General features: G+C 71.6%; 98 protein-coding genes, 1 tRNA gene and 1 pseudogene (1 of these 100 cut by a window edge). 64 read left to right on the top strand and 36 right to left on the bottom strand.

Features of this window, described 5'->3' with window-relative positions; genetic code table 11:
* Nucleotides 1-1,156, bottom strand: the 5' portion of a protein-coding gene (locus tag ACZ4SW_RS09590) for a GntP family permease (protein WP_468240137.1). It extends 242 nt beyond the left edge of the window; the window shows 1,156 of its 1,398 coding nt (coding positions 1-1,156); it begins with the start codon at nucleotides 1,154-1,156; its stop codon lies beyond the left edge, outside the window.
* Nucleotides 1,157-1,252: 96 nt separating this feature from the next.
* A complete protein-coding gene (locus tag ACZ4SW_RS09585; protein ID WP_468240135.1) occupies nucleotides 1,253-1,792 on the bottom strand; it encodes a gluconokinase in 540 nt (179 codons plus the stop codon).
* Between the two features lie 130 nt (nucleotides 1,793-1,922).
* Here ACZ4SW_RS09585 and ACZ4SW_RS09580 point away from each other — a divergent pair, with 130 nt between their 5' ends.
* Nucleotides 1,923-2,624, top strand: a complete 702-nt coding sequence (locus tag ACZ4SW_RS09580; protein ID WP_468240132.1) for a FadR/GntR family transcriptional regulator — start codon at nucleotides 1,923-1,925, stop codon at nucleotides 2,622-2,624.
* Between the two features lie 25 nt (nucleotides 2,625-2,649).
* Here the strand turns inward: ACZ4SW_RS09580 and ACZ4SW_RS09575 are convergent, their stop codons facing one another.
* Nucleotides 2,650-3,030, bottom strand: coding sequence for a YchJ family protein (locus ACZ4SW_RS09575; RefSeq protein WP_468240129.1), 381 nt, complete (start codon nucleotides 3,028-3,030; stop codon nucleotides 2,650-2,652).
* A gap of 126 nt (nucleotides 3,031-3,156) precedes the next feature.
* On the opposite strand from ACZ4SW_RS09575, the gene ACZ4SW_RS09570 reads away from it, so the two are divergent.
* The 3 genes from ACZ4SW_RS09570 to ACZ4SW_RS09560 all read left to right on the top strand — a co-directional run bounded on the left by ACZ4SW_RS09570 (nucleotide 3,157) and on the right by ACZ4SW_RS09560 (nucleotide 5,946).
* Nucleotides 3,157-3,468: a dsRBD fold-containing protein gene (locus ACZ4SW_RS09570; RefSeq protein ID WP_468240125.1), complete on the top strand. Its 312-nt coding sequence runs from the start codon at nucleotides 3,157-3,159 to the stop codon at nucleotides 3,466-3,468.
* 12 nt (nucleotides 3,469-3,480) lie between these two features.
* Entirely contained in the window at nucleotides 3,481-4,767 is a 1,287-nt protein-coding gene (locus ACZ4SW_RS09565; RefSeq protein ID WP_468240123.1) for a phosphoribosyltransferase family protein, read from the top strand.
* 63 nt (nucleotides 4,768-4,830) lie between these two features.
* Nucleotides 4,831-5,946 (top strand): CapA family protein, encoded by a 1,116-nt coding sequence (locus tag ACZ4SW_RS09560; protein WP_468240120.1) that lies wholly within the window; start codon nucleotides 4,831-4,833, stop codon nucleotides 5,944-5,946.
* Between the two features lie 21 nt (nucleotides 5,947-5,967).
* Here ACZ4SW_RS09560 and ACZ4SW_RS09555 read toward each other — a convergent pair whose 3' ends face one another.
* The 3 genes from ACZ4SW_RS09555 to ACZ4SW_RS09545 form a co-directional block, all read right to left on the bottom strand.
* The gene (locus tag ACZ4SW_RS09555) at nucleotides 5,968-6,441 is read right to left on the bottom strand and encodes a DUF5709 domain-containing protein (protein WP_468240118.1); all 474 of its coding nucleotides are present in this window, start codon (nucleotides 6,439-6,441) and stop codon (nucleotides 5,968-5,970) included.
* Nucleotides 6,442-6,529: 88 nt separating this feature from the next.
* Entirely contained in the window at nucleotides 6,530-8,257 is a 1,728-nt protein-coding gene (gene polX, locus ACZ4SW_RS09550) for a DNA polymerase/3'-5' exonuclease PolX (protein WP_468240115.1), read from the bottom strand.
* 83 nt (nucleotides 8,258-8,340) lie between these two features.
* Nucleotides 8,341-8,425 (bottom strand) — tRNA-Leu (locus ACZ4SW_RS09545).
* A gap of 185 nt (nucleotides 8,426-8,610) precedes the next feature.
* Between ACZ4SW_RS09545 and ACZ4SW_RS09540 the strand changes: the two genes are divergently transcribed.
* The 3 genes from ACZ4SW_RS09540 (at nucleotide 8,611) to ACZ4SW_RS09530 (ending at nucleotide 11,255) form a co-directional block, all read left to right on the top strand.
* Nucleotides 8,611-9,936: a M20/M25/M40 family metallo-hydrolase gene (locus tag ACZ4SW_RS09540; RefSeq protein ID WP_468240113.1), complete on the top strand. Its 1,326-nt coding sequence runs from the start codon at nucleotides 8,611-8,613 to the stop codon at nucleotides 9,934-9,936.
* A 151-nt stretch (nucleotides 9,937-10,087) separates the two neighbouring features.
* Nucleotides 10,088-10,321, top strand: coding sequence for a chaplin ChpH (gene chpH, locus ACZ4SW_RS09535; protein ID WP_103839114.1), 234 nt, complete (start codon nucleotides 10,088-10,090; stop codon nucleotides 10,319-10,321).
* A gap of 175 nt (nucleotides 10,322-10,496) precedes the next feature.
* Entirely contained in the window at nucleotides 10,497-11,255 is a 759-nt protein-coding gene (locus ACZ4SW_RS09530; protein WP_468240111.1) for a chaplin, read from the top strand.
* Nucleotides 11,256-11,338: 83 nt separating this feature from the next.
* Here ACZ4SW_RS09530 and ACZ4SW_RS09525 read toward each other — a convergent pair whose 3' ends face one another.
* Nucleotides 11,339-11,527, bottom strand: coding sequence for a DUF5703 family protein (locus ACZ4SW_RS09525; protein WP_030053310.1), 189 nt, complete (start codon nucleotides 11,525-11,527; stop codon nucleotides 11,339-11,341).
* A 47-nt stretch (nucleotides 11,528-11,574) separates the two neighbouring features.
* Here ACZ4SW_RS09525 and ACZ4SW_RS09520 point away from each other — a divergent pair, with 47 nt between their 5' ends.
* On the top strand, nucleotides 11,575-12,249 hold the full coding sequence (locus ACZ4SW_RS09520; protein WP_468240107.1) for a hypothetical protein: 675 nt from the start codon (nucleotides 11,575-11,577) through the stop codon (nucleotides 12,247-12,249).
* 80 nt (nucleotides 12,250-12,329) lie between these two features.
* Here ACZ4SW_RS09520 and ACZ4SW_RS09515 read toward each other — a convergent pair whose 3' ends face one another.
* Both ACZ4SW_RS09515 and ACZ4SW_RS09510 read right to left on the bottom strand, forming a co-directional pair.
* On the bottom strand, nucleotides 12,330-14,555 hold the full coding sequence (locus ACZ4SW_RS09515; RefSeq protein WP_468240105.1) for a helix-hairpin-helix domain-containing protein: 2,226 nt from the start codon (nucleotides 14,553-14,555) through the stop codon (nucleotides 12,330-12,332).
* Nucleotides 14,552-15,535 carry an aldo/keto reductase gene (locus ACZ4SW_RS09510; RefSeq protein ID WP_468240102.1) on the bottom strand — a complete coding sequence of 328 codons (984 nt, stop codon included), beginning with the start codon at nucleotides 15,533-15,535 and terminating at the stop codon, nucleotides 14,552-14,554. Before ACZ4SW_RS09510 ends, ACZ4SW_RS09515 begins: the two co-directional genes overlap by 4 nt.
* A 147-nt stretch (nucleotides 15,536-15,682) precedes the next feature.
* On the opposite strand from ACZ4SW_RS09510, the gene ACZ4SW_RS09505 reads away from it, so the two are divergent.
* Together ACZ4SW_RS09505 and ACZ4SW_RS09500 are read left to right on the top strand one after the other, a co-directional pair.
* Nucleotides 15,683-16,738 (top strand): LLM class F420-dependent oxidoreductase, encoded by a 1,056-nt coding sequence (locus ACZ4SW_RS09505; protein WP_468240099.1) that lies wholly within the window; start codon nucleotides 15,683-15,685, stop codon nucleotides 16,736-16,738.
* A gap of 222 nt (nucleotides 16,739-16,960) precedes the next feature.
* Nucleotides 16,961-17,746: a ferritin-like domain-containing protein gene (locus ACZ4SW_RS09500; RefSeq protein ID WP_468240096.1), complete on the top strand. Its 786-nt coding sequence runs from the start codon at nucleotides 16,961-16,963 to the stop codon at nucleotides 17,744-17,746.
* Here ACZ4SW_RS09500 and corA read toward each other — a convergent pair.
* Nucleotides 17,724-18,722: a magnesium/cobalt transporter CorA gene (corA, locus tag ACZ4SW_RS09495; protein ID WP_468240093.1), complete on the bottom strand. Its 999-nt coding sequence runs from the start codon at nucleotides 18,720-18,722 to the stop codon at nucleotides 17,724-17,726. The genes ACZ4SW_RS09500 and corA overlap by 23 nt on opposite strands.
* Before the next feature lie 143 nt (nucleotides 18,723-18,865).
* On the opposite strand from corA, the gene ACZ4SW_RS09490 reads away from it, so the two are divergent.
* The 4 genes from ACZ4SW_RS09490 to mshC all read left to right on the top strand — a co-directional run bounded on the left by ACZ4SW_RS09490 (nucleotide 18,866) and on the right by mshC (nucleotide 22,451).
* The gene (locus tag ACZ4SW_RS09490; RefSeq protein ID WP_468240090.1) at nucleotides 18,866-19,552 is read left to right on the top strand and encodes a histidine phosphatase family protein; all 687 of its coding nucleotides are present in this window, start codon (nucleotides 18,866-18,868) and stop codon (nucleotides 19,550-19,552) included.
* Between the two features lie 122 nt (nucleotides 19,553-19,674).
* A complete protein-coding gene (locus ACZ4SW_RS09485; RefSeq protein ID WP_388571003.1) occupies nucleotides 19,675-20,265 on the top strand; it encodes a DUF3090 domain-containing protein in 591 nt (196 codons plus the stop codon).
* A complete protein-coding gene (locus ACZ4SW_RS09480; protein ID WP_468240087.1) occupies nucleotides 20,229-21,047 on the top strand; it encodes an SCO1664 family protein in 819 nt (272 codons plus the stop codon). Before ACZ4SW_RS09485 ends, ACZ4SW_RS09480 begins: the two co-directional genes overlap by 37 nt.
* Before the next feature lie 174 nt (nucleotides 21,048-21,221).
* Nucleotides 21,222-22,451, top strand: a complete 1,230-nt coding sequence (gene mshC, locus ACZ4SW_RS09475; protein ID WP_468240085.1) for a cysteine--1-D-myo-inosityl 2-amino-2-deoxy-alpha-D-glucopyranoside ligase — start codon at nucleotides 21,222-21,224, stop codon at nucleotides 22,449-22,451.
* Between the two features lie 54 nt (nucleotides 22,452-22,505).
* On the opposite strand, the gene ACZ4SW_RS09470 is transcribed toward mshC, so the two are convergent.
* The 7 genes from ACZ4SW_RS09470 to ACZ4SW_RS09440 form a co-directional block, all read right to left on the bottom strand.
* The gene (locus tag ACZ4SW_RS09470) at nucleotides 22,506-23,483 is read right to left on the bottom strand and encodes a PAC2 family protein (RefSeq protein WP_468240082.1); all 978 of its coding nucleotides are present in this window, start codon (nucleotides 23,481-23,483) and stop codon (nucleotides 22,506-22,508) included.
* A gap of 178 nt (nucleotides 23,484-23,661) precedes the next feature.
* Complete coding sequence (locus ACZ4SW_RS09465; protein ID WP_468240080.1) at nucleotides 23,662-24,333, bottom strand: FadR/GntR family transcriptional regulator; 672 nt, start codon at nucleotides 24,331-24,333, stop codon at nucleotides 23,662-23,664.
* Nucleotides 24,334-24,535: 202 nt separating this feature from the next.
* The gene (locus ACZ4SW_RS09460) at nucleotides 24,536-25,297 is read right to left on the bottom strand and encodes a nucleoside phosphorylase (protein WP_468240077.1); all 762 of its coding nucleotides are present in this window, start codon (nucleotides 25,295-25,297) and stop codon (nucleotides 24,536-24,538) included.
* A gap of 127 nt (nucleotides 25,298-25,424) precedes the next feature.
* Nucleotides 25,425-27,032 (bottom strand): glycerol-3-phosphate dehydrogenase/oxidase, encoded by a 1,608-nt coding sequence (locus ACZ4SW_RS09455; RefSeq protein ID WP_468240074.1) that lies wholly within the window; start codon nucleotides 27,030-27,032, stop codon nucleotides 25,425-25,427.
* Between the two features lie 6 nt (nucleotides 27,033-27,038).
* Complete coding sequence (glpK, locus tag ACZ4SW_RS09450) at nucleotides 27,039-28,577, bottom strand: glycerol kinase GlpK (RefSeq protein ID WP_468240071.1); 1,539 nt, start codon at nucleotides 28,575-28,577, stop codon at nucleotides 27,039-27,041.
* A gap of 86 nt (nucleotides 28,578-28,663) precedes the next feature.
* A complete protein-coding gene (locus tag ACZ4SW_RS09445; protein WP_468240068.1) occupies nucleotides 28,664-29,458 on the bottom strand; it encodes an MIP/aquaporin family protein in 795 nt (264 codons plus the stop codon).
* 398 nt (nucleotides 29,459-29,856) lie between these two features.
* On the bottom strand, nucleotides 29,857-30,621 hold the full coding sequence (locus ACZ4SW_RS09440) for an IclR family transcriptional regulator (protein ID WP_468240066.1): 765 nt from the start codon (nucleotides 30,619-30,621) through the stop codon (nucleotides 29,857-29,859).
* A gap of 284 nt (nucleotides 30,622-30,905) precedes the next feature.
* On the opposite strand from ACZ4SW_RS09440, the gene metH reads away from it, so the two are divergent.
* The 4 genes from metH to ACZ4SW_RS09420 all read left to right on the top strand — a co-directional run bounded on the left by metH (nucleotide 30,906) and on the right by ACZ4SW_RS09420 (nucleotide 39,332).
* Nucleotides 30,906-34,430 (top strand): methionine synthase, encoded by a 3,525-nt coding sequence (metH, locus tag ACZ4SW_RS09435; protein ID WP_468240063.1) that lies wholly within the window; start codon nucleotides 30,906-30,908, stop codon nucleotides 34,428-34,430.
* 423 nt (nucleotides 34,431-34,853) lie between these two features.
* Nucleotides 34,854-35,555, top strand: coding sequence for an HAD family hydrolase (locus tag ACZ4SW_RS09430; protein WP_468240060.1), 702 nt, complete (start codon nucleotides 34,854-34,856; stop codon nucleotides 35,553-35,555).
* A 419-nt stretch (nucleotides 35,556-35,974) separates the two neighbouring features.
* Nucleotides 35,975-37,579 (top strand): ABC transporter substrate-binding protein, encoded by a 1,605-nt coding sequence (locus ACZ4SW_RS09425; protein WP_468240057.1) that lies wholly within the window; start codon nucleotides 35,975-35,977, stop codon nucleotides 37,577-37,579.
* Nucleotides 37,580-37,748: 169 nt separating this feature from the next.
* Nucleotides 37,749-39,332 (top strand): ABC transporter substrate-binding protein, encoded by a 1,584-nt coding sequence (locus ACZ4SW_RS09420; RefSeq protein WP_468240055.1) that lies wholly within the window; start codon nucleotides 37,749-37,751, stop codon nucleotides 39,330-39,332.
* A gap of 102 nt (nucleotides 39,333-39,434) precedes the next feature.
* Here the strand turns inward: ACZ4SW_RS09420 and ACZ4SW_RS09415 are convergent, their stop codons facing one another.
* Together ACZ4SW_RS09415 and ACZ4SW_RS09410 are read right to left on the bottom strand one after the other, a co-directional pair.
* Nucleotides 39,435-40,106, bottom strand: coding sequence for a response regulator (locus ACZ4SW_RS09415; protein WP_058926326.1), 672 nt, complete (start codon nucleotides 40,104-40,106; stop codon nucleotides 39,435-39,437).
* Nucleotides 40,107-40,372: 266 nt separating this feature from the next.
* Nucleotides 40,373-41,251 (bottom strand): annotated as a pseudogene (locus tag ACZ4SW_RS09410) (RecB family exonuclease); the annotation flags it as partial.
* Nucleotides 41,252-41,455: 204 nt separating this feature from the next.
* On the opposite strand from ACZ4SW_RS09410, the gene ACZ4SW_RS09405 reads away from it, so the two are divergent.
* From ACZ4SW_RS09405 to ACZ4SW_RS09395, 3 genes are all read left to right on the top strand, one after another.
* Nucleotides 41,456-42,925: a site-2 protease family protein gene (locus tag ACZ4SW_RS09405; protein ID WP_468240052.1), complete on the top strand. Its 1,470-nt coding sequence runs from the start codon at nucleotides 41,456-41,458 to the stop codon at nucleotides 42,923-42,925.
* 56 nt (nucleotides 42,926-42,981) lie between these two features.
* On the top strand, nucleotides 42,982-43,884 hold the full coding sequence (locus tag ACZ4SW_RS09400; RefSeq protein ID WP_103839091.1) for a tRNA (adenine-N1)-methyltransferase: 903 nt from the start codon (nucleotides 42,982-42,984) through the stop codon (nucleotides 43,882-43,884).
* Between the two features lie 296 nt (nucleotides 43,885-44,180).
* Entirely contained in the window at nucleotides 44,181-44,756 is a 576-nt protein-coding gene (locus ACZ4SW_RS09395) for a hypothetical protein (protein ID WP_468240050.1), read from the top strand.
* Between the two features lie 58 nt (nucleotides 44,757-44,814).
* Here ACZ4SW_RS09395 and ACZ4SW_RS09390 read toward each other — a convergent pair whose 3' ends face one another.
* Nucleotides 44,815-45,120: a ferredoxin gene (locus ACZ4SW_RS09390; RefSeq protein WP_468240047.1), complete on the bottom strand. Its 306-nt coding sequence runs from the start codon at nucleotides 45,118-45,120 to the stop codon at nucleotides 44,815-44,817.
* 243 nt (nucleotides 45,121-45,363) lie between these two features.
* On the opposite strand from ACZ4SW_RS09390, the gene arc reads away from it, so the two are divergent.
* From arc to prcA, 6 genes are all read left to right on the top strand, one after another.
* On the top strand, nucleotides 45,364-47,130 hold the full coding sequence (gene arc, locus ACZ4SW_RS09385; RefSeq protein WP_468240044.1) for a proteasome ATPase: 1,767 nt from the start codon (nucleotides 45,364-45,366) through the stop codon (nucleotides 47,128-47,130).
* 234 nt (nucleotides 47,131-47,364) lie between these two features.
* Nucleotides 47,365-48,876, top strand: a complete 1,512-nt coding sequence (gene dop, locus ACZ4SW_RS09380; protein WP_468240041.1) for a depupylase/deamidase Dop — start codon at nucleotides 47,365-47,367, stop codon at nucleotides 48,874-48,876.
* A 188-nt stretch (nucleotides 48,877-49,064) separates the two neighbouring features.
* Entirely contained in the window at nucleotides 49,065-49,283 is a 219-nt protein-coding gene (locus ACZ4SW_RS09375; RefSeq protein ID WP_263229040.1) for a ubiquitin-like protein Pup, read from the top strand.
* Nucleotides 49,284-49,328: 45 nt separating this feature from the next.
* A complete protein-coding gene (locus ACZ4SW_RS09370) occupies nucleotides 49,329-49,922 on the top strand; it encodes an endonuclease VII domain-containing protein (protein WP_468240038.1) in 594 nt (197 codons plus the stop codon).
* Nucleotides 49,874-50,719: a proteasome subunit beta gene (gene prcB, locus ACZ4SW_RS09365; protein ID WP_468240035.1), complete on the top strand. Its 846-nt coding sequence runs from the start codon at nucleotides 49,874-49,876 to the stop codon at nucleotides 50,717-50,719. The genes ACZ4SW_RS09370 and prcB overlap by 49 nt, the downstream gene beginning before the upstream one ends.
* Nucleotides 50,720-50,780: 61 nt before the next feature.
* Nucleotides 50,781-51,536, top strand: coding sequence for a proteasome subunit alpha (gene prcA, locus ACZ4SW_RS09360; protein WP_468240033.1), 756 nt, complete (start codon nucleotides 50,781-50,783; stop codon nucleotides 51,534-51,536).
* 101 nt (nucleotides 51,537-51,637) lie between these two features.
* Here the strand turns inward: prcA and ACZ4SW_RS09355 are convergent, their stop codons facing one another.
* On the bottom strand, nucleotides 51,638-52,651 hold the full coding sequence (locus ACZ4SW_RS09355; protein WP_468240030.1) for a LacI family DNA-binding transcriptional regulator: 1,014 nt from the start codon (nucleotides 52,649-52,651) through the stop codon (nucleotides 51,638-51,640).
* A 152-nt stretch (nucleotides 52,652-52,803) separates the two neighbouring features.
* Here ACZ4SW_RS09355 and ACZ4SW_RS09350 point away from each other — a divergent pair, with 152 nt between their 5' ends.
* The 7 genes from ACZ4SW_RS09350 to ACZ4SW_RS09320 all read left to right on the top strand — a co-directional run bounded on the left by ACZ4SW_RS09350 (nucleotide 52,804) and on the right by ACZ4SW_RS09320 (nucleotide 59,911).
* Nucleotides 52,804-54,063 carry an MFS transporter gene (locus ACZ4SW_RS09350; RefSeq protein WP_468240027.1) on the top strand — a complete coding sequence of 420 codons (1,260 nt, stop codon included), beginning with the start codon at nucleotides 52,804-52,806 and terminating at the stop codon, nucleotides 54,061-54,063.
* A 9-nt stretch (nucleotides 54,064-54,072) separates the two neighbouring features.
* Nucleotides 54,073-55,434, top strand: a complete 1,362-nt coding sequence (pafA, locus tag ACZ4SW_RS09345; protein WP_009297738.1) for a Pup--protein ligase — start codon at nucleotides 54,073-54,075, stop codon at nucleotides 55,432-55,434.
* Between the two features lie 139 nt (nucleotides 55,435-55,573).
* Nucleotides 55,574-56,575 (top strand): FKBP-type peptidyl-prolyl cis-trans isomerase, encoded by a 1,002-nt coding sequence (locus ACZ4SW_RS09340; protein WP_468240023.1) that lies wholly within the window; start codon nucleotides 55,574-55,576, stop codon nucleotides 56,573-56,575.
* Nucleotides 56,576-56,645: 70 nt separating this feature from the next.
* Nucleotides 56,646-57,017 (top strand): FKBP-type peptidyl-prolyl cis-trans isomerase, encoded by a 372-nt coding sequence (locus ACZ4SW_RS09335; RefSeq protein WP_468240020.1) that lies wholly within the window; start codon nucleotides 56,646-56,648, stop codon nucleotides 57,015-57,017.
* A 463-nt stretch (nucleotides 57,018-57,480) separates the two neighbouring features.
* The gene (locus tag ACZ4SW_RS09330; RefSeq protein WP_468240017.1) at nucleotides 57,481-58,434 is read left to right on the top strand and encodes a helix-turn-helix transcriptional regulator; all 954 of its coding nucleotides are present in this window, start codon (nucleotides 57,481-57,483) and stop codon (nucleotides 58,432-58,434) included.
* A gap of 68 nt (nucleotides 58,435-58,502) precedes the next feature.
* Nucleotides 58,503-59,621: a helix-turn-helix transcriptional regulator gene (locus ACZ4SW_RS09325; protein ID WP_468240343.1), complete on the top strand. Its 1,119-nt coding sequence runs from the start codon at nucleotides 58,503-58,505 to the stop codon at nucleotides 59,619-59,621.
* 29 nt (nucleotides 59,622-59,650) lie between these two features.
* Nucleotides 59,651-59,911 carry a hypothetical protein gene (locus tag ACZ4SW_RS09320; protein WP_468240341.1) on the top strand — a complete coding sequence of 87 codons (261 nt, stop codon included), beginning with the start codon at nucleotides 59,651-59,653 and terminating at the stop codon, nucleotides 59,909-59,911.
* A 616-nt stretch (nucleotides 59,912-60,527) separates the two neighbouring features.
* Here the strand turns inward: ACZ4SW_RS09320 and ACZ4SW_RS09315 are convergent.
* Nucleotides 60,528-60,860, bottom strand: coding sequence for a hypothetical protein (locus ACZ4SW_RS09315; protein WP_468240015.1), 333 nt, complete (start codon nucleotides 60,858-60,860; stop codon nucleotides 60,528-60,530).
* 283 nt (nucleotides 60,861-61,143) lie between these two features.
* On the opposite strand from ACZ4SW_RS09315, the gene ACZ4SW_RS09310 reads away from it, so the two are divergent.
* The 4 genes from ACZ4SW_RS09310 to ACZ4SW_RS09295 all read left to right on the top strand — a co-directional run bounded on the left by ACZ4SW_RS09310 (nucleotide 61,144) and on the right by ACZ4SW_RS09295 (nucleotide 65,837).
* Entirely contained in the window at nucleotides 61,144-61,338 is a 195-nt protein-coding gene (locus ACZ4SW_RS09310) for a hypothetical protein (RefSeq protein WP_468240013.1), read from the top strand.
* A 256-nt stretch (nucleotides 61,339-61,594) separates the two neighbouring features.
* Nucleotides 61,595-61,879: a Sec-independent protein translocase subunit TatA gene (tatA, locus tag ACZ4SW_RS09305; RefSeq protein WP_468240011.1), complete on the top strand. Its 285-nt coding sequence runs from the start codon at nucleotides 61,595-61,597 to the stop codon at nucleotides 61,877-61,879.
* Between the two features lie 47 nt (nucleotides 61,880-61,926).
* Nucleotides 61,927-62,871: a twin-arginine translocase subunit TatC gene (gene tatC, locus ACZ4SW_RS09300; protein WP_468240008.1), complete on the top strand. Its 945-nt coding sequence runs from the start codon at nucleotides 61,927-61,929 to the stop codon at nucleotides 62,869-62,871.
* Nucleotides 62,872-62,984: 113 nt separating this feature from the next.
* The gene (locus ACZ4SW_RS09295) at nucleotides 62,985-65,837 is read left to right on the top strand and encodes a DEAD/DEAH box helicase (RefSeq protein ID WP_468240006.1); all 2,853 of its coding nucleotides are present in this window, start codon (nucleotides 62,985-62,987) and stop codon (nucleotides 65,835-65,837) included.
* A gap of 93 nt (nucleotides 65,838-65,930) precedes the next feature.
* Here ACZ4SW_RS09295 and atzF read toward each other — a convergent pair whose 3' ends face one another.
* The 4 genes from atzF to ACZ4SW_RS09275 all read right to left on the bottom strand — a co-directional run bounded on the left by atzF (nucleotide 65,931) and on the right by ACZ4SW_RS09275 (nucleotide 72,703).
* Entirely contained in the window at nucleotides 65,931-67,598 is a 1,668-nt protein-coding gene (gene atzF / locus ACZ4SW_RS09290; RefSeq protein ID WP_468240003.1) for an allophanate hydrolase, read from the bottom strand.
* A 148-nt stretch (nucleotides 67,599-67,746) separates the two neighbouring features.
* Nucleotides 67,747-71,268 (bottom strand): 5-oxoprolinase/urea amidolyase family protein, encoded by a 3,522-nt coding sequence (locus tag ACZ4SW_RS09285; protein ID WP_468240001.1) that lies wholly within the window; start codon nucleotides 71,266-71,268, stop codon nucleotides 67,747-67,749.
* The gene (locus tag ACZ4SW_RS09280) at nucleotides 71,265-71,882 is read right to left on the bottom strand and encodes an urea amidolyase associated protein UAAP2 (protein ID WP_468239998.1); all 618 of its coding nucleotides are present in this window, start codon (nucleotides 71,880-71,882) and stop codon (nucleotides 71,265-71,267) included. Before ACZ4SW_RS09280 ends, ACZ4SW_RS09285 begins: the two co-directional genes overlap by 4 nt.
* The gene (locus ACZ4SW_RS09275) at nucleotides 71,879-72,703 is read right to left on the bottom strand and encodes an urea amidolyase associated protein UAAP1 (protein ID WP_468239996.1); all 825 of its coding nucleotides are present in this window, start codon (nucleotides 72,701-72,703) and stop codon (nucleotides 71,879-71,881) included. The genes ACZ4SW_RS09280 and ACZ4SW_RS09275 overlap by 4 nt, the downstream gene beginning before the upstream one ends.
* Nucleotides 72,704-73,043: 340 nt before the next feature.
* On the opposite strand from ACZ4SW_RS09275, the gene ACZ4SW_RS09270 reads away from it, so the two are divergent.
* The 6 genes from ACZ4SW_RS09270 to ACZ4SW_RS09245 all read left to right on the top strand — a co-directional run bounded on the left by ACZ4SW_RS09270 (nucleotide 73,044) and on the right by ACZ4SW_RS09245 (nucleotide 78,956).
* Entirely contained in the window at nucleotides 73,044-73,682 is a 639-nt protein-coding gene (locus ACZ4SW_RS09270; RefSeq protein ID WP_468239993.1) for a TetR/AcrR family transcriptional regulator, read from the top strand.
* 529 nt (nucleotides 73,683-74,211) lie between these two features.
* Nucleotides 74,212-75,837: a sensor histidine kinase gene (locus ACZ4SW_RS09265; RefSeq protein ID WP_468239990.1), complete on the top strand. Its 1,626-nt coding sequence runs from the start codon at nucleotides 74,212-74,214 to the stop codon at nucleotides 75,835-75,837.
* On the top strand, nucleotides 75,834-76,241 hold the full coding sequence (locus tag ACZ4SW_RS09260; protein WP_468239987.1) for a roadblock/LC7 domain-containing protein: 408 nt from the start codon (nucleotides 75,834-75,836) through the stop codon (nucleotides 76,239-76,241). Before ACZ4SW_RS09265 ends, ACZ4SW_RS09260 begins: the two co-directional genes overlap by 4 nt.
* The gene (locus ACZ4SW_RS09255) at nucleotides 76,238-76,657 is read left to right on the top strand and encodes a DUF742 domain-containing protein (protein WP_468239984.1); all 420 of its coding nucleotides are present in this window, start codon (nucleotides 76,238-76,240) and stop codon (nucleotides 76,655-76,657) included. The genes ACZ4SW_RS09260 and ACZ4SW_RS09255 overlap by 4 nt, the downstream gene beginning before the upstream one ends.
* Nucleotides 76,638-77,258, top strand: a complete 621-nt coding sequence (locus ACZ4SW_RS09250; RefSeq protein WP_468239981.1) for a GTP-binding protein — start codon at nucleotides 76,638-76,640, stop codon at nucleotides 77,256-77,258. Before ACZ4SW_RS09255 ends, ACZ4SW_RS09250 begins: the two co-directional genes overlap by 20 nt.
* A gap of 171 nt (nucleotides 77,259-77,429) precedes the next feature.
* Complete coding sequence (locus ACZ4SW_RS09245; protein WP_468239979.1) at nucleotides 77,430-78,956, top strand: cytochrome P450; 1,527 nt, start codon at nucleotides 77,430-77,432, stop codon at nucleotides 78,954-78,956.
* Nucleotides 78,957-78,960: 4 nt separating this feature from the next.
* Here ACZ4SW_RS09245 and ACZ4SW_RS09240 read toward each other — a convergent pair whose 3' ends face one another.
* The 4 genes from ACZ4SW_RS09240 to ACZ4SW_RS09225 form a co-directional block, all read right to left on the bottom strand.
* The gene (locus tag ACZ4SW_RS09240; RefSeq protein ID WP_468239976.1) at nucleotides 78,961-79,902 is read right to left on the bottom strand and encodes an RluA family pseudouridine synthase; all 942 of its coding nucleotides are present in this window, start codon (nucleotides 79,900-79,902) and stop codon (nucleotides 78,961-78,963) included.
* A gap of 228 nt (nucleotides 79,903-80,130) precedes the next feature.
* Nucleotides 80,131-81,693, bottom strand: coding sequence for an amino acid permease (locus ACZ4SW_RS09235; RefSeq protein WP_468239973.1), 1,563 nt, complete (start codon nucleotides 81,691-81,693; stop codon nucleotides 80,131-80,133).
* Between the two features lie 209 nt (nucleotides 81,694-81,902).
* Nucleotides 81,903-82,748 carry a siderophore-interacting protein gene (locus tag ACZ4SW_RS09230; protein ID WP_468239971.1) on the bottom strand — a complete coding sequence of 282 codons (846 nt, stop codon included), beginning with the start codon at nucleotides 82,746-82,748 and terminating at the stop codon, nucleotides 81,903-81,905.
* A 112-nt stretch (nucleotides 82,749-82,860) separates the two neighbouring features.
* Nucleotides 82,861-83,829, bottom strand: a complete 969-nt coding sequence (locus ACZ4SW_RS09225) for a 5'-3' exonuclease (RefSeq protein WP_468239968.1) — start codon at nucleotides 83,827-83,829, stop codon at nucleotides 82,861-82,863.
* A 152-nt stretch (nucleotides 83,830-83,981) separates the two neighbouring features.
* On the opposite strand from ACZ4SW_RS09225, the gene ACZ4SW_RS09220 reads away from it, so the two are divergent.
* The 5 genes from ACZ4SW_RS09220 to ACZ4SW_RS09200 all read left to right on the top strand — a co-directional run bounded on the left by ACZ4SW_RS09220 (nucleotide 83,982) and on the right by ACZ4SW_RS09200 (nucleotide 90,560).
* Nucleotides 83,982-85,070 carry a quaternary amine ABC transporter ATP-binding protein gene (locus tag ACZ4SW_RS09220; RefSeq protein WP_468239965.1) on the top strand — a complete coding sequence of 363 codons (1,089 nt, stop codon included), beginning with the start codon at nucleotides 83,982-83,984 and terminating at the stop codon, nucleotides 85,068-85,070.
* Nucleotides 85,063-87,678, top strand: a complete 2,616-nt coding sequence (locus tag ACZ4SW_RS09215) for an ABC transporter permease/substrate binding protein (protein ID WP_468239963.1) — start codon at nucleotides 85,063-85,065, stop codon at nucleotides 87,676-87,678. Before ACZ4SW_RS09220 ends, ACZ4SW_RS09215 begins: the two co-directional genes overlap by 8 nt.
* Nucleotides 87,679-88,116: 438 nt before the next feature.
* The gene (locus ACZ4SW_RS09210) at nucleotides 88,117-88,692 is read left to right on the top strand and encodes a helix-turn-helix domain-containing protein (protein ID WP_468239960.1); all 576 of its coding nucleotides are present in this window, start codon (nucleotides 88,117-88,119) and stop codon (nucleotides 88,690-88,692) included.
* A 36-nt stretch (nucleotides 88,693-88,728) separates the two neighbouring features.
* Complete coding sequence (locus tag ACZ4SW_RS09205; RefSeq protein ID WP_468239958.1) at nucleotides 88,729-89,448, top strand: helical backbone metal receptor; 720 nt, start codon at nucleotides 88,729-88,731, stop codon at nucleotides 89,446-89,448.
* A 155-nt stretch (nucleotides 89,449-89,603) separates the two neighbouring features.
* Nucleotides 89,604-90,560 carry a LysR family transcriptional regulator gene (locus ACZ4SW_RS09200; protein ID WP_468239955.1) on the top strand — a complete coding sequence of 319 codons (957 nt, stop codon included), beginning with the start codon at nucleotides 89,604-89,606 and terminating at the stop codon, nucleotides 90,558-90,560.
* A gap of 220 nt (nucleotides 90,561-90,780) precedes the next feature.
* On the opposite strand, the gene ACZ4SW_RS09195 is transcribed toward ACZ4SW_RS09200, so the two are convergent.
* Complete coding sequence (locus tag ACZ4SW_RS09195; protein ID WP_468239953.1) at nucleotides 90,781-91,464, bottom strand: gamma-glutamyl-gamma-aminobutyrate hydrolase family protein; 684 nt, start codon at nucleotides 91,462-91,464, stop codon at nucleotides 90,781-90,783.
* A 54-nt stretch (nucleotides 91,465-91,518) separates the two neighbouring features.
* Nucleotides 91,519-92,265, bottom strand: coding sequence for a FadR/GntR family transcriptional regulator (locus tag ACZ4SW_RS09190; protein ID WP_468239950.1), 747 nt, complete (start codon nucleotides 92,263-92,265; stop codon nucleotides 91,519-91,521).
* Between the two features lie 75 nt (nucleotides 92,266-92,340).
* Here ACZ4SW_RS09190 and ACZ4SW_RS09185 point away from each other — a divergent pair, with 75 nt between their 5' ends.
* The 3 genes from ACZ4SW_RS09185 to ACZ4SW_RS09175 are packed head-to-tail and all read left to right on the top strand — an operon-like array spanning nucleotide 92,341 to nucleotide 95,896.
* Complete coding sequence (locus ACZ4SW_RS09185) at nucleotides 92,341-93,711, top strand: glutamine synthetase family protein (RefSeq protein WP_468239948.1); 1,371 nt, start codon at nucleotides 92,341-92,343, stop codon at nucleotides 93,709-93,711.
* Between the two features lie 11 nt (nucleotides 93,712-93,722).
* Nucleotides 93,723-95,102 carry an aldehyde dehydrogenase family protein gene (locus ACZ4SW_RS09180; protein ID WP_468239945.1) on the top strand — a complete coding sequence of 460 codons (1,380 nt, stop codon included), beginning with the start codon at nucleotides 93,723-93,725 and terminating at the stop codon, nucleotides 95,100-95,102.
* A gap of 2 nt (nucleotides 95,103-95,104) precedes the next feature.
* On the top strand, nucleotides 95,105-95,896 hold the full coding sequence (locus ACZ4SW_RS09175) for a 3-oxoacyl-ACP reductase (RefSeq protein ID WP_468240338.1): 792 nt from the start codon (nucleotides 95,105-95,107) through the stop codon (nucleotides 95,894-95,896).
* Nucleotides 95,897-95,996: 100 nt separating this feature from the next.
* Here ACZ4SW_RS09175 and ACZ4SW_RS09170 read toward each other — a convergent pair whose 3' ends face one another.
* Nucleotides 95,997-97,199 carry an amino acid deaminase/aldolase gene (locus ACZ4SW_RS09170; RefSeq protein ID WP_468239943.1) on the bottom strand — a complete coding sequence of 401 codons (1,203 nt, stop codon included), beginning with the start codon at nucleotides 97,197-97,199 and terminating at the stop codon, nucleotides 95,997-95,999.
* Between the two features lie 1,253 nt (nucleotides 97,200-98,452).
* Between ACZ4SW_RS09170 and ACZ4SW_RS09165 the strand changes: the two genes are divergently transcribed.
* Together ACZ4SW_RS09165 and mycP are read left to right on the top strand one after the other, a co-directional pair.
* On the top strand, nucleotides 98,453-99,388 hold the full coding sequence (locus ACZ4SW_RS09165) for a hypothetical protein (protein ID WP_468239940.1): 936 nt from the start codon (nucleotides 98,453-98,455) through the stop codon (nucleotides 99,386-99,388).
* Entirely contained in the window at nucleotides 99,385-100,551 is a 1,167-nt protein-coding gene (mycP, locus tag ACZ4SW_RS09160; protein ID WP_468239937.1) for a type VII secretion-associated serine protease mycosin, read from the top strand. Before ACZ4SW_RS09165 ends, mycP begins: the two co-directional genes overlap by 4 nt.
* A gap of 27 nt (nucleotides 100,552-100,578) precedes the next feature.
* Here mycP and ACZ4SW_RS09155 read toward each other — a convergent pair whose 3' ends face one another.
* Complete coding sequence (locus ACZ4SW_RS09155) at nucleotides 100,579-101,541, bottom strand: serine hydrolase (RefSeq protein WP_468239934.1); 963 nt, start codon at nucleotides 101,539-101,541, stop codon at nucleotides 100,579-100,581.
* Nucleotides 101,542-101,692: 151 nt separating this feature from the next.
* Between ACZ4SW_RS09155 and ACZ4SW_RS09150 the strand changes: the two genes are divergently transcribed.
* A complete protein-coding gene (locus ACZ4SW_RS09150; RefSeq protein WP_468239931.1) occupies nucleotides 101,693-102,430 on the top strand; it encodes an SseB family protein in 738 nt (245 codons plus the stop codon).
* Nucleotides 102,431-102,590: 160 nt separating this feature from the next.
* On the opposite strand, the gene ACZ4SW_RS09145 is transcribed toward ACZ4SW_RS09150, so the two are convergent.
* Nucleotides 102,591-102,986, bottom strand: coding sequence for a DUF1844 domain-containing protein (locus ACZ4SW_RS09145; RefSeq protein ID WP_468239928.1), 396 nt, complete (start codon nucleotides 102,984-102,986; stop codon nucleotides 102,591-102,593).
* 376 nt (nucleotides 102,987-103,362) lie between these two features.
* On the opposite strand from ACZ4SW_RS09145, the gene infC reads away from it, so the two are divergent.
* The 9 genes from infC (at nucleotide 103,363) to ACZ4SW_RS09100 (ending at nucleotide 113,564) form a co-directional block, all read left to right on the top strand.
* Nucleotides 103,363-104,010: a translation initiation factor IF-3 gene (infC, locus tag ACZ4SW_RS09140; RefSeq protein ID WP_468240336.1), complete on the top strand. Its 648-nt coding sequence runs from the start codon at nucleotides 103,363-103,365 to the stop codon at nucleotides 104,008-104,010.
* A 182-nt stretch (nucleotides 104,011-104,192) separates the two neighbouring features.
* Entirely contained in the window at nucleotides 104,193-104,387 is a 195-nt protein-coding gene (gene rpmI / locus ACZ4SW_RS09135) for a 50S ribosomal protein L35 (protein WP_007829094.1), read from the top strand.
* Nucleotides 104,388-104,500: 113 nt separating this feature from the next.
* Nucleotides 104,501-104,884 (top strand): 50S ribosomal protein L20, encoded by a 384-nt coding sequence (gene rplT, locus ACZ4SW_RS09130; RefSeq protein ID WP_016642495.1) that lies wholly within the window; start codon nucleotides 104,501-104,503, stop codon nucleotides 104,882-104,884.
* 354 nt (nucleotides 104,885-105,238) lie between these two features.
* Nucleotides 105,239-106,099, top strand: coding sequence for a TrmH family RNA methyltransferase (locus ACZ4SW_RS09125; RefSeq protein WP_468239925.1), 861 nt, complete (start codon nucleotides 105,239-105,241; stop codon nucleotides 106,097-106,099).
* Between the two features lie 50 nt (nucleotides 106,100-106,149).
* Nucleotides 106,150-107,286, top strand: coding sequence for a sensor histidine kinase (locus ACZ4SW_RS09120; RefSeq protein ID WP_468239923.1), 1,137 nt, complete (start codon nucleotides 106,150-106,152; stop codon nucleotides 107,284-107,286).
* A 188-nt stretch (nucleotides 107,287-107,474) separates the two neighbouring features.
* Nucleotides 107,475-108,596, top strand: a complete 1,122-nt coding sequence (gene pheS, locus ACZ4SW_RS09115) for a phenylalanine--tRNA ligase subunit alpha (RefSeq protein ID WP_468239920.1) — start codon at nucleotides 107,475-107,477, stop codon at nucleotides 108,594-108,596.
* Entirely contained in the window at nucleotides 108,596-111,109 is a 2,514-nt protein-coding gene (gene pheT / locus ACZ4SW_RS09110) for a phenylalanine--tRNA ligase subunit beta (protein ID WP_468239918.1), read from the top strand. The genes pheS and pheT overlap by 1 nt, the downstream gene beginning before the upstream one ends.
* A 416-nt stretch (nucleotides 111,110-111,525) precedes the next feature.
* A complete protein-coding gene (locus ACZ4SW_RS09105; protein WP_468239915.1) occupies nucleotides 111,526-112,866 on the top strand; it encodes a transcriptional regulator in 1,341 nt (446 codons plus the stop codon).
* Nucleotides 112,867-113,018: 152 nt separating this feature from the next.
* Nucleotides 113,019-113,564, top strand: a complete 546-nt coding sequence (locus ACZ4SW_RS09100) for an NUDIX hydrolase (protein ID WP_200421293.1) — start codon at nucleotides 113,019-113,021, stop codon at nucleotides 113,562-113,564.
* A gap of 19 nt (nucleotides 113,565-113,583) precedes the next feature.
* Here the strand turns inward: ACZ4SW_RS09100 and ACZ4SW_RS09095 are convergent, their stop codons facing one another.
* Nucleotides 113,584-113,841: a hypothetical protein gene (locus ACZ4SW_RS09095; RefSeq protein WP_468239912.1), complete on the bottom strand. Its 258-nt coding sequence runs from the start codon at nucleotides 113,839-113,841 to the stop codon at nucleotides 113,584-113,586.
* Nucleotides 113,842-114,049: the final 208 nt, after the last annotated feature.

Below are 114,049 nucleotides of genomic sequence, written 5' to 3'. Positions count from 1 at the left end.
AGACGGTCGCCACGGTCGCGGAACCGGTTGCGAGCCGGATCGCCACCGCGATCAGCCAGGCCAGCAGCAGCGCGGGGATCGACCAGTCCTTCGATATGTCGAGGACCATCTGGCCCACGCCGCAGTCGATCAGCGTCTGCTTGAAGCCGCCGCCCGCGCCCACGATCAGCAGGATGCCCGCGATGGGTGCGAGGCCCTTCTCGACGAGCTCGGAGATCCGCGCCTTGCCGAACCCGGCCGGGCGGCCCAGCGTGAAGATGCCCACGATCACGGCGGCGAGCAGTGCGATCAGCGGCGAGCCGACCACGTCGAAGACCCGCTGCACCATCTTGGCCGGGTCGTCGACGACGATGTCCACCAGCGCCTTCGCCAGCATCAGCACGACCGGCAGCAGCACGGTGACCAGCGTGGCCACGAATCCGGGGCGCTGCTCCAGGTCCTCGGAGGCGCGCGGAGGGATCATGCGGTCGGGGACCGGGGCGTCCACCCAGCGGGCCGCGACCTTGGAGAACAGCGGACCGGCGATGATCACCGTGGGGATGGCGACCAGCACGCCGAGCGCCAGCGTCACGCCGAGGTTCGCCTTGACCGCGTCGATCGCCACGAGCGGGCCGGGGTGCGGCGGGACCAGGCCGTGCATCACGGACAGGCCGGCGAGCGCGGGGATGCCGATCCGCATCAGCGAGTAGTTGCCGCGCTTGGCGACCATCAGCACGACCGGGATCAGCAGCACGATGCCGACCTCGAAGAACAGCGGCAGCCCGATCACCGCGGCGATCAGCACCATCGCCCAGGGCATCGCACGGCCCTTGGCCTTGGCGAGGATCGTGTCGACGATCTGGTCGGCGCCGCCGGAGTCGGCGAGCAGCCTGCCGAGGATCGCGCCGAGCGCGATCAGGACGCCCACACCGGCGACGGTCGAGCCGAGACCGGTGGTGAAACTGGTGATCGCCTTGTCGAGCGGCGCCCCGGCGAACGCGCCCAGCGCGAGCGAGCCGATGGTCAGGGCCAGGAAGGCGTGGAGCTTGAACTTGGTGATGAGCAGCACGATGACGGCGATGCCCGCCACCGCCGCGATGCCCAGTTGAGCGTGGCCCGCCGCCGTGATCGGCTCGACGGTGTCCGCTGCCAGCATCTCGACGCTGAGTCTGGTCACGGGTGTCCCTTGGAGTGAGGAGAGGAACTCTCGGTTTCGGGTGGGGATGACCCCCGGCGGCCCCTGGGGAGAGGGCCGTCGCCGAGGGCCGGGGGGTTACTGCGGGGACCGCGCGGAGGACGGCTCGAGGTCGCGCAGGGCGTTCACGGCGCGGGCGGTGATCTCCTCGGGGCTGCCCGAGACGTCCACCGCGACCCCGGGCTCGTCAGCCTCCAGCGGCTGGAGCGTGGCGAACTGGGAGTCCAGCAGCGCCGTGGGCATGAAGTGCCCCTGGCGGTGCGCCATCCGTTCCTCGATCAGCCCGCGGTCGCCCGTCAGATGCACGAAGACGACGCCGGGAGCCGCGGCCCGCAGCCGGTCGCGGTACGCCCGCTTGAGCGCCGAGCTGCTGACCACGCCGCCCAGCCCCGCCCGCTCGTGCGCCCAGGCGCCGATGGCGTCGAGCCAGGGCCACCGGTCCGCGTCGTCGAGCGGGATCCCGGCCGACATCTTGGCGATGTTGGCCGGGGGGTGGAAGTCGTCGCCCTCGGCGTACGGAACGCCGAGCCGGGCCGCAAGCAGGGGACCGATGGTGGTCTTGCCGGTGCCCGCGACGCCCATGACCACCACGACGTGGGGGGTCCGCAGATGCTGCATCGTGCTCTCGCTGTCTTCGTCGACATCTGGTGTCGACGTCACTGAAACCGATTAGGTACGACGAATTCAAGACTCTGTGACATATAAGTCTGACTTTTTCTTGTCGTGACCTTCCTCGTACGCTGAGTGCATGAGCACACCGGGCCGGGGGCTGCACGGCCATGTACTGGACACCCTCGGCCCCGCCATCACCGCGGGCGAGTACCCGCCGGGCAGCGTGCTGCGCACCGACGAACTCGCCCAGCACTTCGAGGTGTCGCGGTCCGTGATGCGTGAGGCGGTACGCGTCCTGGAGTCCATGCACCTGGTGGAATCCCGCCGCCGGGTGGGCGTGACCGTCCTGCCCCCCTCCGAGTGGAACGTCTACGACCCCCAGGTCATCCGGTGGCGGCTGGCCGGCGCCGACCGCCCGCGCCAGCTCCGCTCGCTGACCGTGCTGCGCTCGGCGATCGAACCGGTCGCGGCCGGCCTCGCCGCGCGTCACGCCACCGCCGAGCAGTGCGCCGAACTCACCGAGTGCGCCCTCGGGATGGTGGCCAACTCACGTGGGCACAGACTGGAGGGCTACCTGGTCCACGACATGGCATTCCACCGGGTGATCCTCGAGGCGTCCGGCAACGAGATGTTCGCGCGCCTCGGCGACGTGGTCGCGGAGGTCCTCTCGGGCCGCACCCACCACGACGTGATGTTCGAGGACCCCGACCCGGCCGCGGTCACCCTGCACGTCCAGGTCGCCGAAGCGGTACGGGAGGGCGACGCGGCCCGCGCCGAACAGCTCACCCGCGAGATCACCGTCGGCGCGCTGCACGAACTGGACATCCTCGCGCCGTGACGGCACCGGGAGCCGTCACGAGCCGTCAGTCCCGGTCGAGGAAGTCCCCGTCGACGTACACCCACGCTCCGTCGACCCGCTCGAACCGGCTGCGCTCGTACAGCGAGCCACCGCGGTAGGAGGCGCGGAAGGTCACGGTACCCGTGGAGTGGAACGCCGAACCCTCCGTCGTCCCCAGCACCTCCAGCCCCGTCCACCGCATCCGCGGATCGAGGTCGAGCCGTGCCGGCCGGGTGCGCGGATGCCAGGTGCGCAGCAGATACCCGGCGTCGCCCCGGACGAAGGCGCTGTACCGGGACCGCATGAGCGCCTCGGCGGTCGGCGCGGCGGCGGCCCCCGTGTGGAAGCGGCCGCAGCAGTCCTCGTACGCCTCGGGCAGCCCGCACGGGCAGGAACGCGTGGTCATGACCGCCATTCTGCCGGGCCCCGCGCACCCGCGGGGACCGTGCGTCCCGCGCCCATCGGAGTCACAGTGGAAGAGGGCCGCATCCCTTTCAGTCCCCTTGCCTCGCCCGCTGAGGAGGGACGGACGATGACCCGAGCCGCCGACAGCCGCCCTGTGTCCGCCAAGGAGTGGACGCTGCATCTGTACCTGTCCGAACACGACCCCGCGACCACGGCCCGGGCCGTCCTGGACACCGGCGAGAACGTGGTCGAAAGCCACGCGGAGGCCCGCCGCAGCCCGTACGACACGGCGGTGCCCGAGATCGGCGACGAACTCGCCGCCGGACGGGCCCTGATCGCCCTGGGCCACCGGCTGGTCGCCGCCGCCGTCGGTGACATCACGGCGGCCGGGGCGCCCGAGAAGCCCCCGCCCGCACCGCTCTGGTCCCCCCGGGAATGAGGAGGCTGCATCGTGGTCTTCAGCGATCGTCTCGAAGCCGGACGGCAGTTGGGCGCACGCCTCAGGCACCTCAGGGGCCGGGACCTCGTGGTGCTGGGGCTGCCCAGAGGAGGGGTCCCGGTCGCCGCCGAGGTCGCCGAAGCGCTCGGGGCGCCGCTGGACGTGTGCCTGGTCCGCAAACTGGGCGTGCCCTTCCAGCCGGAGCTGGGAATGGGGGCGATCGGCGAGGACGGGGTGCGCGTCATCAACGACGCGGTGGTGCGGGAGGCCCGCGTCACCCCCGAGGAACTGGCGCGGGTCGAGGAGCGCGAGCGGGAGGTGCTGGAACTCCGGGGCCGGCACTACCGGCGCGGACGCTCACCGGTCCCCGTCGAGGGCCGCACCGTGGTCGTCGTCGACGACGGGGTCGCCACCGGGTCCACCGCGCGCGCCGCCTGCCGGATCGCCCGCGCCCGGGGTGCGGCACGGATCGTGCTGGCCGTGCCCGTCGCGCCGCAGGACTGGACCGAGCGGCTCGCCGACGAGGCCGACGAACTGGTCTGCCTGGACGCGCCGCGGGTCTTCTTCGCGGTCGGCCAGTTCTACGCCGACTTCGCCCAGGTCGACGACGCGGAAGTGGCCGCCTGCCTGCAGCGCACGGCGGGGCGCACCCGGACCGTGGACCAGGAGGTGGAGGTCGCCGCCGGCCCCGTGCGCCTGGGCGGACGGCTGACCGTGCCCGAGGACTCGACCGGGATCGTCGTCTTCGCCCACGGCAGCGGCAGCAGCCGGCACAGTCCGCGCAACCGGTTCGTGGCCGAGGGCCTGAACCGGGCCGGGCTCGGCACGCTGCTGTTCGACCTGCTCACCGAGGAGGAGGAGCAAGACCGGGCCAACGTGTTCGACACCGGGCTGCTCGCCGGGCGGCTCGCCGGCACCACCGGCTGGCTGCGCACCCGGCCGGAGACGGAGGGGCTCGCCGTCGGCTACTTCGGGGCGAGCACGGGGGCCGCGGCCGCGCTGTGGGCGGCCACCGAGCCCGGGGCGCGCATCGCCGCCGTCGTCTCCCGCGGCGGCCGGCCCGACCTCGCCGGACCGCGCCTGCCCGAGGTGACCGCACCCACACTGCTCGTCGTCGGCGGCGCCGACCCGCTCGTCCTCGACCTCAACCGGCAGGCCCAGGCCCGGCTGCGCTGCGAGAACCACCTCGCGGTCGTCCCCGGCGCCACCCACCTGTTCGAGGAGCCGGGCGCCCTGGAGGCGGTCACCACCCTGGCCCGCGACTGGTTCACCGACCACATGGCCCCCGCCCACGTGTGACCCGCACGCTCCGCGTGACCGGCACCCTTCGCGCGGCGCCCGCGACCGCCTTAGCGTGGGAGAGTGCACACGGGCGCGGTCACCCTGTTCCTGTGCGGGGACGTCATGCTCGGCCGGGGCGTCGACCAGATCCTCCCGCACCCCGGCGACCCGGCGCTGCGCGAGACCTACATCCACGACGCCCGGGCCTACGTCGGCCTGGCCGAGGCCGCCAACGGGCCGATCCCCCAGCCGGTCGACTACTCCTGGCCCTGGGGCGAGGCGCTGCCGGTCCTCGAGGACGCCGCACCCGACGTGCGGCTGGTCAACCTGGAGACCGCGGTCACCGGCGAGGCGGAGTTCGCGCCCGGCAAGGGCGTCCACTACCGGATGAGCCCCGCCAACCTGCCGTGCCTCACCGCCCTGCGCCCGGACGTGTGCGCCCTCGCCAACAACCACGTCCTCGACTTCGGCCGGCGCGGCCTCGAGGAGACCCTCGACTCACTGGCCGCGGCGGGACTGCGAACGGCCGGAGCGGGCCGGGACGCCTCCGAGGCCGGACGGCCCGCCATCATCCCCCTGAGCGGGGGCGGACGCGTACTGGTGTTCTCCTTCGGCATGCCGTCCAGCGGCATCCCGGAGGAATGGGCCGCCACAGAGGAGCGGTCCGGCATCGACTTCGTCGCGGGCCCGACCGTCGCCGCGGCGGCCGGGTTCGCCGCCCGGCTCCGGCAGCTCAAACGCCCCGGGGACATCGCCGTCGCCTCCGTCCACTGGGGCCCCAACTGGGGCTACGACGTCTCCCGCGCCGAGATCCGCTTCGCCCACGCGCTCGTCGACGCGGGCGTGGACATCGTTCACGGGCACTCCTCCCACCACCCGCGCCCACTGGAGACCTACCGGGGCAGGCTCGTCCTCTACGGCTGCGGCGACCTCGTCGACGACTACGAGGGCATCGGCGGCTACGAGCGCTACCGCGACGACCTGCGCCTCGTGTACCTGGTGACCGTCGACCCGGACAGCGGCCGGACGACCGGTGCCCGCATCGTGCCGCTCCAGGCGCGCCGGATGCGGCTGGAGCACGCCACGCACGAGGACACCGCCTGGCTGTGCGGCGTCCTCGACGGATTCAGCCGGGAGTTCGGCGCCCGCGTCGAGCGCGGACCCGACGACACGCTCACGCTCCGCTCCCCGCGCTGACCCACCGCTCGTCGCGTCGACCTACCGCTCGTCCTCGTCCTCGTCGTCCGGCACGACGTGCACCGCAGCCTCCTCGGCCGTGCGGGCGCCGCTGTCGAACCCGACATCGTTCGCGACGGCCTCCGCGTCGGTGTCCTCGTGCGCGCCCTCGTCCGGCGCGACCAGCCGCCCGGCGTCCGGACCGCCGACCTCGTCGTCCCTCGGCTCGCCCTCGCCGCCGGCCACGTCCCCGATCTCGTCGCCCACCGGGACCGTGCCCTCGGGCACCTCCCGGGCCAGCCGCTCGTCCAGCGTCTCGCCCTCGCGCTGCTCGGCGGCGGTGGTGCCCACGTCGTTCACCGCCAGAGGCTTCTCCGGCGGCGAGTAGCCCTCCTCCATGGGCTCCACAACCCGGTTCTCCAGGCTGTCCGGGGACTCCAGCGGGCTCATGTCCTCCACGACGTCCTCGTCCTGCTGGGGCTGGTAGACCTCGTCACCCATGCTGTTCTCAGTCACTGCGGCACCCCCTCACGTATCGCGTCCCACGAGTTGCGGGGACATCTGTCGGGTCTCCGGTCCGCCGTAGGGCAAACGCCCTTCCACCTCACCCAGACCTGCCCTTGGCCAGGAACCGGCGCAGCCGCCGCAGCGGCCAGGTGTTGATCACCTCGTCCGCGGTGAGCCAGCCGCGCTGCGCGGTGCCGACGCCGTAGCGCAGGTGGGCCAGGTGCAGCACGGAGTGCGCGTCGGTGTTCACGGCGAACTTCACGCCGTGCTGCCGGGCCCGCAGGATGTCCTCGTCGCACAGGTCGAGCCGGTCCGGCTGGGCGTTGATCTCCAGCGCGGTGCCGGTGCGGGCACAGGCCGCGAAGACCTCGTCCCAGTCGGCGTCCACGCCCGGCCGCTTGCCGATCAGACGGGTGGTCGGATGACCGATGATGTTGACGTGCGGATTCTCACAGGCCCGCACCAGCCGCCGCGTCATCGCCTTGCGGTCCAGGTCGAAGTGGGAGTGCAGAGAGGCCACGCACAGGTCGAAACCGGCCAGGAACGCGCCCGGCCAGTCCACGTCCCCCTCGGCACCGATGTTGAGCTCGGTGCCGTGCAGCAGCCGCATCCCGTGGTGCGCGCCGTCCAGCGCCCGCAGCTCCTCCCGCTGGGCGAGGATCTTCTCGTCCGTCATGCGCTGCATGTACAGGTTCGGCGCGTGATCGGTGACCGCGTAGTACGCGTAGCCGCGCTCGGCCGCCGCCTCCACCATCGCCTCCAGCGACGCCAGCCCGTCGGTGAGGTTCGTGTGCGTGTGCAGGTCACCGCGCACGTCCCGCTCCGTCACCACCTCCGGCAGCTCGCCGCGCAGCGCCGCCTGGATCTCCCCCCGGTCCTCCCGCAGCGTCGGCGGAATCCACGGCAGGCCCAGCCGCGCGTACACGTCCTCCTCACTGCGGGAGGCGACCGACTCCCCGCTGCCCGTGTCGAACAGGCCGTACTCGGACAGCTTCAGGCCCTGGCGCACGGCGATGGTGCGGGTACGGATGTTGTGCGCCTTGGACCCGGTGAAGTACTGCAGCCCGGCGCCCCAGGAGTCCGGCGGCAGCACCCGCAGGTCCACCTGGACGCCCTTGGCGGTGCGGATCGACGTCTTCTTCTCGCCGTGCGCGATCACCTCAGCGGTGGCGGGCAGCGCCTCCAGGGCCTCCATGAAGGGCGCCGACCGCTTCGCCGCGACCAGGACGTCGATGTCGCCGATCGTCTCCTTCATCCGTCGCAGCGACCCCGCGTACGTGCAGCGCTTGCACCCGGTGACCTGGGACAGCTCGGCGACGATCTCCTCCGCCGTGTCCAGCGCCAGATGGATCGGGATACGGCCGCCCGCCTGCTGCATCAGCCGGATCCCGTGCAGGATGTTCTCCTGCGTCTTCTCGCCGAACCCCTTCAGATCGGCCAGGGCGTCCGCCTCGATCGCGGCCGCCAGCTCGCTCACCGAGGAGATGTGCAGGTCCTCGTAGAGCCGCAGCGCCTTCTTCGGCCCCAGCGTGGGGATCGTGATCAGCTCCCGCACCCCGGCGGGGATCTTCGCCCGGCGCTCCTCGACCACCGCGACGGTGCCGGTGCGCAGGTACTCGATCACCTTCTCGGCGATCGACCTGCCCACGTTCGGGATGTCCCGCAGTCCGTCGGCGTCCAGGTGGGAGATGTCGGCCGGGTGGCCGCCGATGGCACGCGCGGCCTTCTCGTAGGCGCGCACCTTGAAGGCGTCGCCTCCCGTGATCGCGACGAGGTCCGCGTACTCCTGCAGCAGCGCCTCGACCTCTTCGTTGGCCCGGGCCACACCTCGAGTCTAGGAACCGCTCGAGAGGTGGGCCACACGCGAAAGGGTGCCGACCGGAACCGGTCGGCACCCTTCGGGTCACGTGTCCGAGGGGGGACTTGAACCCCCACGCCCGATAAAGGGCACTAGCACCTCAAGCTAGCGCGTCTGCCATTCCGCCACCCGGACAAGGTGTCTGTCGTGCGGGCTTCCCCCGCGGCGACGAGGAAAACATTACCAGGCTTTCGGCGGCGTTCGATCACACCCCGTTCCCGCGTGAACGGCCTGTGACGGGCCGGACCGCACCTTGGGGTGCGGCGGGGGTCGGAGAGAGGATGAGGGGAACCACCAGCAGGAGACCGGGAGGAAGCAGCGTGACCGACACCGGCACGGCCAGGAGCGTCACCGGCGAGGACGAGGTCGTCGACCTCTGCCGTGAGCTGATCCAGATCGACACCAGCAACTACGGCGACCACTCCGGTCCCGGCGAGCGCAGGGCCGCCGAGTACGTCGCGGAGAAGCTCGCCGAGGTGGGCCTCGAACCCGAGATCTTCGAGTCGCACCCGGGCCGTGCCTCCACCGTGGCCCGCATCCAGGGCGAGGACCCCTCGCGTCCCGCGCTGCTCATCCACGGCCACACCGACGTCGTACCGGCCAACGCGGACGACTGGACGCACCACCCGTTCTCCGGCGAGATCGCCGACGGATGCGTGTGGGGGCGCGGCGCGGTCGACATGAAGGACATGGACGCCATGACCCTCGCGGTCGTCCGCGACCGGCTGCGCAGCGGGCGCAGGCCGCCGCGCGACATCGTCCTCGCCTTCCTCGCCGACGAGGAGGCCGGCGGCACCTACGGCGCCCGGTACCTCGTCGACAACCACCGGGACCTCTTCGAGGGCGTCACCGAGGCCATCAGCGAGGTGGGCGGGTTCTCGTTCACCGTGAGCGAGCAGCGGCGGCTCTACCTGATCCAGACGGCCGAGAAGGGCATGCACTGGATGAAGCTCACCGTGGCCGGCACCGCGGGCCACGGATCGATGATCCACCGGGACAACGCGATCACCGAGCTGTCCGAGGCCGTGGCACGCCTCGGCCGGCACAAGTTCCCGGTACGGGTCACCAAGACGACGCGGGCCTTCCTCGACGAACTCGGCGACGCGCTCGGCACCGAACTGGACCCGGAGAACATGGAGGGCACCCTCGCCAAGCTCGGCGGCATCGCCAAGCTCATCGGCGCGACCCTGAGCAACACCGCCAACCCCACCCAGCTCAACGCCGGTTACAAGGTCAACGTCATCCCCGGCGAGGCCACCGCACACGTCGACGGACGTTTCCTGCCCGGCTTCGAGGAGGAGTTCCTCGCCGACCTGGACCGGATCCTCGGGCCGCACGTCCGGCGCGAGGACGTGCACTCCGACAAGGCCGTCGAGACCGGCTTCGACGGGGCGCTGGTGGACGCGATGCAGTCGGCGCTGCTGGCCGAGGACCCGGCCGCCAAGGCGATCCCGTACATGCTCTCCGGCGGCACGGACGCCAAGTCCTTCGACGACCTCGGCATCCGTGGCTTCGGCTTCGCGCCGCTGAAGCTGCCGCCCGAGCTGGACTTCGCGGGCATGTTCCACGGGGTCGACGAGCGGGTGCCGGTGGACGCGCTGAAGTTCGGCGTGCGGGTGCTGGACCGGTTCATCGACGCGTCCTGAGGCGGCGTCGTTCCCGTGCGGTATTCGCCAGCGCGTACGGGAACACCCCGGGACGAGTGAATGCGACCATACGCTCGTAGCTCCATTACTCCCTCCTCGTTACAGGTGATGCGGTCCGAGGCTTGGACCGCTTTGCCAACAAGGAGGAATAATGATCAAGAAGGTCGTCGCTGCTGCGGCTGCCACCGGTGGTCTGGTTCTCGCGGGTGCGGGTCTGGCCGTCGCCGACTCGGGCGCCCAGGGTGCCGCCACGCACTCCCCGGGTGTCGTGTCCGGCAATGTGATCCAGGTTCCGGTGCACGTCCCGGTGAACGTCTGCGGCAACACGATCTCGGTGATCGGGCTGCTGAACCCCGCCTTCGGCAACACCTGCATCAACCACTGACCTGGTGCCTCACCCCATGAGGGGCCCGAACCCCATGAGGGTGTGAGTCCGTCGGCCCCGGAGTGCGTGCCACGCGCTCCGGGGCCGTCCGGTCAGCGGTTCCTCCGCGTCCACGCCCACCGCGCGGGACGCGGTCCGAAGGTTCACGACCAGCTCGAAGACAGGGAAATCAGCAATGCGACAGGTCACCCGCAAGGGCCTGATGACCATGGCGGCGGCGACCGGCGTCCTCGCCGTCACCGGCGGTTACGCGCACGCCGACGCGGGAGCGAACGGCTCCGCCACGAACTCGCCCGGCGTGCTGTCCGGCAACCTGGTGCAGGTGCCCGTGCACGTCCCGGTGAACGTCTGCGGGAACACCGTGAACGTCATCGGGCTGCTCAACCCGGCGGTCGGCAACACGTGCGCGAACACCGGCCACGGCAGCCACACCGGTGGCGGCGCCCACGCGGGCGGGCACACCGGCGGTTCACCCGGCGTCGGCTCCGGCAACACCGTGCAGGTGCCGGTGGACGTGCCGGTCAACGTCTGCGGCAACTCCGTCAACGTGGGCGGAATCGGCAACCCGGCCGGCGGCAACGACTGCGCCAACCCGGGCGGCGGCCACACCACCACCCCGCCCGGCGGCGGTGGCGGTACGACGCCCCCCGGCGGCGGAACGACCCCGCCCGGCGGCGGTGGCGGTACGACGCCTCCCGGCGGCGGCACCACCACCCCTCCGGGCACGCCCCGTCACCCCGGTACGCCGCAGCAGCCGGGCGGCGGCATCCGGCACGTCAACCACCCGGGCGGGCAGTCCCTCACCCAGCCCGCGGCCACCGCGCAGCTCGCCCACACCGGTAGCGACCTGCCGATCGGCCTCCTCGTACCGGCCGGCGCGGGCGCCCTGCTCGGCGGCGCGCTGCTCTACCGCAGGGCACGGGCCCACGCGTAACGGCACCGCCTGCCCCCCCCGTGGCGGGCCGAACGGATCGGGCCCCGTCCGTGCGGGGCCCGATCCGTTTCAGTCACCTTCGCTCACCACGTGGCGCGCACCTGGCGGATGATCCGCCTGCGCAACCGCACCTTGCGGCTGCCGTCGCGCAGCAGGCTCAGGCGGTCCAGCTCCCAGTGTCCGTACTCGGCATGATCCGTCAGCAGGCGTGTGGCGTCCTTGCGGGAGACCCCGCGCGGCACGTACACGTCGACAAATTCGTATTCCGGCATCGCATCTATTGTGCGGGCTGGGGCCCGGTACGGATAGCGTCTGCACTATGTCTGATGCTGCGCAGCCCACCGCTGCCGAGGTACGCGCCGCCGCCGAGGCGGTCAAGACCGCACTCGACCGCCACCTTGCCGCGGTCGAGCGCAGGACGGGTGAGGACGACCCGGCCGTCTACGAGGCGTTCAACGAGCTGGCCGCGGCGGCCGAGGAGTACGACGAACTGCTCTACGACCGCTACGACGAGGTCACCCCCTTTGAGATCCCCGGTGCGGAGGAAGCCCTTCCGTACACGGGCCCCGAGGAACCGAACGCGCTGAGCGTGCTGATCCGCCGCGACTACGCGGTGGCGGAGCCCCAGCGGCTGCTGGCACAGGCGGAGCGCGTGGAGGCCGCGGACGAGGAGCCCGGGCCGGAGTCGTCGGGCCGCACCGTCCATGGCGCGCTCGGCGTGCTCTTCGGGGAGTTCGAACCGGACGAGATCGCCTCCCGGCACAAGGAGTTCGGCCTCGAAGAGGGCGACTCCACGCTGTGGGTGGTGGCCGCCGAGGAGCCGGCCGAGCCGGGGGAGTGGCTGGAGGCGCCCTTCGAGCAGGTCGATCCCCAGCGGGTCGTCTGCCGTTTCGACGTCAGCTCCGTTTTCGACGAGGAGGCGGACGACGAGGAGCTGGAGGACGACGAGCTCGAACTGGACGACGACGAGGACCTGGAACCGCTGGACCGTTAGCCAGGGGTTCCCCGGCGGTGCCGTGCGACCAGGGGCCGCACGCCACCGCCGGCCCCTGCCGCGGTGAGGGGTTGGCCCTCTCAGCCCGACGCCGGCACCTGGGGTCTCAGCAGCGCGAGCAGGCGGGTCGTGCGAGGCTTGGCCTGGATCTCCGCCACGGCCCGCGGCAGGGCCTGGTCCACGCCGTGCACCACCGACAGATGGCGGACCGCTCGGCCGAAGGCCGTGTAGATCCACGGCCGGGTGAGGCTCTGGGCGGCGTCACCCGGCAGTACCACGACCACCGCCGGCCACCGCTGCCCCACCGCCTGGTGCGCGGTGAGCGCCCAGCCGTGCCGTACGGTCTGCTCCACCCGCTCCCTCGGCACGACCACGGGGACGCCCGCGCACTCCAGGTGCAGCCCCTCGGCGTCGCCCTTCACGACACGGCCCGGCAGCGTACGCCCCGGCACCGGCGAGTAGGCGATCCGGTCGCCCGCGTCGAAGCCGCCGAAACGGCCCGGGCCCGGGTTGAGCCGCTCCTTCAGCGCCGTGTTCAGCGCACGGGTGCCCGCCGCGCCGCCATGGCCCGGCGTGATCACCTGCGTGTCCTCCGGCGGAACCCCGATCGCCCGCGGCACCGAGTCCACCACGAGCTGCACGGTCCGGTGCACGGCCTCCCCGGCGTCCCGCACCGGCACGATCACGACCTCCTTGCCGGGTGCGTCGACCTGCGGCAGCTCCCCGACGCCGATCGCGGAGACCAGTTCGCCGAGCGGGCCGGGGTCGGGGGTCCGCGAGGCGATCTGCGGGCAGACCCGGGCCGCGAGCAGGTCCGCGAACACGCGCCCGGGCCCGGCCGACCACAGCACGCCCGGGTCACCGCTCAGCACCAGCCGGGCCCCGTCGGGCAGCGACTCGACGAGCAGGGCCGCCGTCTCGACGTCGAGCTGGGGTGCGTCCAGCACGACGAGCAGGTCGAGGTCCAGCGCGCCCTCCGCGTCCCGGCCGGGGCCCTCCGCCCCGGACAGGAGACCCGCCACGGTGGCGAGCGGCGGCTGCGCCCGCTCGGCGTCGGGCAGGCCGAGCCCGCCGAGCAGCGCGGCGAACCGGTCGCGGCCGGCCGGGCTGTGCGTGGCGGCCCAGGCGCGCAGCCCGAGCCGGCGTGCCTCACACAGCAGCGTGGCCGGTTCGATCCCGGACGCCTCCGACCCGGTGTGCAGCACCAGAGCGTGGCCCGCGACCGCACGGATCAGTTCCGCCGCCGAACCCGCCGCCGACCGGGCCGCGCGCTGCCAGTCCTCGGCCGTGCCGTCCTCCTTCGGCACGGAGTCGACCAGCCGGGCCAGCCCGTCGGCGAGGCTCTCCTCCGCGAGCGCGTACCGCTCCAGGCCGATCAGGACGCGCACCGGGCGTTCCTGCTCCTCGTCGCCGCCCGGTGGGACCGGCTCCAGGGCGTCCTGGAAGACCAGGGCCTCGCCCTCCGCGAGGGTGGCGCGCACGGCCGCCTCGGGGTCCGGCACCTGGCCCCGGCCGAGCGCCGCCTCGAGGGCGGGCACCTCCAGGGCCGTGTGCCCGGCCAGGGCCGCCTGCTCGAGCAGCCAGACCGTCATCGCCCTGGCCCGGCGCTCGTCGTCCGGGCGGCACTCGGGGCCGAGCAGGGCGCGGGCGAAGGTGTCGGCCTGCTCGGGCCGCACACCGGGGACGTGCAGCAGCCGCCAGGGATCGGAGCGCAGCCGCGCCGCCGCCCCCTCGCCGAGCGTCGCGGCGACCTGCGGGGCGAGGGCGTCGGGGGCGCCGCCCTCGGCCAGGACGGCACGCACGGCCGCCACGGTCTCGACGGAGGTGGGCGCCGCCGTGGCCGGCTCGGGCTGGGGGCGCCGCACCGGCTCCGGCGCGGCGGCGCGGCGCGGCTCCGGCGCGGGCCCGCTGAGGGCGCTCGGCGCCGGCTTCTCACCGCTCTCCACGGCCCGCACGGCGGCGAGCAGGTCGGCGGCCTTCCCGCTGAGCTTCCCACCGGCCGCGATGGGACCCTGCTTCGCGGCCTTCCGCTGCTCGATCCGCTCGCGCTCCACCCGCTGAGCGGCCAGCTCGGCCTCCGCCTCGGACATCGCGGGCGCGGCGCCCTCGCCGCCCTCGGCGTCCTGCGGGGTGCCGGGGGCGTCGTCCCCCGGGTCCGGGCCGCCGGCCGTCGGCGTGCCGGCCCCGGAGCCCTCAGCGGGCCCCGGGTCCGCGGCGCCGTCGCTTCCCGAGCCGCCGCCCCCGGCGGTCCCGGCCCCGTCCTCCGCCCGAAAGGCCGTCTCCGTGGTCTCCGGGTCCGTGCTCACAGCGTGCTCCAGTCGTGATCGGGATAGCGGTGCACCGGGGCCGACACGTCGTCCAGCGCCCGGCAGATCTCGTCCGGAAGACTAAGTGCCTCCACTGACAACGCCGCGGTGAGCTGCTGCGCGTTCCGCGCCCCGACGATCGGCGCGACCACGCCCGGCCGGTCCCGCACCCACGCCAGCGCCACCTGCAGCGGTGTCGCGGCGAGCCCGTCGGCGGCCGTCTGCACCGCGTCGACGATGCTGCTCGCCGTGTCGTCCAGGTAGGGCGCGACGAACGGCGCCATGTGCTCCGACGCCCCGCGCGAGTCGGGCGGCGTCGACTGCCGGTACTTGCCGGTCAGCACACCCCGGCCCAGCGGGGACGACGGCAGCAGTCCGACCCCGAGGTCCAGCGCCGCCGGCAGCACCTCCCGCTCCACTCCGCGCTGGAGCAGCGAGTACTCCATCTGTGTGCTGGCGATCCGGGTTCTCGTGCCCGGCGCCGCGAGCTGCCACGTCGCCGCCTTCGCCAGTTGCCAGCCGCAGAAGTTGGACACCCCCGCATACCGTGCCCGGCCGCTGCCGACCGCCAGGTCGAGCGCCTGCAGGGTCTCCTCCAGCGGGGTGTACGGGTCGAAGGCGTGGACGTGCCAGACGTCGACGTGGTCCGTGCCCAGGCGGGCGAGCGATGCGTCCAGCGCGGTGAGCAGATGACCGCGGGAGCAGTCGAAGCGGCGGTCCGGGTCGGGAACGCTGCCCGCCTTCGTCGAGATGACCAGGTCACGGCGGGGCACGAGCCCGTCCATGAGCCGTCCGAGCAGATACTCGGCCTCCCCGTCGCCGTACACGTCCGCCGTGTCGACGAGCGTCCCGCCCGCCTCCCAGAACACCTTCAACTGGTCCGCGGCGTCGTGTTCGTCCGTGTCGCGGCCCCACGTCAGGGTGCCGAGTCCGATCCGCGACACACGAAGGCCGGTACGGCCGAGATGCCTCTGCTCCATGAACGCCGAGATTACGGCCTGAACTTGCCTCGTGGGGGGCCTGTGGACAACGCGTTCCCCCCGTCCGTGAGGGGATTTCCGGGGGACCCGCCCCCGCGCTAAGGTCGGGCACCAAGGGACGTTACTGATCGGTAAGGGGAATGGGCCATGCAGCTCGGGATCAACCTCGGCTACTGGGGTGCCGGAATGGACGCGGACAACCTCGCCGTGGCCCAGGAGGCCGACCGGCTCGGATACGCGGTGTGCTGGGCCGCCGAGGCGTACGGCTCGGACGCGGCCACCGTGCTGTCCTGGGTCGCCGCGAAGACCGAACGCATCGACGTCGGCTCCGCCATCTTCCAGATCCCGGCCCGTCAGCCCGCCATGACCGCGATGACGGCCGCCACCCTCGACTCCCTGTCCGGCGGCCGTTTCCGTCTCGGCCTCGGCGTGTCGGGGCCGCAGGTCTCCGAGGGCTGGTACGGCGTCAAGTTCGACAAGCCGCTGTCCCGCACCCGCGAGTACGTGGAGATCGTACGCAAGGCGATGACCCGTGAGCGGCTGACCTACGAGGGCGAGCACTGGACGCTGCCGCTGCCCGGCGGCCCCGGCAAGCCGATCAAGCTGACCGTGCACCCGCAGCGCGAGCACATCCCGCTCTACATCGCCGCCATCGGGCCGAAGAACCTGGAGCAGACCGGCGAGATCGCCGACGGCGCCCTGCTCATCTTCCCCTCCGCCGACCACCTCGAGGACACCGCGATCCGCCATCTGCGTGCCGGGCGGGAAAAGGCGGGCAAGACCCTCGACGGCTTCGACGTCTGCCCCACGCTGCCGATCGCCGTCGGCGACGACAAGGACGTGACCGCGCTCGCCGACACCTTCCGCCCCTACACCGCCCTGTACGTCGGCGGCATGGGCAGCCCCAAGCAGAACTTCTACAACCAGCTCGCCCGGCGCATGGGCTATGAGCAGGCCGCCGCCGAGATCCAGGAGAAGTACCTGTCCGGCGACAAGCAGGGCGCCGCGGCCGCGGTCCCGCACGAGCTGATCGACCGGACCACCCTGCTGGGCTCCGTCGACCGCATCGCCGACCGCATGAAGGCCTATGCCGCGGCCGGCGTCACCACGCTCACCCTCGCGCCCGCGGGCTTCACCCTGGACGAGCGGATCGCCTCGCTCCGGGCCGGAACCGAGGCCCTGGAGCGGGCCGGGCTGGCGTAACGGGCGAAGAGGCTCTGCGGCCGTGGTGGGGGCTCGGGGGGTCTTCCCCGCCACGGCCGACACCGGGAACAACGCTCGGCCGCCCGCACGGTTACGGCCCCCTCCCGGTACGCCCCTCCCCCTTTCGGCCGAGCCGCCCCGCACAGCTGTTGCAGCACCTCCGGGGCCCCGTTTGACTCGGTGTGACTCGATCTTCGCGGAGTCCTGCAGAGAGGTGCGCCCATGCTGTCGGCCAGGAGCCTGTTCCAGGAGATCCTCGACCACGACGAGTCGTTCCGCCTGTTCTGCTCCATCGCGGCCAGCGGGGAGGCGCAGGGCGGCTGGGAGAACGGGCGCATCGCCCGACTGGTGCCGCAGAGCGAACGAGCCCTCGCCCCCAAGATCTCCCGCCACGGCGCCGACGAGGACAAACACGGGCGCATCTTCCACGCCCTGCTCAAAAAGCGCGGCCTGGAACCCGTACCGGTGCCCCCGGAGACCGACTACACGATGCTCCTGGAGCGCCGGGGCATCGGCCTCGCGCATGCGAAGCTCACCGCGGACGAGCCGCTCACCGTGCGCGACATCATCGTCTACCTGGCGCACAGCCGGGTCACCGAACAGCGCGCCGCCGAACAGATGCTGATGCTGCGCAGGCACTTCGGGGACCACCCCGACGTCGGCCGGGCCGTGCGGATGATCTCCGACGACGAGGACAACCACCTCGCGTACACCCACGAGGAACTGCTGCGCTTCACCGCCGCCGGGCACGGCCGGTTCATCCGGCGCACCCTGCGCGTGTGCGCGCTGGCCGAGATCCGCGTCCACCGGGACGTCAGCCTGGCGGTCATGACCCACATGGCACGCATCCTCGGCTGGTCCCGGGCGAGGTCGGCGCTGCTCGCGACCTCGATCCACCTCGTCTACGTCTACGAGCGGCTCGTCGGCCGGCGGCGCATGGTGACCCTGCGGACGCCCGAGCGGCGCAACGCGCTCGGCACCCCCGCTACAACCAGCCCCGCCGTTTGAACAGCCGGTACAGCAGCACCTCGAGCGCCACCATGATCAAGATCACCGCCGGGTAGGACCACACCCAGTGCAGCTCCGGCATGTGGTCGAAGTTCATGCCGTAGATCCCCGCGATCATCGTCGGGACGGCGGCCATCGCCGCCCACGCCGAGATCTTCCGCATGTCGTCGTTCTGCCGCACGCTCATCTGCGCCAGGTGCGCCGACAGGATGTCCGACACCAGCCGGTCCAGGCCCTCCACCGACTCGTTCACCCGGGTCAGATGGTCGTGGACGTCCCGGAAGAAGGGCCGCGACTTCTCCTGCACGAACGGCACCGTCGCACCGTACGCGCCCTGTCCCGCCAGCCGGGCCGTCGGCGGCGCCAGCGGCACCGTCGCCCGCCGGAACTCCAGGACCTGCCGCTTGAACGCGTAGATCCGCGACGCCGTGTGCCGCGAGCCCCCCACGGACGGTGAGAAGACCTCCGCCTCCAGCTCCTCCAGATCGGTGCCCAGCTCCGTCGCCACCTCCAGGTAGTGGTCGACGATCGAGTCCGTGATCGAGTACAGCACCCCCGTGGGCCCGTGCCGCAGCATCTCCGGCTGCCGCTCCAGACGCCGGCGGATGTCGCCGAGCGGCATGTCCGCGCCATGGCGCACGGTGACCACGAACGAGTCGCCGAGGAACACCATCAGCTCGCCGGTGGAGACGGTGTCGCTGTCCGGCTCGTACGACACCGGCTTGAGCACCATGAACAGCGAGTCCTCGTAGACCTCCAGCTTGGGCCGCTGGTGGGCCTTCAGGGCGTCCTCCACCGCCAGCGGATGCAGCCCGAACTCCTTGGTGACCAGCTCGAACTCGTCCTCGGTCGGCTCGTTCAGGCCGATCCACAAGAACGCGTCCGACGAGGCCCGCGCCTGGTCCAGCGCGGTGGAGAGGTCCCCGGGCCCCTCGGTGCGGCGTCCGTCGCGGTAGACGGCGCAGTCCACGATCACGCGACACACTCTCCTCTCCTGCACGCCCGGGCGCACCGGGCCTCCCGCAAGGCCCTCGCACCCCCGCGCGCCCACGGCTCACGCGGCGGGCGCGGAAACCTCTCCAGGGCCCGGCCGCGCGGCATCCCCTTAGGCTGGTCGTCATGCCCACGTTGCTCCTCGTCCGGCACGGACGCTCCACCGCCAACACCGCGGGACTGCTCGCCGGCTGGACACCCGGCGTCGCCCTCGACGAGCGCGGCGCCGCCCAGGCCGCGGCTCTGCCCGGGCGGCTCGCCGAGCTGCCGATCACCGAAGTCGTCACCAGCCCCCTGCAGCGCTGCCAGGAGACCGTCCAGCCGCTCCTCGACGCCCGTCCAGGACTGCGTGCCCACACCGACGACCGGATCGGCGAGTGTCACTACGGCGACTGGTCCGGCCGCAAGCTCGCCGAGCTGAAGGACGAGCCGCTGATGGAGGTCGTCCAGGCGCACCCGTCGGCCGCCGCCTTCCCCGGCGGCGAGTCGATACGGGCGATGGCGACCCGTGCCGCGGAGGCCGTACGGGAGTGGAACGCGCGCGTGGAGCGCGACCACGGCCCCGACGCCGTCTACCTCATGTGCTCGCACGGCGACATCATCAAGTCCCTCGTCGCGGATGCCCTCGGACTTCATCTCGACCTCTTCCAGCGGATCTCCGTGGAACCGTGTTCCATCACCGCGATCCGTTACACCCGGCTGCGGCCATTTCTCGTTCGTCTCGGAGACACCGGCGATTTCTCCTCCCTCGTGCCGCGTGCGGAACCCTCGGATCCGGACGCCCCGGTCGGGGGCGGTGCGGGCGCACCGTGATCGTCGCGCGCAGTAGGGTGAAGCGGTCGAACGAGCGCAGTAGTTGTTCAGCGTAGTTGTCAGCAACCCGACCGGACCGGCGACGTCGGCCGGTCCCGACCCCGATCCAATGGAGACAGGACGTGTCCCGTCAGGTGTTCCTCTACGACCCCCCGGACCGCTTCGTGGCCGGTACGGTCGGGCTGCCCGGGCGCCGTACCTTCTTCCTGCAGGCCTCGGCCGGACCCCGGGTGACCAGCGTGGCCCTGGAGAAGACCCAGGTCGCCGCGCTCGCCGAGCGCATGGACGAACTGCTCGACGAGGTCGTGCGGCGCAGCGGCGGCAGCGCCGCCGTGCCCGCCGTGGCGCCGGCGGAGATCACCGACACGGCTCCCCTGGAGACCCCCATCGAGGAGGAGTTCCGCGTCGGCACCATGGCGCTCGCCTGGGACGCCGAGGAACAGCGCATGATCGTCGAGGCCCAGGCCCTCGTCGAACTGGACGCCGACTCCGAGGAGGACCTCGCCGAGGCCGAGGAGCGGCTGCTGCAGGACGAGGAGAACGGTCCGCCGATGCTCCGGGTCCGGCTCACCGGCGCGCAGGCCAGAGCCTTCGCCAAGCGCGCCCTCGACGTCGTCAACGCCGGGCGGCCGCCGTGCCCGCTGTGCAGCCTCCCGCTCGACCCGGAAGGACACGTATGTCCGCGCCAGAACGGATACCGCCGCGGAGCGTGACCACCGCCGAGCTGCTCGCCGAGGGCGAGCTGACCGTGCGCGGCCGCATCCGCGAGGCGTCCAACGCGGCGCTGTACTGCACGGTCTCCCACGACGGACAGGAAGCCACCTGCGTCTACAAACCCGTGGCCGGGGAGCGGCCTCTGTGGGACTTCCCGGACGGGACGCTGGCCCAGCGCGAGGTGGCGGCGTACGAGGTCTCCGAGGCGACCGGATGGGGGCTCGTGCCGCCCACCGTGCTGCGTGACGGGCCCTACGGCGAGGGAATGTGCCAGCTGTGGGTGGAACCCGTGCCCGACGGGGAACTGCTCGCCCTGGTGGAGGGGGAGGAGCCCGGGCCCGGCTGGAAGGCGATCGGCCTCGCCGACGTCGGCGAGGACAGGACGGCGCTGCTCGTGCACGCCGACGACGAGCGGCTGCGGCGGCTCGCCGTCCTCGACGCGGTCATCAACAACGCGGACCGCAAGGGGGGCCACCTGCTGCCGGCGGCCGGGGGGCGGTTGTACGGGATCGACCACGGGGTCACGTTCAACGTCGAGAACAAGCTGCGGACGCTGCTGTGGGGATGGGCGGGGGAGCCGCTGACGGGGGAGGCGGTGGAGGTGCTCAAGGGGTTGCAGGACGCCCTGGGCGAGGGCGCGGCCCTGGCCACGCGCCTCGCCTCCCTGATCAGCCCTGCGGAGCTCCGGGCGACGCGCGCGCGGGTGGAGGCGCTGCTGAAGTCGGGACGGCACCCGGAACCCAGCGGGGAGTGGCCGGCGATTCCCTGGCCGCCGGTGTGACGGACGTCGCGGGTCCGGACTGCGCGAGGACGGGCCGCGCAGCCCGGCCCGCAGCCGGGCCGGGCGGGCAGGCACACCCGCCGGGCTCCCGCAAGAGCGCCTTCCCGGTCATTCGCCGCCCCTCCCGTCCGATCCGGTTCGTGGACAGAACTTCCGGCCGGTTACGCTCATGACATGCATGCCTGGCCCGCTTCCGAGGTCCCCGCCCTGCCTGGTCAGGGCCGCGACCTGAGGATCCACGACACCGCGACCGGTGGCCTCGTCACTCTCGACCCCGGTCCCGTCGCCCGTATCTACGTCTGCGGCATCACCCCGTACGACGCGACCCACATGGGTCACGCGGCGACCTACAACGCGTTCGACCTCGTTCAGCGCGTGTGGCTCGACACCAAGCGCCAGGTCCACTACGTCCAGAACGTCACCGACGTCGACGACCCCCTCCTCGAGCGCGCCCAGCGCGACGACGTCGACTGGGTGGCCCTCGCCGAACGGGAGACGGCCCTGTTCCGCGAGGACATGACCGCCCTGAGGATGCTGCCGCCGCGCCACTACATCGGCGCCGTGGAGGCCATACCCGGCATCGTCCCGCTGGTCGAACGCCTCCGGGACCTCGGCGCCGCGTACGAACTCGAAGGGGACATCTACTTCTCCGTCGAGTCCGACCCCGACTTCGGCAAGGTGTCCCGCCTGGACGCCGCCGCCATGCGCCTGCTCTCCGCGGAGCGCGGCGGCGACCCCGACCGTCCCGGGAAGAAGAACCCGCTCGACCCGATGCTGTGGATGGCCGCCCGCGCCGGCGAGCCGAGCTGGGACGGCGGCACGCTGGGCCGCGGCCGACCCGGCTGGCACATCGAGTGCGTGGCCATCGCCCTGGACCACCTGGGCATGGGCTTCGACGTGCAGGGCGGCGGCTCCGACCTCGCCTTCCCGCACCACGAGATGGGCGCCTCGCACGCCCAGGTGCTGACCGGCGAATTCCCCATGGCCAAGGCGTACGTCCACGCCGGCATGGTCGCCCTCGACGGCGAGAAGATGTCCAAGTCCAAGGGCAACCTCGTCTTCGTCTCGCGGCTCCGCCGCGACGGCGTCGACCCGGCGGCCATCCGGCTCGCGCTGCACGCCCACCACTACCGGTCCGACTGGGAGTGGACGGACCAGGTGCTCCGGGACGCCGAGGCCCGACTCGCCCGCTGGCGCGCCGCCGTCTCCCGTCCCGACGGACCGTCCGCCGACGCACTCGTCGAGGAGATCCGCGAGGCGCTCGCCAACGACCTGGACGCACCGTCCGCGCTCGCCGCGGTCGACCGCTGGGTGGCGCTCCAGCAGGAGAGCGGCGGCACGGACACGGGTGCGCCCGGCGTCGTGTCGCGTGCCGTGGACGCGCTGCTCGGCGTGGCTCTCTGAGCCCGGTTCACCCGGGGACGGAGCGGGGCGGTGTGCTGTCGCACACCGCCCCGATCACTCCTCCGAGGAGTCCTCGTCCTCGCCGCCGCCCGGCCGCGGCGGCTTCGGCGGACGCGTACGACCGCCCGGGTTGTCCCGCAGGAACGGGCCGCCCTCGCCGCCCTCCGCCGTGGCGTGCCCGCCGGGCGGGCTGACGTCCCGGCGCCGCAGATACCGCTCGAACTCGCGGGCGATCGCCTCGCCCGACGCCTCCGGCAGCTCGGCGGTGTCCCGGGCCTCCTCCAGCGTCTGCACGTACTCGGCGACCTCGCTGTCCTCGGCGGCAAGCTGGTCCACGCCGAGCTGCCAGGCGCGCGCGTCCTCCGGCAGTTCACCGAGCGGGATGCGCAGGTCGAGGAGGTCCTCCAGACGGTTGAGGAGGGCCAGCGTGGCCTTGGGGTTCGGCGGCTGCGACACGTAGTGCGGGACCGCCGCCCACAGCGACACGGCCGGCACGCCCGCGTGCGTGCACGCCTCCTGAAGGACGCCCACGATGCCCGTGGGGCCCTCGTACTTGGTCTCCTCCAGGTCCATGCGGCGGGCCAGGTCCGGGTCGGACGTGGTCCCGCTGATCGGGACCGGACGCGTGTGCGGGGTGTCACCGAGCAGGGCGCCGAGGATCACCACCAGTTCCACGCCCAGCTCGTGGGCGAAGCCCAGCAGCTCGTTGCAGAACGAGCGCCAGCGCATCGACGGTTCGATACCGCGCACCAGCACCAGGTCGCGGGGCTTGTCGCCGCCGACGCGGACCACCGAGAGCCGGGTCGTGGGCCACGTGATCTTGCGGACCCCGGACTCCATGAACACTGTGGGGCGGTTCACCTGGAAGTCGTAGTAGTCCTCGGCGTCCAGCGCCGCGAACACCTCGCCCTTCCATTCCCTGTCCAGATGCGCGACCGCGGTGGAGGCGGCGTCGCCGGCATCGTTCCAGCCCTCGAACGCGGCCACCATGACCGGGTCGATCAGCTCGGGAACCCCCTCGAGCTCGATCACCCAGCGCCTCCTTCCGACGTGCCCTCACGTACGCCCCAACCTTACGGCGTGCGGCGGGGGCGCCCGCAGTCCCCTGCAACGGGGGAGTGAACGGATCACTGCCCCGTCCGGGACCCTCGAACACCCATGATCGCTCACCGGCCGGACTCGCCGCACGGGTGGCCCGCACCTCGATGCCTCACAGGGTCGAGCGCAGCCACTGCTCGACGGACGCGATGTGCACGGTCGCCCAGGAGCGGGCCGCCTCGGCGTCGCGGTCGCGCAGGGCGCCCAGGATCGCGCGGTGCTCGCGCAGGGTGCGGCCGACCGCGTCCTCCTGGGTGAGGCCGCGCCAGATCCGGGCCCGGGTGGTGGGCCCGGACAATCCGTCCAGCAGGGAGCAGAGCACCGAGTTGCCGGAGCTCTGCACGATCCCCCGGTGGAACTCCAGATCGGAGGCGACCAGCTCCTCCACCGAGGGCACGGGCCCCAGCTTGTCCAACTGGGCGGTCAGCGCGTCCAGTTGCTGCTCGCTGATGCGGGAGGCCGCCATGGCCGTCGCGGCCGGCTCCAGGATGCGGCGCACCGCGAGGAACTCCAGCACGGTGTCGTCGCGGTGGAAGTCCACGACGAAGCTCATCGCCTCCAGAAGCAGTTGAGGATCGAGGCTGGTGACGTAGGTGCCGTCGCCCTGCCGCACGTCCAGGATGCGGATCAGCGACAGCGCCCGCACGGCCTCGCGCAGGGAGTTGCGGGACAGCCCCAGCTCGGCGGCCAGCTCGCTCTCCTTGGGCAGGCGGTCGCCGGGGCGCAGCGCACCGGAGACGATCATTTCCTTGATCTTCTCGATCGCCTCGTCGGTGACTGCCATGGCGGGCCTCCCAGGTGCTCAGACATCCGATGTCTTGGCGTCATTATGCGGGCCGACACGCTGCACGGGACCAGGATTCCCGATGGCACCTCGTGAAACGCCCCGAGCCTCGACCGGCCACACGGCGTGCCGGGGACACGGATTCCGCCCCTCCGCGCCGAGCCCGACGGTCACCCCGCGGCCGGCGGGCCGACGCGCCCGCTCATCCGGCGGGCCCCTCCGCCAGCAGCCGCAGCGCCTCCAGCGAGACCACCGCGCCGCGCTCCACACCGCGGGCGACGACCTCACGGTGCGGGTCGTAGGCGCCCGCCGAGAACGGGGACGCCTCGTCGACGAGTTCGTCGGCGTTGACGCCGTCCACCACGAGCACCCCGCCCGCGACCAGCCCCCGCAGCGAGGCGGTCACCAGCAGCGCGGACAGCTCCATCTCGATCGCCACCAGCCCCGCCCGGTCGTACGCGTCGAGCGGGATCAGCCCTGGCTGGAACGCCGCCCGCGTCCACACGATTCCCCGGTGGTGCGGCACATCGGCCGCACGGGCCGCCCGCTGGAGGGCGAAGACCGCCTCGGGCGCGGCCACCGCCGGGTACTCCGGCGGCAGCAACTGCTGGGTCACCCCGTCGTCGCGTACGGCCGCCTCCGCGATCACCAGGTCGCCGTCGCCGATCCCCGGCTTCATGGCACCCGCCGTGCCCAGGCGCAGGACGGTGTGGATCCCGGCGTCCGCCAGCTCCTGGAACAGCAGGATCGCGCCCGGTGCTCCCACGCCGTGCGAGGCCACCGTCACCGGCAGGCCCTTCCAACTCCCGCTGAACACCCGGTACTCGCGGTGGTACGAGATCTCCGCGGCCCCCTCCAGCAGTGCCGCGACGGTCGCCGCGCGTGCCGGGTCGCCCACGACCACGGCATGGGGCGGCAGGCCGGTGCGGCGGATGCGGGCGATGGGGGACAGCTCCTGCGTCATGGGGCGACTCCGGTGGGACGGGTGTACGAACACCGTACGCAGCCCGGAGTCGGGCACACGAAAGGGGCGGCTTCGTGCGGGAAGCCGCCCCTCGCTGTGTGGGGCCCCGTGGGGCCTGCGCGTCGACCTACTTCTTGTCGAGCAGGTCCTGCACCTTGCCGCGCACCTCGTCCGTGGCCAGGCCGCGGATCGTCAGGGTGGTGCGGCGGCGCAGTACGTCGTCCACCGTCTCCGCCCACTCGTGGTCCCGGGCGTAGACGACCTGCGCCCAGATCTCCGGGGCGTCCGGGTGGACGCGCTCGCCCAGCTCCGGGTTGTCGTTGGCCAGCCGCGCGATGTCGAAGGCCAGCGAACCGTAGTGGGTCGCCAGGTGCTTGGCCGTGTCGGGCGCCATGCGCGGGCCGGGCGCCGGGCCGTCCACGACGAGCCGGTGGGCGACCGCGCGCGGGTTGGCGATGCCCGGCAGCGGCAGCTTCTTCGGCAGCGAGGAGATCGGCTCGAAGTCGTCGCCCAGCGGGTGACCCGGCAGCGACTCCAGCTTCTGCATGACCGTACGGCCGATGTGCCGGAACGTGGTCCACTTGCCGCCGGCGACGGACAGCATGCCGCCCTTGCCCTCGGTCACCACGGTCTCCCGCTTGGCCTTGGCGGTGTCGCCCGGTCCGCCCGGCAGCACCCGCAGCCCGGCGAACGAGTAGGTGATCAGCTCCCGCCGGAGCTGCTGGTCGCGGACCGAGAAGGCGGCCTCGTCCAGGATCTGGGCGATGTCCTTCTCGTTCACCGACACCTCGGCCGGGTCGCCCTCGTACTCCTCGTCGGTCGTGCCGAGCAGCAGCATGTCCTCCCAGGGGAGGGCGAAGGTGATGCGGTACTTGTCGATCGGGGTCGCCAGCGCCGCCTTCCAGGGGGAGGTGCGCTTGAGGACCAGGTGCACGCCCTTGGACAGCCGGATGGACGGCGCCGCGTTCGGGTCCTCCATACGGCGCAGGTGGTCGACCCACGGCCCGGTCGCGTTCAGCACCAGCCGCGCGTCGACGCCGAACTCGTCACCGGAGAGCCGGTCCCGCAGCTCGGCACCGGTGACCCGTCCCTTGGTGAACCTCAGGCCGGTGACCTCGGCGTGGTTGAGGACGACGGCGCCCGCGTCGACGGCCGCGCGGACCGTCATCAGCGCCATGCGCGCGTCGTTCATCTGGTCGTCGCCGTACACGGCCACGGCCTTCAGGTTCTCGGTGCGCAGCTCCGGCACGTCCTGCGCCGCCTTGGCCGGCGACAGCAGGTGACCTATGCCGTCGCCGAACGCCGACAGCGCGGAGTAGGCGAACACGCCGGCCCCGAGCTTCGCCGCGCCGTGCGGCCCGCCCTTGTACACGGGGAGGTAGAACGTGAGCGGGTTCGCCAGGTGGGGGGCCACCTGACGGGAGACCGCACGGCGCTCGAAGTGGTTCTCCGCCACCAGCTTCACCGCACCGGTCTGCAGGTAGCGCAGACCGCCGTGGAGCAGCTTCGAGGAGGCGGAGGAGGTGGCGCCGGCGAAGTCGCCGGCGTCCACCAGCGCCACCCTGAGGCCCGACTGCGCGGCATGCCAGGCCGTGGAGATGCCCAGGATCCCGCCGCCGATCACCAGGAGGTCGTAGGTCGCCCTGGACAACTGCTCCCGGGTCTCGGCACGGCTCGGGGTGGAGCCGTAGGCCGGGTGGGTCCCCAGAGCCGGAACACTCTGCAGGGTGGTCATCGTGAATTACTCCTCGTGCTCGATCCAGCCCATGGTCCGCTCGACGGCCTTGAGCCAGTTCTTGTACTCACGGTCGCGGGTCTCCGCGTCCATGTGGGGCGTCCACTCGGCGGCCCGCCGCCAGTTGGCGCGCAGGTCGTCGGTGCTGGTCCAGAAGCCGACGGCCAGGCCGGCGGCGTAGGCTGCGCCGAGGCAGGTGGTCTCGGCGACCATCGGGCGCACCACCGGTGCGTCCAGGACGTCCGAGAGCGTCTGCATCAGCAGGTTGTTGGAGGTCATGCCGCCGTCGACCTTGAGGGTCGCGAGCTCGACACCCGAGTCCTTGGTCATGGCGTCGGCGATCTCCCGCGTCTGCCAGGCGGTGGCCTCCAGGACGGCGCGCGCGAGGTGCGCCTTGGTGACGTACCGGGTCAGGCCGGCGATCACACCGCGGGCGTCGGAGCGCCAGTACGGGGCGAACAGACCGGAGAAGGCCGGCACGAAGTAGGCGCCGCCGTTGTCCTCGACCGAGAGCGCGAGGGTCTCGATCTCGGCGGCGGTCTTGATCAGGCCCATCTGGTCGCGCATCCACTGCACCAGGGAGCCGGTGACCGCGATGGAACCCTCCAGGGCGTAGACCGGCTTGTCGTCACCGATCTGGTAGCCGACCGTGGTCAGCAGGCCCGAGTAGGAGTTGATGATCTTGTCACCGGTGTTCATCACCATGAACGTGCCGGTGCCGTAGGTGGACTTGGTCTCGCCCTCGGAGAAGCAGGTCTGGCCGAACAGGGCCGCCTGCTGGTCGCCGAGCGCGGAGGCCACGGGGATGCCGCCGAGCAGCTCGCCGAGGCGTCCGCCGGTGATCTCGCCGTAGACCTCGGCGGAGGAGCGGATCTCGGGCAGCATCGCGAGCGGGACGCCGATGGACTCGGCGATCTTGTCGTCCCACTGCATCGTGTGCAGGTTCATCAGCAGGGTGCGGGAGGCGTTGGTCACGTCGGTGACGTGGCGGCCTCCGTCGACACCGCCGGTCAGGTTCCAGATGACCCAGGTGTCCATGGTGCCGAAGAGGATGTCGCCCGCCTCGGCGCGCTCGCGCAGCCCCTCGACGTTGTCGAGCAGCCAGCGGGCCTTGGGTCCGGCGAAGTAGGAGGCCAGCGGCAGGCCGGTCTCGCGGCGGAAGCGGTCCTGGCCCACGTTGCGGCCGAGCTCCTTGCACAGGGCGTCGGTGCGGGTGTCCTGCCAGACGATGGCGTTGTGGACGGGCTCACCGGTGTTCTTGTCCCACAGCACGGTGGTCTCGCGCTGGTTGGTGATGCCGATGGCCTTGATGTCGTCTCTGGTGATGCCGGCCTTCTCGACGGCTCCGGCGACGACGTCCTGGACGTTGGTCCAGATCTCGGTGGCGTTGTGCTCGACCCAGCCCGGCTTCGGGAAGATCTGCTCGTGCTCCTTCTGGTCGACGGAGACGATCCGGCCGTCCCGGTCGAAGATGATGCAGCGCGAAGAGGTCGTGCCCTGGTCGATGGCGGCGATGAAGGGGCCGGCGGTGTGTGCGTCGGTCACGGTGTGCTCCTGAAGTTCCATGGTCGAAAGGGGCGGTCTTTACGGCGCGGTGCTGACGTGCGGAGTCCTGCGGGACTCACTCGATCTCAAGCAAAAGCGACGTTGTAGATGCCTGCGGCGATCGCCGCGCCGACCAGCGGGCCGACGACCGGGATCCAGGCGTAGCGCCAGTCGGAGCCGCCCTTGTTGGGCAGGGGCAGAAGGGCGTGCACGATACGCGGACCGAGGTCACGGGCCGGGTTGATCGCGTAGCCCGTCGGGCCGCCCAGGGAGAGGCCGATCGAGACCACGACCAGGGAGGTGATCAGGGCGCCCAGGGTGCCCAGACCGTTGCCCTTGTCATTGAGGCCCTGCGTGAGGACCGCGAGCACCAGCACGATGGTGCCGATGATCTCCGTGGCGAGGTTCTGCACCGTGTTCCGGATCTCCGGGCCGGTGGAGAAGATGCCGAGCACGGGGCCGGCGCCCTTTTCCTGGGCTTCGACCGCCTTGGCGGTGGTGGCCTGCGCGCCCGGTCCGCCCACGATCTCCTTGTCGGTGAGGTGGGCCTGGAACTGGCCGGCGTAGGCGACCCACACCAGGGTCGCACCGATCATCGCACCGAGCAGCTGTCCTGCCCAGTAGACCGGAACGTTGCTCCACTCGCCGGTCTTGATGGCGAGTGCGAGCGTCACAGCCGGGTTGAGGTGGGCGCCGGAGAGCGGTGCGGAGGTGTAGACCGCCGTCAGAACGGCGAAACCCCACCCGAACGTGATGGCGAGCCAACCGGCGTTACGGGCCTTGGAGGCCTTCAGTGTCACGGCGGCGCACACTCCGCCGCCGAGGAGGATGAGCAGGGCGGTACCTATGGTCTCGCCGATGAAGATGTCGGAGCTGGACACCCGCGACTCCTTTGTCCTTCGTCCAGGGGAAGGCGAACCCCGGGTCCCTCCGGTGGTCCGCGCCCTCGGGGGTGAGAGCGATTGCCGGCCCTTGGCGTTGTCACACTCTAGCGCTTATTGCCGGTAGGTGTTCGACAATGCCGACCGATGGACGGGAGTCTTGCTTCCCGTTCGGGGCACCGTCAAGAGTCCAGATGCACGAAGCGGGATCGTTACTGATCGCCAGGTACCCACGATCTTTCGACGGGTGCGGAACGCGCGCGAACAGGCACGTTTCGTCGACACCGCCCCCGGAGGCGGGCACGGGCAGGGGCCGGTACGGCAATGCCGTACCGGCCCCTCGGAACACTCGGCACAACGAGGCACCGATGGGGGCGAGGCCCGATGCGGCCCCGGGTTCAGAACCGCCCGGCGCCCAGATCCCGCGACACCGCGCGGGCGCAGTCGCGCACCGCGGCGATCAGCTCGGGCCGCAGCTCCCCGTCCCGGCACACGCGCTCCACGGCGCCGGTGATGCCCACGGCGCCGACCGGCATCCGCCGCCGGTCGTGGATGGGTGCGGCGACCGAGGCCACCCCGGTCCACGTCTCCTCGACGTCGGCCGCGTACCCCCGTGCCCGGGTCAGGTCGAGGACCTGCTCGAAGTCGTCCGGGTCGCACACGGTCCGGTCGGTGAACGCCTTGCGGTCGGCCTCCATCGCCTCGCTGTGCGCGACCGGGTCGTACGCCGACAGCACCTTGCCCAGGGCCGTGCAGTGCAGCGGCTGCATGGCCCCGATCTCCAGGACCTGCCGGCTGTCGTCGGGGCGGAAGACGTGGTGCACGATCAGGACGCCCTGCTGGTGCAGGACGCCCAGGTAGACGCTCTCCCCGCTGGAGCGGGCCAGGTCGTCCGTCCACACCAGGGCGCGCGCCCGCAGTTCGTGCACGTCCAGGTAGGTGGTGCCGAGACGCAGCAGCTCGGCCCCGAGCTGGTAGCGGCCGGAGGCCGTGTCCTGCTCGACGAACCCCTCCTGCTGGAGCGTGCGCAGTATGCCGTGGGCCGTGCCCTTGGCGAGGCCAAGGGACGAGGCGATGTCCGACAGGCCGAGCCGTCGCTCGCCGCCCGCGAGCAGCCGCAGCATCGCGGCCGCCCGTTCGAGCGACTGGATGTTCCGTGCCATCGCCGTCCTGCCCTCCGTCCACGTCGACCGTCGGCTGACGTTCGTACACCGCCGTTCGGCAATGCCGAACACTACCGGTCCTTGCCGACCTGCCGCTAATGGGTGGTCGTCATCCGTTCCACGGAAATCCCCGCACGGGTCATCCAGGACCTTCTCCGTCCCGTCCCGTGGACGCCCCTGACCGTACGGCGCGCTCCGGGCTACCCTGGCCGCGTGCGTCTTCCCCGGAAAGGTCCGAGGGAGGCGCAAAGCCGACAGCCGTCGCACTCCAGGGAGCATCTTCCATGGCCTCGTTGCCGAACCCGTCCCTTTCGTCCGCCTCCACCGACAGCCGGACCCGAATCGAAGCCCTCCGCGAAGCCCTCGCCTCCCGTGTCGTGGTGGCCGACGGCGCCATGGGCACGATGCTCCAGGCCCAGGACCCGACGCTGGAGGACTTCCAGGGCCTCGAGGGCTGCAACGAGATCCTCAACGTCACCCGCCCGGACATCGTCCGCTCCGTCCACGAGGCGTACTTCCAGGTGGGCGTCGACTGCGTCGAGACGAACACCTTCGGCGCCAACCACGCGGCCATGGCCGAGTACGAGATCGCGGACCGCGTGTACGAGCTCTCCGAGGCGGGCGCCCGCATCGCCCGCGAGGTGGCCGACGCCGTCGTCGCCGAGGACGGCCGGCAGCGCTGGGTGCTGGGCTCCATCGGCCCCGGCACCAAGCTGCCCACCCTGGGCCACGTTCCGTACACCACGATCCGCGACGGCTTCCAGGCCAACGCCGAGGGCCTGCTCGCCGGCGGCGCGGACGCCCTGATCGTGGAGACCACCCAGGACCTGCTCCAGACCAAGGCGGCGATCCTGGGCGCCCGGCGCGCCATGGAAGCCACGGGCGTCGAGGTGCCGCTGCTGTGCTCGATGGCGTTCGAGACCACCGGCACGATGCTGCTCGGCTCGGAAATCGGCGCCGCCCTGACCGCGCTGGAGCCGCTCGGCATCGACATGATCGGCCTGAACTGCTCGACGGGCCCGGCCGAGATGAGCGAGCACCTGCGCTACCTCACCCGGCACTCCCGCATCCCCTTGCTGTGCATGCCGAACGCCGGCCTGCCGGTGCTCACCAAGGACGGCGCGCACTTCCCGCTGGGCCCCGAGGGCCTGGCCGACGCGCAGGAGAACTTCGTCCGCGACTACGGCCTGTCCCTGGTCGGCGGCTGCTGCGGCACCACCCCGGAGCACCTGCGCCAGGTCGTCGAGCGGGTCCGCGACCTGACCCCGCCCGAGCGGACCCCGCAGCCGGAGCCCGGTGCGGCGTCGCTGTACCAGTCGGTGCCGTTCCGGCAGGACACCTCCTACCTGGCCATCGGCGAGCGGACGAACGCCAACGGGTCGAAGAAGTTCCGCGAGGCCATGCTCGAGGGCCGCTGGGACGACTGTGTGGAGATGGCCCGGGAGCAGATCCGCGAGGGCGCGCACATGCTCGACCTGTGCGTCGACTACGTGGGCCGCGACGGCGTCGCCGACATGGAGGAGCTGGCCGGCCGTTTCGCCACGGCCTCCACGCTGCCGATCGTCCTGGACTCCACCGAGGTCGACGTCCTGCGGGCGGGCCTGGAGAAGCTCGGCGGCCGCGCGGTCATCAACTCGGTCAACTACGAGGACGGCGACGGTCCCGAGTCCCGCTTCGCGAAGGTGGCGCGGCTCGCCCAGGAGCACGGGGCGGCTCTCATCGCGCTGACCATCGACGAGGAGGGCCAGGCCCGTACCGCCGAGAAGAAGGTCGAGATCGCCGAGCGGCTGATCGCGGACCTGACCGGGAACTGGGGCATCCGTGAGGAGGACATCCTCATCGACTGCCTGACCTTCACCATCTGCACCGGCCAGGAGGAGTCCCGCAAGGACGGCGTCGCCACCATCGACGGGATCCGGGAGCTGAAGAGGCGCCACCCGAACGTGCAGACCACGCTGGGGTTGTCGAACATCTCCTTCGGCCTCAACCCGGCCGCTCGCATCCTGCTCAACTCCGTCTTCCTCGACGAGTGTGTGAAGGCCGGGCTGGACTCGGCGATCGTGCACGCCTCGAAGATCCTGCCGATCGCGCGTTTCGACGAGGAGCAGGTGCAGACGGCCCTGGATCTCATCTACGACCGCCGCGGCGAGGGCTACGACCCGCTGCAGAAGCTGATGGCGCTGTTCGAGGGCGCCACCGCCAAGTCCCTGAAGGCGGGCAAGGCCGAGGAGCTGGCCGCGCTGCCGCTGGAGGAGCGGCTGAAGCGGCGGATCATCGACGGTGAGCGCAACGGCCTCGAAGCCGACCTGGACGAGGCTCTTCAGGAGCGCCCGGCCCTCGACATCGTCAACGAGACCCTGCTGGACGGCATGAAGGTCGTCGGCGAACTGTTCGGCTCCGGCCAGATGCAGCTGCCGTTCGTGCTGCAGTCCGCGGAGGTGATGAAGTCCGCGGTCGCCTACCTCGAGCCGCACATGGAGAAGACCGACGAGGCGGGCAAGGGCACCATCGTGCTCGCCACCGTGCGCGGCGACGTCCACGACATCGGCAAGAACCTCGTCGACATCATCCTGTCCAACAACGGCTACAACGTCGTCAACCTCGGCATCAAGCAGCCGGTCTCGGCGATCCTGGAGGCCGCCGAGGAACACAAGGCCGACGTCATCGGCATGTCCGGGCTCCTGGTCAAGTCCACGGTGATCATGAAGGAGAACCTGGAGGAGCTCAACCAGCGCGGCCTGGCCGCCACCTACCCGGTCATCCTCGGCGGCGCCGCGCTGACCCGCGCGTATGTCGAGCAGGACCTGCACGAGCTGTACGAGGGCGAGGTCCGCTACGCCCGCGACGCGTTCGAGGGCCTGCGGCTGATGGACGCCCTGATCGGGGTCAAGCGGGGCGTGCCCGGGGCGAAGCTGCCGGAGCTGCGGCAGCGCCGGGTGCGCGCGGCCACCGTGGAGATCGAGGAGCGGCCCGAGGAGGGGCACGTCCGCTCCGACGTCGCCACCGACAACCCCGTTCCCACGCCGCCGTTCTGGGGGACCCGCATCGTCAAGGGCATCCCGCTGAAGGACTACGCCTCCTGGCTGGACGAGGGTGCGCTGTTCAAGGGTCAGTGGGGGCTGAAGCAGGCCCGCACCGGCGAGGGACCGACATACGAGGAACTGGTCGAGACCGAGGGCCGCCCCCGCCTGCGCGGTCTGCTCGACCGGCTGCAGACCGACAACCTCCTCGAAGCGGCCGTCGTCTACGGCTACTTCCCGTGCGTGTCCAAGGACGACGACCTGATCATCCTGGACGAGGAGGGCAACGAGCGCACCCGCTTCACCTTCCCGCGCCAGCGCCGCGGCCGCCGGTTGTGCCTGGCCGACTTCTTCCGCCCGGAGGAGTCGGGGGAGAAGGACGTCGTCGGCTTCCAGGTCGTCACCGTCGGCTCGAGGATCGGCGAGGAGACCGCGCGGCTGTTCGAGTCGAACTCCTACCGCGACTACCTCGAACTGCACGGCCTGTCCGTCCAGTTGGCGGAGGCCCTCGCCGAGTACTGGCACGCGCGCGTGCGCGACGAGCTGGGCTTCGCGGGAGAGGACCCCGCCGACATGGAGGACATGTTCGCCCTGAAGTACCGCGGCGCCCGCTTCTCCCTCGGCTACGGCGCCTGCCCCGACCTGGAGGACCGCGCGAAGATCGCCGAGCTCCTTCAGCCGGAGCGGATCGGCGTCCACCTCTCCGAGGAGTTCCAGCTCCACCCGGAGCAGTCCACGGACGCGATCGTGATCCACCACCCGGAGGCCAAGTACTTCAACGCGCGATAGGCGTCCGCCCCCGGCCGTCGCGCATCCCCGCCGACGGCCTCGGGGCCGGCCGCAGGGGCACCACGCCCCGCGGCCCGGCCACGCCGAGTGCCGCACCCCGGCCCGCCTCGCCGGTGCGTCCTCCGTGCGGGCGGGTGAGCCCGGGGATCACCGGGCGTGTGCCTTCGGCTGCGGGCGCGCACGCCGCCGGGCGGCCCGGCCCCCTGCGGCTGCGGGCGCTCGCCGGAGGGCGGCCCGGCCCCGGTGCCCCCTGGTGGGTGGCCGCCGCCCCCAGGCGGCCCGCTCGTCCACCTGTGCCGCGAGGCGTGGCGCTTTCGTAGCGAGAGGCACTTTCCCCCCGCGCGTCGTACACTGGTCGATCCACCGCAGGCCGGTTCCCTCCCTGGGAACCGGCCTGGTCGTCCCTTGAAGGAGGTACGCCGGATGACCACTACGGTTCCCGCACTCGGAACCCGTACGGCCGAAGGCTCCGCCCTGCAGGCCGTGCTCCTCGACATGGACGGCACCCTCGTGGACACCGAGGGATTCTGGTGGGACGTCGAAGTCGAGGTCTTCGCCGGCCTCGGCCACACGCTCGACGATTCCTGGCGCCATGTCGTGGTCGGCGGTCCCATGACGCGCAGCGCGGGATTCCTGATCGAGGCCACCGGCGCCGACATCACCCTCGACGAGCTCACCGTCCTGCTCAACGACGGCTTCGAGAACCGTATCGACCGCAGACTCCCCCTGATGCCGGGCGCCGCCCGGCTGCTGGCCGAACTCGCGGCGCACGACATCCCCACCGCCCTGGTCTCCGCCTCCCACCGGCGCATCATCGACCGCATCCTGGCCTCCATCGGCCCGCAGTACTTCGCGCTGACCGTCGCAGGCGACGAGGTGGAGCGCACCAAGCCGTTCCCCGACCCGTACCTGCGGGCCGCCAAGGGCCTCGGCGCGGACCCCGCCCGGTGCGCGGTCATCGAGGACACCGTGACCGGAGTCACCGCCGCCGAGGCCGCGGGCTGCCGTGTGGTGGCCGTGCCCTCGGTCGCGCCCATCGAGCCGGCCGCCGGCCGCACCGTCGTCCCCTCCCTCGAAGAGGTCGACCTGCCATTTCTGCAGGCTTTGATGACGCAAATGCGCTGATCCTTCACCGAGCGTGCAGAGTGAATGGACGGATTACCCGGGGCTGTCCAGCCGAATGAATTAATACCGGCTCAACCGAGCGAATTCCGGGGTGGAGAGCGCTTGCTGTTCATGTGACGTTCGCCACGCGCACGGGGGTCGACAGCGGGCCGGGCGTGTGCTGTTCCACCCGATTCGCGCGGCCCCGGCATGCCCTTGTGTCCCGATTGGTGAAACGCTGCACGAATCCTTCCCCGACCGGTTTTCCGGTCCGTTCACACCTGGTTTCACAGCGTGATGGGAACTCAACTCCGGTGGCTGCCAGCCCTCGTGCAGGTGCGGACTAATCTCAGCGCGAGAACATCACCACTTCCCCGTGATCCGCCGCACCACCCATGCTTGCTGGATACACGGACCAACAGCTCTGGAGAAACTCGAGCATGAACCGCAAGACTTTGGTGCTGCCGGCCGTCGCCGGTCTGCTCACCCCCGTCCTCGCTGCCTGCGGTGGGTCCGGCAGCGGGGCCAAGAGCGGGGACGCCATCGTCGTCGGCACCACCGACCGGTTCACCGCCTCCAGCGAAGCCCCCGCGCCCCTCGACCCGGCGTACGCGTACGACGTCGGCACCTGGAACATCCTCCGGCAGACCGTGCAGACGCTGATGGTGCAGCCCCGCGGCGACGGCGAGCCGCAGCCCGAGGCCGCCGAGAGCTGCGGCTTCACCGACACCGGGAACGAGCGCTACGCCTGCAAGCTGCGCAAGGACCTGAAGTTCGCCAACGGTGACCGGGTGACCGCGGCCGACGTGAAGTACTCCATCGACCGTGCCCGCGCTCTCAAGGCCGACAGCGGTGTCTTCGCCCTGCTGTCCACCATCGACACCGTCGAGACGCAGGGCGACAACGAAGTCATCTTCCACCTCAAGACGGCGGACGCCACCTTCCCCTTCAAGCTGTCGACGCCGGTCGCCGGCATCGTCAACCCGAAGGACTACGAGAAGAACAAGCTCCGCGACGGCTTCGACATCGATGGCTCCGGGCCGTACACGATGCAGGCCGAGGTCAAGAACAACGAGCTGGTCAAGGCGACCTTCACGAAGAACCCCCACTACCAGGGCCTGCTGACGCCGAAGAACGACAAGGTCGTCCTCGAGTCGTTCGCGGACGCCGGCGCGATGGGCTCCGCCCTGGACAAGGGCGACATCGACGTCATGACCCGCACCATGGACCCGGACCAGATCCGCAAGCTCCAGAACGACACCAGCGGCAACGTCAACCTCGTGGAGATGCCGGGCCTGGAGATCCGCTACCTGGCCTTCAACACCGACGCCCCCTCGGTGAAGAACAAGGCCGTCCGCCAGGCCATGGCACAGGTCATCAACCGCGGCGAGCTGGTCTCCAAGGTGTACGGCACCGAGGCCGAGCCCCTGTTCTCGCTCGTGCCCGCCACCATCACGGGCCACTCCAACTCGTTCTTCAACAAGTACGGCAACCCGAGCGTGGGCAAGGCCCGCACGCTGCTGTCCAAGGCGGGCATCAGCACCCCGGTGAAGCTGACGCTGCACTACACGACCGACCACTACGGCCCGGCCACCGCCAAGGAGTTCGAGGTGCTCAAGGAGCAGCTCAACGCCAGCGGTCTGTTCGACGTCACCATCCAGGGCACCCCCTGGGAGAAGTTCCGCCCGGCCGAGAAGAAGGGCGAGTACGACGTCTACGGCATGGGCTGGTTCCCGGACTTCCCGGACGCCGACAACTACCTGGCGCCGTTCCTCGACAAGGACAACACCCTCGGCTCCCCGTACGCCAACCCCGAGATCATCAACACCCTGATCCCGCAGTCCCGCCGCGAGGCCGACCGTCTCACCGCGTCGAAGAGCCTCACCGACATGCAAGACATCGTCGCCGACGACGTGCCGATCCTGCCGCTGTGGCAGGGCAAGCAGTACGTCGCCACCCGCGACGACATCACCGGCAGCGAGTACGCGATGAACTCCTCCTCCACGCTGCAGCTGTGGGAGCTCAGCCGCGGCGTCGGCGGCTGACCGGTCCGCCGTCCGGTTTCACACCGGCCGGGTGACCAGCGGTTATCAGGGCCCCCGGGGCACAACCCCGGGGGCCCTGCCGCGTTCGCGGTACGATCCCGGAGCTTCCGCACGGCCCGGAACGCGCGGAGTCCGGGACGAACGACAACCGAAGACAAGGCACATGCACGTGAACATGCGCACTCAGTGGCCGGTTCTGTCCATCGCGACGGGACTCGCCGCCGGCCTGCTCACCGGATGCGGCTCCTCGACCGACGACTCCGGAGGCACCGGCTCCTCCGTGGTGATGGGGATGTCCGACGACGTCCTGGCCACCGACCCGGCCTCCGGCTACGACCCGGGATCCTGGCTGCTGTTCAACAACGTCTTCCAGTCCCTGCTCGCCTTCCCCGACGGCGGCACGGAACCGGCACCGGAAGCCGCCAGAGAGTGCCGGTTCACGGACACCCACACCAAGGTCTACTCCTGCACCCTCAGGGACGGCCTGAAGTTCAGCAACGGTGACCCGCTCACCTCGAAGGACGTCAAGTTCTCCTTCGACCGCCTGCTGAAGATCAACGACCCGGCCGGTCCCGCCATCATGTTCCCCATGCTCGGCTCGGTCGAGACCCCCGACGCCAAGACCGTCGTCTTCAACCTCAAGTACGCCGACGCCACCTTCCCCAGCAAGATAGCCTCCGGCGCCGGCTCCATCGTCGACCACAACGCCTACCCCGCGGACAAGCTCCGCACCGACGGCAAGGCGGTCGGCTCGGGCCCCTACAAGCTGGACTCCTTCGGCAAGGACAAGGCCGTCTTCTCCGTCAACACCAAGTACCAGGGCACCGCCAAGGTGCACAACTCCGGCGTCACCCTGAAGTTCTTCCACGGCGACCAGTCCGCCCTGAAGACCGCCCTTCTGGACAAGAAGATCGACATCGCCTACCGGGGCCTGGCCGCCGACGACATCGCCGACATCGCCAACGACACCTCCACCGGCAAGGGCATCCAGGTCGTCGAAGGCTCCAGCGCCGAGGTCCAGCACCTCGTCTTCAACATGGCCGACCCGGTCGCCGGCAAGCTCGGCGTCCGCAAGGCCATCGCCTACCTCCTCGACCGCGACGCCCTCGTCAACAAGGTCTACAACGACACCGCGACGCCCCTGTACTCCATCATCCCGGCCGGCATCACCGGCCACGACACGTCCTTCTTCGACACCTACGGCGCCCGCCCCTCCAGGACCAAGGCGGCCGCCGCGCTGCGCGCCGAAGGCATCACCGGCAAGGTCACACTCACCCTGTGGTCGACCCCCTCCCGCTACGGGCCCGCCACCGACGAGGAACTGAAGACCATCGCCCGCCAGCTCAACGACAGCGGACTGTTCGACGCGACGGTCAAGTCCGTCCCGTTCGACCAGTACGAGAAGGACATCGCGGCGGGCAAGTACGGCGTCTACGTCAAGGGCTGGGTACCGGACTACCCCGACCCCGACAACTTCACCGCGCCGTTCTTCGGCAAGGGCAACGTGCTGGACAACCACTACGCCAACAACACCATCACCGGTGAACTGATCCCGAAGACGGCCGCCCAGAGCGACCGCTCCGCGACCGACCACGACTACCGCAAGCTCCAGCGCATCGTCGCCGAGGACATCCCCGTCATCCCCGTCTGGCAGGGCAAGCAGTACGCCGTCACCCGGGACGGCGTGTACGGGCTCGAGTACTGCCTCGACGCCTCCACCGTGTTCCGGTTCTGGCAGATCAGCAAGGGCTGAGGCGGGCCGTACCCGCGTGAGGGGCGCCCCCCGCCGCAAGGGGCGCCCTCGGCGTCGCGGCGCCCCCGCACAAGGGGCGCCCTCGGCGTCGCGGCGCCCCGCCTACTGGGCGCCGGGACGCACCAGCCCGCTCTCGTACGCGTACACCGCCGCCTGCACCCGGTCCCGCAGCCCCAGCTTCGTCAGGACATGGCCGACGTGCGTCTTGACCGTGGTCTCACTGACGAACAGATCGGCGGCGATCTCCGCGTTGGACAATCCCCGCGCCACCAGCTTCAGTACCTCCACCTCACGCTCGGTGAGGGTGTGCAGCGTGTCCGGCACCGGCTCGTCCCCGGACGGCAGATGCGTGGCGTACTTGTCGAGCAACCGCCTGGTGATGCTCGGCGCGAGCATCGCCTCACCGGCGGCCACCACCCGGATCGCCTGCACCAGCTCGTTGGCCGGCGCGTCCTTGAGCAGGAAGCCGCTCGCACCGGCGCGCAGCGCCTCCACCACGTACTCGTCCAGATCGAAGGTCGTCAGCACGAGCACCTTCGCCGGGCCGTCCCGCCCCGGCCCGGTGATCTGCCGGGTCGCCTCCACGCCGTCCATGCGGGGCATGCGGATGTCCATCAGAACCACATCGGGCTGCAGGGCACGCACCTGGTCGAGCGCCTGCAGGCCGTCTCCGGCCTCGCCGACGACCGCCAGGTCCTGCTCGGCCTCCAGGATCATCCGAAAGCCCGTACGCAGCAGCGGCTGGTCGTCGACCAGTAGGACGCGGATGGCCACGTAAGTCTCCTTCGCTAGTCCGGGCCCATTCTGCCCTGCGCGCCACCGCCCGATTCGGGCGCCCTGACCGACGCGGACCCCCGGGCACCCGGGGCGCCGTCCCGCTGAGCCGGCAGGGCCTCGCCCGCGGACGGCACACCGGTGGACGGCCCGGCGGCAGGCGGGGCCGACGACGGCACACCCGCACCGCCACCGTCGCCGGGGGAGCCGTCCGGAGACGGCCCGTCACTGCCGGGACCGCCGCCCGAGCGGCCGCCCGCCGCCGGACGGCCGGGGGTCGCGCCGCCGACGGCGGGGCCGACGGGCAGCGGATACGGCGGGGGAGTGCCGCCGAACTCCGGGCACACCGCCTGGTGGTCGCACCAGCCGCACAGCTTGCTGGGGCGCGGCCGCCAGTCGCCCGTCGCCGTCGCGAGCCGGATCGCCTCCCACAGCGCGAGCAGCTTGCGCTCCACCCGCTCCAGGTCGGCGAGGACCGGGTCGTACGTCAGCACATCCCCGCTGCCCAGGTACACCAGTTGAAGCCGCCGCGGAACGACCTTCTTCAGCCGCCACACCACCAGGGCGTAGAACTTCATCTGGAACAGCGCGCCCTCGGCGTACTCCGGCCGGGGCGCCTTGCCGGTCTTGTAGTCGACGATCCGCACCTCACCCGTCGGCGCCACATCGACCCGGTCGATGATCCCGCGCAGCCTCAGCCCCGACTCCAGCTCCGCCTCGACGAACAGCTCACGCTCCGCCGGCTCCAGACGCGTCGGGTCCTCCAGCGTGAACCAGCGCTCGATCAGCCGCTCCGCCTCGCCCAGCCAGCGCGCCAGCCGCTCGCCGCCCGGATCCTCCGCGAACAGCTCCACGACCTCCGGCCTGCTCTCCCGCAGCCGGTCCCACTGACCCGGCAGCAGGGACTTGGCACGCGGAGCGGTCCGCTCCGCCGCCGGCGCGTCGAACAATCGCTCGAGGACTGCGTGCACCAGCGTGCCCCTCGTCGCCGCCTCACTCGGCTTCTCGGGCAGCTTGTCGATCACCCGGAACCGGTACAGCAGCGGACACTGCATGAAATCGCCGGCGCGCGACGGCGACAGCGAATCCGGGGGCGCGGCGGCCACGGCGGACGGCACGGCGGCGCCGTCGGTGCTGGTTTCCATGACCACAGACCATACGGCCCGCCACTGACAGTCACCCGGCCAAGGCCCGCCCGGGACACCGGCCGACCGCCGGGGCGACCCCACGACGGGAAAACAGAGACGGTGCCGGGGCGGAACACCACGCCACGGCCGCATACCATCGACACCGGACCCTCCCACCCGGTGCGACCCGGGCCGGGGAGACGCATCGATCGAGGGGACAGCGTGGACGAGAGCGGCGGGAGCGCACAGCCGCGCCCCGGCAACAACGGGGCGCCCGACGACACGCCCCGCGAGCAGTCACCCGGTCCCGCGCAGCCCCCCACCGAGCCCCCGGCACCCACCGCCGCGGCCACGGGACCCCAGGACGAGCACACGGCGAGCACCGACGGCCCCACCACCCCCCAGCCGCCCACCGACCCCGGCCGCACACCCCCCGCGGACGACCCCGCCGCGCCCCACGACCCGAACAGCGACACCCCCGCCCGCACCCCCGCCCACTCCGGCAGCACCGGCCGACCACGCCCCCCGCAGCGGCCCAAGGACCCCGGCGGCGGCATCCTCATGGGACGGCCCTTCGGCGTCCCCGTCTACGTCGCCCCCAGCTGGTTCCTCGTCGCAGCCCTGATCACCTGGGTGTTCGGCGGACAGCTCGACCGCGTGCTGCCCGAACTCGGCGCCGCCCGCTACCTCGTCTCCCTCTTCTTCGCCGTCGCCTTCTACGCCTCCGTCCTCGTCCACGAACTCGCCCACACCCTCGCCGCCCTCCGCTTCAAACTCCCCGTACGCCGCATCCAGCTCCAGTTCTTCGGCGGCGCCTCCGAGATCGAGAAAGAGGCCGACACCCCCGGCCGCGAATTCGTCCTCGCCTTCGTCGGCCCCCTGCTCTCCCTCGTCCTCGCCGGGATCTTCTACCTCGCCATGCAGCCCGTCGAACCCGGCACCGTCCCCGGCGTCCTACTCGCCGGCCTCATGGCCTCCAACCTCATCGTCGCCGCCTTCAACCTGCTCCCCGGCCTGCCCCTCGACGGCGGCCGCATGCTCCGAGCCGTCGTCTGGAAGATCACCGGCCGTCCCATGAGCGGCACCGTCGCCGCCGCCTGGGTCGGCCGCGCCCTCGCCATCGCCGTCCTCGTCGGACTGCCCCTGCTCACCCAGTCCGGCGCCCTCGGCTCCACCGCCGAGGACAACGTCGGCATGGACACCGTCACCGACGCCCTGCTCGCCGCCATCCTCGCCGCCATCATCTGGACCGGCGCCGGCAACAGCCTGCGCATGGCCCGGCTGCGCGAACACCTCCCCGAACTGCGCGCCCGCACCCTCACCCGCCGCGCCGTCCCCGTCGAGACCGACACCCCCCTCTCCGAGGCCCTGCGCCGCGCCAACGCCGTCGGCGCCCGCGCCCTCGTCGTCGTCGACGCCCACGGCGAACCCCTCTCCCTCGTCCGCGAGGCCGCCATCGTCGGCGTACCCGAGCACCGCCGCCCCTGGGTCCCCGTCAGCGGCCTCGCACAGGAACTCACCGACGGCATGCGCGTCTCCGCCGAACTCGCCGGAGAAGACCTCCTCGACGCCCTGCGCGTCACCCCCGCCACCGAATACCTCGTCGTCGAGGAGACCGGAGAGATCTACGGCGTCCTCTCCGCCGCCGACGTCGAACGAGCCTTCGTCAAAGCCATGGCCCGCCCCAGCTGAGCCCGGCGCCACCGCGCGTGGTCGGCGGCCCCCTCAGGTGCCGGTAGGCTGGTCACATGTCCGAACCGACCGGTGCCGCCCGCCGTCGCGGGCCCTTCAAGGTCGGGGACCAGGTACAGCTGACCGACCCCAAGGGCCGCCACTACACGTTCACACTCGAAGCGGGAAAGAACTTCCACACCCACAAGGGCTCCTTCCCGCACGACGAACTGATCGGCGCACCCGAGGGCAGCGTTGTCCGCACCACCGGGAACGTCGCCTACCTCGCGCTGCGCCCCCTGCTCCCCGACTACGTCCTGTCCATGCCCCGCGGGGCGGCCGTCGTCTACCCCAAGGACGCGGGACAGATCCTCGCCTTCGCCGACATCTTCCCCGGCGCCCGCGTCGTGGAGGCCGGCGTCGGCTCCGGCTCGCTCAGCACCTTCCTGCTGCGCGCCATCGGCGACCAGGGCATGCTGCACAGCTACGAGCGCCGCGCCGACTTCGCCGAGATCGCCCAGGCCAACGTGGAACGCTACTTCGGCGGCCCCCACCCCGCCTGGCAGCTCACCGTCGGCGACCTCCAGGACAACCTGTCCGACACCGACGTCGACCGCGTCATCCTCGACATGCTCGCCCCCTGGGAATGCCTCGAAGCCGTCTCCAAGGCACTCGTCCCCGGCGGCATCGTGTGCTGCTACGTCGCCACCACCACCCAGCTCGCCCGGACCGTCGAGTCCATCCGCGAAATCGGCTGCTTCAACGAGCCGACCGCCTGGGAAACCATGATCCGCAACTGGCACATCGAGGGCCTCGCCGTCCGCCCCGACCACCGCATGATCGGCCACACCGGCTTCCTCCTCACCGCCCGCCGCCTCGCCGACGGCGTCGAGCCGCCCATGCGCCGCCGCCGCCCCGCCAAGGGCGCCTACGGCGAGGACTACACCGGCCCCAACGCCGACGGAGGCACCGGCCGCTGACCCGGCCCCCACAGCGCCCCCAACACACCAGCGCCGTGGCCGAGTTCCCGCACACCCCGCGGAACTCGGCCACGGCGCTCACGCGTTCAAGCCCCCACACCCACACAACCCCACTCGCCGAAGCACACACACCCGGACACACCCACCCACCGGCGCCGCCCACCCCTCCACCCCCGGTGCACACGGAAACTGACGCGCCACCAGCAGTGCCCACCCCGCCATTCCCCCGCACTGTGACGTGTGGCACGATGCGGGGCACCCCCACCGGCACAGCCCTCACAGGAGACACCTCCCCCGTGCAGCAATCCGCCGTCCCGGAACTCGCTCACACCACCACCCGGCCCATCCACTGGGTCGCCACCGCCACCGCGGTCTCCGGCGTGATCGCCCTGTCCTCCGTGCTGCAACCCGGCTCCGCCACGGCGGCCCAACCCCACGTCGAGACCAAGGCCGCCCCCGCCGCCGTCGCACCGCCCGACCCCGCCAAGGTCCACTTCCCCCTCCACTGCGGCCGCGCCAAGGTCCTCGTCCACAAGAAGGCCACCGGCGACCTCGACGGCGACGGCCGCCCCGAAACCGTCGTCGTCGTCCACTGCGACGCCGGCATGGGCACCCCACCCGACGGCCTCTACGTCCTCACCCAGGCGGCGGGCACCACCACACCGCGCGTCGTCGCCACCCTCGTCGACCCCAAGCAGCGCATCACCGTCACCGACTTCGCCGTCCGCGACGCCGCCGTCACCGCCACCCTCCTCGGCTACTCCTCACCCGACGTACCGAGTTGCTGCCCCGACCTCAAAAACGACGCCGAATGGCAGTGGAAGAACGGCGCGTTCCTCCGCACCACCCCCGGCGGCAGCCGCAACGTCTGACCGCACGGCCCGGACAGTGTGAGAAAAGAGACACGGCTGACGGCAGGTGGCCGAGTGATCACTCAGCGTCCGGGCCGTACACCTCCACCCCGTCCGAAACCCGACGCACATGAATGCACTCGCCGGGACACTCCCTCGCCGAGTCCACCACATCCCCCACCAGCGGCAACGGCACCCGCGTCGCAGCCCCCGCGACCTGCAGAAGCTCCTCGTCAGGACCCTTCACATACGCCAGACCGTCGATGTCCAGCTCGAAGACCTCCGGCGCGTACTGAGCGCAGATGCCGTCACCGGTACACAGGTCCTGGTCGATCCAGACCTCCAGCGCCTCGCCGCCGACACCGGCCTCCTGCTGCACGGTCATCTCCCCTGCCGTTTACTGCGCAGAGCCCCGGGAATCCGGCCAGCTCTGACGGGTGTTGAACACCCCGACCCTACCTTCGTCCGCTTCCCAATCATGTTCGGTGGGTATTCCCCTGGCGTGAGGGAGAGCGCAAGGGTGAAGATCGGACACACCCCGACAGTCTTTGTGATCTAGGGGTTTCAATCGACACCCACCCAGGTAGGGTCTGGAAGCGTCCAGCTCCCCTTGGAGGAGGTGAGGACCGTGGCAGCCCACGACGACGACATGAACCGCGGCATCCGCCCGGGACGAGGGTCCGACGACCCTGCCGGGCAGATCGCCTACCTTGAGCAGGAGATCGCCGTCCTGCGACGCAAGCTCGCCGACTCTCCGCGACACACGAGAATTCTCGAAGAGCGGATCGTCGAGCTGCAGACCAACCTGGCCGGCGTGTCCGCGCAGAACGAGCGGCTCGCCAACACGCTCCGTGAGGCCCGCGACCAGATCGTGGCCCTCAAGGAAGAAGTCGACCGGCTCGCACAGCCACCGGCCGGCTTCGGTGTCTTCCTGCAGGCGAACGAGGACGGCACCGCCGACATCTTCACCGGAGGCCGCAAACTCCGCGTGAACGTCAGCCCCAGCGTGGACCTCGACGAGCTCCGCCGCGGCCAGGAAGTAATGCTCAACGAAGCGCTCAACGTGGTCGAAGCCATGGAGTTCGAGCGCGTCGGGGACATCGTCACCCTCAAGGAAGTCCTCGAGGACGGCGAGCGCGCCCTGGTGCTCGGGCACACCGACGAGGAACGGGTGGTACGGCTCGCCGAGCCGCTGCTGGACGTCACCATCCGCCCCGGCGACGCCCTCCTGCTCGAACCCCGCTCCGGCTACGTCTACGAGGTCGTCCCCAAGAGCGAGGTCGAAGAACTCGTCCTCGAAGAGGTCCCGGACATCGGCTACGACCAGATCGGCGGCCTGGGCAACCAGATCGAAGCCATCCGCGACGCCGTCGAGCTCCCGTACCTCTACCCCGACCTCTTCAAGGAGCACGAGCTGCGCCCGCCCAAGGGAGTCCTCCTCTACGGACCCCCCGGATGCGGCAAGACCCTCATCGCCAAGGCCGTGGCGAACTCCCTCGCCAAAAAGGTCGCCGAAGTGACCGGCCAGGCCGCCGGCAAGAGCTTCTTCCTCAACATCAAAGGCCCCGAGCTGCTGAACAAGTACGTCGGCGAGACCGAGCGGCAGATCCGCCTCGTCTTCCAGCGCGCCCGGGAAAAGGCCAGCGAAGGCACCCCCGTCATCGTCTTCTTCGACGAGATGGAATCCCTCTTCCGCACCCGCGGCTCCGGCGTCAGCTCGGACGTGGAGAACACCATCGTCCCCCAGCTCCTCGCCGAGATCGACGGAGTGGAAGGCCTACAGAACGTCGTGGTCATCGGCGCCTCCAACCGCGAGGACATGATCGACCCCGCCATCCTGCGCCCCGGCCGCCTCGACGTGAAGATCAAGATCGAACGTCCGGACGCCGAAGCGGCCAAGGACATCTTCGGGAAGTACCTCACCGAAAACCTCCCCCTGCACGCCGACGACGTCAGCGAACACGGAGGTGACAAGGCCGCCACTGTCCAGGCCATGATCCAGACCGCCGTGGAACAGATGTACGCCGAGTCCGACGAGAACCGCTTCCTGGAAGTCACCTACGCCAACGGCGACAAGGAAGTCCTCTACTTCAAGGACTTCAACTCCGGCGCCATGATCGAAAACATTGTCGGCCGCGCCAAGAAGATGGCCATCAAGGACTTCCTCGAACACAACCAGAAAGGCCTCCGCGTCTCCCACCTCCTCCAGGCGTGCGTGGACGAGTTCAAGGAGAACGAGGACCTGCCCAACACCACCAACCCCGACGACTGGGCCCGAATCTCCGGAAAGAAGGGCGAACGGATCGTCTACATCCGCACCCTCATCACCGGAAAGCAAGGCGCAGACACCGGGCGCTCCATCGACACGGTGGCAAACACCGGTCAATACCTGTAAAAGCAAGGGCGGCTGCGGGTGCCCCCACCGGGTACCCGCAGCCCACTGCTTTTCGGGCCACGGCTGGAGCACAGCAATGACGCAAATGATCTCCCCACCAGCGCAAAGGCGTTCTAGGCTCTTTGTTACCGCCGCGTCGCGCAGTGCGGGGACGGGCACCGCACGCGCACCGGAGCACCAGCGGTATCTGAGCGCCGCCCCCGACCGAGGGCGCCGCCGGGCAAGGAGGGCCGCATGACCGTACGGCGAGTAATGGGCATCGAGACGGAGTACGGCATCTCCGTCCCCGGCCACCCCAACGCCAATGCCATGCTCACCTCGTCCCAGATCGTCAACGCCTACGCGGCAGCGATGCACCGGGCCCGCCGGGCCCGCTGGGACTTCGAGGAGGAAAACCCGCTGCGGGACGCGCGAGGCTTCGACCTCGCCCGCGAGGCCGCCGACGCCAGCCAGCTCACCGACGAGGACATCGGCCTCGCCAACGTCATCCTCACCAACGGCGCACGGCTCTACGTCGACCACGCACACCCCGAATACAGCGCCCCCGAGGTGACCAACCCCCGCGACGCCGTCCTGTGGGACAAGGCCGGCGAACGCATCATGGCAGAAGCCGCGGAACGAGCCGCCCAGCTCCCCGGCGCCCAGCCGATCCATCTCTACAAGAACAACACCGACAACAAGGGCGCCAGCTACGGCACGCACGAGAACTACCTGATGAAGCGGGAAACCGCCTTCTCCGACATCGTGCGCCACCTCACCCCCTTCTTCGTCTCCCGCCAGGTCATCACCGGCGCCGGCCGCGTCGGCATCGGCCAGGACGGCCACGAACACGGCTTCCAGCTCAGCCAGCGCGCCGACTACTTCGAGGTCGAGGTCGGCCTGGAGACGACGCTGAAACGCCCCATCATCAACACGAGGGACGAACCACACGCGGACGCGGAGAAATACCGCCGCCTCCACGTGATCATCGGCGACGCCAACCTGTCGGAGATCTCCACCTACCTGAAGCTGGGCACCACCGCCCTGGTCCTGTCCATGATCGAGGACGGCTTCATCGCGGTGGACCTCGCGGTCGACCAGCCCGTACGGACACTGCACCAGGTCTCCCACGATCCAACGCTCAAGCGTCTGATCACCCTGCGCAGCGGCCGCACACTCACCGCGGTCCAGCTCCAGATGGAGTACTACGAGCTCTCGCGCAAATACGTCGAGGAACGGTACGGCGCCGACGCGGACGACCAGACCAAGGACGTCCTCTCCCGCTGGGAGGACACCCTCAACCGCCTCGAACACGATCCCATGAGCCTGTCCGGCGAGCTGGACTGGGTCGCCAAACGAGAGCTCATGGAGGGCTACCGGCGCCGCGACGGCCTCGACTGGGACGCCGCCAAGCTCCACCTCCTCGACCTCCAGTACGCCGACGTACGCCCCGAGAAAGGCCTGTACAACCGCCTGGCGGCCCGCGGCCGCATGAAGCGCCTCCTGGACGAGACCGAGGTCGAACGCGCCCGCACGAAGCCGCCTGAGGACACCCGCGCCTACTTCCGCGGACGCTGCCTCGAGCAGTACGCGGACGACGTCGCGGCCGCCTCCTGGGACTCGGTCATCTTCGACCTCCCGGGCCGGGACTCCCTCCAGCGCGTTCCAACCCTGGAACCGCTACGCGGAACGCGTAATCACGTCAAGGAGCTCCTGGATCGCTGCCGCACGGCCGAGGACCTGGTCAGGGTCCTGTCAGGCGGCTGAGGGGTACTCGGACGAGCCCGGCCGCCCGGGGTGTAAATCCCGGCGGCCGGGAATCATCGAGGTGGTCCCCGCACGTTGGAGTAACTGCGGGGCCATTGTCGGACCCGGCTAGTAGGGTCTGATCACCACCGATCGGCAGGAAAGCCGACCTGTCGACCATGTCGGGCGAACTGAGCGGGGTGAGGGTTATGGCGACCAAGGACACCGGCGGCGGCCAGCAGAAGGCCACGCGCTCCACCGAGGAGATCGAGGAGCAGGAGCAGGAGGCTCAGGCTTCGGGGGATCTCAAGGAGCGACACGAGAAGCTGAGCGACGACGTGGACTCCGTCCTGGACGAGATTGACGATGTCCTCGAGGAGAATGCAGAGGATTTCGTGCGCTCATTCGTTCAGAAGGGTGGGCAGTAGGCCGTCTCACCCTTCGAATCTAAGGTTCGAGGGTCGGGGGGTTGAGTGGCCGAGGAGTCGGCGGTGAAGCGTTGCTCGCGGTGTAAACAGTCCAAGCCGCGAGCAGCCTTCGCCAGTAACAAGGCGGCCCGTGACGGGCTGCAGGCCTACTGTCGAGAATGCTGGGCGGGGTACCACCAAGCCCGGCAACTGGCGAAGGGGAAGAACGTCCGGCCACGGGTTGAGACGCCCGAGGGGCACAAGTACTGCCGGAGCTGTGGGGAGGTCAAGCCGCACAGCGAGTGGCATCGGAACGCCACGGCTTCGGACGGCCTTTCGACGAGCTGCAAGGTGTGCAGGGCGGTGAAGTCCCGAGCGGGCCATCTGAAGTGCCAGTACGGCCTCACCGAAGCCGAACGTGACGAGTTGATCGCCTCCCAGGGAGGCGTCTGTTGCATATGTCTATCCGCCCCGGCAGCGCATGTGGATCACTGCCATGAGACGGGTAGGGTCCGTGGCGTACTGTGCTTCAGCTGCAATGCCGCACTGGGGCAGTTCAAGGATCGGCCCGACGTCATAAGGCGGGCTGCTACATACGTGGAAGGAAACGCGTGGAAGCCAATCCTCGTAGCACCGGGCGTCTACCAGCTGCCTTCCTGACGCCTGGGTCCTCGTCCTTCATGGACTTCCTGTCGGAGCACCAGCCCGAGCTGCTGCCCGGCAACCGGCAGCTGCCGCCCACCCAGGGCGTGATCGAGGCCCCGCACGGCACCACCATCGTGGCCACGACGTTCCCGGGGGGCGTCGTGCTCGCGGGTGACCGCCGGGCGACCATGGGCAACGTGATCGCGCAGCGGGACATCGAGAAGGTGTTCCCGGCCGACGAGTACTCGGCCGTCGGTATCGCCGGCACGGCGGGTCTCGCGGTCGAGATGGTGAAGCTGTTCCAGCTCGAGCTGGAGCACTTCGAGAAGGTCGAGGGTGCGCAGTTGTCCCTGGAGGGCAAGGCGAACCGTCTGTCGACCATGATCCGTTCGAATCTTGGTATGGCCATGCAGGGCCTGGCCGTGGTTCCGCTGTTCGCCGGTTATGACCTGGACCGCGGCAAGGGCCGCATCTTCTCGTACGACGTGACGGGTGGCCGTTCCGAGGAGCAGGGCTTCGCGGCGACGGGTTCCGGCTCGATCTTCGCCCGTGGTGCGATGAAGAAGCTCTACCGCGAGGATCTGACCGAGGAGCAGGCCACGACCCTGGTGGTCCAGGCCCTGTACGACGCGGCGGACGACGACTCGGCGACCGGTGGTCCCGATGTCGCTCGCCGGATTTATCCGATCGTCACCGTGATCACCGAGGACGGTTTCCGCCGGCTGACCGACGAGGAGTCGTCGGAGATCGCCCGTTCGATCCTGGAGCGGCGTCTGGAGCAGCCCGACGGTCCGCGGGCCGCGCTGCTCTGACGGCGGGGCCGGTTGTTATCAAGGTGATCGCGTGACTTCGACAGAAAGGGACGGATAACCGGTGTCGACGCCGTTCTATGTCTCCCCCCAGCAGGCCATGGCCGACCGGGCGGAGTACGCCCGTAAGGGCATCGCGCGCGGCCGCAGTCTGGTCGTGATGCAGTACGCCGACGGCATCGTGTTCGTCGGTGAGAACCCGTCCCGTGCGCTGCACAAGTTCAGTGAGATCTATGACCGGATCGGTTTCGCGGCGGCCGGTAAGTACAACGAGTACGAGAACCTGCGGATCGGTGGTGTGCGCTACGCGGATCTGCGCGGTTACACCTATGACCGTGATGATGTGACCGCTCGTGGTCTGGCGAACGTGTACGCGCAGACGCTGGGCACGATCTTCTCGAGTGCGGCGGAGAAGCCGTACGAGGTGGAGCTGGTGGTCGCCGAGGTGGGGGAGACCCCGGAGGGTGACCAGATCTACCGTCTGCCGCATGACGGGTCGATCGTGGATGAGCACGGTTCGGTGGCGGTCGGCGGCAATGCGGAGCAGATCAGCAGTTTTCTCGATCAGCGGCACCGTGACGGGATGACGTTGGCGGAGGCGTTGAAGCTGGCTGTTCAGGCGCTGTCGCGGGACACGAACGGCAGTGAGCGGGAGATTCCGGCGGAGCGTCTGGAGGTCGCGGTGCTGGACCGTACGCGGCCGCAGAAGCGGAAGTTCCGGCGGATCACCGGTCGTCAGCTGTCGCGTCTGCTGCAGGCGGACGGTGCGTCGACGGCGGCGGAGGCGGAGGCTGACGCCGAGGCCGAGTCGGAGGAGTAGGTCGTCTCACTCGTCTTGCTCGCTGGTCTCACTCGCATGACCGTATGACGCCGTGCGCCCCGCCCGTTCGTGGTCGGGGCGCGCGGCGTTGTGCTGTGGGGTCACCGGCGCGGTGGTGCCGTGGAGGCGCGTACGACGAGTTGCACCGGGATGTCTCCCTGCTCGAGTGTGCGGCCTTCGAGGACGGCGAGCAGGGCTTGCATGCCGCGTTCGCCGAAGAGTTCGGCGTCCAGTCGTACGGTCGTGAGTTCGGGGTCGAGGGCGGTGGCGAGGGCGAGGTCGTCGAGGCCGGTGACGGAGAGGTCGTCGGGGATGCGCAGGCCGAGGCGGCGGGCGGCTTTGTAGGCGCCGGCGGCGAGTTTGTCGTCGTCGCAGACGAGGGCGGTGGGGCGGGGGCCCGGGGCGGCGAGGGCGGTTTCGGCGGCGGTGAGGGCGCCTTCGATGGAGATGGGGGCGTGGGTGGTGCGGAGGGTGGTTCCGGGGGCGGCGTGGACGCGTGCGGCGAGTTCCCGGGCGCGTGTCCGGAAGGTCCAGGAGGGGATGTCGGCGGCGAGGTGGAGGAAGTGCCGGTGGCCCAGGGCGAGCAGGTGTTCGGCTACTTGGCGTACGCCGTCGGTGATGTCGAGGTTGACGGTTGCGGCTCCCGGGCTGCCCTGGGGGTCGCTGTCGAGCATGACGAGGGGGAGTTGGTCGCCGTGGATGGCGGTGAGGGCGTCGGCGGCCATGGAGGAGGCGATGACGCCGTCGAGGGCGGCTTGCGCGGAGTGGAAGGGGTCTCTGGCGGGGCCGACGCCTTCGGGTGAGGGGTAGAGGACGACGCCGAAGCCGTGGTCGGCGGCGACGCGGGCGGCGCCGGTGTAGACGCCGGCGAAGAATTCGGTGGTGAGTGCGGGTACGACGAGCAGGACGGTGCGGGTGCGGCCGAGGCGGAGGTTGCGTGCCGCGAGGTTGGGCCGGTAGCCGAGTTCCCGGGCCGCCTGGCGGACGCGTTCGGCGACGGGTTCGGAGACGCGTCCGCGCCATTTGTCGCCGAGGACGAGGGAGACGGCTGCCTGGGAGACGCCGGCGGCCTGGGCGACATCGCGGCTGGTGGGTCGCGTGCTACCTCGTGGCACTGTGGGCGTGCTCCTTCTTGCGGTCTTTCGGGCGGACGCGTGGTGTGGACTCCGGTCAGCGCTCATGGTACGTATGGCAGGCGAGGTTATACGTAAAACTTCACCTGTCGCGGGTACGGAGAAGCGGGGTGGGGCCGGCGGAAGGGGTGTGCGTGGCCGCGGGATATCTGGAGGTCCTCAGGGCGAGGCATGCCGCCCGGCTGCTGGCGGGGACGCTGGTGGGCCGGTTGCCGAACGCGGTCGCCGCGATCGCCGTGGTGCTGTTCGTGCGGGCGGAGGGCGGCACGTACAGCCTCGCGGGGGCGCTGGCCGCGGTGTACGGGGTGGCCAACGCGGTGGGGCAGCCGGTGCTCGGCCGGCTGGTCGATCTGCACGGCCAGCCGCGGGTGCAGCTGCCCGCGGCGGTGGTGTCCGCCGCCGCCATGACGGTGTTCGCCCTGACGGGTCTGGAGCCGCTCGCCGTGGCGTATGCCGCGATGGTGGTCGCCGGGCTGTTCACGCCGCCGCTGGAGGGCGGTCTGCGGGCGCTGTGGCCGGTGGTGCTGCGCCGGGAGGAGCAGGTGCACACCGCGTACGCCATGGATGCGGTGGCGCAGGAGGTGATGTTCACCGTGGGCCCGCTCCTGGTGACGCTGTGTGCGTCGCTGTGGTCGGCGCGGGTGGCGGTGGTGGTGCTGAACGTCGTCGGGGTGCTGGGCGCGCTGTCCGTGGTGGTGTCGCCGCCGTCGCGTGGGTGGCGGTCGGCGCCGCGGGAGGCGCACTGGCTGGGGGCGCTGCGCTCGCCGGGGCTGCTGGCGCTGCTCGGCGCGTTCCTGTTCGTGGGGATGGCGCTGGGCTCCATCACGGTGGCGGCCGTGTCGTACGCCGATGGTCACGGTGGCGACGGGGTGTACGGCTGGCTGATGGCGGCGATCGGGTTCGGTGCCCTGGTCGGGGGCGCGGTGTACGGGGCGCGGCGGTGGCCGGGTGCGCCGGAGCGGCGGCTGCGGGTGCTGGTGGGGCTGCTGGCGGTGTGTTATCTGCCGTTGATGCTGATGCCGGGTGCGGTGGCGATGGTGCTGCTCACCGCGGTGGCGGGGGTCTTTCTGGCGCCGTCCATCGCGTGTGCGTTCGTGCTGGTGGACCGGCATGCGCCGAGCGGTACGGTGACGGAGGCCTTCTCGTGGCTGGTGACGACGTTCACGGTGGGCGCGTCGGTGGGGACGGGCGTTGCGGGGCCGGTGGTGCAGGCGGGTGGCGCCCTGTGGGGTTTCGCGGTGCCGGGGGTCGCGGGGGCCGTGTCCCTGCTGGTTCTGGTGGCCACGGGGCGGGTCCTCGCAGCTCCCGCCGGGGGCGGGGTGGTTGCGGCTTCACCGGAAAATGATCCGAACCGTGCCGTCGAACCCCGTTTCAGCTCGCGGGATCGGGCGTAATGTTCAGTCATGGACCGCCGCATTTTCGGGCTGGAGAACGAGTACGGTGTCACGTGCACGTTCAGGGGACAGCGCCGCCTGTCGCCTGACGAGGTGGCGCGGTACCTCTTCCGCCGTGTCGTGTCATGGGGCCGCAGCAGCAATGTGTTTCTGCGGAACGGGGCCCGCCTCTATCTCGACGTGGGCTCTCATCCGGAATACGCGACACCCGAATGTGACAACGTGATCGAACTGGTCACCCACGACAAGGCCGGCGAGCGCATTCTCGAGGGACTGCTGGTCGACGCCGAACGCCGCCTGCACGAGGAGGGAATCGCGGGCGACGTCTACCTCTTCAAGAACAACACGGACTCGGCGGGCAACTCCTACGGCTGTCACGAGAACTACCTGGTGGCGCGGCACGGGGAGTTCTCGCGGCTCGCGGACATCCTGATCCCGTTCCTGGTGACGAGGCAGTTGCTGTGCGGTGCCGGCAAGGTGCTGCAGACTCCGCGCGGGGCGGTGTACTGCGTGAGTCAGCGGGCCGAGCACATCTGGGAGGGCGTCAGTTCGGCGACGACCCGCTCCCGGCCGATCATCAACACGCGGGACGAGCCGCACGCGGACGCGGAGCGTTACCGCCGTCTGCACGTCATCGTCGGCGACTCGAACATGTCCGAGACGACGATGCTGCTGAAGGTCGGCGCGACGGACCTGGTGCTGCGCATGATCGAGGCGGGCACGGTGATGCGTGACCTGACCCTGGAGAACCCGATCCGGGCGATCCGTGAGGTCAGCCATGACATCACGGGGCGCCGCAAGGTGCGCCTGGCCAGTGGCCGGGAGGCCTCCGCGCTCGAGGTGCAGCGGGAGTACTACGAGAAGGCGGTGGACTTCTGCGAGCGGCGCGGTATCCGGACGGGCACGGTCGAGCAGGTGCTGGAGCTGTGGGGCCGTACGCTGGACGCGATCGAGGCGGAGGACCTCGACCGGATCGGTACCGAAATCGACTGGGTGATGAAGTACAAGCTCATCGAGCGGTACCGGGCGAAGCACAACATGACGATGTCGCATCCGCGGGTGGCGCAGATAGACCTCGCCTACCACGACATCCACCGTCGTCGTGGTCTGTACTACCTGCTGGAGAAGAAGGGCCAAGCCGCCCGGATCTGCAACGACTTGAAGATCTTCGAGGGGAAGTCGGTTCCGCCGCAGACCACTCGGGCGCGGCTGCGCGGTGACTTCATCCGGCGGGCGCAGGAGCAGCGCCGTGATTTCACGGTCGACTGGGTGCATCTGAAGCTCAACGACCAGGCGCAGCGGACGGTGTTGTGCAAGGACCCGTTCCGTTCGGTGGACGACCGGGTGGAGAAGCTGATCGCCGGAATGTGAGACCGGAATGTGAGATGCGCGCTTCGCGTGTGTCACCGCAACGCCACACGGGCGCCGTACGTTTGCCGTACGGCGCCCTTCTCACGCCGTAGAGTTGCGCGCACGCCATCCGACAAGATCGATCGATTGAGGCCCCATCGTGCGCCGACGCTCTCTTCTCCTTGCCGCTGTGCCCGCCGGGCTGGTCACCGTCGCCGGGTGCGGCGACGACAAGTCCAAGGGTGCGAGCGGCACCAGTTCGTCCCCCGCGCCCTCGGGCACGTCGGCCGCCCCGCCGCCGAAGATCGTCGAGGGGCCGTTGCCGGCGATCACCGCGGGCACCGGGTTCGGGCAGAAGCCGACCGTGGCCAAGGGCTCCGGTGCCCCGTCGAAGGACCTGGCGGTCAAGACGGTGATCGCGGGCGGTGGGCGGACGGTCGCGGAGAACGACTACATCCAGGCGAACTACCTGGGCCAGATCTGGGACACGGGGAAGGTCTTCGACAACTCCTACGACCGCAAGACGCCGCTGGTGATCCAGCTCGCCGAGGGCGGCATCATCGACGGCTGGCGCTATGCGCTGGCGGGGAAGAAGGCCGGCAGCCGGGTGCTGATGGCCGTGCCGCCGACCTGGGGGTACGGCACGCAGGGCAATCAGCAGGCGGGGATCAAGGGCACCGACACGCTGGTGTTCGTGGTGGACGTCCTGAACACGTTCAACGCGAAGAGCTCCGCCCAGGGCAAGGCGGTGGCGCAGAGCGCCCCCGACCTGCCGAAGGTGGGCGCGAACACCGACGGCACGGCGCCGTCCATCGACGTGCCGAAGGTGAAGCCGCCGACGGGGCTGGTCGCGAAGTACGTCATCGAGGGCGACGGCGACGAGGTCAAGGCGGACAACACGGTCCTCGTGCAGTACAAGGGCGTGCTGTGGGACACGGGGAAGGAGTTCGACTCCTCGTACGCCCACAACCAGCTCGCCACGCTCTCTTTGCAGCAGGTGGTCAAGGGCTGGTCGCAGGGGCTGACGGGCAAGAAGGTGGGCAGCCGTGTGCTCATCGTCATCCCGCCGAAGCTGGGGTACGGGGACAACCCGCCGAGCGGCAGCGCCATCAAGAAGGACTCCACGCTGGTCTTCTCCGTCGACATCCTGGCGAAGATGTAAGCCCTGCGGGGATGTGAGAGTGTCGGTCTTGCCGCAATGGCCTCAACACGAAACAGCAGGAGCTTTTGACGTGAGCATCGAGAAGCCCGAGATCGACTTCCCGGGCGGCGAGCCCCCGGCCGACCTCGAGATCAAGGACATCTGGGAGGGTGACGGCCCGGAGGCCAAGGCGGGCGACACCGTCTCCGTCCACTACGTGGGTGTCGCCTTCTCCACCGGTGAGGAGTTCGACGCGTCGTGGAACCGCGGCACGCCGCTGCGCTTCCAGCTCGGTGTCGGCCAGGTCATCAAGGGCTGGGACCAGGGCGTCCAGGGCATGAAGGTCGGCGGCCGCCGCCAGCTGACGATTCCTCCGCACCTGGCCTACGGCGACCGTGGCGCGGGCGCCCGGATCAAGCCGGGCGAGACGCTGATCTTCGTCTGCGACCTGGTCGGGGTCTGACCGGGGCGACAGCCACGGAGCCGCCGGGTCCCGGCCCGGCGGCGGTCGGCCGGCTGCCGGAAGCCGTCCGGCGGCCGCCGGACGGCGCCCCGGCGCGGGGGTACCTGTTCTGCCGCGTCGTGGCCGTCCGGCCGCCGGGCCGGGCCGGCGAAGCGGTCGCCCGGCGGCCACGCAGGCGTCCCGGCCGCCGGGGCGGCTCTGACCGGGCGGCTCGGCCGGGTGACGACGACCAGAGCGGCTCGGCGGCGGGAGTACGACCGGAGCGCGCGCCGGGTCCGAGCGTCGCGTCGTCCGGGGCCGCCGAAGCCGGTCGCCGGGGGCGGTGTGGCGGCTGCCCGGAAGGGACCGGAAACGATCAGCCGATGCCCATGCCTGTGCGGGCCTGGGCCCTCGGCTTTTGCCGGGGTGCTCGCGGGCGGTACGGTCGTCCGTCGTAAGCACCATGGGGAGGCGAAGGGCGTCGATGGCCATTGCCAAGGCCGAGCGGCTGATGAACCTGGCGCTGTGTCTGCTGGGGACGCGGCGGCCGCTCAGCAAGCGTGAGCTGCGCGAGTCCATCGAGGCCTATATGGAAGCCGGGTCCGACGACTCCTTCAACCGCATGTTCGAGCGGGACAAGGACGACCTGCGGGAACTCGGACTCGTGATCGAGACCGTGGAGAACCTCGACGGCGAGGTCGGGTATCTGGCCCGCCGCGACAGCAACCGCCTTCCCCCCATCACCCTGGACGCCGAGGAGGCCGCCGCGCTCGGCCTGGCCGCCAAGGTGTGGCAGCAGGCCCGGCTCGCCGGTGCCGCGAGCGGCGCGTTGCAGAAGCTGCGCGCGGCAGGCCTGCCCGAGGACGTCGACCCGTACGGGGCGCACAGTGCCCTGGAGCCCCGAATTCCGGTGCACGAGGCGGCGTTCGAGCCGCTGATGCTGGCCTGCCGGGACCGCCGCCCCGTCGTCTTCGACTACCGCAAGGCCACCGCCGCCCGCCCCGAACAGCGCCATGTCGAACCGTGGGCGCTGGAGTGCTGGCGCGGCCACTGGTACCTGGCCGGCTGGGACCGTGACCGGGGCGCCGAGCGTGTCTTCCGGCTGTCGAGGATCACCGGCAAGGTGCGCAGCCGCGGCGGCGCCTTCACCGCCCCGGTGCCCGACGTGGTCACCGTCCGTGAGACCGTGGCGAGCTGGGCGGGGGAGACCGCCGACCGTTCGGCGCGGATCCGGCTGCGCAAGGACGCGGGGTACCCCCTTCGGGCGAAGGCCACCTCCGTGCGGGAACTCGGTGACGGCTGGGACGAGTTGGAGATTCCGTACGGGCACGGCCTCGACGCCTGGCTGGTGGAGTTCGGGCCCGACGTGGTGGTCCTGGAGCCGGCGGAGCTGCGGGCCGACGTGGTCGACCGGCTGCGTGCCGTGGCCAAGGGCTGAGGGGGAGAGGTACGACCGTGGCAGGCAAACCGGCCAGGCCCGCGAACGCCATCGACCAGACGCGGCGGATGCTGTCGCTGGTGACGTATCTGCGGGAGCGCCCCGGAGCGCGCGTCGAGGATGTCGCCCGGGCGTTCGGGATCACCGAGGAGGAGCTGGTCTCGGACCTCGACGTGCTGCCCATGTGCGGCACCAGCTTCCGCGGCGGCGACCTCCTGGACATCGACACCGACGGCGAGCGCATCTGGTGGCACAACCCGGCCGCCCTCGGCGCGGAGGCGGCCGAGCCGCTGCGGCTGGCGGCGGACGAGGCGACCGCGCTGCTGGTGGCCGCGCGGGCCGTGGCCACCCTGCCGGGGCTGCGGGAGAGCGACCGGCAGGCGCTGCTGCGCGCCACCGCCAAGGTGGAGACCGCCGCGGGCGAGGCCGCGGGCGCCAGCTCCCGCCTGTCGGTGACGTTCGAGTCCGAGGGCGGTGTCTTCGCGGACGTGGACCGGGCCATCTCCGAGCGCCGCCGGCTGTGGATCCGCTACTACTCGCCGGCCCGCGACGAGGTGACCGAACGGGAGATCGACCCGATCCGCCTGGTCAGCGTCGGCCACACCTATGTGGAGGCGTGGTGCCGTCGCTCCGAGGCGCGCCGCACCTTCCGGCTCGACCGGGTCGCCGAGATCAAGATCCTCGACGAGCCGTCGGCGCCGCCGGAGGTGGAGCTGCGGGACCTGTCGGAAGGGCTGGTCCAGCCCGCAGCCGAGGACCCCGAGGTGGTCGTCGAGGTCGGTCCGGGCGGTCGCTGGGTCGCCGAGTACTACCCGCACGACAGCGCGGATGAACTGCCGGACGGCGGGCTGCGTATCACCTTGCGGACCCCCGACCCGGCGTCGCTCAGACGGCTGGCGCTGCGGCTCGGACGGGACGGCCGGATCGTGTCGCCGCAGGATCTCGCGGACAGTGCCCGGCAGGCGGCCCGCGAGGCGCTCGCGGCGTACGGCACACCGCCGGCAGTGGTGCCCGGGGTGGCCGAAGGGCAGGACCACGCGCAGGCGCCGGACCCGAACGAGCCGCCGCGCGCCGGTACCGCCGGGGCGGGCGTGCGGCCGGAGGAGCTGAGCGCGGTCGCCCCCCTGAGGCAGGCCGCGGGGCCCGAGGGCGAACGAGCGGAACGACAAGAGGAGCGAGGGCTGTGAGCGAGTCTCTGGAGTCCGGAGCGAGGGAAATGACGGTGGCGGCCGCCTTCGCCGGGATGAGGAGAGCGGTCCCCGTCGTGTTCAAGGCGGGCTGCCCCGACTGCCGGGGCCGCTTCGAGCTCGCCGCGAGCGCGCTGCGCCTGGCCATCGGCGCCACCAGCCGGACGACGTTCTACTCCTTCACCTGCCCCGAGTGCGGCGCCGCGGTGCGCAAGCCCGCCGGGGAGCGCATCGTGGAGCTGCTCACCGGGGGCGGGGTCAGGACCCTGCGGCTGCACCCCACGGCGTAGTACCGCCGCCACCGGCACGCCGGAGTGCGGGCCGTCGCAGGAGAACGCCGCGGCCGTTTTTTCCGCCACCCGCAAAGGAAAAGGGATGTGGGCTGCGAAAGCCGGTGCGTGGGCGGTGGGGAGGGAATTCCGGTCCTGGCGCGTCGCACCGGTGCCCTCGCCGTGTTCTGCGCGGGCAAGGAGCAGGTTCGGGCCGTCGGATAATGCGGTAACGAATGCGGAATTGCCTGATGCTTGACCGTCGGTAATTGCTTCCGAGGTTCGACCGGATCGACAAGGTCAAAGTGCAGGGCGCGCACACCGCCACCGATGCGAAAACCGACTTCGCTCCGGCGGCCCGCCGGAAAAGAAAGCGCCCGCCGTGTGGCCGGGAGACTCATCGCGTCGCCGATGTGGAATACGAGCCCGGCAGTCCGCGTGAGCGGATCCGGCGGTCCGGCGCCATGAGAAACGGGTGCACGGAAATCTTCGGCTCGTCCGCCCCGGTGCCGTCGCCGACATCACAGTCGATATCGAACGGACGATATCGAACGGACGATGGCGAACCCGAGAAGGTGAAACCGGCGAAGCCGGGTCACGTCGCCGTGACCCGGCTGCCCGACCGGTGCGCCGGAGGTCAGCAGTGGCCGCCCTTGGAGGACGAGAAGGTCATGGGCTTGTTGTACACCACGGTGTGGCCCTTGCCGTCTGCGGCCACGTCCGCGCACCACTTGTTGTCGAACAGCGCGTTGGTGGTGCCGGCGATGGCGGACTTCACGTCACAGGTGTTGTGGTAGTAGATCGTGTAGGTCGCGCTTCCATCCCCCCAGGAGTAATTGAAGCAGCCCACGCTGCCGCGGTGAACCGAATCGGCCGACATGGTGGCCGCGCTCGCCGGCGTGACGGCGGCTATGCCGAGAATCGCCACGGAACCGGCGACGATCAGGCTGAGGCGCTGCTTGAGGCGCATGTTTCCCCCTATGAAATTGAATGGGTCGAGGCGGAGGAACACGCGACGACTCGGTCGTCGATCCGTTTTATGGACGGCGTTTTTCCGTGCCCCCTGCCCAAGGTCGAGCCGATACTAAGTGGAGTGCGACGCCGGTTGTCAAGATCGACAGCAGGCGTGCTGCCCGTTCATCCGGTGGGTCCCGAGAACGGGTAGGCCGTCGGCGAGGCGGCCGCGGGTGCCTTCCTCCGGTCCCGCCCGCTGCTCCGAACAAAACCGCCGCGGACCGTCTAGGCTCGACGTCATGTTCTGGCCGATGTTCGCGGTAGCTGTGGGTTTCCTGGGACTTGCCGTCCTCGGTGTGCTGGCGGTCCGGGTCTTCCTGGAGGCGCGGCGCCTGGGCAGGCAGGTCTCGGACTCGGCGCGCCGTATCAACAGGGCGGCCGAGGACCTGGAGCGGGCGGCCGTGAGCGCGGCCCGGGCGGCCGACCCCCGGTGAGCCGTACCGGGAACTCCTGTGAGCTGCCGAACGTCAGCCCTGTGGTGCCGCTTCGCCCTGTCGCCCCGCCGTTGCCTCCAGGTACGCTGCTGGTCGCGGCCCGGAGCACACGCGGCCCGCGGAGCGAGAGTACGCACAGGGATGGTCCCGTGTTCATCCCCGGGCGATACGATCGCTGCCAGCACGAAGGTCGGACACCTGTCCGACCGGTCGGACAGGCCCCCGCCGCCCCGCCTCAGTGAGAAGGTGAAGACTTATGTTCCGCAACGCACTTGAGCCGTGGCACCTGGTGCTCCTGGTTCTGGTGATCGTCCTCGTGTTCGGCTCGAAGAAGCTTCCGGACATGGCGCGGTCGCTCGGCAAGTCCGCGCGCATTCTGAAGAGCGAGGCCAAGGCGATGAAGGACGACGGCAAGCCGTCCGCCCCCGCCCAGCAGCCGGAGGAGCAGTCCGCGGCCCAGCGCACCATCCAGGCCGCCCCCGGCGACGTGGCCAGCTCCCGGCCGGTCAACGAGCCGACGGACACGACGACCCAGCGCTGACGTGCGGACCGGGGTCTCCGGTCCGCTGCACGAGATGAGGATGTGGGTTGCTCAAGTCCGCCCGCAAGCAGGAGAGGGATCCCGAGGGGCGGATGCCGCTCGCGGATCACTTGCGTGAGCTGCGGAACCGGCTCGCAAAGGGTGTCCTGGCGATCGTCGTCGTCACGATCGTGGCCGCTTTCTACTATCAGGACATCATCAACTTCATCACCAAGCCGCTGCTGGACTCGGTCGGCTGCGCGCAAACCTTCGGGCAGATGGCGAAGACGAAGGAAGACGTCCACTGCGCGCACATCACGGTCAGTGGTCTGCTGACACCCTTCACGCTGGCGTTGAAGGCCTCGCTGACCGCCGGCGTCGTGCTGTCGGCACCGGTCTGGCTCTACCAGCTCTGGGCCTTCGTCGCACCCGGTCTGCACCGCCACGAGAAGAAGTACGCCTACGCGTTCGTCGGATTCGGCTTCCCGCTCTTCCTCGGTGGCGGCTACCTCGCCTACAACGTGCTGCCCACCACGGCGAAGGTGATGATCGGCCTCACGCCCAAGGGCGCTGAGAACCTGCTGCCGCTGGACAAGCTGCTCGACCTGGTCACGCGCATGGTGGTGGTCTTCGGTCTCTCCTTCGAGATGCCGCTGCTGCTCGTGATGCTCAACCTCACCGGCATCCTGTCCGGTCGGCGCATGCTCGGCTGGTGGCGCGGCATGGTCGTCGGCATCGCCGGCTTCGCGGCGGTGGCCACGCCCGGCGCCGACCCGATGTCCATGCTGGCGCTGGCGGCGCCGATCTGGGCGCTGTTCTTCATCGCCGTGGGCTTCTCGCTGCTCAACGACCGCCGCCGGGCCCGCCGCCAGGGCGAGGGACCCGGAGACGACGAGGCCTCCGAGCTCGACCTCACGCCCGAGGAGATCGACGAGGTGGAGGCGGTGAGCGCGAGCACCGCCCCCGAGCTGCCCGGCACCGGCCGGATCAACGGCTATGACGACGTGACGTGACCCGCCCGGCACAGAGCCGAACCGCGATGCCCCCGCCTCCCGGGTGACCTCCCGGAGCGGGGGCATCCGCGTTCCGTCGGTCGACTGCCGGTGATCAGTCCACGTTCCGGATAATGATCGTCCTGTTGTCAGTGGCTCCCGGTACGCTCGAAAGCACGATGACAGAGGACCTCTCCCCGGCCGAGCGGTACGCGGCAGCCCGTAGGCGCGCTGCCGAGCAGGCCACCGCGCTCGCCTCCTTCCGCGAGATGTACGACTTCGGCCTCGACCCCTTCCAGATCGAGGCCTGTCAGGCGCTCGAGGCGGGCAAGGGCGTGCTGGTGGCCGCGCCGACCGGCTCCGGCAAGACGATCGTCGGCGAGTTCGCCGTCCACCTCGCCCTCCAACAGGGCAAGAAGTGCTTCTACACGACCCCGATCAAGGCGCTGTCGAACCAGAAGTACAACGACCTGTGCCGCCGCTACGGCGCACAGAAGGTCGGCCTCCTCACCGGCGACAACAGCGTCAACTCCGACGCACCCATCGTCGTGATGACCACCGAGGTCCTGCGGAACATGCTGTACGCGGGTTCGCAGACCCTCCTCGGCCTGGGCTACGTAGTCATGGACGAGGTGCACTACCTCTCCGACCGCTTCCGCGGCGCCGTCTGGGAGGAAGTGATCATCCACCTCCCCGAGTCGGTGACGCTGGTGTCGCTGTCGGCGACCGTGTCCAACGCGGAGGAGTTCGGCGACTGGCTCGACACCGTCCGCGGGGACACCGAGGTGATCGTCTCCGAGCACCGGCCCGTGCCGCTGTTCCAGCACGTGCTGGCCGGCCGCCGGATGTACGACCTGTTCGAGGAGGGCGAGGGCCACCGGAAGGCCGTCAACCCCGACCTCATGCGACTGGCCCGCATGGAGGCCAGCCGCCCCATGTTCCAGGACCGCAGGCGCGGCCGTGCCATGCGCGAGGCCGACCGCGAGCGGGAGCGCAGACAGCGTGCCCGGGTCTGGACGCCGAGCCGGCCCGAGGTCATCGAACGGCTGGACGCCGAGGGCCTGCTGCCCGCGATCACGTTCATCTTCAGCCGCGCCGCCTGCGAGGCCGCCGTGCAGCAGTGCCTCTACGCCGGCCTCAGGCTCAACGACGAGGAGTCGCGGGAACTGGTACGCGCCCTCGTCGAGGAGCGCACGGCCTCGATCCCGCGCGAGGACCTGCACGTCCTCGGCTACTACGAGTGGCTGGAAGGCCTCGAGCGCGGTATAGCGGCCCACCACGCGGGCATGCTGCCCACCTTCAAGGAGGTCGTGGAGGAACTCTTCGTCCGCGGCCTGGTGAAGGCCGTGTTCGCCACCGAGACCCTCGCGCTCGGCATCAACATGCCCGCCCGCTCGGTGGTGCTGGAAAAGCTCGTCAAGTGGAACGGCGAACAGCACGCCGACATCACCCCCGGCGAGTACACCCAGCTCACCGGCCGCGCCGGCCGCCGCGGCATCGACGTCGAAGGCCACGCGGTGGTCCTGTGGCAGCGCGGCATGAGCCCCGAGCACCTCGCGGGCCTGGCCGGCACGCGCACCTACCCGCTGCGCTCCAGCTTCAAGCCGTCGTACAACATGGCCGTCAACCTGGTCGAGCAGTTCGGCAGGCACCGCTCCCGGGAACTCCTCGAGACGTCCTTCGCACAGTTCCAGGCCGACAAGTCCGTCGTCGGCATCTCCCGCCAGGTGCAGCGCAACGAAGAGGGCCTCGAGGGCTACAAGCAGGCCATGACCTGCCACCTCGGCGACTTCGAGGAATACGCCCGGCTGCGCCGCCAACTGAAGGAACGCGAAACCGAACTGGCCCGGCAGGGCGCCGCCCAGCGCCGCGCCGAGGCCGCCGTCGCTCTGGAGAAGCTCAAACCCGGCGACGTCATCCACGTCCCCACCGGCAAGTACGCGGGCCTGGCCCTGGTCCTGGACCCCGGCCTGCCCGCCGGCCGCGTGGGCGGCCACCGGGGCCTGGAGTACCAGGACGGCCCGCGCCCGCTCGTCCTCACCGCCGAACGGCAGGTCAAGCGGCTGGCCACGATGGACTTCCCGGTGCCCGTCGAGCCGCTGGAGCGTATGCGGATCCCGAAGTCCTTCAACCCGCGCTCGCCGCAGTCCCGCCGCGACCTCGCCTCCGCGCTGCGCACCAAGGCCGGGCACATCCCGCCGGAGCGGCACCGCAAGCGGCGCTCCCAGGCGGCCGACGACCGTGAGATCGCCCGCCTGAGGGCCGAACTGCGCGCCCACCCCTGCCACGGGTGCAACGACCGCGAGGACCACGCCCGTTGGGCCGAGCGCTACCACCGGCTGCTGCGCGACACCAAGCAGCTCGAACACCGCATCGAGGGCCGCACCAACACCATCGCGCGTACGTTTGACCGGATCGTGGCGCTGCTGACCGAGCTGGACTACCTGCGCGGCAACGAGGTGACCGAGCACGGCAAGCGGCTCGCCCGGCTCTACGGCGAACTCGACCTGCTCGCCAGCGAATGCCTGCGCGAGCGCGTCTGGGAGGGACTCGCCCCGGCCGAACTGGCCGCGTGCGTCTCGGCGCTGGTGTACGAGGCCCGGGTCGGCGACGACGCGATGGCGCCCAAGCTGCCCTCGGGCAGGGCCAAGGCCGCGCTCGGCGAGATGGTGCGGATCTGGGGCCGTCTGGACGCCCTGGAGGAGGAGTTCCGCATCAGCCAGACCGAAGGCGTCGGCCAGCGCGAACCCGATCTCGGGTTCGCCTGGGCCGCGTACATGTGGGCCAGCGGCAAGGGCCTGGACGAGGTCCTGAACGAGGCGGAGATGCCGGCCGGCGACTTCGTACGGTGGTGCAAGCAGGTCATCGACGTCCTGGGCCAGATCGCGGCGGCCTCACCTGCGGAGGACTCGACCGTGGCCAAGGCCGCGCGCAAGGCGGTTGATCAGTTGCTGCGGGGTGTCGTGGCCTATTCGTCGGTGGGGTGAGCTTTCGCCGGCGGGTGCGGTGCGGGTGCGGGCGTGTTGTGCTCGCTCGCGCCCGCGCGGCCATGACGTATGCCGACTCGGCCCCGCGCCCGTTCAGGCCTGTTGCCCTCCCCTCTGAGTCACATACGTCCGCCAGCCGCCGTATGACGTGATGTCCCGCGCGTCCGTCAGGGCGCCGGGCTCGCACAGGAAGCCCGGGACCCGGCTTCCGTCCGCCAGCTGCACGCTGCCCAGCGTCATCGGGCGGGGGAGGGCCGTCAGCAGGCGGCCCAGGCCTTCTGCCGGGAGGCGCCAGACCTCCGTCTCGATCGCCGAGCCGCCTTCCCCCACGTGGACCAGGCCCGGCTTCGGCGGGTCCGTGCGCAGCGCGTGCAGGCGGTAGACGGGGGCCGTGGTCGTCGTACGATCCAGCCGGGCGCCCAGGGACCGGAGTTGGGGGTTCAGGGGCTGGCCCGACAGGTGTGCGCCCACCACGGCCACACACGTCTCCGGTCGCAGGGCGGACGCGATGCGGGCCAGGCGTTCGTCGGTGAACGCCGGGCCGACCAGCATCACGCCGAACGGCAGCCCGTTCACCTCGCCCGCCGGGACGGCCACCGCCGCCAGGTCGAACAGGTTCGTGGAATTGGTGAAGCGGCCCAGACGGGCGTTGGCGCCCAGCGGATCGGCGGCGACCTCGGCGAGGGTGGGGTGCCCCGGGGCGGTGGGCAGCAACAGGGCGTCCGCGTCGGCCAGTTCCGCGAGGGCGTGGGCGCGCAGGGCGGCCAGCCGGGCCTGGTCGGCGAAGAGCCGGTGGGCCGGGATGTGGCGGGCGCGGCCGATGATGCCGGCGACCGTCGGGTCGAGGCCCTGGCCGCCCTCGGCCGTCAACGTGTCGACAAAGCTCCCGACCGCCGTGTAGCGCTCCGCCACGAACGCACCCTCGTACAGCATCGCGGCCGCCTCCGTGAACGGGGTCAGGTCGATGCTCCGCACCTCGGCACCCGCTTCGACGAGCCGGCCGACCGCGGCCTCGTAGGCCTCCGCCCAGCCCTCGTCCAGCTCGCCGAGTCGCGCCGGTGACGGGACCGCGATGCGCCAGGGGCCCGGGGCCCGCTGGGGGAGCGGCGGGAGCGGGCGGTCGGGTGGCGACGCCATGTGGGCCAGGGCCTGCTCGGCCTCCGGGAGCGTACGGGCGAAGACGGTGACGCAGTCGATGGAGGCGCAGGCGGGCACGACACCCCTCGTGGGGACGAGGCCACGGGTGGGCTTGAGGCCCACGATGCCGTTGAAGGCGGCCGGGACCCGGCCCGAGCCCGCGGTGTCCGTGCCGAGGGCGAAGTCGACGATGCCGAGCGCCACCGCCACGGCCGAGCCGGAGCTGGAGCCTCCGCTGATCCTCGCCGGGTCGTGGGCGTTGCGTACGGCACCGTAGGGGGAGCGGGTGCCGACCAGGCCCGTCGCGAACTGGTCCAGGTTCGTCGTGCCGAGCACGATGGCCCCCGCCTCGCGCAGGCGCGCGACGACAGGGGCGTCCTCTTCGGGCGCGTACGCGTACGCCGGGCACCCTGCCGTGGTGGGCAGGCCCTTGACGTCGATGTTGCCCTTCGCCGCGAAGAGTCTCCCGGCCAGGGGCAGGTGTTCGCCTGCGGCCACTCGGGCGTCGACGGTCCTTGCTTCGGCCTCCACGTCCGACTGGTCGCGGAGGTCGATCCAGATTTCGGGGCGGTCGACGGCTTCCACGCGGGCGTATGCCTGGCGGACTCGGATCAGGGTGGACATCTGTGCTCCTGGGCTGGGGTGGATTCGTCGGTCGGCCGGTGGGCGGTGCGTGCCGCGGTGTGTGCCCATCCGTTCCGCCCCGGGGGTACCGCCGAGGCCGTCGAGGCACTGGGGGAGGAACGACCGCCCGCACACCACCTGGTAGCCGTCACGGTGCCGTCGCCTGCGGGGGGCCGAGAACCAGCAATGCCGTGCCCGCTTCCACCTGGGCCCCCGGCCCGGCCAGAATCTCCGTCACCACGCCGTCGACCGGCGCGTGCACCCTGGACTCCATCTTCATCGCCTCCAGGGCCAGCAGCGGCTGCCCCGCCGTGACGTGGTCGCCCGGCTCCACGTTCACCTGCCACACGGACGCGGCGAACTCGGCCTCCACGAGCCGGCCTCCCCGCGGAACCGTCACCTCGCTCTGCGCCGCGGGGACGCTCGCCGTCTCCGCCCGGGCGAACTCGCCCGACGCCTCCCAGGCGGCGCGTTCCGCGGCGAAGGCGGCCTGCTGACGTGCCCTGAACTCGGCGATCGCCACGGCGTTGTCGGCGAGGAACGCCTCGTACTCGGCCAGGGAGAACACGCCCTCCTCGATGCGCGGCACGAAGCGCCCGGAGGTGATGTCCGCGCGGAGTTCAAGCAGTTCCTCCGCGCTCACCGGATACCACCTGATGCGGTCGAAGAAGCGCAGCAGCCACGGCGAGCCCGGCTCGAAGGCGCCCCACTGCTGCCATCCCGACCAGACCTGCGTCGTCCGCCCCACGAACTGGTAGCCGCCGGGGCCCTCCATGCCGTAGACGCACAGGTAGGCGCCGCCGATGCCGACCGAGTTCTCGGCGGTCCAGGTGCGGGCGGGGTTGTACTTCGTGGTCACCAGGCGGTGGCGCGGGTCCAGGGGCGTGGCCACGGGGGCGCCCAGGTAGACGTCGCCCAGCCCGAGGACCAGGTACTCGGCGTCGAAGACCGTGCGGTGGACGTCGTCGACCGATGCCAGGCCGTTGACGCGGCGGATGAACTCGATGTTCCACGGGCACCAGGGCGCGTCGTCGCGGACGCCCGCCATGTAGCGGGCGATGGCCTCACGAGTGGCCGGGTCGTCCCAGGACAGCGGGAGGTGGACGGTGCGGGACGGCACGACCAGTTCGTCGGTGGGCGGCAGGTCCGCGACCATGCCGCGGACGAGCGCGAGCAGTTCGGGCTGGGCGAGCCTGCCCGGATCGGTCCGGATCTGCAGGGAGCGGATTCCCGGGGTGAGGTCGGTGACTCCGTCCAGACACGCCTGCGACACCGCCTCCATCAACGCGTGGACCCGCATCCGCAGCGCCAGGTCCAGCCGCATGGGACCGAACTCGACCAGCAGGTTGTCGTCGCCGCTGCGCCGGTATGTCACGTCGCCGTCGCGGGCCAGTACTCCGCCGTCCACGATGGCGGGCCGGGGCGCGCCGTCGTCGGCCAGCGGAGCGAAGCGGACCGTGTCCCCCGGGCGCAGTTGGCCGAGCTTCCAGCGTTCCCCGGTGGGCAACGTCGCCGGGCAGACGAAGCCGCCGAGCGACGGACCGTCCGGGCCCAGCAGAACCGGCATGTCGCCCGTGTAGTCGACGGCGCCGACCGAGTACGGCGTGTCGTGGATGTTGGACGGGTGCAGGCCCGCCTCGCCGCCGTCCGGACGGGCCCAGCGCGGCTTGGGGCCGACCAGCCGTACGCCGGTGCGAGCCGAGTTGAAGTGGACCTTCCACTCGGCGGCGTAGAAGTCGTGGATGTCGTCCTCGGTGAAGAATTCCGGTGCCGCGTGCGGGCCTTCCAGGGCTCCCAGGATCCACGACGAGGTGAAGGCCGGGCGGTCGCCGGCCGGGACCGGGGTGCCCGTCGTCTCCGTCCCGCCGTGCAGGACGTCTCCCGGGCGCAGCGCCCGCCCGCCGTGGCCGCCGAACCGGCCCAGGGTGAAGGTGGCCGCACTGCCGAGGAAGGCGGGCACGTCCAGGCCGCCCCCCGCGAACAGCACATAGGTCCGCAACCCGTGCTCGGACGGTGCACCGACCTCCAGGACGGCGCCCGCCGGCACCGTCACCGGCTCCCACTGCGCGACCGGCGCACCGTCCACCGTGACCGGTGCCGGGGCGCCCGTGACGCACACGGTGGTGGCGTGCGTGAAGCGCAGCGTCGGCCCCTGGAGCGTGCACTCCAGGCCGGGCGCGCCCTCCGGGTTGCCGACCGCCCGGTTGCCGAGACGGAAGGAGAGGGCGTCCATCGGGCCGCACGGAGGCACGCCGACCTGCCAGTAGCCGGTGCGGCCCGGCCAGTCCTGCACGGTGGTGAGCGTTCCGGCGGACAGCACCTCGATGCGCGGGGTCGGGTCGACGACGGCGGCAAGGGTGGCCGTGGAGTGAGTGGCCGACCGGAAGGCCTCGTCCGCGAGGGCCGCACGGATCTGGCCCAGGTTGGTCTCGATGCCGTCCACACGGGTGCGGGCCAGGGCCTCGTCCAGCCGCCGCCGCGCGTGCTCCCGGTCCGGTCCGTAGGCGATCACCTTGGCGAGCAGGGGGTCGTAGGAGGTCGTGACCTCGGTCCCCGTCTCGATCCAGCCGTCCACGCGCACACCCTGCGGGAACTCCACACGGGTGAGCAGTCCGGCGCCGGGCCGGTGGTCGCGGGCGGGGTCCTCGGCGTAGACGCGGGCCTCGACGGCGTGGCCGCGGGGCGGGCCCGGGTCCCGTACGACGCCCTGGTCGCCGCGCGCCAGGCGCAGCATCCAGGCGACGAGGTCGACGCCGTATATCTCCTCGGTGACCGGGTGCTCGACCTGGAGGCGGGTGTTGACCTCCAGGAAGTAGGCCTCCTCGCGGACCGCGTCGTACACGAACTCCACCGTGCCGGCGGACCGGTAGTCGACGGAGGCGCACAGGTCGCGTGCGGCGGCGGTCAGCCGACGCCGTATGCGGGCGGGGAGCCCCGGTGCCGGTGCTTCCTCGACGACCTTCTGGTTGCGGCGCTGGAGGGAGCAGTCGCGGTCGCCGAAGGTGACGACGTTCCCCGCGCCGTCGCCGAATATCTGCACCTCGACATGGCGGGCGTGCTCGACGAGCCGCTCCAGGAAGACGCCGGCCGTGGAGAAGGAGGCGGCGGCGACGCGCTGCACCCGCTCCCACGCCTCGGTCAGTTCACCGGCGGAGCGGCATGCCGACATTCCGATGCCGCCGCCCCCGCCGGTCGCCTTGAGCATCAGGGGGTAGCCGATCGCGTCGGCCTGGGCGAGTGCCTCGTCCAGGGAGGCGAGCAGGCCCGTGCCCGGGGCCAGCGGTACTGCGGCCGCCCGGGCCGCCGCCCGCGCGGTGTGCTTGGTGCCGAACAGTTCGAGTTGTTCCGGGGTCGGCCCCACGAACACGATCCCGGCGTCCTCGCAGCGGCGCGCGAAGGCCGCGTCCTCGGACAGGAAGCCGTAGCCGGGGTGGATCGCCCCGGCGCCCGTGTCCTTGGCGGCCTTCAGCACCAGGTCCGGATCGAGGTACGACTGCTTGGCGGGCGCCGGGCCCAGCCGTACGGCCTGGTCGGCGAGACGGACGTGGGGCGCCGACCGGTCGGCGTCGGAGTACACCGCGACCGTGCGCAGGCCCAGCTCCCGGGCCGTACGGAGGATCCGGACGGCTATCTCGCCCCGGTTGGCGACCAGCAGCGTGTCGAAGCTCATGCGGCGTCCCCCCGGCGGGCTCCGACCGTCATCTCCACGGCCGTCGGATCGAAGCCGTTGCAGGGGTTGTTGATCTGGGGGCAGTTGGAGACGAGGACGAGGACGTCGCGCTCCGCGCGCAGCGTCAGCGAGAGGCCGGGGGCCGAGATGCCGTCGACGATGCCGAGGGTGCCGTCCTTCTCGACGGGCACGTTCATGTACCAGTTGACGTTCGAGACGAGATCGCGCTTGCCGAGGCCGTACCGGGCGCCCTCCGCCAGGAAGTTGTCCACGCAGGCGTGCTGCGAGAAGGTGTGGTGGCCGTACCGGAGTGTGTTCGACTCCTTGGAGCAGGCGCCGCCGACCGTGTCGTGCCGGCCCACGTCGTCCGCGACGACCGTCATCAGCGGCGTGTGCTCGTTGGACAGCAGCACGCTGCCCGTGGTCAGGAAGATGGTGCCCTGCGCGTGGATCGTGTCGGGGGCGCTGTAGCGCACGGACGTGTCGTGCGCGTCGTACACGAGGAAGTCGACGGCCTGGTTGCCGTGCAGGTCGGTGATGGTCAGCGTCCCGCCGGTGGGTACGACGGACGACCAGGCGGCGCGGGCCGGAACGACGGTCTTCGCGATGTTCATGCGAGCCCCCTCGCGGTGAGGAATTCGGCGGTGTTCAGGAAGGCACGGCGACCCTCCGGGGTGGCCTCCCACAGGGGGTCGCCGGGGCGGGTCGCCGCCGAGCGCCAGGCGAGCACCTCCAGCGGGGTGCACACGTAGTCCGGGCGCGGATCGGCCGGGTGGGGGACGTTGGCGAGGAGCACCGTGACGTCCTGCTCGGCGCGCAGGGTGACGCTGCCGCCGGGGCCGGCCGAGCCGGCGAAGTCGAGGGCGCCGTCCTCGCGGACCTCGACCCCCTGGAAGAACGACAGGGAAGGCGGCAGATCGCGCGGCTCCAGGCCGTTCTTCGCGGCGGCCAGCTTGAACAGCTCCCGTCCGGCGGGCGACGCGGACTGCGGGGTGCCGTCCCCGTACCGCCGTGTGTTGCGGACGAGCGTGGAGGTGCCGCACAGGGCGTCGTGCCGTCCGGAGGTGTCGGTGACGACCGAGGCGAGGACGCGGCCCTGGTCGGACAGCAGCAACCGTCCCTCACCGAGGTACGCGTTCCACTGCACCTTGACCGTGTCGGCCACGTTCAGCCGCTCCCACGGGCGGTCGGCGACGAACAACAGCAGATGCGCGCAGGCGTCGCCGCGCAGGTCCGTCAGCCGCAGCTCGGTGCCGCGGGCCAGCACCCGGTGCGTGTAGTTGCCGCCCGCCACGGTCTCCGCCCACACCAGGCGGTCCGCCTCGCACGGCGGCGCGGGCCACGCGCTCGCCGGTACGACGGGCATGGCCTCGGCACGGGTGCCCCCCTGCGCCCGGGCGTGGTCACGTGCTCCGTAGGTGGTCGCTGTCGCCATCGCGGGACCTTTCGGGGTCGGGTGACTCTGCGGTGGTTTCTGTCGCCCGACAGAAATTAGGCGGGCGCGGGGTCGCCGCCGTGTCCCGGGTGTTGCCGGTCGGTTTCCGGTCCCTCACGGCGGGCGCCGAGCGGGCCGACTCCCGCACGGGCGCGGACTGCGCGGGCCGACTCCCTCTTGGTCGGATGCCGTGCGGGACGGCTCCTTCACGGTCGGGCGCGGTGCGGAACGGCTCCCTCGCGGCGCGGTGCGGGACGGCTCCCTCCGGTCGGGCGCCGGGCGGTCCTGTCGTCGTCCCGCCCGAGATCGTCGTACGGGGTCGTGTGCGAGGATCGACCGCATGGGAACCGGTGGTGGGCGGCGGGTCGGCAGGCCGCGGGCGGAGCGTCGGCCCGACAGCGGGCTGTCGCCGCGCGACGAGCTCCTCACGGCCGCCGCCGAGTTGTTCACGACTCGCGGGTACGCCGCCACCACCACGCGGGCCGTGGCCGAGCGGGCCGGAATGCGGCAGGCCTCCATGTACCACTACGTCTCCGGCAAGGAGGAACTGCTCGCCGCGCTGCTGGAGTCCACCGTCACACCCTCCCTGGCCTGCGCGCGCGAGCTGCTCGCCGACGACGCCGCCCCGGCCGAGGACCGGCTGTGGGAGCTGTGCCGCACCGACGTCGAGCTGCTCTGCGGCGGCCCGCACAACCTGGGCGGCCTCTACCTGCTGCCCGAGGTGCGCTCCGAGCGGTTCGCCGGCTTCCACGCCGTGCGCGCCGAACTCAAGGACGCCTACCGGCAGTTGATCGCCGCCACCCGCGCCGGGTCGGCCCTCGCCAAGGGTGAGCTGGAGCTGCGCACGGACCTGGTCTTCGGGCTGATCGAGGGCGTCATCCTGGTCCACCGCTCAGACCCGGACCGTCCGGTGTCCGTCTTCGCGGATGCCACGGCGGACGCGGCGCTGCGTATCGCCGGAGTTCAAGCCGGACTCTGATCCGGAGTTCAAGCCGGACTCTGATCCGGAGTTCAAGCCGGACTCTGATCCGGAGTTGAAGCCGGACTCTGATCCGGAGTTCAAGCCGGACTCTGATCCGGAGCCCGATCCGGAGCTCGATTCGGAAGCCCCGATCCGGAGTCTGAGGCTTCCTCGGGTCCCCCGATCCTCGGGTCCCCGGACCCCTCGGAGCGCCAAGTCCACTGGCCGCAGCTTGAATTCACCTGTGCGGGCGATCCCCTTCGCCCGGCCGTGCATCGCTACTGTGCGTGTTCGAATCGAAGCTCACCGTGGGAAAAGTGCCGAGCGTACTCCTCGTCCGGTGGGCATTTCAGGTGCTTGCCGAATATGACATGGCGATGATCCGGTCGGACTAAGCTCGCCCGCGGCGCACCGAGTTGAGGTGAATTCGTGCGCCTGTTCCCAAACTTACCGAAGATCCAGTTGTCACCGTGTTCCGATCCGGTACCTACCCGCATTTCCCCCCGCAAGCACCCCGACCCAGCCGATTCCGTCTCAGAGGGCATACATGGTGAGTGTTCAATCGCCTCCCGGTGGCCGTGAACTTCCCTACGCGCGCGTGCTGTTGGTGCCGGTCATACTGATGTCCGCGGCGACGGGGGCCGCCGTCGCCGTGCTCACCGGGCCGGCCCGGGCCGCCGTCGGCTGGTGCGGGGCCATCGCCACCGTCCTGGTGACCGCCGTCGTGGCCGCGGCGGTCCACCGCGAACGCGCGCTGCGGGCGCTGCGCGCCGAGTGCGCGGAGCGCACCGCCATCCTGGAACGGCGGATCGCCTCCCAGAACGACGACCTCGACTACCTCCGCACCGAGATCGTGCCCAGGGCGGTCGCCAAGCTGCGCGAAGCCATCTCGCCCGCACAGGTGCTCACCCAGCTCGTCGACGGGACCCCGGAGTTCCGCGGCATCCCCGACGCCCAGCGCCGGTTGCTGAAGGCCATGCTCCAGGTCATCGACCGTGAGATCGCACGCCGCGACTCCGCGCTGCGCGCCTTCGTCAACATCGCCCGCCGGGTCCAGGCCATCGTCCACCAGCAGGCCAAGGAGCTGCGGGAGATGGAGGAGGACCACGGCATGACCCCCGAGGTCTTCGACGACCTGCTGCGCCTCGACCACGGCAACGCGCTCATCGGCCGCCTCGCCGACTCCATCGCCGTCATCGGCGGCGGCCGCCCAGGCCGCAAGTGGCCCCAGCCCGTGCCGCTGTACAGCTGCCTGCGCGGCGCGATGAGCCGGATCCTGGAGTACCGCCGCATCGAGCTGCACTCCATCGCCCAGGTCAACATCAGGGGCGAGTCGGTCGAGCCGATCATCCACGCCGCGGCCGAACTCCTGGACAACGCCACACGCTACTCACCGCCCAACACCAAGGTGCACGTCACCGCCACCGAGGTGCAGACCGGGGTCTGCGTCGAGATCGAGGACGGCGGAGTCAGCCTGAGCGGGGAGAACCGCGCCAAGGTGGAGAGGATGCTGGCCGAGGCCCAGGCCGGAGTCGACGTCCAGCAGCTCGGGGAGGCCCCGCGCCTCGGTCTCGCCGTCGTCGGACGCCTGTCGTCGATGTTCAACATGGACGTCTCGCTGCGGAAGTCGGCGTACGGCGGTGTCCGCGCCATCCTCGTCGTCCCGAACGACATGACGACCACCGACCCCGCACCCGGGCAGGCCCACGGCATCGGTGTCACCTCCATCCCGACCCTGGACAACGACGGCGTCGCGGGGCCCGCGCGCAAGGAAAAGAGGCGTCACCCGACCAGCGGGCCGCGGATCCCGGAGCGGTTGTCGCTGGAGGACGACGTCCCCGTGGTCACCGAGTGGACGGCCAACGGCCTGCCGCAGCGCCGCAGCCGGGTGAAGGTCCCGCTGAGCCAGCGGATCGCCCAGGCCGCCGCCGCCGAAGCCGCCGCGCAGGCCATCGAGGCCCGGAGCCACGCTCCCTTCCGGCCCGAGCCCGAACGGAAGAAGAAGGACGAGCCGCCGCCCGGCATGTGGGTGGAGGCGTTCTTCGCCGGGCTCAAGGCCGCCCCTGACCCGAACGCCTTCTCCTCCGGGCCGCCGGACGACGACCCGCACGCAACCACCAGCACCGACGAGCCGGCCGCTGCCCAGGCCGACGACGAGGGGGACCCGAAGTGATCCAGCAGCGAGGCAACCTGGACTGGTTGCTGAAGGAACTCGCCGACGGCGTGCCGGGCATCCATCAGATCGTGGTGCTCTCCGCCGACGGACTGCGCATCGCCCGTTACGGCGGCGACCCCGACGCGGCCGACCGCGTCGCCGCGGCCTGCGCCGGACTGCAGAGCCTGGCCGGGGCGGTCGCGGCCGAGATGCCGGACAGCGACGGCCGGATGCGCATGGTCATCATCGAGATCGACGGCGGCTACTTCTACATGATGGAGGCCGGGCCGGGCGCCTACCTGGCGGTCCTCTCCGACGTGGTCGCGGAGGCCGGCCTGATGAGCAACCGCATGCGCGACCTCGTCATCCGCATCGGCGACCACCTGACGAGTCCGCCGCGACGCACCGGGCAGACCGTATGACGCCTCCGCAACGGCGCCGGCGCCATCCCGAGGAACAGCCTCCCCCGGAGCCTGTCACCGAAGGCGGCGCGACGGAGGGCGAGGGGAGACAGCCCGAGCGGCTGTACATCCTCGCCGGCGCGGCCGACGGGGGCGAACGGGCCCCCATCGACCTGGTCACCCTGATCGTGACCAGCGCCGATCCGCCGCCCGCCGCCACGCCGGAGCAGTCGGCGCTGCTCCGGCTCTGCCAGACCCCCCTGTCCGTGGCCGAGATCTCGGCCTACCTGACCCTGCCGTTCAGTGTGGTGACCATGCTGATCACCGAGCTGCTGGCGGCCGAACTGGTTCAGGCACGCGCCCCGATCGTCCGGCAGGCGGAGGTGCCCGACCGTTCTCTCCTCGAAGCGGTGATGCATGGACTTCAAAAGCTCTGACACCGTCCCGGGACCGGCCCCCGAGGACCACCTGCCGCACACCACGCAGGCGGCGGTCAAGATCGTGATCGTGGGCGGGTTCGGGGTCGGCAAGACCACCATGGTCGGCTCCGTCAGCGAGATCAGGCCGCTGACGACCGAGGAGACCATGACCCAGGCGGGCGTCGGAGTCGACGACAACTACGGTTCCGACAGCAAGACGGCCACCACTGTGGCCATGGACTTCGGGCGCATCAGCATCACCGAGCAACTGGTGCTCTATCTGTTCGGCACCCCGGGCCAGGAACGCTTCTGGTTTCTGTGGAACGGCCTGTTCGAGGGGGCGCTCGGCGCCGTCGTGCTGCTCGACACCCGCCGCCTCGAGGTCAGCTTCGATGTCATCGGCCGACTGGAGGAGCGGGGCGTGCCCTTCGTGGTCGCCGTCAACGCCTTCCCCGACGCGCCCCGTTACCCCGTCGAGGAACTCCGCGGGGCACTCGACCTGCCGATCGAGATCCCGATCATGGAGTGCGACGCACGGCGCCGGGCCTCCAGCCGCGAGGTCCTGATGACCCTGATGCGTTTCCTGCACTCCCTGGCGATGCGCCGTGCCCCCGTCTGACGAGGCCGGCGCTCCCGTCTGAGGAGGCCCGCGCCCCCATCTGACGAGGGCCGCGCCCCCGCCTGACGAGGCCCGCGCCCCGCCTGACGAGGCCCGCGCCCCGTCCCCTGTTCCGTCCGCACGACCCCACCCCAAGACACAGGATCGACCTGACGTTCCGGAGCGACCAACGTGACGCCTGAATCCCCCTCCCTGACCGGCAGCGACCACACCGGTACGGACGCCTCCGCCGCCGTCCCGCCACCCGGCTGCCCGGCCCACGGGCTAGGCCCCGGCGGAGTGCGCCGGCTGTACGGTCCCGAGGCGGAGGACCTGGGGCCCCTCTACGAGAAACTCCGCGCCGAACACGGCCCCGTGGCGCCCGCACTGCTCCACGACGACGTGCCGATCTGGGTGGTGCTGGGGCACGCCGAGAACCTGCACATGGTGCGCAGCCCCGCGCACTTCACCCGCGACAGCCGTATCTGGGCCCCGCTGGCGAGCGGCGAGATCAGGCCCGACCACCCGCTGACGCCGCACTTCGCCTGGCAGCCCATCTGCTCCTACGCCGAGGGCGACGAGCACCTGAGGCTGCGCGGTGCCGTCACCGGCGCCCTGTCGACCATCGACTACCGGGGCCTGCGCAGGTTCATCAACCGCGCGACGCAGTACCTCGTCAACCGCTTCTGCGAACAGGGCCGGGCCGACCTCGTCGGCCAGTTCGCCGACCACCTGCCGATGGCGGTGATGTGCGAGGTGCTCGGCATGGGCGACGAGTACAACGACCGCATCGTGCACGCCGCCCGCGACATGCTCAAGGGCACCGAGACCGCGATCGCCAGCAACCAGTACATCGTGGACGCCCTCGGCCGGCTCGTCGCCCGGCGCAGGACCGACCCCGAGGACGACTTCACCACCCACCTCATCAACCACCCGGCCCGGCTGACCGACGACGAGATCAGGGAGCACCTGCGGGTGGTCCTGATCGCCGCCTACGAGGCCACCGCCAACCTCCTGGCGAACGTGCTGCGGATGATCCTCACCGATCCACGGTTCCGGGCGCAGCTCAGCGGCGGGCAGATGACGGTGCCCGAGGCGGTCGAGCAGTCCCTGTGGGACGAGCCGCCGTTCAGCAGCATCCTCGGCTACTTCGCCAAGCAGGACACCGAGCTGGGCGGGCAGCGCATCCGCAAGGGCGACGGACTGCTCTTCGCCATCGCGCCCGGCAACGTCGATCCGCGGGTGCGTCCCGACCTCTCGGCCAACATGCAGGGCAACCGCTCCCACCTCGCCTTCGGCGGCGGCCCGCACGAGTGCCCCGGCCAGGACATCGGGCGTGCCATCGCCGACACCGGCATCGACGCGCTGCTCACGCGGCTGCCCGACCTGGAACTCGACTGCGACGAGGACGACTTGCGCTGGACGGCGTCCATCGCCTCACGGCACCTGGCGGAGTTGCCGGTGCGGTTCGTGCCGAAGCCGCCGCAGGACGTGACGCAGATGCCGTCGCTGCGCCCGTCTCCGGCGCAGCCCGTCGACTGGGAGATCAGTACCGCGTCGGCGGCCCGGGCGGGAACCGGGGCGGCCGCCCCAAAGGCGGTGCCCGCACCGCCCCCACGGCCGTCGGCCCCCGTCCCCGCTCCCACGGAACCGGCCGCCGGGCCGCGGCCCCGCTCGGGACTGTGGCGGCGGATGCTGCGCCGGTGGTGGGGCCGCTGAGCCGCTACCCGGCCCACGCGTCGTAGGCCGACCAGGCCCTGAGTACCCGCTCGCTGACGAAGCGGTGGGCACGCCCCGTGACCGGATCGGTGAACTCCAGCACCCGCGCCAGCAGTTGCAGCGGGCGCCGGAAGTCACCGGCCGGCACGGGGTCGGTCACCACCGGATAGAGCGGGTCTCCGAGAATCGGCAGGCCCAGCGCGTTCATGTGCACGCGCAGTTGATGGGTCTGCCCGGTGTACGGCAGGAGCCGGTAGCGTCCGAGCCCGTCGCGGTGCTCCAGCAGCTCGATCCGGCTGACCGCGTTGGGCTCGCCCGCCACCTCCCGGGCCGTCATCACCCCGCGCTCCTTCACGATCCGGCTGCGCACGGTGCGGGGCAGGGCGACCTCGGGGTCGTACCGGCCGACGGCCTCGTACTCCTTGGTGACGCGCCGGTCCCGGAACAGCGACTGGTAGGTGCCGCGCTCCTCGGGCCGCACGGTGAACAGCACGAGCCCGGCGGTGAGCCGGTCCAGCCGGTGCGCGGCGGTCAGCGTCGGAATGCCCAACTCACGCCGGAGCCGGGCGAGCGCGGTCTCGGCGACATGGCTGCCGCGCGGGGTGGTGGCGAGGAAGTGCGGCTTGTCGGCGACGACGATGTGCTCGTCCCGGTACACCACCTCGACCGGGTGGGGAACGCGGGGCTCGTCGGGCAACGCACGGTGGAACCACACGTACATGCCCGGCACGTACGCCGCGTCCGGGGCGACGGGCCGTCCGTCCGCCCCGACGACCAGGCCCGCCTCCAGCATCCCGTCGATCACCCCGTCCCCGGCCGCGAGCCGCGCCACGAGATGCTCCCGCACGGTGGCCCACCCCCCGCCGAAGGGCAGCCGCACCCGCACGGGATCCACCCCGTCGCGCTGGGGGAGGGGAGGAGGCGGGGTCCGGGTCTTGCGTCGCATCACCGCCCAGCGTACGAGGTGCCGTGGCGGGCGCGGGCCCGGGGCGGAGCAGCACCGGGCACGGTCGGCCCTCCCCGGTGACGCGGATCCCCCTCTCCCCGACGGTCGCCGCCCCCTGCTGCCCGACGTGGCAGGTCGAGCCGCGTGACGGCACCGAACCCGCCCCGACGACCCGGCCGGGCCCGCGCGGGTGGCGGGCGCCGGCCGGGACCACCCGGGCAAGGGCGGCTACGCCTGGGCGGCCGCTTCCGGTACCGCCGTCTCCGGCAGGGGGAGCGGGGCGGACGTGCGCTTGCGATACGCCCGGTAGGCCGCGCCCGCCGCCACCGTCGCCGTGAGGAACAACAGCGTGAACCAGCGGAAGTACCAGTGCCCGCCCGCCGGGTCGTACACCGCGGCTCGCGGCCAGGCCAGGTTGACGGCCATCACCAGGCCGTAGAGGAGGGCCAGGGCGTTGACGGGGACGCCCCAGCGGCCGAGGGAGAAGAGCGGGGCGCCGGTCTCGTCCGTGCCGCCCGTCGGGAGTCCGCCGCGCAGCCGCCGCACCAGCAGGGGGCCCGTCACCATCGCATAGGCCAGGTACAGCAGCACGATGCAGGTGGTGCCGATCGCCAGGAAGGCGTCGGGCGAGGCGAAGTTCAGCAGCAGGAGTGCCGCCGCGAGGACCCCGACCACCACCGCGGGCGCGCTCGGCATGCCCGTGCGCGGATGGACCCGCGCGAGCCGTCGCGCGAACGGCAGCCGGCCGTCGCGGGCCATGGAGAACAGCATCCGGCAGGCCGCCGTCTGGATCGCCAGCGTCGCCACCGCGATCGCCACCACGACGTCGGCGAGCAGCACCCGGCCCACCCCGTCGCCGAGGCTGCTGGTCAGGACGTAGCTCAGACCGTCGGTGCCGAGCCGGCCGTCCGTCAGGCTCGGCGCGGCGAGAATGCCGCCGAGGACGATCAGCCCGCCGAGCAGGCCCGCCGCGCCGAGCGCGGTGAGGATGGTGCGGGGCGCGGTGCGGCGCGGGTTGTGCGTCTCCTCGCTCATCTCTCCGGCGCTGTCGAATCCGATCATCACGTACGCCGCCGTGAAGGACCCGACGAGCAGCGCGCCGAGCAGGCCGCCCGTGCCGGGGGCGGTGTGGAAGGTGATGCCGGGGGAGCGGCGGGCGTGGGTGAGCAGCAGCACGACGATCAGGCAGGCACCGATGATCTCGGCCGTCACCCCGATGCGGTTGACCGCGGACATCACCCGGTTGTCGACCATGTTCACGATCGTGGTGAGCACCAGCAGGACGACGCCGAGGACCGCCGCGTTCGCCGCGCCCGTGGGCGAGGTGGGGGACGGATCGCCGCCCACGAGCTGGAAGCCGGACCACAGCGGCGGCATCACCATCTGCAGCGCCAGCGCCGCCGCGGCGACCACCACGATCTGCCCGATCACCATGATCCAGCCGGCGAACCAGCCGAAGGCGGCGTTCGACAGGCGCGAGGACCACTGGTAGATCGCGCCGGAGATCGGGTAGCGCGCGGCCAACTCCGCGAAGCAGGCGGCCACCAGCAACTGGCCGGCCATCACCACGGGCCAGGTCCAGAAGAAGACGGGCCCGCCGAACGCATACCCGAACGCGAAGAACTGGAAGACGGTCGTCAGAACGGAGATGAAGGAGAACCCGGCCGCGAAGGAGGCGTACCGGCCCAGGCTGCGGTGCAGTTCCTGGCGGTAGCCGAACCGCGCGAGGTCGGCGGTCTCCTCGGGGCCCGGCGGGTCGGGTCGGACATCGGCTGGGGCGGTGCTCGTCATGGCGGCAACCTGCTTTCGCACTGCGGCGCGAGAGTTCCTGTCGAGCGACAGAAATCGCTGTCGGGCGACCGAACGTAGGGAGCACCTGTTTCGCCCGGGTCACACGCCGGTGTCCGGACGGAGCCCAAGTCCTCACGCCCCTGCGGGAGCGCCGCATGACGAGGCGGCGGCACCCCGGGCCTCCCCGGAGTGCCGCCGCCCTCGGTGTCCTACGCGGCGGACGCGCCCTCCTGCTCCGCCTCTATGCGCGCGTTCCAGTCCCGCTTCGACGCCTGCCAGCCGTCCTCGTTGTGCCCGAGGCGCCAGTAGCCGGAGATGGAGAGGTCCTCGCGCGGGATCCGGTGCTCGACGCGCAGCAGCCGGCGCAGCTCCTTCACCCAGCCGGCCTCGCCGTGCACGAACGCGTGCACCCGGCCCTCGGGGAACGGAAGGGCCCGTACGGCATCGAGCAGCGCCTCACCGACCGGCCGGTCCCCGCGGTGCAGCCAGACCACCTCCACATCGGAGTCGATCTTCTGCTCCTCCTCGGGGCCGGCGACCTCCACGAACGCGTGCGCCCGGGCACCGTCCGGCAGTGCCTCCAGGGCCGCCGCGATCGCGGGCAGCGCGCTCTCGTCGCCGGCGAGCAGATGCCAGTCGGCGCTCGCGTCCGGGGCATAGGCGCCGCCCGGCCCCATGAACCGCACGGTCTCGCCCGGCTGCACGCGCAGGGCCCACGGCCCGGCGAGCCCCTCGTCGCCGTGGATCACGAAGTCCAGGGTCAGCTCCCGGTGCTCGGGGTCCCAGGCGCGCACGGTGTACGTCCGGGTCACCGGCCACTGTTCGCGCGGGAACTCCTCGCGAATGCGCTGCAGGTCGAAGGGTTCCGGGTAGGTGACGCCCTCGGCAGGGGGGAAGAGCAGCTTCACATAGTGGTCGGTGCAGCCGCCCGCCGCGAAGTCGGCCAGCCCCTCGCCGCCGAGCACCACCCGCTGCATGTGCGGGGTCAGCCGCTGCGTGCGGACGACCTGTGCGGTGTGGGCCCTGCGCACCTTGCCTGCGGGGCGCTCTGCCATGACGGCCTCCCGATTCCCTGAGTTAGGTTCACCTAAGTTAGCATCTCCTGCCCGTCGGCACCTCTTTCCCGACTCTCCCGTGAGAAGGCGATGACACTCTTTTCCGGAACCGTCACGCCCCGAGCGTGGTGAGCAGTCGCCGCAGTGAGCCGCCGAGTCCCCACCGGTCCTGAAGGGCGTCCAGTGCGGCCGGGTCACGCGGTGTGCGCGGCAGCGCCGTGTCGACCTCCGGCAGCGGTACGTCCTCGGCGACCCGGACGACCGAGGGCGCGACCGCGAGGTACGGCCGGGCCTCGGCGAGCCGCCTGCGCTGGGTCGGGGTGAGCCTCGACGCCGGGTCGTCGACCGCGGCCATGATCCCGGCCAGGTCGCCGAACTCCGCGAGCAGCTTCGCGGCCGTCTTCTCGCCGATGCCGACGACGCCGGGCAGCCCGTCGCTGGGGTCGCCGCGCAGCAGGGCCAGGTCCGCGTAGCCCCGGCCGTCCACGCCGTACTTCTCGCGCAGCACCGCCTCGTCGGTGAACTGCAGCGTGCCGACGCCCTTGACCGGGTACAGCACCCGCACCCCGCGCGCGTCGTCGACGAGCTGGTACAGGTCGCGGTCACCGGTGACGATGTCGACCGGGCCCTTGGCGCGCGCCGTGAACGTGCCGATCACGTCGTCCGCCTCGTACCCCGCGACGCCCACGCGTGCGATGCCCAGGGCGTCGAGGACGTCCTCGATGACCGGGACCTGCGGCGAGAGCGTGTCCGGCACCTCCTCCACGTCCGGCTCCGCCTCGTGCTCCTCGGCCACGCGGTGCGCCTTGTAGGAGGGGATCAGCTCCACCCGCCAGTGCGGGCGCCAGTCCGCGTCCATGCAGGCCACCAGGTCGTCCGGGCGGTGGTCCTGGACCAGGCGGTCGATGAAGTCGAGCAGCCCGCGCACGGCGTTCACGGGCGTGCCGTCGGGGGCCTTCACGGACTCCGGGACGCCGTAGTAGGCGCGGAAGTACAGGGAGGCTGTGTCGAGGAGCATCAGGCGTCGGGTCACGGTCCGCATCATGCCGTACGGCGCCGACAGTGCCCCTCGTGTGGGCATGCGGTGTGCATACGTGGCAGAAGTAAACGCCTTGTGAACTGGGACACCCCTGCGTTTGGCCTTGACGATCGGGGGCAGGGGCGGCCCGAAGCGATGCCGATTGCAGTTTCAACGTTTGCAGCGGCTCGGAGGCTTCGAGACGAGAGGTACCTGTGTCTTCCAGGCTTGAGGCCGAGCACCTGTACAAGGTGTTCGGCAGACGACCGGATCAGGCGGTGGAACGGCTCCGGCAGGGCGCCGGCCGTGACGAACTGCGCGCCGACGGCAGCACCGCCGCCGTGATCGACGCGTCCTTCACGGTGCAGCCGGGCCAGATCTTCGTCGTCATGGGCCTGTCCGGATCCGGCAAGTCCACGCTGCTGCGCATGCTCAACGGCCTGCTCGAGCCGACCGCCGGACACGTCCGCTTCGACGGGCAGGACCTCACCGCGCTCGGCCCCCGCGAACTGCGCGAGGTCCGCTCGCGCAAGATCAGCATGGTCTTCCAGCACTTCGCGCTCTTCCCGCACCGCAGCGTCCGCGAGAACGCCGCCTACGGTCTGGAAGTGCAGGGCGTGCCCCGCGCCGAGCGCCTGAAGCGCGCCGACGAGGCGCTCGCCCTGTGCGGTCTGGCCGGCTGGGAGAAGTCCTGGCCCGACGAGCTGTCCGGCGGCATGCAGCAGCGCGTGGGGCTCGCCCGGGCGCTCGCCACGGACGCCGACCTGCTGCTGATGGACGAGTCGTTCAGCGCGCTGGACCCGCTGATCCGCCGCGACATGCAGGACCAGTTGCTGCAGCTCCAGCAGACCCTGAAGAAGACCATCGTCTTCATCACCCACGACCTCAACGAGGCCATGCGCCTCGGCGACCGCGTCGCCGTGATGCGCGACGGCCGTATCGTGCAGATCGGCACCGGCGAGGACATCCTGGTCCGCCCCGCCGACGACTACGTCGCCTCCTTCACCCGGGACGTCGACCGCTCCCGGGTGCTCACCGCGCGCGCCGTCATGGACACCTCCGTCACGGGCGACGACCCCGGCTGCGGCTGCGAGACCGCGACCCCCGACACGCCGTTCGCCGACCTGTGCGCGATCAGCGCCCGCCTCTCCCATCCCGTCGGGGTGGTCGACGAGGGCAACCGGCTCGTCGGTGTCGTACCGCGGGAGCGGCTGGTGGGCTTCCTGGGCAACGAGGACGCCGGCCCCGCCCCCTGCGACCACGGGCGCGGCTCCCACGGCGGGAAGGTGGCCGCCCGTGCCTAGGATCCCGTTCGGCAACTGGGTCAACTCCCTGGTCGACTGGCTGCTGCACCACATGGCGTGGCTGTTCGACTTCTGCAAGACCGTGTTCCTGGGAGCCTTCGACGGCATCAACACCGTCCTGCAGGCTCCCCAGCCACTGCTGCTCGCGGGGATCCTCGCCGTGATCGCCTTCTGGCTGCGCGGCACGGCCGCCGGTGTCCTGGCCTTCGCGGGCTTCGCCTTCATCGACTCCCTTCAGCTCTGGGACGACGCGATGGTGACCCTGTCGCTCGTCCTGGTCGCGACGCTCATCGCGCTCGTCGTCTCGGTGCCCGTCGGCATCTGGGCGGCACGCTCCAGCCGGGTCAGCGGTCTGGTGCGGCCGGTGCTCGACTTCATGCAGACGCTGCCCGCGATGATCTACCTCATCCCGGCGATCCTCTTCTTCGGCACCGGTGCCCCCGCCGGCATCGTGGCCACCCTGATCTTCGCCCTCGCGCCCGGCGTCCGCATGACCGAGCTGGGCATCCGCCAGGTCGACAAGGAGCTGGTGGAGGCCGCGGAGGCGTTCGGCACCACCCCGCGCAACACGCTGCTGCGCGTCCAGCTCCCACTCGCCCTGCCCACCGTGATGGCAGGCGTCAACCAGGTGATCATGCTGGGTCTGTCCATGGCGGCCATCGCCGGCATGGTCGGCACCGGCGGCCTCGGCGGCGACGTGAACGAGGCCATCGGCCAGCTCGACGTGGGTCTCGGCTCCGAGGCCGGTGTGGCCATCGTCATCCTGGCGATCTACCTCGACCGCATGACCAGCGCCCTGGGCAGCCAGGTCTCGCCGCTGGGCCGCCGCGCCGTCGCCCGGCTGCGCGCCGCGAAGGGCCTGAAGATCTGGTCCTACCGGCCCCGGCCCGCCGTGGCCGTGGTCGGGGTGGTCGTGCTCGCGCTGGTCGCCGGCGGGATGGGCGTCTTCGGGGGCGGGGACAAGGCCGCCACCGCGGCCGACGCGCAGAACGTCGGGCAGGGCAAGAAGATCACCATCGGCTACATCCCCTGGGACGAGGGCGTCGCCTCCACGTTCCTGTGGAAGGAGGTCCTGGAGCAGCGCGGTTTCCAGGTCGACGTCAAACAGTTCGACGCCGGCCCGCTCTACACCTCGCTCGCCCAGGGCGACATCGACTTCCAGACCGACTCCTGGCTGCCGACCACGCACGAGCAGTACTGGAGGAAGTACGGCAGCCGACTCGACGACCTGGGCTCCTGGTACGGCCCGACGTCGCTGGAGCTGGCCGTGCCCTCCTACATGAAGGGCATCGACTCTCTGGACGACCTCAAGGGGAAGGCCGCCGCCTTCGGCGGGAAGATCACCGGCATCGAGCCCAGCGCCGGTGAGATGAGCCTGCTCAAGAGCACGGTCCTGAAGAAGTACGGCCTGGACAAGGAGTACCAGGTCGTCGACAGCTCCACGCCCGCGATGCTCGCCGAGCTGAAGCGCTCCTACGAGCAGCAGAAGCCGATCGTCGTCACCCTCTGGTCACCGCACTGGGCGTACCACGACTACGCCCTGAAGAAGCTCAAGGACCCCAAGGGCGCCTGGGGCAAGGGCGACTCGGTGCACACGCTCGCCCGCAAGGGCTTCGCACAGGACAACCCGGTCGTCGCGACCTGGCTGAAGAACTTCCGGATGGACGAGAAGCAGCTCACCAGCCTGGAAGCCGAGATCAACAAGGCCGGCAAGGGCAGGCAGCAGGACGCCGTGCGGGCCTGGCTGAAGAAGAACACCGGCGTCGTGGACAGGCTCGCCCCGGTCCAGAAGTCGGCCTCCGGCGCCCCGGCCGAGGCGAAGCGCCCGCTGAACGTCGCCTGGTTCCCGTGGGACGAGGACGTCGCCGTCACCTACCTGTGGAAGAACGTCCTCGAGCGGCGCGGCTACCGGCTGAACCTCAAGCAGATGGACGTCGGCCCCGTCTACACGGGCCTGGCGGGCGGCGACCTGGACCTCAACTTCGACGCCTGGCTGCCGTACGCGCAGCAGAACTACTGGGACAAGAGCAAGGACCGCCTCAGGGACCTCGGCACCTGGTACCAGCCGACCTCCCTGGAGATCGCCGTGCCCTCCTACGTCAAGGGCGTGACGTCGCTGGAGGACCTCAAGGGCAGGGCGAGCACCTTCGGCGGGAAGATCATCGGCATCGAGCCCGGCACCGGCGAGATGAACCTGCTCAAGACCAAGGTGCTGCCCGGCTACGGCCTGGACAAGGAGTACCAGGTCGTCGACGGCTCCACGCCCGCGATGCTCGCCGAGCTGAAGCGCTCCTACGAGCAGAGGAAGCCGGTCGCCGTCGTGCTGTGGTCGCCGCACTGGGCCTACAGCGAGTACAGGCTCACCAAGCTCCAGGACGACAAGAAGCTGTTCGGCGCGGGCAACACGATCCGCACCATCTCCAGCCGGACCTTCCCGGACCGGTACCCGCAGCTCACGAAGTGGATCAGGAACTTCAGGATGAGCGAGGCGGAACTGGGCAGTCTGGAGAGCGAGATCAAGAACCGCGGGCAGGGCCAGGAGGAGGCCGCCGTGGCCGCGTGGGTGCGGCAGCACCCGGACATCGCCCAGCGCATGACCCCGCGGTAACCCGCACGGAGCACCCTCCCTGAAACGTGAGCCGCCCGGCGCCCCCGACCGCGCCGGGCGGCTCCGTACTGCCCCGCACGAGGGCCGTACCAGAGCCGTGCCGGAGGGTGCCGGAGCCGTACGAGAAGAATCCGGACAACCCCGCAACGGCCCAACGCACCGATCGTGACCGTACCGCTCTCTTCCCTGACCGTTCCGCGACGCCTCCGGACCTGGGGGTGAGCCGCCGCGCGCCTCTGGTCAGCCGTTTCCTCCCAGGTGAGCGCGGCGTGCGCGGGGAGGCGGGAGGGCTCGTCAGATGGCGCGAACCTTGACCTTCACCACTCTTGTATGTGACACCGATGTGACGGGCGCATGAAACGGTTTGCCGAACATGCGTAGGGTGCAGACAACTCAGAAGAAGCAGTGGACCGACGAGCGAGGGAGGGAGCCGGAGCGATGGGCGACCACAAAGAACAGCCCCTTCGGGTGGGCGCGGCCGTCCGGCGGCGACGCCGCGCGCTGGAACTCACCCTCGCCGTCGTGGCCGAGCGCAGCGGCCTGTCGGTGCCCTTCCTCAGCCAGGTGGAGAACGAGCGGGCGCGCCCCAGCCGGCCCTCCCTGGAGCGGATCGCCGACGCCCTGCGCACCACCGCCGTCGACCTCCTGGCCGCGGCGGACCCGGCGTGCAGTGTGGACGTGCTGCGCGCCGACGACGAAGCGGTCCCGCCGGGGCGGGCCCGGGTGCGGCCGCTGGTGCGCGGGCACCACCAGTTGCACGCGATGGAGTTCATCGGGGACCACGACGAGGGCCGCGAGTTCCAGCACCGCAACGACGAGTTGATGTACGTCGTCGAGGGTGCGGTCGAGATGGAGGCGGAGGGCCGGGCGCACCGGCTCGGGCGCGGGGACACGCTGTACCTGAGCGGGGGAGTGCGCCACCGCTGGCGGGCGACCGTGCCGGACACCCGCGTGATCGTGGTCGCGGTCGCCGACCACATCGAGGCGGTCGAGGACCGGCCGCGCCGCCGCTGACCCGCTCGCCGTCACCCCCGTGGCCGAGGAGGCAGGATGCGGGTCGTCTCACTGGTGCCGTCCCTCACCGAGGCCGTGGCCGCGTCCGTGCGGGGAGCCCTGATCGGCGCCACCGACTGGTGCACCCACCCCGCGGACCTCGACGTCGCGCGGATCGGCGGCACCAAGAACCCGAAGGTGGAACGGATCGTCCGGCTCGCACCCGACCTGGTGCTCGCCAACGAGGAGGAGAACCGCGCACCGGATCTCGCCGCCCTGCGCGAGGCCGGCCTGACCGTCCTGGTCACCGAGGTGCGCGGCGTGCCGCAGGCCTTCCGGGAGCTGGACCGGGTGGTGGCCGCGTGCGGAGCGCCCTCCCGGCCGCGGTGGCTGGACGAGGCGGAGGCCGCATGGGAGCGGCTGCCCGTGCCCGGAACCCGCAGGACCGCCGTCGTCCCCGTCTGGCGCAGGCCCTGGATGGTGCTGGGCCGGGACACCTTCGCCGGGGACGTGCTGGCCCGGCTCGGCATCGACCACGTGTTCGCGACGCACCCGGAGCGGTATCCGAAGATCCCCGTTCAGGAGCTGCGGGACGCGGCCCCCGACCTGGTGGTGCTGCCCGACGAGCCGTACCGCTTCACCGCCGGCGACGGCCCCGAGGCGTTCCCGGGGACGCCGTGCGCGCTGGTCAGCGGGCGCCATCTCACCTGGTACGGCCCCTCGTTGGGCCAGGCGCCGCACGTCCTCGCCCAGGCGCTGTGGGCGGCTCACCGCTGACGGCACACCGGCCGGTCCGGACGGCGGTCACGGCCCGTGCGGGGGCGACGCCGAGGCCCGGGCGGCCGTGCAGGCCGTGCAGAGGGCCCGCCGCCGCGGCACGCTCCCGGCCCCCGACGCCGGGGACCACACCTTCGTAGGCATAAGCTGAGTTTATGGCTGAGGGTGTTGAGCAGGGGCTTCCGGCGGCGGGTCTGGCGCACCGGGTGCCGGATCTGGGCGCGCTGGAGCTGCTGCTCGCCGTGGCCCGGCTGGGCAGCCTGGGGCGGGCGGCACGGGAGCTGGGGATCACCCAGCCGGCGGCCAGCAGCCGGATCCGGTCGATGGAGCGGCAGCTCGGGGTGGCGCTGGTGGACCGCTCGCCCCGCGGGTCCCGGCTGACCGACGCCGGTGCGCTGGTCACCGACTGGGCGCGGCGCATCGTGGAGGCGGCGGAGGCGTTCGACGCGGGGGCGCAGGCGCTGAGGGGGCGGCGGGACTCGCGGCTGCGGGTGGCCGCGAGCATGACCATCGCGGAGTATCTGCTGCCCGGCTGGCTGATCGCGCTGCGCGCCCAGCGGCCGGACACGGCCGTGTCGCTGCTGGCCGGGAACTCGGCGGCGGTCGCCGAACGGCTGCTCGCGGACGAGGCGGACCTGGGCTTCGTGGAAGGGCTCTCCGTGCCGGCGGGGCTGGACGCGGCGGTCGTCGCCCGGGACCGGCTGATCGTGGTGACGGCGCCGGGGCACCCGTGGGCACGCCGCCGCAGGCCGCTCACGGCCGGGGAACTGGCCGCGACCCCGCTCATCCTGCGGGAGGAGGGCTCGGGCACCCGTCAGGTCCTGGACGCGGCCCTGGGCGGCCTGGCTCGTCCTCTGCTGGAGCTGTCCTCGACCACGGCGGTCAAGGCCTCGGCGGTGAGCGGGGCGGGCCCCGCGGTCCTGAGCGAACTCGCCGTGGGCGAGGAACTCTCGGCCCGCCGCCTGGTCGGCGTCCCTGTCGACGGCGTGCGCCTGGACCGCGCACTGCGAGCGGTATGGCGCACGGGGCACCGTCCGGCGGGCCCGGCACGGGACCTGCTGGGGCTGACGCGGGGAAAGCCGGTCGGGCCGGGCGGGGCGCCCCGCCGGTGACCACCGCAATCCATGGCGGGGCCGGCTCTCACAGGTGACCGCCACCCCGCCGCCCCGGCCGCTGCGTGTCGCAGGCACGGCAGGCCGCACCCCGGGCCTCCCCGCACCCCGGGCCTCCCCGTGCTGCGCGCCTTCCCGCGTTGCGCGCCTCCTCGCGTTGCGCGCCTTCCCGCGTTGCGCACCTCCCCGCGCGCCCAGGGCGAGGCCGCGGCGCGGTGGCTCAGGAAGCGGCTCGGACGAGGGCCCGCATGACCCGAACGTCCTCGCCCATCTCCGGATGCCACTGCACACCCAGCACCCAGGCCGCGCCCGGCAGTTCCACCGCCTCCGGTGTGCCGTCCTCCGCGTACGCCGAGATCAGCAGGCCGTTCCCGAGGCGGTCCACGGCCTGGTGGTGGTAGGCCGGGACCGACACCGACTCCGGTACCAGCTCCGCGTAGCGTGTGCCCGGCACCGGCTTGACCGTGTGCCCGCCGAACACTCCGACCTGGCCGGCGTGCCCGTCGAGGTGCTGCACGAGCGTGCCGCCCAGCGCCACGTTCAGCAACTGCATCCCCCGGCAGATGCCGAGCAGCGGCGTGCCGGACGCCAGCGCGGCCTCGATCAGCGCCAGTTCCCAGGCGTCCCGCTCGGGCGCGGGAGGCCCGGTGCGCGGGTCGCGCTCCGCGCCGTAGCGGGCCGGGTCCACGTCCGGACCGCCCGCGATCACCACGCCGTCCAGCCGGGCCACCGTCGCCGCCGCATGCGCCGGATCGTCCGGGGGAAGCATCGCGGCGAGCCCGCCGGCCCGCTGCACCAGCCGCGGATAACCCGCAGGCAGCAGCGCCGCCTCCAGCTCCCAGACGCCCCACCGCGCCCCGGCCTCGAGATATGTGCTCACACCGATCAGCGGCCGTCCGGTCATACGGGCCTCCTCCCACAGCTCCAATGGTGCACGCCGACACCTTAGACGCGGCACTCAGGCCAGGAAGCCCCGCAGCAGCGCCGCCGTGCCCGCGCAGTGCTCCCGCATCATCTCCCGGGCCCCGTCGGCGTCCCCGTCCAGCACCGCCTCCACCAGCGCCTCGTGCTGCCGCTGCGAGTGCTCCAGGTTGCGCACCAGCAGCGGGATGCAGTCCAGCAGGTCGTTCACCGTCGCCCGTACGGCCGCGTACTGCGCCGTCAGTGACGGCGACCCGCCGAGCTCGGCCAGCGTGAGGTGCAGCAGCGTGTCCAGGCGCCGGTACTCCGTCAGCGGCGCGTCCTGGGTGCGTACCAGCGCCTCCCGCAGCCGTGCCGCCTGCTCGTCCGTGAGGCCGTGCGCCGCGCACAGCCCCGCCGCCCCCACCTCCAGCACCTCCCGGAACCGCAGCACGTCCTCGATGTCGACCTTCTCGACGCGCCGCCGCAGCTCGTCCTCACCGCCCGCGTCGACGCGCGGCAGGACGAACGTGCCGCCGTAGCGCCCGCGCCGTGCCTCCACCAGACCCTGGTCCTGGAGCACCTTCAGCACCTCGCGCAGTGTCACCCGGCTGATCCCCAGCCGCTCCGCGAGCTCCCGCTCCGCGGGCAGCCGCTCACCGCCCGGCACCAGCCCGAGGCGGACCACCTGCAGGATCTGCTCCAGCGCCTCCTCGAAGCCGTTGCCCGCCCGCACCGGCCGCAGCACCGGCGTCAACCGGTCCCGTACGCCGTCGGCGCCGCCGTCGGGTACCGCCTGCGACATCCGCCCGCGCCCCCTTCCCAAGCAATGGTTGTCGGAAATACCTTATGACTCCCGGCGGACCGAAGGAGACCTCCCGTGGCAGACCGCACATCCCCGCTCGGCCTCGAGGAGCTGCACGCCCTCGTCGCGGGCGGCGAGATCGACACTGTCGTCCTGGCCTTCCCCGACATGCAAGGGCGCCTCCAGGGCAAGCGGTTCGCCGCCCGCTTCTTCCTCGACGAGGTCCTGGAGCACGGCACCGAGGGCTGCAACTACCTCCTCGCCGTCGACACCGAGATGAACACCGTCGACGGCTACGACATGTCCTCCTGGGACCGCGGCTACGGCGACTTCGCCCTCCACCCGGACCTGAGCACCCTGCGCCGCGTCCCCTGGCACGAGGGGACGGCCATGGTCGTCGCCGACCTCGCCTGGCACGACGGCTCACCGGTGACCGCCGCGCCCCGCCAGATCCTGCGCCGCCAACTCGAGCGCCTGGCCGGCCTCGGCTACACCGCGCAGGTCGGCACCGAGCTGGAGTTCATCGTCTTCAAGGACACCTACGAGCAGGCCTGGGACGCGAACTACCGCGGCCTGACCCCGGCCAACCAGTACAACATCGACTACAGCGTGCTCGGCACCGGACGCGTCGAACCCCTGCTGCGCCGCATCCGCAACGAGATGGCGGGCGCCGGGATGACCGTGGAGTCCGCCAAGGGCGAGTGCAACCCCGGTCAGCACGAGATCGCCTTCCGCTACGACGAGGCGCTGGTCACCTGCGACCAGCACGCCATCTACAAGACCGGGGCCAAGGAGATCGCCGCCCAGGAGGGCGTCTCCCTCACCTTCATGGCGAAGTACAACGAGCGTGAGGGCAACTCCTGCCACATCCACCTCTCGATCACCGACGAGCACGGCAGGAACGCCATGGCCGGCGGACCCGGTGACCCCGGCGGGATGTCGGAGGTCATGCGGCACTTCCTCGCCGGGCAGCTCGCCGCGCTGCGCGAGTTCTCCCTGCTGTACGCGCCGGGCATCAACTCCTACAAGCGTTTCCAGCCGGGTTCCTTCGCGCCGACCGCGGTCGCCTGGGGCCACGACAACCGCACCTGCGCCCTCCGGGTCGTCGGCCACGGCCGCTCCACCCGCTTCGAGAACCGGGTCCCCGGCGGCGACGTCAACCCGCACCTCGCCGTCGCGGGGATGGTCGCGGCCGGGCTGTACGGCATCGAGCAGAAACTGGAGCTGCCCGAGCCGTGCCCCGGCAACGCCTACACCGCCGAGTACGAGCACGTGCCCACCACGCTGCGCGAGGCCGCCGAACTCTGGGAGAACAGCGCCCTCGCCAAGGCCGCCTTCGGTGACGAGGTGGTCGCCCACTACAGCAACATGGCCCGCGTCGAGCTGGCCGCCTTCGACGCCGCGGTGACCGACTGGGAGCTGCGCCGCTCCTTCGAACGCATGTGAGAGGTACTTCCGTGTCGCACGAGCTCGATCTGCAGGTGCTCAACCCGGCCACCGAGGAGGTCGTCGCCACCGTCCCCGCCGCCACCGCGGCCGACGTGGACGCCGCCGTCGTACGTGCCGCGCGGTCCCAGTCCCGGTGGGCCGCGCTGTCACCCGGCGACCGGGCCCGGCTGCTGCGCCGGTTCGCCGTCACCGTCGACGAGCACCTGGAGGAACTCGCGCGGCTGGAGGTCCGCGAGGCGGGACACACGGTCGGCAACGCCCGCTGGGAGGCCGGCAACGTCCGCGACCTGCTCGACTACGCGGCCGGGGGAGTGGAGCGCCTGACCGGACGGCAGATCCCGGTCCCCGGCGGCCTGGACGTCACGTTCCTCGAACCGCTCGGTGTCGTGGGCGTCATCGCACCCTGGAACTTCCCGATGCCGATCGCCGCCTGGGGCACCGCCCCGGCGCTCGCGGCCGGCAACGCGGTGCTCCTCAAGCCCGCCGAGACGACCCCCCTCACCGCACTGCGCCTGGCCGAACTGGCGCTGGAGGCAGGCCTGCCCGAGGGGCTGTTCCAGGTGCTGCCCGGCCACGGCCCGGTCGCGGGCGCCGCGCTCGTCGAGCACCCGGGCGTGGCGAAGATCGTCTTCACCGGATCGACGACCGTGGGCAAACAGGTGTTGGCGAAGGGCTCGGCCCTGCTCAAGCGCGTCACTCTCGAACTCGGCGGCAAGAGCCCCAACATCGTCTTCGCCGACGCCGACCTCGAGGCCGCCGCGGCCACCGCCCCCATGTCGTTCCTCGACAACTCCGGCCAGGACTGCTGCGCCCGCACCCGCATTCTCGTCCAGCGCTCCGCCTGGGACCGCTTCCTGGACCTCCTCGCCCCCGCCGTCGAGTCCGTTCTCGTCGGCGACCCGGCCGACGAGAACACGCAGATGGGCCCGCTGATCTCCAGGCCCCAACTGGAGCGCGTCCGCTCCTACGTCCCCGCGGACGCCGAAGGGATCCGCGGCAAGGCACCCGAGGGCCCGGGCTTCTGGTTCCCGCCGACCGTCCTCACCGGCGTCGACCCGCAGGCGCGCGTGGCGGTCGAGGAGGTGTTCGGCCCGGTCGCCGTCGTCCTGCCCTTCGAGGACGAGGCCGACGCGATCCGCCTCGCCAACGACACGCCGTACGGGCTCTCCGGCTCCATCTGGACCCGGGACGTCGGCCGCGCGCTGCGCGTCTCCCAGGCCGTCCGCGCCGGCAACCTGTCCGTCAACTCCCACTCCAGCGTCCGCTACTGGACCCCCTTCGGCGGCTTCAAGCAGTCGGGGATCGGCCGCGAACTCGGCCCGGACGCCCTGACCGCCTTCACCGAGACCAAGAACGTCTTTATCAGCACGGAGGGCCCCGCACAGTGACAGTGACCTCGCAGACCTCTGACAGCATCTGCCGCCGCCTGGTCGGCCGCACCGCCGTCGTCACCGGTGCCGGCAGCGGCATCGGTCTCGCCAGCGCGCGCAGGCTCGCCGCCGAGGGCGCGAACGTCGTCTGCGGCGACGTCGACGAGACCCGCGGCAAGGCCGCCGCCGAGGAAGTGGGCGGCCTGTTCGTGAAGGTCGACGTCACCGACCCCGAGCAGGTGGAGGCGCTGTTCAAGGCCGCCTACGACACCTACGGCACCGTCGACATCGCCTTCAACAACGCCGGCATCTCCCCGCCCGACGACGACTCCATCCTCGAGACGGGCCTGGAGGCCTGGAAGCGGGTGCAGGAGGTCAACCTGACCTCCGTCTACCTGTGCTGCAAGGCGGCGATCCCCTACATGCGGCGCCAGGGCAAGGGCTCCATCATCAACACGGCGTCGTTCGTGGCACGGATGGGCGCGGCCACCTCGCAGATCTCGTACACCGCCTCCAAGGGCGGCGTCCTCGCCATGTCCCGCGAACTGGGCGTGCAGTTCGCGCGGGAGGGCATCCGCGTCAACGCCCTGTGCCCCGGGCCGGTCAACACCCCACTGCTGCAGGAGCTGTTCGCCAAGGACCCCGAGCGGGCCGCGCGCCGCCTGGTGCACATCCCCGTCGGCCGGTTCGCGGAGGCCGAGGAGATCGCCGCGGCGGTCGCGTTCCTCGCCAGCGACGACTCGTCCTTCGTCAACGCCACCGACTTCCTGGTGGACGGCGGAATCTCCGGAGCGTACGTCACGCCCCTGTAGGGCCTCGGACCCGTGACCGGCTCACGGCGCTCACGGCGGCACCGGGGGCGGCCCGAGGAACGCCGCCGGGACCGCCCCCGGGCCGGTCCGGGTGGTCACGTCACAGGAAGGTGTGCCCCTCGCCGCGGTACGTCGGCACGGTCGCCGTGACCCGGTCGCCCTCCACCAGGTGGAGGGCGTCGAAACGCTCGCACAGCTCGCCCGCCTTGGCGTGCCGGAACCACACCTTGTCCCCGATGAGCAGGTCGTCGGCGGCAGCGCCCAGCAACGGCGTCTGCACCTCGCCGGGCCCCTCCTGCGGGTCGTACGCCAGCCCCTCGGGCAGATACGGCACGGGCAGCCGGTCGGGGCCCGCCGCGCCCGACGCGGGGTAGCCGCCGCCCAGCACGGTCACCACCCCCACCCCGGGCCTGCGCACCACCGGCATGGCGAACAGCGCCGCCGGACGCCCGCGGAACGAGGTGTAGTTGTCGAACAGCCGCGGCACGTACAGCCCCGAGCCCGCCGCTATCTCGGTCACCGCGTCCTCGGCGGCCGTGTACTGGACGCTCCCCGTGCCGCCGCCGTTGACGAACTCCAGGTCCGGCGCGACGGCCCGGACGGCGCGCACCACCTCGGCCCGGCGTCCGGCGAGCTCCCTGCGCGCCGTGGCCTGCATCAGCCGGATGGCACGCGACCGCAGCGGACGGCCCGCCACCGCATCGCCGACACCCGCGACATGGCCCTCGTACGCCATGATGCCCACCAGCCGGAAACCCGGCGTGCGGACCACCGTGCGGGCCATCTCCGCGACCTGCTCGGGGGAGTGCAGCGGCGAGCGGCGCGCGCCGACGCGGACCCGGCCGCCGAGCAGCTTCAGCGAGGTGTCCAACTCCAGGCAGACGCGCACCTCTTCGGCGCCGCCCCGGCGGGCGTCGTCGATGAGGCGCAACTGGGCCGGGTCGTCGATCATCACGGTGACGGCGGCGGCGAGCTTGGGGTCGCTCGTCAGCTCGGCGTAACCCTGCCGGTCGGCCGACGGGTAGGCGAGCAGGACGTCGTCGAAACCGGAGCGGGCCAGCCACAGGGACTCGGCGAGCGTGAAGGACATGACGCCCGCGAACCCCTCCCGGGCCAGCACGCGTTCGAGCAGGGCACGGCAGCGCACGGACTTGCTGGCGACCCGGATCGGCTTGCCGCCGGCCCGGCGGAGGAGGTCGTCGGCGTTCGCGTCGAACGCCTCCAGGTCCACGATCGCGACAGGGGCGTCGAGATGAGCGGTGGCCCGGTCGTAGCGGGCCCGGTCTGCGGCGCGGGCAGTCATGAACGCAGCCTGCCAGATGCGATTACCGCAGGGTAGGGGGACGATCCGGGCAGATGCCGCCGGTGACGTGGACCGGTTCCCGTTCGAGGCGGATCAACCCGTAGAGTGACGCGCACGTGGGGAAGCGGTTGATCCGCCCGGGCGCGTACGCCTGGGATGGGCGCCCGCCCGCGCGGGTATGCCTGCCCAGAACGGGACCGGCCGGCGTCCGCACCACGCGTACCGGCCGTCCGCCCTGGGCGGTCGAACACCCGGGGGGACCCCGGGCGGCCCGGCGACAACGAAACGGGGGGTGCATGAGCACGGAAGCGCACCGCGCCTCCATCCCTCCGCGCCCCACGACCCCGCCCCGCCCGGCCACGCCTCCGGGCGAACCCACGACTCCGCGTCGCCCGTCGACGGCACCGGACGAGCCGGGCACACCGCCCCGGCCGACGACGCGCTCCGCCGCTCCCCTGCCTCCGCCGCGCCCCTCGACGCCGCCGGCTTTCCCGCCTGCGGGCACGAACGGCACGCCCGCGGCCGGAGACGACCGACCGCACCCGGCGCAGCGCAACGGCTCGGCCCGAACGGTCCCGCCCCGCCCGGAGCAGCCGCCCGCGGCCCCGGCCCCGTCCGGTCCGCAGGCCCCCGACCCGCGGCGAACACCGCCTGCCCGTACGCCTTCCCCGTCGGCCCCGCCCCGCCCGGAGCAGCCGCCGCACGCACCCGGGCACCCCGCTGTGGCCGGGTACGGCGTGCGCGCTTCCGCGGCGCGCCCGGTGGACAGCCGTTCGACGGGCGCCGACGTGGACGGCTCCGGCGCGCGGCACGGCACGGAGCCTCCCTCGCGGCGTCCGAACACGGTCGGCCCTTCCGCACGGCCCGGCCTGAACACTCCGTCGGCACGACCGGGCGGAGTCGATGCGCCGAGCCGGTCCAGTGCGGGTGGCAGTTCGGCTCGTTCGGGCGCTGCCCGTCCTTCGGCCGGTTCCGGTGGGGGCGATGCGGTCGGCCGGTCCGGTGCCGGCGGGACCTCGGTGCGTTCCGGTGCGGACCGTTCCGCGGCCGCGCCCGGTGCCGTCGGCGGGTCCGGCCGGAGCGGTGGTGTCACGCGGCCGTTCAGGCTCGGTGCGAGCGCCCCCCAGCGGCCGCCGGGCGGCTCCGAGGGCGCGGCCGGTGGTGACCGGGCGCCGTCGGCGCGGCCCGCCCCCGGATCCCGCCGGTTCACGGCCCCCGACCGGCACGCCGAACCCCCCGGACCGCCCCCGCCGGTGGCCACCGCGCGCTTCCCCGACGCGCCCCCGACCGTCGGAGCCGCCCCCGGGACCGACGCCGCCGGCATCGTGGAGACCACCGCGCGGCTGCGGCCCGCCGAACCCGCGCGCCCCTTCGTGACCCTCGCCCAGCCCGACACCCGCGGTCTCGACACCCCCCGGCCGCGGTCCTTCGCCGTCCGCGTCCACCCCCGGGTCGCCGCGTCCGCCGTCTGCCTCGTCCTCGGGCTCGGGCTCATCGGCGGCGCCGCGACCGGCAGTTGGCTCACCGGGGACGACTCGCCGAACGGTGCGCGGGGCGCGTACGCCGTCGCCGGAACCCTGTGGCACAGCGTGCCCGTCGACCGGCTCTTCCCGCCCACCGTCCAGGGCCCGGGCGCGGGCCCCGGCGGCGCCGACCGCACCTGGACCCGCATCGCCGTCGCCCCCGACAGCGGCTGCACGGACGCCTTCGACCCTCTCCTGCGCAAGGCACTCGCCCCCGCCGGCTGTCTGCGCCTGCTGCGCGCCACCTACACCGACGCGACCCGCAGTCAGGTCACCACCGTGGGCCTGCTGTTCACGCGGGCCGACGCCGCCGCCATGAGCGCCCTCGCCGGCCGCTTCAAGGAGGAGGGCCTGGACCGCCGCACCGACCTCATGCCCCGCCCGTACGCGGCCAAGGGCACCGTCGCGGCGGGCTTCGGCGACGACCAGCGCGCCTCCTGGACGATATCCGTCCTCACCGACGCCCCCGTCGTCGTCTACGCCGTCTCCGGCTTCGCCGACGGCCGCACCGTCACCGAACCCCAGCCCGCCCAGGACGCGATGAAGACCGGCGCCACCACCGCCCCCGCCCAAGCGGGGCTCGGCAACGACGCCGCCGGCCTCGCCGACCGCATCGAGGCGGTGCTGCGCAAGACCTTCACCTCGGCCACGGAGAAGCCCTCATGAGCGCCCGTACGGCCGGCGCCCGCCTGCTCACCCTCCTCCTCGCCGGCGCCCTCGCCCTGCTGCCCGCCACCGCCGCCCACGCCGACGGCATACAAGCCCAGGAGTGGGCCCTGGACGCCCTGCACCTCCAGCAGGTCTGGCAGACGACCAAGGGCAGGGGCATCACCGTCGCCGTCCTGGACACCGGCGTCGACGCCACCCACCCCGACCTGGCGGGCAACGTCCTGCCCGCCAAGGACCTGGTCGGCTTCGGCGCCGAGCGCGGCGACCGCGCCTGGGCCCGGCACGGCACGGCCATGGCCGGCATCATCGCCGGACACGGCCACGGCATCGACGACACCGACGGCGTCATCGGCGTCGCTCCGGAGGCGAAGATCCTCCCCGTCCGCGTCATCCTCGAGGACGGCGACCCGGCCCGTACCAAGGCCCGCAACACCCGCGGCAACGCCCTCGCCGAGGGCATCCGCTGGGCCGCCGACCACGGCGCCGACGTCATCAACCTCTCCCTCGGCGACGACTCCGACTCGGCGCACCCCGAAGCGGCCGAGGACGAGGCGATCCAGTACGCCCTGAAGAAGGGCACGGTCGTCGTCGCCTCGGCCGGCAACGGCGGTGAACTGGGCGACCACACCTCGTACCCGGCGGCCTACCCGGGCGTCATCGCCGCCACCGCCGTCGACCGCTACGGCACCCGCGCCTCCTTCTCCACCCGCCGCTGGTACGCCACGGTCAGCGCCCCCGGCGTCGACGTCGTCATCGCCGACCCGGACCGCAGGTACTACGAGGGCTGGGGCACGAGCGCGGCCTCCGCGTTCGTCTCGGGCGCCGTGGCGCTCATCAAGGCGGCCCATCCGGGACTCAGCCCGGCCCAGATCAAGCAACTCCTGGAGAAGACGGCCCGCAACGCCCCGACCGGCGGCCGGGACGACTCCCGCGGCTTCGGCTTCATCGACCCCGCGGCGGCCGTCAAGGCCGCGGCCGGCCTCAGACCGGACGACCTGCACGCGGTGGCCTACGGCAAGGAGTACTTCGGCCCCGGCCCGGACCCGGCCGGCGCCGCATCCGACTCCCCGGGCTGGGCGGGCCCGCTGGCGGGGACCCTGGGCGTGGCGCTGCTGGTCGCTTCGGTACTGCTGTGGAGGAGCCGCAGAAGCGCGCCGTAGGGGGACCCGGCGGTCGATGCGGCGTCCTCACTCGAACGCGGCCGACACGGCCACCGCCGCTCGCGCCGCGGCCTCCACCACCGAAATCCCCTTGTCCTTCGTCGAGTTCCCGTCGGACAACACCGCCACCAGGTAGTCGCGCCCCCCGGCCGTCACCCGCCCGATGCTGTTGACGTCCCACAGCCCGGTCGTGCTCCGCGGCAGCCATCCGTTCTTCAGCGCCCACGCGGAGCCGTCCGCCGCCGCGGAGACCCCCCACCGCTGGTCCTCGGCGATGGCGCCCATGAGCCCCCGCAGGTAGGACCGCGAGGCCTCGCTCAGCCGCGAGTCGTCCCCGAACACCTGCTCGAGCAAGGTGAGCTGATCCGCTGCCGTGGTCTGCGTCAGCCCCCACAGCGTGCCCTCACCACCGACCGTGTCCGTCAGGCCGAAGCGCTTGTTCGCGCCGTCCAGGCCGTCGGCGCCCCCGATCGCGGTCCACAGCGCCGACGCGGAGGCGTTGTCGCTGTCCTCGATCATCGCGGTGGCGTACGACTTCTCCTGCGGGGTCAGGTGCCGGCCGGCGTCCTGCGCCTGGAGCAGCAGCGTCGCCAGGATGTCCACCTTCACGATGCTCGCCGTGTCGAAGGTGCCGTCCCCGTACGCGGCGCTGCGGCCGGAGTCCATCGACAGCACCGCCACGGCCACACGGGCCCCGTCCTCGACGGTCACCTGGCTCATCGCCCGCTCCAGCAGCGCGTCCCGGTCCACCGAGGGTTCCGCGGAAGGTCCCACCGATGCCTCCCGGCTCGTCGAGGCGGACGCCGGGGGCGTCACCGACGACGGCGACGATACGGCGCCCGCGCCGGCGTGCGCCCGCATCCTCAGGTACGCCGTCCCCGTGGCCGCCCCGCCGGCCACGACGGCCGCCGCCAGCGCCGTACAGGCGAAGGACCGGCGCCGGGAGGCGCGGGCGCGGCGGCGACGACGGCGGGTTCTCGGGGAATCCATGGCCGCCGATGCTCGGTGCCCGTCCTGTGCATGCCGTGGGACGGGCGTGAGACATGCGTCAGGGGACGCTCAGAAACGCGTGAGAGCGGTCCGCGTCGGGTCTCAGGGGCGGCACGACCCCCGCGGGGACCCCCCGATAGGGTCGGTGACCGTGGCGAACAAGAACATTCCCGACTCCGGCTTCTCCGACGACGACGGCTCCGCCGACCCCCGGCTGAGCGCCGCGCTCGCCGCCTGGGCCGAGGACCGCAGCGCCGTGGGGCCCGTCCTGGAGGCGCTGAAGGGCGCGCGGCTCCTCGTGCCCGTGGTGGCCGTCCTCGGCGAGGCGGAGGAGGACGAGAGGGGACTGCGCCGCGAGAAGACCAGCGAGATGGCCGTACCCACCCTGAAGGCCGGCGGCCGGACCGCCCTGCCCGCCTTCACGTCCACCGAGGCGCTGGCCCGCTGGGACCCCGCGGCCCGCCCGGTCGCCGTCCCGTTGCACCAGGCCCTCCAGGCCGCCGCGCACGAGAAGGCCGACACGATCGTCCTGGACCTGTCCGGGCCGGTGCCGTTCGAGCTGTCCGGCCCCGCGCTGCTGGCCCTCGCCGAGGGCCGTACGACGACCGACCCGCTCGCCGACCCGGCCGTCACCGACGCCGTACGCGCCGCCGTGGCCGCGGAGCCCGCCGTGCAGCGCGCCTACCTCGGCCCCGGCCGGGCGGACGGCATCCTGGCGCTCGTCCTCGACCCGGCCGCGAGCCCGGCCGGGGCCGCGCGCGCGGTGGCCGAGCGCATGGCCTCCGACGAGACACTGAGGGCCCGCCTGGTGCGCGGCCTCGACCTGGCAGTTCTGCCGGCCGGAGCGACGCCCCCGGGCGAGCCCCTGTTCAATCGGGAACGATCGTGAGCTAGTGCTGTGACCGGAAAGGTTCACCGGCTCGCGACGCCCGGCACGGCACCTCGCCGCGTTGTCGCATCACCCGAGTACATCCAGTACGCGGGCGATGCTCCGCCTTGCGATGTACCGCACCGGACGCCGCGAGCTTCCCGGCAAACCTTTCACAGCACTAGCCGTAGACCGGCCCGGTGTACTTCTCACCCGGGCCCTGGCCCGGCTCGTCCGGGACGACCGACGCCTCGCGGAACGCGAGCTGCAGCGACTTCAGGCCGTCGCGCAACGGCGCCGCGTGGAAGGAGCTGATCTCCGTCGCGCTCGCGTCGAGCAGCCCGGCGAGGGCGTGCACCAGTTTGCGCGCCTCGTCCAGGTCCTTGTACTTGTCGCCCTCCTCGGTCAGACCGAGCTTCACGGCGGCGGCGCTCATCAGGTTGACGGCGACCGTCACGATCACCTCGACCGCGGGCACCTCCGCGATGTCGCGGGTCATGGCGTCGAAGTCGGGGGTCGCGGCGGAAGCCGGGGACTCCGTGGGAGCCTCGGATTCCGAGGGGGAGGTGTCACTCATGCCCCACACGATAGGTGCCGGGGGCGGGTCCGCCTCAATTAGCCCTGGGTGGCCGAAGCTGCTAGCCTTGAGTGACGACCGGCCGGACGCGCCCGACAGTGTGCCCGGCCCGCAAGTGGAGGCTCCGATCTCCCACCTGGCCGCCCCGAGGGGCGGCGGGTCACCGGTCAGGCGGCCACCACCGTTCCGTACGGACGGTGGAGTCGCCCGAAAGCGCGCCCCGCGGTCCACCGCGGCGGTGCTCCGGAACGTTCGGAGTCCCGCCTGTGTCCCGTCCGGGGCATTTTTCATGCGCCGCGATGGTTGGTCCTTATGTCAACCCAGACATATACGCGGCCGTCCGCCAGGCGGTCGTAGGTGCTACCGAGGAGGATCCATCAGCGCCGAGCCCCGCATCAACGACCGGATTCGCGTTCCCGAGGTGCGACTTGTCGGTCCCAGTGGCGAGCAGGTCGGCATCGTGCCGCTTGCCAAGGCACTGGAGCTTGCGCAGGAGTACGACCTGGACCTGGTCGAGGTCGCGGCGAACGCCCGTCCGCCCGTGTGCAAGCTCATGGACTACGGGAAGTTCAAGTACGAGTCGGCCATGAAGGCCCGTGAGGCGCGCAAGAACCAGGCGCACACGGTCATCAAGGAGATGAAGCTCCGGCCGAAGATCGACCCGCACGACTATGACACCAAGAAGGGTCACGTCGTCCGGTTCCTCAAGCAGGGCGACAAGGTCAAGATCACGATCATGTTCCGTGGCCGCGAGCAGTCCCGCCCCGAGCTGGGCTACCGACTGCTGCAGCGTCTCGCGGAGGACGTCCAGGACCTCGGTTTCGTGGAGTCGAACCCGAAGCAGGACGGCCGCAACATGATCATGGTTCTCGGTCCGCACAAGAAGAAGACCGAGGCGATGGCCGAGGCCCGTCAGGCGCAGGAGGCCCGCAAGGCGTCCGCGAAGGCCAACCCCGGCCGCTCGCAGAACGCCGCCGACGCCGAGACCGCCGAGGCCCCGGCCGAGGCATCCGCCGAGGCCTGATCCCGGGGCGTGAGCCCCGGGGGAGCCGGACGTACGGACGTACGACCACCGTGAGGCGGCCGTACGGACCCCGGACCCGGGACGCCAGTCCCAGGACGTAACCGATACAAGAGCGACGCTCCATCGTGCCCGGTTTTCGCGACCGGGCACCGGAGCGCCACCGACGAGGAGAGAACGGCGCTATGCCGAAGAACAAGTCGCACAGCGGTGCCAGCAAGCGCTTCAAGGTCACCGGCTCCGGCAAGGTGCTCCGTGAGCGCGCCGGCAAGCGCCACCTGCTCGAGCACAAGTCGTCCCGTCTGACGCGTCGCCTCACCGGCAACGCCGAGATGGCCCCGGGCGACGCCAAGAAGATCAAGAAGCTTCTCGGCAAGTGACGGGACGGCGCTTGATCTTCTGATCAGTCCGCGCCGTACCCACGTCAGGACCGGGACCCAATCGATTCGGGCCGTGTGAAGACCACCACGGCCCCGCTACAAGGAGTCAACAAGTGGCACGCGTCAAGCGGGCAGTCAACGCCCACAAGAAGCGCCGGGCGATCCTCGAGCAGGCCTCCGGCTACCGCGGTCAGCGTTCGCGCCTGTACCGCAAGGCCAAGGAGCAGGTCACCCACTCGCTGGTCTACAACTACAACGACCGCAAGAAGCGCAAGGGCGACTTCCGTCAGCTGTGGATCCAGCGCATCAACGCCGCCGCCCGCGCCAACGGGATCACCTACAACCGCTTCATCCAGGGTCTGAAGGCCGCGAACATCGAGGTCGACCGCAAGATCCTGGCCGAGCTGGCGGTCAACGACGCGAACGCGTTCGCCGCGCTCGTCGAGGTCGCGCAGAAGGCCCTGCCGTCGGACGTGAACGCGCCGAAGGCGGCGTGACGCTGCGCCGGCTCTAGCCGGACGTGAAACGGACCCGCAGGCTGCGAGCCTGCGGGTCCGACTGCGTCGGGGCGTTGCGCTGCGCACGGCCGCGGCACGCCCGGGCCTGTGCGGCCGTGTGCAGTCGTGCCTCCCGCAGTGGCTTGACGGCCCGGGGTGCCCCAAGGGCGGCCCTGGGGATGCCCGAGGGGCGGCACGGGTCGACACGCTGCGCGTCGCACCGGACGGTTCGGCCTCTCACCGCTTCAAGGCGTGGAGGACACCCGGATCCGTCGTCGTGGCGGGGCGCCGTCGCGGCGGAGAAGAGATGGCTGTCACGCCACAGAGAACCCTGGACTTCCGAAAGTGAACCGCATGCCCCCCGCCACCCCCGAGCTCATCTCCCCCCGTTCCCCCCGCGTCGGCGCCGCCCGCCGGCTCGCGAAGCGGAACTTCCGGGGCAAGGAGCGGCTGTTCCTCGCGGAGGGGCCGCAGGCCGTCCGGGAGGCGGCCGGGCACCGGAGCGGGGGCACGGCGACCCTCGTCGAGTTGTTCGTCACCCCGGAGGCCGCCGAGCGCTACCCGGACATCGTCGGCGCCGCCCGTGACGCCGGCGCCCGCGTCCACCTCGCCGCCGAGCAGGTCATCGCCGACATCTCCACCACCGTCACCCCACAGGGCCTCGTCGGGATCTGCCGGTTCCTGGACACCGACTTCGACGCGGTCCTCAAGGCCCGCCCCCGCCTGGTCGCCGTCCTCGCCCACGTGCGTGACCCGGGTAACGCCGGCACCGTCCTGCGGTGCGCCGACGCCGCCGGTGCCGAGGCCGTCGTCCTCACCGACGCCTCCGTCGACCTGTACAACCCCAAGGCCGTCCGCGCCTCCGTCGGCTCGCTCTTCCACCTGCCGGTCGCCGTCGGCGTCCCCGTCGAGCGCGCCGTGGCCGGACTCAAGGACGCCGGCGTACGCATCCTCGCCGCCGACGGCGCCGGCGACCACGACCTCGACGACGAGCTCGACAAGGGCACCATGGGGGTGCCCACCGCGTGGGTGTTCGGCAACGAGGCGTGGGGCCTGCCCGAGGAGACGCGGGAGCTGGCCGACGCCGTCGTCCGGGTGCCCATCCACGGAAGGGCCGAAAGCCTGAACCTCGCGACCGCCGCGGCCGTATGTCTCTATGCGTCCGCCCGTGCACAGCGCGCCCCCGGAGGGTGCCGCTCCGTCACTCACGGCTAGTAGGGTGGCGGGCTCGGGGCCCACGGCCTGATGAGAGGTGGGGTACGGGGATGAGGGTCGGCACGAGCAGAGCACCGGAGGCACGGGCAGCGCACCGCGTGCCCGGGTCCCGGCGCGGCGGCGAACTCGCCGAGCTCGGCATCGACCCGGACGAACTCCCCGACGGACTCGTGATCGCCGACGAGCACGCGCGCGTGATCTGCTTCAACGCCGCCGCCGAACGCATCACCGCCGTCCGCGCCGCCGCCGCCCTCGGACAGCGGCTCGAGGCGGCCCTGCCATTAGAGGACCTGGAGGGGCGGCGCTGGTGGCAGCTCACCGACCCCTACGGCGGGCTCGCGATCCGGGTACGCCAGCCGGAGCGCAACCTGCTGCTGCCCGGGGGACGCGAGGTCCTCGTCTCCGCCCGCTACGTACGCACCCACCCCACCGGGCCCATCCGCCGCGTCGTCGTCTCCCTGCGCGACACCGAGGCCCGCCGCCGCACCGAGCGCAGCCACGCCGAGCTGATCGCCACGGTGGCCCACGAACTGCGCTCCCCGCTGACCTCCGTCAAGGGCTTCACCGCCACGCTCCTCGCCAAGTGGGAACGCTTCACCGACGACCAGAAGCGGCTCATGCTGGAGACCGTCGACGCCGACGCGGACCGGGTCACCCGGCTGATCGCCGAGCTGCTGGACATCTCGCGGATCGACTCCGGACGGCTGGAGGTGCGCCGTCAGCCCGTCGACATAGGAGCGGCCGTCGGGCGGCACATCCAGGCGTACGTCGCCGCCGGCCAGCCCGCCGACCGTTTCCTGCTGCGCATCGAGCAGCCCCTGCCCGCCCTCTGGGCCGACCCCGACAAGATCGACCAGGTGCTCAGCAACCTCCTCGAAAATGCCGTGCGCCACGGCGAGGGAACCGTCACCATCGACATCACGCCCTCGGCGTCCCCCCGCGAAGGGGAGGACGCCGGCACGTCGGTCACGGTGAGCGACGAGGGCCCAGGCATCCCGGAGGAATCCATGAACCGCGTCTTCACCCGCTTCTGGCGGGGCAGCAAGCGCGGTGGCACGGGCCTCGGGCTCTACATCGTCAAGGGCATCGTCGAGGCCCACGGCGGCACCATCACGGTCGGCCGCGCCCGCGGCGGCGGCGCCGAGTTCCGATTTACGTTGCCCGTGGGGGCACCGGCCTTTTTATAGGGTGTCGCGCAGCGTCGTACAGGGCGGTGGTGGGCGACGGGTGGGCCTGAGCAACCCACGGGCGCATTCACTTTCCCCAGCCCCGTTAGACTCGGCCATTGGCACCTTTGCGTCCCAGTTCCGGAGACGATTCGTCCACGAGTCGATCACGGGGACCGTCAGCCAGCCAATCGGAAGCACGGGAAGAGATGTCGGCACCCAATAAGTCGTACGACCCTGTCGAGGTCGAGGCCTTGAAACCGGAAGAGATCGAGCGCATGCGGGACGAGGCGCTCGCCGCCTTCGCCGCCGCGGATTCCCTCGACGCGCTCCACGAGGCCAAGGTCGCCCACACCGGCCCCGCCTCACCGCTGGCTCTCGCCAACCGCGAGATCGGCGCCCTGCCCCCGCACGCCAAGGCCGACGCCGGCAAGCGCGTCGGCCAGGCCCGCGGCGCCGTGAACAAGGCCCTCGCCGCCCGCCAGGCAGAGCTGGAGGCCGAGCGGGACGCCCGCGTGCTGGTCGAGGAGTCGGTGGACGTCACGCTGCCCTACGACCGTGTGCCCGCGGGCGCCCGCCACCCGCTGACCACCCTGTCCGAGCGCATCGAGGACATCTTCGTGGCCATGGGCTACGAGGTCGCCGAGGGGCCCGAGGTCGAGGCCGAGTGGTTCAACTTCGACGCCCTCAACATCGGCCCGGACCACCCGGCCCGCGGCGAGGCCGACACCTTCTTCGTGCAGGCGCCCGACGGCGGCTCGGAATCCGGTGTCGTGCTGCGCACCCACACCTCGCCCGTGCAGATCCGCTCCCTGCTCGACCGCGAGCTGCCGGTCTACGTGATCTGCCCCGGCCGCGTGTACCGCACCGACGAGCTGGACGCCACCCACACCCCCGTCTTCCACCAGGTCGAGCTGCTCGCCGTCGACGAGGGCCTGACCATGGCCGACCTCAAGGGCACCCTGGACCACATGGTCCAGTCGCTGTTCGGCGAGGGCATGAAGACCCGGCTGCGGCCGAACTTCTTCCCGTTCACCGAGCCGTCCGCCGAGATGGACATGGTGTGCTACGTCTGCCGCGGCGAGTCCGTCGGCAACCCCGACCGGCCCTGCCGCACCTGCTCGTCCGAGGGCTGGATCGAGCTCGGCGGCTGCGGCATGGTCAACCCGCGGGTGCTCACCGCCTGCGGCGTCGACCCGGAGAAGTACAGCGGCTTCGCCTTCGGGTTCGGCATCGAGCGGATGCTGATGTTCCGCCACAACGTCGAGGACATGCGAGACATGGTCGAAGGTGACGTCCGGTTCACCCGGCCGTTCGGGATGGAGATCTGATGCGGGTCCCGCTTTCTTGGCTGCGGGAGTACGTCGACCTGCCGGCGACGGAGACCGGGCGCGATGTGCAGGCCAAACTGATTTCGGCCGGCCTGGAGGTCGAGACCGTCGAGCACCTCGGCGCCGACCTCAAGGGTCCGCTGGTCGTGGGCCAGGTGCTGAGCATCGAGGAGCTGGAGGGCTTCAAGAAGCCGATCCGCTTCTGCACCGTCGACGTCGGTCAGGCCAACGGCACCGGCGAGCCCCAGGAGATCGTCTGCGGCGCCCGCAACTTCTCCGTCGGCGACAAGGTCGTCGTGGTCCTCCCGGGCGCCGTGCTGCCCGGCGGGTTCGCGATCTCCGCGCGCAAGACCTACGGCCGGAACTCGCACGGCATGATCTGCTCCAGCGAGGAGCTGGGCATGGGCGAGGACGGCACCAAGGGCATCATCGTGCTGCCGCCGGAGACCGAGGTCGGCAAGGACGCGATCGAGCTGCTGGAGCTGGTCGACGAGGTGCTCGACATCGCCGTGACCGCCAACCGCGGCGACTGCCTGTCGATCCGCGGTGTCGCCCGCGAGACCGCCATCGCCTACGGCCTGCCGCTGCGCGACCCGGCCCTGCTCGACGTACCGGCGCCGAACGCGTTCGGCCACCCGGTCCAGATCTCCGAGCCGCTCGGCTGCGACCGCTTCACCGCCCGCACGGTGACCGGCGTCGACCCCGAGGCCCGCTCCCCGATCTGGCTGCAGCGCCGGCTGCAGAAGGTCGGCATGCGCCCGATCTCGCTCGCCGTCGACATCACCAACTACGTGATGATGGAGATGGGCCAGCCGCTGCACGCCTACGACCGCAAGCTGGTCCAGGGCGCGATCGGCGTGCGCCGCGCCGAGGAGGGCGAGAAGTTCACCACCCTCGACGGCGTCACGCGCACCCTGCACACCGAGGACCTCGTGATCACCGACGAGCGCGGCCCGATCGGCCTCGCCGGCGTCATGGGCGGTGCGAACACCGAGATCGCCGACCACGACGACGCGGAGAACGCCACCACCGAGATCGTCATCGAGGCCGCGCACTTCAACCAGGTCTCCATCGCCCGCACCGCGCGCCGCCACAAGCTGTCCACGGAGGCCTCCCGCCGCTTCGAGCGCGGCGTCGACCCGCTGGCCGCGGCCGCCGCCGCGCAGCGCACGGTGGACCTGCTGGTGCTGCTCGCGGGCGGTACCGCCGACGCCGGCGTCACCGAGATCATCGCGCCGTCCGCGCCGCACACCATCGCCATGCCGGCCGACCACCCGGACCGGGTCGCGGGCGTCCACTACGGCCGTGAGACCGTCGTACGGCGCCTGCAGGAGGTCGGCTGCGACGTGTACGGGCAGGACGAGCTGATCGTCACCGTGCCGTCCTGGCGGCCCGACCTGAGCGACCGCAACGACCTGGCGGAGGAGGTCATCCGGCTGGAGGGCTACGAGAACCTGCCCTCCACGCTGCCGAAGCCCCCCTCGGGCCGGGGCCTGACCCACCGCCAGCGGCTGCACCGCCGCGTCGGCCGGGCGCTGGCCGGGGCCGGTTACGTCGAGGCGCCGAACTACCCGTTCGTCAGCGAGCAGGTCTTCGACCAGTTCCTCCTCGAGGCCGACGACCCGGCCCGCCGGGTCGTCGAGCTGGTCAACCCGCTCAGCGACGAGGAGCCGGCGCTGCGCACGTCGCTGCTGCCCGGCCTGCTCGGCGCGCTGCGCCGCAACGACGGCCGCGGCTCGCACGACCTGGCGCTGTTCGAGACCGGGCTGGTCTTCCACCCGCGCGAGGAGCAGCGCGCGGCCGGGCACCTGCCCGTCGACCGGCGTCCCACCGACGACGAGATCGCCGCGCTGAACGCCGTGCTGCCCGAGCAGCCGCGCCACGTGGCCGTCGTCCTCGCGGGCGCCCGCGAGCAGGCCGGCTGGTGGGGCAAGGGCCGTCCGGGCGACTGGGCCGACGCGGTGGAGGCCGCCCGGACCGTGGCCCGTGAGGCGGGGACCGAGCTGATCGTCCGCAAGGGCCAGTACGGGCCGTGGCACCCGGGCCGCTGCGCCGAGCTCGCGGTCGTCGCCGACGGCGCCGAGCGGGTCGTGGGCCACGCGGGCGAACTGCACCCGCGGGTGGTGAAGGCACTGGGGCTGCCCGAGCGCACCTGCGCGATGGAGCTGAACCTGGACGCGCTGGAGACGGCCGGCGACGGCACCCCGCAGGCGCCCGGCATCTCCACGTTCCCGGTCGCCACGCAGGACGTCGCGCTCGTCGTGGACAAGCCGGTGCCGCAGGCGGAGGTCCAGGCCGCGCTGCGCGAGGGCGCCGGTGAACTCCTCGAGTCCATCCGGCTGTTCGACGTCTACGAGAACGACGAGCAGCTCGGGGAGGGGCGCAAGTCGCTGGCGTACGCGCTGCGCTTCCGCGCTTCCGACCGCACGCTCACGGTGGACGAGGCGTCCGCCGCGCGCGACGCGGCGGTCGCGCTGGCCGCTGAGCGCACCGGGGCCGTGCTGCGGAGCTAGGCCCGGCGAGCGCCGGGGGACTGCGGGTCGGGTGTCGGCCGCGGGTGGTCGGCGGCTGATCGCGCAGTTCCCCGCACCCCTTTGGGGGCGCGGGGAACTGGGCGAGAAACCACATCGGACCGCAGCCGACGAACGACCCGCGGTACCCGGCGCTCAGCCGCTCAGCCCCGCCGGCGGAGCCGTCCGCCCCGCCACGGAGTGTCGGGCAGGCGGCCGGGCGGACGGCGCGGAGCGGGCCGCCGCACTGTACGAGGGGGAGCCGGCGGCCCGGCCGGCCTCTTGCGAGGGTTTTCAAGTCAAGCGGCCGGAAACTCTCCGCGACAGCGCACGCACAGGCCGGATTCGCGTACTCCGTTCACACCCCGTGTGAAGCGGTTCGCACTACCCTGGCGAAACCGAGCCACCGGAGTGCACCCATGCAGCCCAACACTCTGCTCGACGCGATCCTCGACGAGGCCGGAATCTCCCACGCGGGACTGGCCGCGCACGTCAACCAGGCCGGGCGGGCGCGCGGCCTCGCGCTGAGGTACGAACACACGGCCGTGGCACGGTGGTTGAAGGGCCAGCGCCCGCGCGGCCAGGTGCCCGACCTGATCTGCGAGGTGCTCGCGGCCCGGCTGCACCGCCCGGTGACCCTCGACGACATCGGCCTCGGAGTGCCCGGAGAACCGGCCGCGACCCACGGCTCCAGCCTGTCCGGCTTCGTCGAGCGCGCCACCGCCCTGTGGCGCTCCGACGAGCAGCAGCGCCCCCACATCCTGGGCGCCCCGGCGGTGACGGGCACGCCCGCCGTGATGCCCGTGTGGGAGTGGGAGAACCCGCCGGAGGACGTGGACGTCTCCCGCGGCGGCCGCCACCGGGTCACCCCGGCCGACATCGACATGCTGCGCGCCGCCCGCGCCCACTACGAGCAGATGTACCGCAAGGCCGGCGGCATAGCCACCCGCGCCCGCATCGTCGGCTTCCTCAACGCCGAGACGGCACCGCTGCTGCGCGGCGGCTACACCGACGCCATGGGCCGCCAACTGCACCGCGCCACCGGGGGACTCGTCGCGATCGCCGGCATCTGCGCGTACGACTCCGACGCGCACGGCCTCGCCCAGCGCTACTTCCACCAGGCCCTGCGCCTGGCGAAGGCCAGCGGGGACCGGGGGCTCGGCGCGTACGTCATAGCCCTGCTGGTCAACCAGTCGCTGTTCATGAAGGAGTACCGGCAGGCCGTGGCCTTCGCCGAGGCCGCGCTGCGCGCCGCGGGCAAGCAGATCACCCCGGCGCTCGGCTCCGATCTGTACGCCATGCAGGCGAAGGCGTACGCGCACCTCGGGGACGCATCGGGAGCGCTGTCCTGCATCCGGCGGGCCGAGTCGGCCGCCGAACGCATCCGGCGCGGCCACGAACCGGACGAGACCGGCTACGTCCAGCCCGGCCTGGTCAACGTCCAGGTCGCCGAGGCGCTGCTGAGCCTCGGCGACCTGGCGGCGGCCGGCGAGCACGCCGCGGCCGCCGTCGACACGCCCGCGCACGACCGGGGCCGGGTGCACCGTCTCGCCATGCTCAGCCAGATCGAACTGCGTCAGGGCAACGCCGACAAGGCGGTGGCCACCGCGGTGGAGATGGCGGAGCGGGCGCGCGGAATGGAGTCCATGCGCCTGCGCGACAGACTCCGGGCGGTGCGCGAACACCTGGTCCGCAGCGGCTGCGCCGGAACGGCCGAGGCCGCCGAACTCATCGACGGGGCCCTGCGCGTACCGCTGTAGTCACCGCCCCACCCACCGCATGAAAGCCGAGCGATGTCCGCCGGCCCCGACGACTGCGCCCGGCGCTGCGCCGGGCGTGCGCCGCTGTGAGCCTGCTGGGACGACGCTCCTGCTGCGATATTGCCCCTTACTCGGCGGAAGGTGGCAGAACCATGCAGTGGACGAAACAGAACGAACAAACTGTGTATGAAAACCGCTGGTTCAGCGTCAACCTGGCGGATGTCGAGCTGCCGGACGGCCGGCACCTCGACCACTTCCTGATACGGCTGCGGCCCGTCGCCGTGGCCACCGTCGTCAACGAGGCCAACGAGGTGCTGCTGCTGTGGCGGCACCGCTTCATCACCGACAGCTGGGGGTGGGAACTCGCGGCGGGCGTCGTCGAGGACGGCGAGGACATCGCCGACGCGGCGGCCCGCGAACTCGAGGAGGAGACCGGCTGGCGGCCGGGACCTCTGCGCCATCTCATGAGCGTCGAGCCCTCCAACGGGCTCACCGACGCGCGGCACCACGTCTACTGGGCCGACGAGGGCGAGTACGTCGGGCACCCCGTGGACGACTTCGAGTCGGACCGCCGGGAATGGGTTCCCCTCAAACTCGTCCCCGACATGGTCGCTCGCGGGGAGGTCCCGGCCGCCAACATGGCGGCCGCGTTACTGCTCCTGCACCACCTCAGGCTCGGTCAGGACGCGATGCCCTGACCTGTGGCCGAGCGGTGGGCTAGTGCCCCAGGGCCTGCCAGACCGCCACGACCAGCGCGCCCACCGCCGTGAGGGCGGCGACGGCGGGCAGCGGCCAGCGTGCGTGTTCGAGCGAGATGATGCGGGTGTGCAGTTCGTCCAGCTCCTTGGCCGTCTCCTCGGTGCGATGGCTGAGCAGCGCCAGCCCGCCCTCGACGCGTGCGTAGGCCACGTCGAGTCGGCGGCGTAACTCAGCGAGTTCTCCATGGACGACGGGATGCTCGGGATCGGCGGTCACAAGTCCGCTCCTTTCCGTAGTCGTCTCACATCCCTTGCATGCGCATGCTGAGTCAACTCGCCTGGTGGGCGCGTGAGGAGAGTGTGCGAGAGGCATATGCGGGTCCGGCGCGCACACGCCGTGTGAATGGCGTGGGGGGGGGGGGGGGGGGGGGGGGGGGGGGGGCGGGGGAGGGGGGGGGGGGGGGGGGGCATGCGAAGCTGGCGAG

The organism is Streptomyces sp. NPDC028331, from assembly GCF_055565775.1.
The sequence above is the reverse complement of the archived record's forward strand: the minus strand, read 5'-3'. Positions and strand labels throughout refer to the sequence as shown.

What these genes read in the sequence shown, in the direction of transcription:
- ACZ4SW_RS09190 (WP_468239950.1), bottom strand. Translation starts at nt 92,265, where the DNA reads ATGTCGCAGGCGGTACCCGACGGCGGCGCCGACGGCGTACGGGACCGG.
- ACZ4SW_RS09500 (WP_468240096.1), top strand. Translation starts at nt 16,961, where the DNA reads ATGCTGTCGGCCAGGAGCCTGTTCCAGGAGATCCTCGACCACGACGAG.
- ACZ4SW_RS09505 (WP_468240099.1), top strand. Translation starts at nt 15,683, where the DNA reads ATGCAGCTCGGGATCAACCTCGGCTACTGGGGTGCCGGAATGGACGCG.
- ACZ4SW_RS09530 (WP_468240111.1), top strand. Translation starts at nt 10,497, where the DNA reads ATGCGACAGGTCACCCGCAAGGGCCTGATGACCATGGCGGCGGCGACC.
- ACZ4SW_RS09460 (WP_468240077.1), bottom strand. Translation starts at nt 25,297, where the DNA reads ATGACGCAGGAGCTGTCCCCCATCGCCCGCATCCGCCGCACCGGCCTG.
- ACZ4SW_RS09400 (WP_103839091.1), top strand. Translation starts at nt 42,982, where the DNA reads ATGTCCGAACCGACCGGTGCCGCCCGCCGTCGCGGGCCCTTCAAGGTC.
- ACZ4SW_RS09230 (WP_468239971.1), bottom strand. Translation starts at nt 82,748, where the DNA reads ATGGCAGAGCGCCCCGCAGGCAAGGTGCGCAGGGCCCACACCGCACAG.
- ACZ4SW_RS09480 (WP_468240087.1), top strand. Translation starts at nt 20,229, where the DNA reads ATGTCCGCGCCAGAACGGATACCGCCGCGGAGCGTGACCACCGCCGAG.
- dop (WP_468240041.1), top strand. Translation starts at nt 47,365, where the DNA reads ATGACCGTACGGCGAGTAATGGGCATCGAGACGGAGTACGGCATCTCC.
- ACZ4SW_RS09320 (WP_468240341.1), top strand. Translation starts at nt 59,651, where the DNA reads ATGACGGTGGCGGCCGCCTTCGCCGGGATGAGGAGAGCGGTCCCCGTC.
- ACZ4SW_RS09390 (WP_468240047.1), bottom strand. Translation starts at nt 45,120, where the DNA reads ATGACCGTGCAGCAGGAGGCCGGTGTCGGCGGCGAGGCGCTGGAGGTC.
- chpH (WP_103839114.1), top strand. Translation starts at nt 10,088, where the DNA reads ATGATCAAGAAGGTCGTCGCTGCTGCGGCTGCCACCGGTGGTCTGGTT.
- ACZ4SW_RS09440 (WP_468240066.1), bottom strand. Translation starts at nt 30,621, where the DNA reads ATGGCACGGAACATCCAGTCGCTCGAACGGGCGGCCGCGATGCTGCGG.
- ACZ4SW_RS09275 (WP_468239996.1), bottom strand. Translation starts at nt 72,703, where the DNA reads ATGGCGACAGCGACCACCTACGGAGCACGTGACCACGCCCGGGCGCAG.
- ACZ4SW_RS09375 (WP_263229040.1), top strand. Translation starts at nt 49,065, where the DNA reads ATGGCGACCAAGGACACCGGCGGCGGCCAGCAGAAGGCCACGCGCTCC.
- ACZ4SW_RS09155 (WP_468239934.1), bottom strand. Translation starts at nt 101,541, where the DNA reads ATGGATTCCCCGAGAACCCGCCGTCGTCGCCGCCGCGCCCGCGCCTCC.
- ACZ4SW_RS09225 (WP_468239968.1), bottom strand. Translation starts at nt 83,829, where the DNA reads ATGCCCACACGAGGGGCACTGTCGGCGCCGTACGGCATGATGCGGACC.
- mycP (WP_468239937.1), top strand. Translation starts at nt 99,385, where the DNA reads ATGAGCGCCCGTACGGCCGGCGCCCGCCTGCTCACCCTCCTCCTCGCC.
- pafA (WP_009297738.1), top strand. Translation starts at nt 54,073, where the DNA reads ATGGACCGCCGCATTTTCGGGCTGGAGAACGAGTACGGTGTCACGTGC.
- metH (WP_468240063.1), top strand. Translation starts at nt 30,906, where the DNA reads ATGGCCTCGTTGCCGAACCCGTCCCTTTCGTCCGCCTCCACCGACAGC.
- ACZ4SW_RS09195 (WP_468239953.1), bottom strand. Translation starts at nt 91,464, where the DNA reads ATGACCGGACGGCCGCTGATCGGTGTGAGCACATATCTCGAGGCCGGG.
- ACZ4SW_RS09170 (WP_468239943.1), bottom strand. Translation starts at nt 97,199, where the DNA reads ATGACTGCCCGCGCCGCAGACCGGGCCCGCTACGACCGGGCCACCGCT.
- tatA (WP_468240011.1), top strand. Translation starts at nt 61,595, where the DNA reads ATGTTCCGCAACGCACTTGAGCCGTGGCACCTGGTGCTCCTGGTTCTG.
- ACZ4SW_RS09280 (WP_468239998.1), bottom strand. Translation starts at nt 71,882, where the DNA reads ATGAACATCGCGAAGACCGTCGTTCCGGCCCGCGCCGCCTGGTCGTCC.
- ACZ4SW_RS09265 (WP_468239990.1), top strand. Translation starts at nt 74,212, where the DNA reads ATGGTGAGTGTTCAATCGCCTCCCGGTGGCCGTGAACTTCCCTACGCG.
- ACZ4SW_RS09430 (WP_468240060.1), top strand. Translation starts at nt 34,854, where the DNA reads ATGACCACTACGGTTCCCGCACTCGGAACCCGTACGGCCGAAGGCTCC.
- ACZ4SW_RS09125 (WP_468239925.1), top strand. Translation starts at nt 105,239, where the DNA reads ATGCCCCCCGCCACCCCCGAGCTCATCTCCCCCCGTTCCCCCCGCGTC.
- ACZ4SW_RS09315 (WP_468240015.1), bottom strand. Translation starts at nt 60,860, where the DNA reads ATGCGCCTCAAGCAGCGCCTCAGCCTGATCGTCGCCGGTTCCGTGGCG.
- rpmI (WP_007829094.1), top strand. Translation starts at nt 104,193, where the DNA reads ATGCCGAAGAACAAGTCGCACAGCGGTGCCAGCAAGCGCTTCAAGGTC.
- ACZ4SW_RS09205 (WP_468239958.1), top strand. Translation starts at nt 88,729, where the DNA reads ATGCGGGTCGTCTCACTGGTGCCGTCCCTCACCGAGGCCGTGGCCGCG.
- atzF (WP_468240003.1), bottom strand. Translation starts at nt 67,598, where the DNA reads ATGTCCACCCTGATCCGAGTCCGCCAGGCATACGCCCGCGTGGAAGCC.
- ACZ4SW_RS09255 (WP_468239984.1), top strand. Translation starts at nt 76,238, where the DNA reads ATGACGCCTCCGCAACGGCGCCGGCGCCATCCCGAGGAACAGCCTCCC.
- ACZ4SW_RS09330 (WP_468240017.1), top strand. Translation starts at nt 57,481, where the DNA reads ATGGCCATTGCCAAGGCCGAGCGGCTGATGAACCTGGCGCTGTGTCTG.
- ACZ4SW_RS09465 (WP_468240080.1), bottom strand. Translation starts at nt 24,333, where the DNA reads ATGGCAGTCACCGACGAGGCGATCGAGAAGATCAAGGAAATGATCGTC.
- ACZ4SW_RS09520 (WP_468240107.1), top strand. Translation starts at nt 11,575, where the DNA reads ATGTCTGATGCTGCGCAGCCCACCGCTGCCGAGGTACGCGCCGCCGCC.
- ACZ4SW_RS09100 (WP_200421293.1), top strand. Translation starts at nt 113,019, where the DNA reads ATGCAGTGGACGAAACAGAACGAACAAACTGTGTATGAAAACCGCTGG.
- pheT (WP_468239918.1), top strand. Translation starts at nt 108,596, where the DNA reads ATGCGGGTCCCGCTTTCTTGGCTGCGGGAGTACGTCGACCTGCCGGCG.
- ACZ4SW_RS09570 (WP_468240125.1), top strand. Translation starts at nt 3,157, where the DNA reads ATGACCCGAGCCGCCGACAGCCGCCCTGTGTCCGCCAAGGAGTGGACG.
- ACZ4SW_RS09145 (WP_468239928.1), bottom strand. Translation starts at nt 102,986, where the DNA reads ATGAGTGACACCTCCCCCTCGGAATCCGAGGCTCCCACGGAGTCCCCG.
- ACZ4SW_RS09120 (WP_468239923.1), top strand. Translation starts at nt 106,150, where the DNA reads ATGAGGGTCGGCACGAGCAGAGCACCGGAGGCACGGGCAGCGCACCGC.
- ACZ4SW_RS09425 (WP_468240057.1), top strand. Translation starts at nt 35,975, where the DNA reads ATGAACCGCAAGACTTTGGTGCTGCCGGCCGTCGCCGGTCTGCTCACC.
- ACZ4SW_RS09575 (WP_468240129.1), bottom strand. Translation starts at nt 3,030, where the DNA reads ATGACCACGCGTTCCTGCCCGTGCGGGCTGCCCGAGGCGTACGAGGAC.
- ACZ4SW_RS09285 (WP_468240001.1), bottom strand. Translation starts at nt 71,268, where the DNA reads ATGAGCTTCGACACGCTGCTGGTCGCCAACCGGGGCGAGATAGCCGTC.
- ACZ4SW_RS09525 (WP_030053310.1), bottom strand. Translation starts at nt 11,527, where the DNA reads ATGCCGGAATACGAATTTGTCGACGTGTACGTGCCGCGCGGGGTCTCC.
- ACZ4SW_RS09240 (WP_468239976.1), bottom strand. Translation starts at nt 79,902, where the DNA reads ATGCGACGCAAGACCCGGACCCCGCCTCCTCCCCTCCCCCAGCGCGAC.
- ACZ4SW_RS09310 (WP_468240013.1), top strand. Translation starts at nt 61,144, where the DNA reads ATGTTCTGGCCGATGTTCGCGGTAGCTGTGGGTTTCCTGGGACTTGCC.
- ACZ4SW_RS09270 (WP_468239993.1), top strand. Translation starts at nt 73,044, where the DNA reads ATGGGAACCGGTGGTGGGCGGCGGGTCGGCAGGCCGCGGGCGGAGCGT.
- ACZ4SW_RS09105 (WP_468239915.1), top strand. Translation starts at nt 111,526, where the DNA reads ATGCAGCCCAACACTCTGCTCGACGCGATCCTCGACGAGGCCGGAATC.
- ACZ4SW_RS09585 (WP_468240135.1), bottom strand. Translation starts at nt 1,792, where the DNA reads ATGCAGCATCTGCGGACCCCCCACGTCGTGGTGGTCATGGGCGTCGCG.
- ACZ4SW_RS09325 (WP_468240343.1), top strand. Translation starts at nt 58,503, where the DNA reads ATGCTGTCGCTGGTGACGTATCTGCGGGAGCGCCCCGGAGCGCGCGTC.
- ACZ4SW_RS09455 (WP_468240074.1), bottom strand. Translation starts at nt 27,032, where the DNA reads ATGACCACCCTGCAGAGTGTTCCGGCTCTGGGGACCCACCCGGCCTAC.
- ACZ4SW_RS09510 (WP_468240102.1), bottom strand. Translation starts at nt 15,535, where the DNA reads ATGGAGCAGAGGCATCTCGGCCGTACCGGCCTTCGTGTGTCGCGGATC.
- ACZ4SW_RS09490 (WP_468240090.1), top strand. Translation starts at nt 18,866, where the DNA reads ATGCCCACGTTGCTCCTCGTCCGGCACGGACGCTCCACCGCCAACACC.
- ACZ4SW_RS09580 (WP_468240132.1), top strand. Translation starts at nt 1,923, where the DNA reads ATGAGCACACCGGGCCGGGGGCTGCACGGCCATGTACTGGACACCCTC.
- ACZ4SW_RS09250 (WP_468239981.1), top strand. Translation starts at nt 76,638, where the DNA reads ATGGACTTCAAAAGCTCTGACACCGTCCCGGGACCGGCCCCCGAGGAC.
- mshC (WP_468240085.1), top strand. Translation starts at nt 21,222, where the DNA reads ATGCATGCCTGGCCCGCTTCCGAGGTCCCCGCCCTGCCTGGTCAGGGC.
- ACZ4SW_RS09235 (WP_468239973.1), bottom strand. Translation starts at nt 81,693, where the DNA reads ATGACGAGCACCGCCCCAGCCGATGTCCGACCCGACCCGCCGGGCCCC.
- ACZ4SW_RS09200 (WP_468239955.1), top strand. Translation starts at nt 89,604, where the DNA reads ATGGCTGAGGGTGTTGAGCAGGGGCTTCCGGCGGCGGGTCTGGCGCAC.
- ACZ4SW_RS09295 (WP_468240006.1), top strand. Translation starts at nt 62,985, where the DNA reads ATGATCGTCCTGTTGTCAGTGGCTCCCGGTACGCTCGAAAGCACGATG.
- ACZ4SW_RS09210 (WP_468239960.1), top strand. Translation starts at nt 88,117, where the DNA reads ATGGGCGACCACAAAGAACAGCCCCTTCGGGTGGGCGCGGCCGTCCGG.
- pheS (WP_468239920.1), top strand. Translation starts at nt 107,475, where the DNA reads ATGTCGGCACCCAATAAGTCGTACGACCCTGTCGAGGTCGAGGCCTTG.